Consider the following 95907-nt stretch of genomic DNA (forward strand, 5'->3'; position numbering starts at 1 on the left):
CTTGCTCACCGTTTGTCGGGAGACGCCATTCGACGCGGCAATCTCACCGTTGCTCTTGCCCTCCGCACAGTCCAGCACGATGCGCGCACGGTCCGCCAACGCCTGCGGAGACTTAGGTCGGCGCGCCCAGCGCTCCAGGGTCTCGCGTTCTTCAGCGGTCAGGACCAGAGGTTCGAGTGGGCGGCCAGTTCGACGTCGCATCTTCCCACTCACCTCCATGTGTTGAGGGAGGGGATCGTCCAAAAAATGTTCGCGTTCTTCTAACTCATGACACTAGCTTCCACGTGATAGTGTCGCTTCCTGGCACTGACTGCTCGACACCGGGCAGCTTGGTCTTGAAGTCTGCCGAGAGCTGAGTCAGCTTCGCGCCATCGAGCCGCTCACGCTTTCCAAAGCCGCCGAAAAGCTCCACGAGCGCCAGAGCCTCCAATTGAGCCAGCGCTTTGAGAAAACGCTCTGATGGGAAGTGGACCTCCGCCCATTTTGATGAGTCTGGCGACACCGTGAATGATACCAGACTTCGCTCAGCCCGGGGCGCTCGCAGGAGGAATCCTATTGCATCACCAGACAACTGGGGGAGCTTGTCGGCCAGTGGGCCAACTCCCTGCGTTATCGCGACACTTTTGATTGTAGACTTCAGCGAGACGCCAGCAAGATGAATTTCGTCGGCGGTTCGGACCTTTCAGGAATGGATGTCAATGCGGCTTGCAGAGGAGTATAAAACAGCAGAAGAAATAGGAAGCCGAGAGCTGGCCACCCGCCGAAGACCACCTTGAGATATTCCAATAGTAGCGAAGCGCCAGACTTAGTGTCTGGAGCGACCTTTTTGGTGAGCGCATCTTCAATGGCGGCAACTCGTCTCGTGACATCCCGAAGGACCGCAGTCAGGTGCAGACTTTCTATGGATCCCATCGAGACCTCGTGTGATGTCTGTTTGGGGCCCGAGGGTGGCACCGGCGACGGAGCCTCTGGGATGACTTCGCGCTTTTCAGAAGTCGAAGGGACTGTGGGTGCACTCGGTGTAACCTCCACGTGTCGCTGGCCGTTGGCATCACCGGTCGGCACGGGTGAATCGGTTAAAGGAGCAGGACTGTTTTCTGCGACGGGAGGGGGGGTCGGCATGGCTCCACCATACCGGAACGCACACAAGAAGGGTAGACCCTACCCGAGCTGCCGCGCAGGAGGTTTCTCTCGGGGGAACGCTGAAACGCTGCTAGCCGGCCCTTCCCCTTGCCATCCTCCTCCCCGCCTCCTCCAAATCCTCCTTCAGATGATGCACATACCGCTGCGTCGTCGCCCAATTCTTATGCCCCGCCATCTGCTGCACCACATGCACCGGCATCCCGGCCCGTAACCACGACGTGATCGCATAATGCCGCAGGCAATACACCGACCACCCCTCCAGCCCCACCCGATCCCTCACCCTCTCGAACGCCTGCACCAACCCGGCCTGCCCCCACGGCTTCCCCCGCACCGTCATCGCCACGAGCTCCTCCCGCGCCCCCGCCTCCACCGGCGCGAGCAACCTCCCAAGCTCCGGCGTCACCGGCACCTCCCGCTGCCCCGTCTTCGGCGTATGCGTCTCCCCGAACGACCGCCCCTCCCGCAGGCTCACGAACCCGCCGGCGACCGCCTCTCCCTCCCACCGGAGCTGCACATCCCGCCGCCGTAGCCCCCGCACCTCATTCGGCCGCAGCCCGGCATACGCCATCAACCCGAACGCCAACCGCTGCGACGCGCTCGCCGCCGCGAGGATCCGGTCGACCTCCTCGCCCGTCGGAATCTCCAGAATGCACTGCCCGATCGGCTTGAGCCGCGGCAACCCCTCCGGCACCCGCGCGATGTACCCGCGCGCCTTAGCGAATCGCAGCACCGGATATCGATGAACAACCGCGACTCCCCTCGCCGCATCACCTTACGCAACGCCACGGCCCACCTCCTTTCCGTCCCCTCATTTCAATGCAGACGCTCACAGCACGCCCCGCGCATCCGAGAACGTCACGCGCCACAGGCGCCCGAACTTGCGCGCACGCACGCCGTCGACCATCGCCTCGGTCCCGCCGTCGGCCGCGCGCGTGACGCGGCGCTCGAGCCTCTTGCGGAGCTGCGCCGCGTTGAGCCCGAGATGCGCCGCCGCCCGGTCCAGCGGCGCTGCGCGTGTACATGACGGGACGCGGCGCAGGCCCGTCATGACGCGGCGTAGGCATGATGTTCGCATTGCAAGGTTCGAGCGTCGCCGGAAGCGCAATTCGAGCCAATTTTGCTCGAATTGCGCTGTTTTTGCGCGCGACGCCCGCCTGAACGGAAATCCGACGGACGCTCGATCCGCGAAGCAGCCGGGACCTCGCGCCTCGGGCGTGGCACGTGCGCTGCACGAATCCTACACGCGCCGTCCCCATGAAGGTCGGTGTACGGCGTCTGCTTGCTTTTTCCGAGAAAATTCAGCCGCGGGCGTCCTCCCGCGGAGCTTTCGGCGAGGGCGCGGGGCCGGTGGAGAACGGGTCGTTTACAACCACTGGAGATTCACATGCAGAACGATGACAGGGCGTTCGTGAATAACCTTCTCTCGCTCTCGACGCAGCTCCCGGAGGCGACTGCGTCCGCCTCGGCGCTCGCGTCGGCCGAGGCCCCGCCGCTCGTGCAGGGCAAGGCCGTGGCCGCGAAGCTCAACAATCTCGCGGGTGCCGAGCGGAGCGAGGCCTGCCACCAGAAATGGTGGAAGTCCGTCGATTGGACCTCCTTGGAAGCGGGTGATTCCGCGGAGCACCTCTCCTCCGCCGAACTCCTCGCGTCCGTCAAGGCCGTGCAGGATTGACGTTCTGATGCTGGGCGCTCGCGGCCATGGTCTGTCGAGACACACGCCAACCAGGCCGCGGGCGCCGAGCCCCGAGCACCTCCCCATCCCGGTGACCCCTGAATCGACCTGAGGAGCCATGCAAGTGAAGCCAGCCACGCCCCGCGCCGTGCAATTCATCATCAAGGTCTCGAAGTTCTGCAACCTGCGCTGCTCGTATTGTTACGAGTACCCCGAGCTCGGGGACAAGACCACGATGACGCACGAGCAGCTCGACCGGATGTACGAGCACATCGCGGACTACTACGCCTCACTGGACGAGCCGACCACGGTCAAATTCATCTGGCACGGGGGCGAACCGCTCCTCCCGGACCCCGAGGTCTACTGGACGACGTTCGCGCGGCAACGCGAGATCTTCGGCCCGATCCGCGTCGAAAATACCGTTCAGACCAACCTGACCGTGCTCGACGACGAGCGCCTCCGTCTCCTCAAAGAGGGCTTCCATGGAGTCGGCGTGTCCCTGGATCTCTTCGGTGGCTTGCGGGTCAACCTCGCCGGAAAGGACTCGCAGGATCGCGTGCTCGCCAACATCGACCGCCTGCGGAAGGCGGGCGTCAAGTTCGGGGGGATCACCGTACTTTCGCGCAAGAACGCGGGTCACATCAAATCGATCTTCCGTTTCTACGAGCGGCTCGGCGTGTCCTTCCGCCTGCTGCCGCTCTTCGCGGGCGCATACCCCGATCAGCACGCCGGTTACGAGATCACGGCGAAAGAAACCCTCGAGGCGTTCTGCACCATCGTCGACCTCTGGCTCCAGAGCGACAAGAACCTCACCATCGCGCCCGTGACCGACCACGTGCGATCGGTGATCCGGTATCTCACCCCGGGGATGCCGTCCTCCTTCTACAGCCGGCGCGCGTGGGAGACGGCGGTGGTGGTGAACACGCGAGGCGAGGCGTACGCCGACGCGGAGGCCTACGATCCGGACCATAGCTACGGCAATATCTTCACGACGCCGCTCCGGGAGCTGTTTGCCTCCGCGAACCGGGAGAAATCGCTCCGGGCCTCGGAGCTGCGCATGGCGGCCTCCTGCACGAAATGCCCCTACTTCGGCGCTTGCAGCGGCTATACCAAGGGGGAGTACGTCGAGACCTTCGCGGACTCGCCGCGGGTGGGAGACATCCTGCTCTGCACGGTGGAGCGGGGGCTGCTCCAGCACATCGAAAAGCGGCTGCGGGAGACGGGGCTTTATGGCGACCCGGCCCGAGCCGACCTCGATCGGCTCCGGGCCGAGCGGCTCACCACCGAAGATCCCACCCTGCAAGCGCTCTCGTTCGCAGGCTAGGATTGGCCGAATCGTCCGCGTGCCCGCGGAATACATCCCCGCAATGCGAGCGCCCGGGGGACGACGAACTCGGCGCGTGTAGGCTCGCGGGGAGCAGCGGGATCAGCACCACCACCACGAAACGAACTGGAGCACGCAATCCAGTCGCGTTACCCTGCGCCCATGAAAGCCCCCATGCTCGCCCTGCTCGCGGCGCTCTCCCTCGCGGCCTGCGCTCCTCCCCCGGCCTCGAACCCTGCGCCAAACGCGGCCTCGAACTCCGCTACACCCCCCTCCACGAGCTCCGCGGCCGAAGCGCCCGGCCCCGCCACCACCCCTGCCTCCGCTCCCTCCCCTGACGACCCGTCGCCCGCCCCCGCGCCCGCGGACAGGGCGCCGATCGTGCAAAGCAACAACGCCTTCGCCGCGAGCCTCTGGGGGGTCCTGCGTGCTCAGCCGGCTCATTCGGGCAACCTCGCCGTCTCGCCGGCCAGCATCACCCTCGCCCTCGCAATGACCTTCGGTGGTGCCCGCGGCGAGACCGCGGCCGAAATGAAGCGCGTCCTCCATTTCGATGCCAGCGCCGACGACATCATGCGTTCGGCGGGCGAACTCCAGCGGGGCTGGAACACGGGCAAGGGGCCCACGATCCTGCGCACCACGAACCGCCTCTTCGGAGAGATCACCTATACCTTCGAGAAGCCCTTTCTCGACGCCACGCAGCGCTCCTTCGGCGCGCCGCTCGAGCCCGTCGATTTCGTGAAGAACTACGAGCGGGCGCGGCAGCACATCAATGGCTGGGCGCAAAAGCAGACGCAGGACCGCATCAAGGACCTCATCCCGCCAAATGGCGTCAACGAAACGACGCGCCTCGCCCTCGTCAATGCCGTCTACTTCAAGGCCAACTGGGGCAGCCCGTTCGAGGTCTCGAAGACGCGGCCGAGCCCATTTCACCTGACGAGCACGGACAAGAAGGACGTGCCCACGATGAACCGGGAGGGCGTCTACCGCTTCGCCGAGCAGGGCCGCGTGCGGGTGCTCGAGATGCCGTACGAGGGCAAAGACACGTCGATGGTGCTCCTCTTGCCCGACGCGGTCGATGGCCTCCCCGCGCTCGAGCAGTCCCTCACGGCCGCCGAGCTCGACCGCTACATCGAAGCCATGACGCCCGAGCTCGTGACGGTGTCCCTGCCCAAGTTCCAGGTCAATCCCCCGTCGTCCATCCGGCTCCGCGAGACGCTCGAGACGCTCGGGATGCGGCTCGCGTTCGACATCCGCAGTGCCGATTTTACTGGCATTGCCAATCCGCAAAAAACGCGCGACCGGCTCTACGTCAGCGAAGTCTTCCACAAGGCCTTCGTGGAGCTCGACGAGAAGGGCACCGAGGCCGCCGCGGCCACGGCCGTCGTGATGGCGCGAGACAGCGGCCTGCCGCCGAAGCCCAAGGTCTTCCGCGCCGATCACCCCTTCCTCTTCGTCCTGCGCGACACGAAGACCGGGATGATCCTCTTCATGGGCCGCGTCGCGGACCCGTCGAGCCGGTGAGGGAATCGGTCCCCCGACACACTCGCGCAAGGCTTCACCCTCGCCATCCTCCCGTATGCCTCCCAGCGCGACATCGACCACTCGACGCCGCTCGGGTTCGAATTCACCCCGCCCGGCGCAGCCGAGGCCTACCTGCTCGGGATCAACGATTCGGAGCCCGGCAACAACGAGGGAGCCGCCCAGTTCGCCGTGCATGTCCGCGCTCCGACCGCCGCGGAGTGGCTTGGCGGGCGAACCGGCCCTTGTCTGGCACGGTGATGAAGAACGAGGGCTCCGAACCAAATGAATAAGAAAGAACGCATCGAGGACTTCGCCGCCAGAGCAGAGGCGGACCCAAACTCGGTATTCGCGCTCGGCAGCCTTGGTCGCTACTGGGCGGTCAATCCTATGTCCGACGAGGTGGCGTTGCTTGCTCGATTGGGCATCGAAGCGTCCACGTGTACGAAGGTAGACTTGTACTGGGAGCACGGCGACGTATGGTTCGTGCAGATCCAGTCGGAAGCGTACGGGGCACCGAGAAAGCCTGGAGCCTACGCTCGATTGGCACCGTCTGGGTATGTCAACGTCGTTGTCGTCGTGCCCGAGCGCGTCATTTCATCGGACGTCGTCACGCGGGTGTTGCGAGACGTGGCCGATCGGAGCCTGCGTATCGAGCGACTGCGTGACATCTTGCAGCCATTATGAGCGTGCAGTCCGTAGCCGGAATCTCTCAGACCCCCTGTCGCGCGAATCCATGAGACCTGAATATGAAACCAAGGAGCACAACCATTGATATTAAAATACAAATCGCGCTCACGATAGTCGTCCTCACCATGCTCATGCCTGCATGCTCCCCTGGGCGAGGGTCTCCGGAGGAGGCGCTGCGGAGTTACGTGGGTCGTCAGCAGGGTGTCGCCGAGCGCGACGTCGAGGCGATTTGCTCGTGCGGCGCGGTGTCCCATTCAGCCCTTCAATGCAATTGCTGGGCGCGGGTCCACGGCATTGAGGCCGCGTACGAGTGTGAGTGCCCGGCGGGTCGAGGGACGTTGCCGTGGGTGCCCAAGCCGTGCATCTGCACGTTGCCGGTTGCCCGCCCTCCTCCTGGTGCAGCCGAAAGTAGCAGCCGTGAGGCTGGATCTTCTAGCACGGGTGAGATCGAGACGCCGCTCGGCCCTTGAAGTTGGGGGCCTTTTGGCGGAATTCTTACGCGAAACATGGACTTCACATCTCCGAGGTCCCCCGGCCTCGTCACGTGGTTCTCCATCGACATCTTCCCCGACGACGCCGCCCCCAACTCCGCCCGGCGCAGCCGAGCTTGCAGAGCATCAGAACGTGCCCGGCGGACAGTTCAAGACCGAACAACTGCACACATCACTCCATGCTGCTATCCTCGGACCCATGCGGATCGTTGCCGTCGCAGACACACACCTCTATCACACGCAGCTCGTGGTCCCACAAGGCGACGTGTTCGTTCACGCGGGAGACCTGTGCCGGTTCGGGGATCTCGACGAGCTCGCCGAAGCCGCCGCGTGGATCCGAAGTCTGCCCCATCAATACAAGATCGTAGTCGCAGGAAACCACGACTGGGCCTTCGTCCACCAGCCGCGCGAAGCGCGCGCGCTGCTCGGCAAGGGTGTCGTTTACCTGGAGGATTCTGGGGTCTGTATCGATCGCATCACCGTCTGGGGCAGCCCCTGGCAGCCGGCGTTCCACGACTGGGCGTTCAATCTCCCGCGGGGCAAGGCGCTCGCGGAGAAATGGGCGGCCATTCCCGAGGGGATCGATGTCCTGATCACGCATTCGCCCCCGTTCGGAATCGGTGATCGCTCGTGGTCCGAGGAGCGGCATGGCTGTGCCGATCTGATGGCGCGTGTTCGTCAGGTGAAGCCCCGTCTCCACATCTTCGGTCATATCCATGAGGATGGAGGGGTCTTTCGCCAAGAGGGCGTCACTTGCTTCGCGAACGTGACAACCTGGGAGTGCGCGCGGCGTCCGACGGTGCTCGATATAGCGGGCGAGGTCGTCATGGAGATCGACGTTCCGAAGGCGCGCCGCTGAGGAAGAACTCCCCGCCCCCCGGCATCCGTGCGCTATACTATCCACGTGCGCCAGCTCGTTCCTCTGATGCTCGGTTCCTTTCTGCTCGTGGGCTGCTCGAGCGGCGCTGCGCCTCCGCCGCCGGTACAGGCTGCGCAGCCAGCGCCTCCGCCGCCAACTTCCCCGCCCGCGGGGACCTCGGCCCCGCAGTCTCCGCAAGCCGGATCGGCCTCGCCTCCTGCGCAGGTCGCGCCTTCGGCGGCTGCCCCCGATTCGTCCTGGCCGGCGGAGTCGGCGGCGTTGGAGAAGCAGGTGCTCGACGAGGTGAACGCTCGGCGCGCGGGCTCCGCGACCTGCGGAGGCCGCCGCTTCGGCCCCGCTCCTGCGCTCGCGCTGCACCCATCCCTGCGCGCAGCAGCCCGCGCCCACAGCCTCGACATGTCGACCCGCAATTACTTCGATCACGTGACACCGGAAGGCCGCACGGTGGAACAGCGAGCGCAGGCCGCGGGTTTTTCACATCCTACGATGATGGGCGAAAACATCGGATCGGGCCGACCGACAGCGGCAGGCGCCGTGGAGCAATGGATGGCGAGCACTCAGCATTGCAAGAACATCATGAATCCGAAGTTCCGCCACATCGGCGTCGGGTACGCAACGCGACAGGGCTCGACGTACACGCACTACTGGACACTCGTCTTCGGGGGAGAGTGAGGACGGCGCGTGCCGGGGTGGACGACGAGCTCCATGTCACACCGATGGAGCCCGGGCTGATAGAAATCTTCGATTCGTCGCAGGAGCCGGAAGCCGCGCCGTGCATAAAAATCCGCGGTCAGGTGGCTCGTATCCATGCGCACGAGCTCGATCTCGGGCATGTCCGCGAGCCAGGCGAGCCGGCCCTCGGTGAGCGCCTTCCCATAACCTTTTCCGTGCAACGACGAATGAACGAGGCCCCACGTCAACGTCGCCACGCGCGCGTCCTCCCTCGTGGGCGCGAGACCTCCGCACCCTACCACGGCGCCGCCCTCGTCGCAGATCACGGCATAACGGCCCGGCAGGTCGTCGAGGAAGCGCCCGAATCGCTCGCGCTCCTCGACCGAAAAGAACCGCGGGATGTTGCTGTCGAACGCGGCGAGGCACGCCGCCCGATCCTCCGGTCGATAGTCACGCAGCTTCATCACTCCCTCTCGTGCTGGCCTTGACCGCTGGCCTTCGCTTGCAGGTCGAGACGGTCGCACGGGAGCCGCGTGCGAGTCAAGGCGTCGTCCATCGCAATGCGAGCTCGATCGTCACGCAGGCGTAACACCTCGCTGTCACGCCCGCGTGACAGCTGTTTCGGCGCCGTTACGCTTGGACGAGGGGCGGCTCGCCTCGAGCCGATGCGATTCGTCTCTGGCAAACTTGGCACGCGGCGTGCAATGCAAAAAAAGAGCTCGTGAACACCAACCCATTCGAGGCGCGAGTCGCCGCCGAAGTGGAGTCGCCATGAAACCCAACATTCTTTCCGCATCGCTGCTCCCCCTCTTCGCGATGGTCGCGCTTGCGTGCTCCGGGGAGGACCCCGAGCCCCCGACCCCACCTGATTACCTCTTCGGCGTCGAAGAGCAGCCCTTCGGCAAGACGTACGAGCAATGGGCCGAGGCCTGGTTCCAATGGGCGTTCGCGATCCCCAAGGCCGAGAATCCAATTCTGGACGGGCCTTGCGAGGGGCACCAGATGGGCGACGTGTTTTTCCTGGCGGGCAACGTGGGCGGCCAGACCACGCGCGCTTGTGCCGTTCCCGCAGGAAAGGCCATCTTTTTCCCGATCGTCAATTCCATCTCGTGGGCCTGCCCGGAGTACGTCGACAACCCCGACCTGACATGCGAAATGTTGACGTCCGAGCCAGTGGCCCACGACAACGCGTCGTCGTTCTTCAACGACTACGAGGTCACGATGACGCTCGAAATCGATGGCAATGCCATCAAGGACCTCGACGACCGGCGCGCCCACACGGCCACATTCGACGACCCCACGCCGAACCAGGCCGAGGATGTCTTCGGCACCATTTGCAGCGGCCCCATTCGTGAAAATACCTGCGACGTGCCGGTGGGCTCGAAGCGGATTGCCGCCGCCGATGGCTACTGGGTCATGCTGAAGCCCCTCCCCGCCGGAGAACACGAGGTCCAGTTCACCGGGAAGATCGTGCTCTCGCCGGATCAGACGTTCGAACTGGACGTCACGTACAATCTCACCGTCGCGCCTTGAACATCCAAGGCCCGCCGGACGCGAGCCCACCTACTCGCGTGATGCTTTGCGCCTACACCGGCTCCACCCGCGCAATCGGAAAACGCAGCGTGAAGTCCGACAGTCGCGCCGCGAAGAGGACCTTGCCCTGCGATACGTCCGGAAAACGCGCGGGATCGACGCGGGCTTCGACGAGACGGGCGAGCTCCACCTTGCAGGAAGCCTCGGGCGCATAATAAAAGGCTCGGTCGTCATCCACTTGCACGAGGGTGCGGAGCGCCTCAGGCATGAGCACGCTGGAGGCGGGCAGGCGCAAACCCCGCGGCGCGAATACGAGGTCGGCGAAGACGTGGTCGCCGTCGTGGAGCCGCACGCGCTCCCGGCCTGCTTCGCGGGTCACCTCGAAATCGGCGCGGTCCTTGGGGATTCCCCAGTTCTGTCGGCCGTTCACCACGCTGTCCCAGGAGCTGACGTAGATCTTCGTGATGGACCAGAAGAGCCCTCCGCCGATCCGGAAACGGCAGGGGATGAAGAGGAGCTCGCGATAGGGACCGACGTCCGAGGTCGCATAATCGACGAACATCAAGGCGCCCGTGCGGCCCTGGGCCCGCCCCCGGAGCGGCTCCGGCACGAAGCTGCCCTCCTCGATCAGCCGCGGGGGCAGCCGGAGCATGACCACGTAAGCATCTCCGCCGAGTGTCCAAGGGGCGGGAACACGAGGCACATCGGACGCCGGAGGCATGACCAGGGAAAGAAGCGCAGAAAGGATGCCCGTTGTCAAGCGCTTGGCGGTCTCGGATCGCCTGGGTGCGGATCCGCGAGTTCGAGCGCCTGACGACGCTGGCGTCGCAGAATCCGGGAGTTCAGAAGTCGATGCAAGTGCCGCCGGTGCAGCGCCGGATCAGCTGCCAGGTGCCGGACTGGCACTCGTAGGTGCTGGTGACCGTCGTGTTGCCTGGCTTCGTGGTGATGAGGTGCGTGGCGCCCTCGTTGGCCGCGGTGCAGGGCGGCAACGTCTCAGCCTGTTCCGCGATGGTGGGGTCATCGATGTCGAGGTCCACGTCTTCCTCGGCATAACAAGCAGCAAGGGCCAGCGCGGCGATCGCGATCAGTCGTTTCATGGGTGCTCCTTCATCCCTGTCCGGGACGATTGAATGAAATTCGCTCTATCAGAGCTCGAACCGGCTCGGTGATCGCCTGTTCGCCAACCTGATTCTCAAAATTGCGAGACGTGGTCGCTCACAGAGCCGAGTCCCCTCGCCGGCCCCCATCCCTCACCACGCCTCCCCATAGCGGGCGCGGAGACATTCCCATTCCTCGTGGTCGGCGATGTAAACGCCAGCCGACCAGCTGAAGATGTCGGCCGGTTTGTCGTCGGGCTCGAGGAGGGGAATGACGTGGACGTGGAGGTGCGTCGAGCTCTGCGTGATCTCGCCGGCGGCGCTCCCGGTCGAGGCGAGATAACATCGCCGCGGACGCATGACGCGCTCGACGACCCTCGCAGCATGGAGGACGAGGCGGTTCGTCTCCGCCCAGGTCTCATCGTCGATCTCGCCGAACGACACCGCATGCCGCTTCGGCATCACCATGAGCTGTCCCCAGCGGCGCACGTAGCGCGGCAACAGGACGAGCTGGCGATCGTCTTCATGGACGACGAAGACGGGGCCGGCGCGCCGATCGCGGATCGCGCACATCAGGCATGCGACGTCGCCCGTCTCGTTACGAATTCGATCGAGCGCTTCGGCGCGCGAGACGAGACGGGGCATACGCCTAGACCATGACGGGGACGCGCTTGGGGAGCTTCCGCATCCGGACATCCGGAACCTGCGCGTCGTACGCGAATTTCGCCGAAGGCACGACGACGAGCGGAGCCCCCACCTGTTCCGCGCGTGCGAGCGCGTCCGCAAGCGCGCGGAAGTTATCGGCGGTCGAGCGATAGCGCTCGTTGTCGAACGCGAGGGCGCTCGCGTACAGGGCGGCACCGTCTCCGCCGCCGCTTGCCCAGTGCGGTCGCGACGGCCCCGGCTCGAGCTCGGCCCCGGCGAGCGCCTGCGCGAGGGCGTGGTCCGCGGAGATCACGGCAATGATCTCCGGCGTCGCCAGCGACCACTCGGTGACCATGGCTTCGTTGCACAAGACATATTCTCGGTAGGCGACCGGCGACTCGTTTTCCGTATGCACGTGGTAGACGGCGGCGAGGACAGATGGATCGGCGAGGACCTGCCCGATCGAAACGGCGCGTCCGTCGAGATCGTGAAACTCGAATGGAGCGGAACGCGCCGGATCGAAGCGCGCGACGATCGCCCTCGGCGAAAGGACGACGCGGAGGAGCTGATCGCCGTAATCGCGCTCGGCGAGACCGAGCCGCGTGGGCCAAGGACGCGTCCACGCATAACGTCGAAGGCGAAGGCTCGGGTGAAGCAGGAGCAGGCGCGCCATGTCGCCGTTCGGACCGCCGCCGGCCGCGACCCGTTCGAGGAGCTCGACGTACGCCGTCGGTCCCTCGGGCAACTGGGTATCGAGCAAGAGCTGCTTGTCGCGCCGGAGCGTCGCCGCCTGCTCGCGCGAGGTCCAAGACCAGAGCGTTCGACGCGCGTACGACGCATCGGTCACGGACGCCTCTTCGAGGCTCCTGGCGACGCTTCGATCGAGCGATCGCGCCGGGGGTCGCTCGATCGAGGGCGTAGCCGACGCAGCGGAAGCTCTGGCCCCTGCAGACGCATCGGGCGGCGGTTCGACGGACGCATCGCGACGCGCGCACGCCGCGATCAGCGCTGCCAGCGCGAGGGAAGACGGAGCGCGTTGGCCTCGAACCCGCCGTCCGCGCTCTTTGGAGGAGGGCATCCGTGACACCTCGAGGGGGAACGCTACTATAGCAGCAGCGTTCATGCACTGGGCAACACGCGCCTTCGCGATCGTCGTGTGTCTCGCCGTCGCCACGACGTGCGAACGGCGCGATCCGCCGGGCGTCGAAGCAGGGACGCCGTCGGCGCCGAGCGCGAACGTCAGCGCGAGCTCGGCAAAGGCCGCCAAGCGGACGAGCCTCACCCCCGTGCGAGAAATGGAGCGATCCTCGTCGGCGCTCGCGCTCGGAAGGATCGGCGACGAGACCGTTGCGATCCTCGCGGATGAAGACGACGCGAAACTCCGCGTGATGAAGCTGCCCGAAGTTCGCGAGCTCGCCTCGGCGAAGCTCGCAGGCGTCCCGGGGCACGTCCTCGTCGGCGACGACGGCACGATCTGGATCGCGGTCCGCGACGCGGACCTCGTTCAGTCCTTCACCCTGACGTGCAGCGCGAATGGGTCCGAATGCGCGCTCGCCGAGGGGGCGCGCATTCAGACTGCGAAGGAACCACTCGCCCTCGCGCTCGCTGATCGTGCGCTCTTCGTCGTTTCCAACTGGGGTCGCGAGCTCGCGCGCCACGCGCTCCCGTCTGGAGAGAAGGTCGAAGCGACACCACTCGCCCGCGAAGCGCGTGCCGTCCTCGTCTCCAAGGACGGACGCCGCTTGGTGATCGCGCATGCCGCTGGATCGATCGTCACGACGGTATCGCTCTCGCCCGGTTTGCCGACGCGCGAGCATCACCTCGATTTTCGCGATCATCACCTCGACGAGAGCGCCTCCATCGTGATCGGCGACGAGCCGCGCTTCGCCGGACAAGGCTTCGCCCTCGCACGTGCGGGAGACGGCGTGATCGTGCCGATGGTCCTCGTCTACCCCGGTGATCCGGTGCCGTCGTCGGGTTATGGCTCGCTGGAGAGCCCGTATTTTCCGAACGAGCCCGTCCTTGTGGCCCTCGCCGATTCTTCGGAAGACGCGCCGCCGAAGCTCCGCGTACGTCGCGAAGTCCTCCCTGCGGACAAACCCCGCAGCGGCGTCGAGCGCGCCTCGTCGCCGAAAACGCCTCCGTGCCTTCTGCCGCGCGCTGCGGCCGCCGACGAAGCCCGTGGTTCGATTCTCGTCGCCTGCGCGGGGATCGATCAGCTCCTCGAGATCGATGCCACGGACGCGCCGCTCGCGACTTCGGAGCTTCGACGGTGGCACCTGCCCTCGGGTCCTTCCGCAATCGCGATCGATCCGCGCACGCACGACGCGTGGGTCTGGTCCGCCCTCGATCGGAAGCTCACGCGGATCGTGCTCGGATCGCCCGGCGCGCAACCCGACGCCGGGAAGGCGGTCGTATCGATCCACGACGCCGACGCGTCGACCGCCGTCGCCAGCGACACGCCGCTCGATCCCGACTGGGAGCGAGGACGCCGCCTCTTTCACGGAAGCCTCGCGCCCGACGGACGCGCCTGCGCGAGCTGCCATCCGGATGGGCGCACTGACGGCCTCACGTGGTCGTCTCCCAAAGGACCGCTGCAGACGCCGATGCTCGCTGGCCGCCTCTCGGCCACGGCTCCGTTCGGCTGGGTCGGGGATTCTCCAGCCGTGGAGGCGCACTTGAAATTGACGCTCGATCGCCTCGGCGCGCGGTCCCTCGACGACGCCGACCTGCGCGCGCTCACCACATACGCCACGCGCGCGCGAACGAATTTGTCCGCTCGCCGGCGCACCGCGGAAGAAAACCGCGGGCGGCAGATCTTCGATTCGGTCGAAGCCGGCTGCGCGATGTGCCATCAAGACGGCGGTCTTCGGGGAGACGGCTCGCAGCGCGACGTCGGCACCGGCGGCACGTTCGACACGCCGTCGCTCCGCTTCGTCGGCGGCACGGCCCCGTACATGCACGACGGCCGCTACGCCACGCTCCGCGAAATGTTCGTCCGAACCGAAGGCCAAATGGGGAGGACCCGCCACCTCGGCGAAAAAGACATGCTCGCCCTCCTCGCCTATCTCCGCTCGCTCGAGTAACACACCGAGCACGTATGCTGAGACGGCCGGTCACCGTGTAGGCGATTCGCCGGCACCGTGGCGGTGGATGGCACACGGCCGTCGCCGCTCCTTCGCGGGCCGCTCCAGGGGGCCCCAAAAGTGACGGCCAGCACGCGAGCCGCCAAGCGTCGCCACGTGAGCTTCTTCGGGCGGGCAGGACTTGCTAAAGGACGCTCTGCAGCACGCGAATCACTTCGATGGATGGTTCGAGAGGCGCTAGCTTTCCGGCGTGACTTCGCAACCTCCCTTCACGCCGATGCGGCCGCTCCAGCCGGTTGTTCCTGCGCGGAAGCGCTTCCCGATCGCTCTTGTGGCCGCCCTTGTCCTCGTCGCAGCCGGCGGCGCGTACAGCGTGCTGGTCCTCCGCGCGGGGTCCGGGAGTCTCTTCGGACGCACCCTCACCATCGATCCGTGGACGCTGCCGGAGGCCTCCGTGCCCCCACTCGCCTTCGCCGCGCGCTGGATCTCGGTGCCCCTTGCGAGCCCATCCGGCACCGTCTACGGCGTCGTCGACGGAGGCGCGACCCCGGCCGTCGTCGCCATCGACGGCGCCACCGGTGCCCTCCGCTGGAAGACACCGATCACCGCCGGCGCCCCGCTCGCGGACTACCGCCATGGGGACGGCTGGAACCAAAACGATGCGAAGGTCGCGATGGAGTTCCAGCCCAACGTGCCCGTGCTCGGCATCGCGGGCGGCACGCTCACCGTCGCCTTCGACCACGACTGGGCCCTGTTCGACGTCGCGACCGGCGCCCTTCGCAGTTCGGGGCGCCTCCCCACCTCGCTGCCCGCCGTCTATCCGGCGGGCGGCTTCTGTCCTGTCGGCCGCGACGTCTGGATCGCCATGGCCGACGGTCGCGATGGCGGGTTGCGTATCACCGAGGCGGGTACCACCGACGGTCTCCGCACGGATCGCCCCGCCGACTGCAAGCCGCCGATCGGCACCCTGGGGGCCCCCTACGGCCACCGGACGAGCCCCCTCCAGCAGGCCCGTGGCAATCGCGTACCCGACTTCTGCATGCAGACGCGCCACAAGAGCCGCACGAAATCGAACCACTGCAAGCTCTGGGGGGAGACGCCTACCGGCGTCGCTTTCGGTGTCGACTACACGAATGTCTACTTGGACGGGAAGGCGTTTTCCTTTGGCAAGCCGTCGAACGACCTCGACCCCCTCCAGCTGCTCGGCATCGAGGCGGCCGGAGGCTCCCTCTTCATGACGGTGAGCGAGAGCGCTCAGCGGACCACGGAGACGAAGCCTCCCCCCGGTTCCTTCGCCCCCATCGAGCGCCGCTCCTACTTTCAGTACCGTATGGTCCTCGTCGCCGTCGACGGCGAGCGCAACGTCCGCTGGACGACCACGATCGCGACGGAGCCGGACGTCTGGGGGCACCCGCTCGTCGTCGCCGCGGACCCCGCGGCCCCGACACAAAGCCTCTATTTGTTCACGCCGGGCAAGCTCGTCGCCCTCGACCAGGCGACGGGCCGGGCCCGATTTCACATCAGCGCCCAATAACGAACGCGTGCATTTTGCATCAAATCGTTGAGCGCGTCGCCGCCGGGCAATTCGCGGCGCCGGCGGCGTGACAGGCGGCAAGAAGGACTACCAGAACGGGGAGCAAGCTACGCACGTCCGCACATCGTCCCGGCCTCCCGGAGTGTGAGAGCGCCGGCGGCCGTGGCTCCTCCCTGACGATGTCGTCGGCCGGGCCCGACGATGTCGTCAGCCGGCTCGACGATGTCGTCAGCCGGCTCGACGACGGCGACCACCAGCGCGACGAGGACGTCGACCAGCTCGACGATGCCGTCGGCCGGGCCCGACGATGTCGTCGACCGGCCCCACGACGACGACGACCGGCTCCACGAGGCCATCCGCCAGGCCGAGCGATGACGAGGATCGGCTCGACGAGGACGACGACCCGCGCGACGACGACCTCGCCCCGCCCGACGACGTCGCTCCACGCGATGACGACGTCGACCGGACACAGCGACTACGTCGACCGGAAGCGGGTCCCCAAAACTGGGTGGAAGGATACGGCTGGCCGCCGCATGGGGAGCCCCTCGCGTCCCCCGAGCCTGTACAAGTTGCTCGATGGGCCGCGCCAGCACGGTCTTTATTTGCAATATCCATCCGACCCACCGCGAAACTTCCCGCGGGCGCGGCTGTCGGACGCACACCGTATATGACTTCGACCTCGACGACGCTGCCGCTCTGGTCCACTCGGCGAACGCGGGCGTGGCTTCCCGCCGCGCTCGCTCCGATTCTCGGCCTGATCACCGCGTGCTCCGGGGCGCCTCCCGCTCCGGCGCATGGCCCCACGGTCGTGCCCGTGCCTTCCGCGGCCACTTCGGGCGCTCCCTCGGCGAGCGCCGCCCCGAGCGCCACCTCGGACGCTCCCTCGGCGAGCGATGCCCCGAGCGCCGACGACGATGCCGACGTGCAGATGCAGCCGCCGAAGGACGCGGCCACGCTCGGCTGGTGCACGAAGGACGAGCTGCAGGCCGCGCTGGACGAGACGAAGGAGATCGCTCGACTCGTGAGCAAGCTCCCGCCAGACGCGTCCGCTGCCGACGCGGTCACCGGGCGCATCGCGAAACTCTTCAACTCGCCCTGTTACATGCATGGCGCGCTGGCGCGCTCGCTGGACACGACGAAGCTCAAGGCCGCGCGCGCCTGGGCCGTCGCGGAGTGGTGGAATTCGGGCGGGCAGGATTTTTTAAAGGACGCTCTGCAGCACGCCAATGCCATTCACTTCGCGCCGTCGATTCCTCGGATGCTCGCGCCGGAGCTCCTCCCGGCATCCGACCCCATGCGCGCGATCCTGTGCCCTTCCTTCGGCGCCGCGTGTGATCCGGTCGCGCAGGGGACGGCGCTGGACGTGGGGCGCGAGCTCGAGCGGGTAGGCCTGCTCCAGGAGCGCGCGCGCAAAGAGCACTCCGCGGACGACGGGCCCGAAAACGAGGAGGCATGCGCGGAGTCGGTCAGCAAGGAGCCGCCTGCCGAGAGGCTTGCGAGTTATGCGGCATGCGTCAACGGGCTCGTCCCAGAGCTCCCGGCGCTGCCGGAGGCGCGGTATCGGTCGCCGAAAGGCTGGCTCGTCCTGCGGGGGAGACGTGGACATTATTCTTTCTGCGACGAGGCCCGCGCCTATGACCTGGAAACGGGCACCGCCTACATCGCGTCCCGGTGCGGCGGGCTCGTCCTCAACAACGGCGGTGCCGTGAATGCGGACGCGACGCGGGACACCGGTTCCATGAAGACGCAAGTGGGGACGCTCTCGGTCGACGCGCTCCGGCGCCTCGCGCTCGCGTTATGGCTGAAGGACAAACTGGACAAGGACGCCCGGCCCTATGCAGCGTTCCCGATTCCGGAGGGCGTGCCGATGCCCGAGCCAGACCATTCCTTCCTGTTCGGGTCCAGCATGAGCGCTTGGGGGCACAGCGGCCAGACCTCGATCCAGTTCGAGATCCATGACGGAAAAAGCACGGTCGTCTCCGGGACCTTCAAGTGGCCGGACGCCTCCAGCGCCGGCGATCAGATGGTCGACGATCTCGTGGTGAGCGCCGAGACGACATTCCGCGAGGGCTGCCCGACAGCGGCATTGCCGGCCGGGCTCTCGCCCGCGAAGACGCTCGGCGGCGTGAGCAGGATCGACGCCTCGCCCGATACCCTCCGCAAGAACGCGGACGACCTCTCGGCCGCCTTCGCCGAGCTTCGCAAGACCAAGGTATGTAAGAAGTAATGAACTCCCCGTGCCGGAGCGCGTAGATCAGACCGCTCGGGGCTTGACGCCCGCGCCCAACTGGACGACGACACCCCCATGCGCATCCGAGTTTCTGCGGAGATCCCGCTCGGCCGGTCCAACGTCGACTTCGGCCTCGTCACGTGGCTGCATATTGCCATCCTCGACGAGGACGATTCCGGTCCGATCGAGAAGCCGATCGGCCAGGCGAGAGCCGCCCTTGTCCACGTAGGGAAGGTCCTCGACAACGAGGAATCCCTCCACGACGTGCTCGACGCCGATAGCGGTGATCTGGAGGCGCTCTACTCGATCTACTTCGACGAGAAGACCGATTGGTTCAAGCCCGAACTCGCCGAAGGAATGGGGCGCGATTTGCTGTACATCGACGAGGTCCACGTCGAACCCGCCTTCGAGGGCCGCAACATCGAGCTCGCCGTCGTGCGAAACCTCGCGGATACGCTGGGACAAGGATGCGAGCTGGTGGTCGTACCCGTTGAATCTGATCAGGACGAGGAATACTGGTCACACCTCGGTTTCGAGATGAGCACCCCGGCCGAGAAGGGGCATGGTTACATGCACCTCAACCTCGCCTATCGCAGCTCGTTCGTGGATGACGAGGAAAACCCTGGCCACTTCAAGGTCCAGCCGAATATCCCGTCCGACGCGACAAAGACACACCATTGAGAACGCGACGGAGCCATCCCCGGGGCTCCTGTACGCCGCCCATTCTAGGCTGCATGGCGTTCGAGGAAAGCCGAAAGCTCTTCGGGGCGCCTCCCGGTGATCTGCTCGAACCCAGCACTCGTCGCAGCGAACCGGCCTTGGGACACGGACGCGAACATGCTGGCGAAGGCATGCGGCCACGGGTCTTCCATCGTGGCCCAGCAGCGTGCCAGGTAGTCCGTCGCGGAAATCGGCCGGTAGGCCATGGGCCGGCCGAAGGCCATACTTGCCAGCTCGGTGATCTCATCGAGCGTGTATGCCTTGGTGCCTCCGAGTTCGAGGACCTGGCCTTCATGGGCCCCCGATTCGAGCGCCAGCGCCGCCGCGGTGGCCACGTCGTCGCGCGAGATCGGTGCAATGCGCGCTTGTCCGGCCGGCACCTCGACGAGCCCCGTGTCGCGGGCTTGCTCAAGCCAGTGCGAGAGCAGGAAGTCGGAGTACATGCCGCAGCGAAGAATGGACCATGGCTTGCCGCAGGCGCGCAGCCGTTGCTCGGCGTCCCGGTAGACCGGCGCGAAATAGAACGGCGAGTGCTCGTCGACGTCGACGATGCTGGTGAAGACCACCTGCTCGATGGCTGACGCCGCAATCGCGTCGATGACGTTTTCGTGTTGCTTCATCACGTCACGTGCATCGCCGTCGCTCGCGACGAACAGCAAGGCCGACACGCCTGCGAAGGCTTCGTCGAGGCTCGCACGATCGGTGTAATCGGCGCGGCGAAGCTCTACACCGGAGGGCACACGCGCGGCCGCGCGCGCCGGGTCCCGCACAAGTCCTGCCACGGCGCCCGCGCCAAGCCGGCTCGCGAGGAGCCGCACCGCCGCGCTGCCCACGTTGCCCGAAGCGCCAGTCACCAACAACACGGGAATTTCCCTCGGGGGTAGCGCAGGCTTTCAGGAGCGGTCATGGGCTCTCCGTACCGGGCACGGCCGGATTTTATCCTCTCTCGTCGCCGACGTCGAGCACGAGCCTTTTTCACGGCCCACCTCGTCCCAAGTGATCGCGTAGTGCCGGAGCGCGTAGATCGACCAGCCCGCGAGCCCGGCGCGGTCGCACACGCGCTCGAAGGCTTGCGTGAGGCCGTATTGCCCCCACGGTCTGCTTCGCTCGTTCAGCGCGAGGTGACCGTCGCGTGAGCCGACCTTCGCAGACGGAAAGAAAGCCGCCCGCGGGGGCTCGCCGAACCTCGGCAGCAGCGTCCCCCCGAGTAGCGCCGCCATCGTCTGCCCCTTCGCGTCCCGGCGGAATCGGCCCTTGCGCCATCTTTCCGTCGATATCGAAGATCAACACGCCTTCCCGCGCCGCGTCATCTTCCGGACCGCCCTGACCCCACTCCTTATCCAGGCGCTCACGGCGCGCCCCATCCGCGCGGTTCGTGGTGCGCGCAACGGCGTCGCTCCCGGGCAGATCGCCAACCGCCGGAGGCTCGCCCGGACCAACCCTTGAAGCATCAACCACGCACGAGGGCGCTCTGGCGAGCCTGCAAATGGGCCGTCTAGCGCGCCCTTCCGCGAGCGTCGAAATCTGCACCCCTGCCAATTCGTTCCTCGTCGAACCCTCCGCAGCACGTTTTCCGAGTTGCCGCGCACCAGCCAACATCGGCACATCGTTGGTCTTGTCTACCACGACTAGCCAATACAAACCCGGAAGCGCTGTTCATGCGGTATCGCCGCTCCAAAAAAATCCCCGAGGGCTCCTCGAGCGGCCGGTTCACGTGCTCCGAACGTGTCGGCGGCGTGCCGAAAACCCTGCCTTTGCTGCTCTACAGCGCAGATCTGCGGTCGTATACTTGGAACACAAATCATCACAGATCCGAGCCGAGTGTCAGGTACAAAATTATCGCATTGCAACATCTGAGCGCGCGAACGAATACGGTATTGACACACTACCAATCGCAATGCTGAATGGTGGCGCTCAGGGCTCCGACCAAATCCGCGGAGTCCCGACGAGCGATTCACTTGAAAGGAGTAAAGGTATGCCTGAAGTGGAATACTTTTTCATCATTTCGAAGGCCCGGGGTCCGGGCAACGCTGCGTTGGTGCTGAGCGCGTCGTCCTCGGGGGGCGCGGATGTCGTGGTGGCGACGCTCGACTACCAGGACGAGAAGCAGATGTGGGAAAAGCGGCTGCGTCGGGCCGACGACACCGCCGTGTTCGCGCTGGTGAACAAGGCGCGCGGTACCTGCCTGGCGCGGGCCTCGGCGGATAACGGCGCGGCGCTCGTGCTGGTGCCCGTGGGCCGGATCCCGAGCGACGATCTCGCGGTCTGGCAGCACGACCACGTGGAAGGGCAGTACAACGCCCTGGTGTCGGTGCAGGAGTGGGAGCAAAAGGTCAATATCTTCGGAGACGGTCCGTACACCAGCGGCTCCCGGACCGTCTCGTGGCACTGGGACGGCGGCTCCGACAACGAGCTGTGGCGCTTTTTCAGCTCGAACCGGCAGATCAAGCTGAAGCGCATCGAATTCATGCTGGACGCGAGTCAGCTGGTCGAGCAGCCACCGACCGTGCTCTATAACACGCGCATCGTGAACAACTCCGACCAGGAGCAGGAGCAGCTCTTCGAGTACACGACATCGTCGACGAAGACCGAAACCTATAGCGCATCGGCGGGGCTGGAGCTGAGCGCCCAGTACGAGATCCAGGTCGGAGCTCCGCTGGCGGTCAGCTCCAAGGTGACCCTCGGCGCCAAGGTGACGACCACCATCACCTTCGGCCGGTCGCACGAGACCAGCGAGGAGATCAAGGTAAGCGCGCCCGTCAAGGTACCGCCGCGTTCGGCGGTGCAAGCCAACATTCTCGTGCAGAGCTCGACGATCGACGTGCCATTCCGCGCGGTCTACGACGTGACCTACGAAGACGGAGTGACGCAGGAGGTCATCAAGAACGGCACCTACAACCAGATCGCATTCTACAACGCCCACTACACGATCACGCAGGAGACCCCGAATCAGGTGACCCAGCCGGCCGACGGCACGTACAAGCTCATCAACCAGCACGGCAAGGCGCTCGACGTCAACGGCGGCGCCAGGGCGGCCGGGACCACGATCATTCAATGGCCGTACGGCAACGGTGCCAACCAGCGCTGGCTGCTGAGCTACGTGGGCGGCGGGTGCTTCAAGCTCACCGCGGAGCACAGCGGTCTGGTTCTCGATGTCTCCGGCGGCTCGCTGGCCGATGGCGCCCCGCTCATCCAGTGGCAGTGGTTCGGCAGCGGCAATCAACTGTGGCAGCTCATCGCCAACGGGGATGGAACCTGCCGCCTGCAGAGCAAAAACAGCGGCAAGGTGCTCGATGTGCAGGACGGCGGGTCGACGAACGGCACCCCGCTGGTCCAGCGCGCCTGGAACGGCAGCCCCGGCCAGCGCTGGTCGGTGACCCGGTTGTAAAGCCTCCATCCCATCGCACGCAATGCGGCTCCGAGGGGATACGTTTGTCCCTTCCCCTCCTGGGGTTTGTCCGTGTCCCCTCAGCCCTCATGGCAGAATTGCCCCCTCCGAGCCGACGCGTGAGCCACGACCTACGAGCCGGCCCCGGCGGATACCGGACTCGTTAGGCGCGTTGCGCCCTGCCCCCTCGCGACGCCCTTTTCGGCCTTCGGCGGATCGATTAGTCTCTTGATGGCACGGTGCGAGCCTGGACGTCTTCGCCACACGAGCGGCCCTCGTCCTGGCCTCGCCCGCGCGCGCGGACTCGACCGCGTCGTCGTTCGATCCGTCCAGATCGTTTCCTATCTATCAGGAGGCTCGTCATGCGCATCCTCGTCCTCATCATATCCTTGATCCTGCTGACTGCCGCCCCGGTACCTGCGCTTGCCACCCCCTCGGTGACCGTACGGTCCGTGGCTTTCACCGTTACGAATCCACTGGAGCTCGGTGCGCTCCGGACGGTGCAGGGCACGCTTTATCTCCCCGCCAACGCCCCCTGTGTCGTAAGTCGGTGATGCTCCTCATCCCGGGACTCTCGTACGGCGCCTAGGCTTGGGACTTCCCACTCGAGCCTGACACCTACTCGGTTGCGCGCCCTGGCGTCCCAAGGCTTCCCGGCGATCGCCATCGACAAGTTGGGCTATGGCGCGTCGGATCACGCCAATGGCTACACCCTCACGGTGGAGTCCTACGCGGCGATGACGTCGCAAATCGTAACGCAGCTCCGGACCGGTCTGTACCAGACGCCCTTGCCGTCCTTGCCCATTGCATTCTCGCGGGTGGGGCTTGTGGGCCATTCGGCAGGCACCGAGATCGCCGAGCTGACGGCCGGCCTCTTCGGCGGTATCGACGTGCTCATCGCCACGGGGTACACGCACGTTCCCACGCCACGCATTTTGACGGACTTCACCACCGGGGACACCGTGCGCGCCGCTTTGTCCGACCGGGAGTACTTCGGTGGGACGCCGGAGCAACGGACCGAGTACATGTACAATGTCTCCGTAGCGGATCCGGACGTTATTGCCCTCGACACGGCGATGGCCGAGCTCACCCCCTCGGGCGAGATCCTCACCATCAGCTCCCAGCCCTCGCGGCTGATCATGGCCACCATCACCGCGCCTGTGTTGCTGGTGCTCGCGGAGCAGGACATTCTCTTCCCCCCGGACGTTTTGGGGGTGCCCGTGGGCGAGCTGGAGCTGGCCCTCTTCGCGTTGTCGGGGGACAAGGAGCTTTACGTCGTCCCCGACGCCGGGCACTCGTTCATGCTCCATCCGAACGCGCCGGAGACGAATGCTGTCATCGTTGATTGGCTGTCCGCGCGAATCCCTGCTTGCAACTGAGACGAAGCAACCTCGCCGGGCTCCAGGGCCGTGAGCGCTGCCCACAACGATCGGGCATCGGTTCAGCCCGCGATGGGCAGCGCTGGGCTGGCTCTCGTGTGCTCGGTCGGGGCACGATGCTCGAGCCACCCCTGGGTCAACAGCAGCGGCAGCGTCCAGCCGAGCCAGCCAGCGATGCCGGCAATGGCCTGTCGCAGTAGCTCTTCATTGCCAGCGAACGTGGTGTGCAGTTGCGGCATCAGAGCGATCCCCGCGACCACGCCCCAGATCCGATTGGTGATCACGGACATGACGAGTGCAAAGCTGCGAATCATCCATTTGCGGTGCTCCGCCATCCGCTGCTGTCGCGCACTCCGATAGCCGGTGACGGTGAAGGTCAGCCAAAGCAGGGCGAGCAGTACATTGCTCACGCGGAGGACGGGCCCGAAGGGGCTGAGCGCGCCGATCACCAGACCGATCAGCCCGGCGGGGAGCACGCCACCGAAGACGTAGAGCCGCCCCAGGCGCCGGTGCGCCCGCGGAAAGCGCTGCCGAAACCACGGCCAGATCTGCACGCAGCCGCTGAGCATGGCGATCGCCCCGCACACGATGTGGACGACCAGCAGCGGGTAATACCAGCGCAGGCTAGCCGGGACGGGGACCCGGGAGCGGGCCGGATCGAGCGACAGATACGGCAGCAGCGAGAACGCGACGAACACCACGGCGACCGATCCGAGCAGCGCCAGCCACGGGCGCCGCCACCACGGAGTTGCGACCATTTTTCATCCCTCACGGCTTACTGCGTACGACATACGCTTTACTGTGTGAGGTATACGCAGAAGCACGATGCGGTCAAGCGAGAAGGGGAAAGCGGCGGGAGACGAGGGACGGCAGGGCTTGTCGCTGGGCCTGGCGACGGCGTGGGGCGTGAAGGACCGTCCGGGCAAGGGACCCAAGCCGGGGCTGAGTCTGGAGCGGATCGTCGCGGCTGCCGTCCAGGTGGCGGAAACGGAAGGCTTGAGCGCGGTCTCGATGAGCCGTGTGGCGACGGTCTTGGGCGCCGGGACGATGGCGCTCTACCGCTACGTCGAGTCCAAAGAAGAGCTGTTGATGCTGATGATGGATGCCGCGTTTTGCGAGCATCCCCCGCCGCCCGCGCCCGAGGAACCATGGCGAGCGGCGGTGGAACGATGGGCGCGGCAGCACCTGGCCGTGCTGCGCAAGCATCCCTGGGTGGTGCGCATTCCGCTGGGCGGCCCGCCGATCACGCCGAACCAGGTGGTGTGGTTCGAACGCGGCATGAGCAGCCTGAGCGGAACAGGTCTGCCCGAGATGGCCAAGCTGGACTCGCTCGCGCTGGTCAACGGCTGGGTGCGGCACGAGGCGATGCTGGAAGGGGACCTCCGCGAGGCGGAACGCCGCAGCGGCACCGGCGCCGCCGAAGCCTCCGCGTCGTATTGGCGCACGCTGGGCGGGCTGATCGACGCGCAACGTTTCCCGGCGATGAGCGCCCTCGTGGCGGCGGCGACGAGCGATGCGGCGGCGGTCGACGATGCGCAGTTCACGTTCGGGCTGGAGCGCATCCTCGACGGCATCACCTTTGCCGTTCAAGCCGTTCGTAGGCAAGGCCCCTGCTCGTCGAGCTCCTGAACGCCGGTGTTATCGATGGGCGGGCTCGGCGGCCCCCGAGGCGGGGCTCAGGGCGTCATCGGCATACATAGGGCGTAGGGGCCCCTGTGGCATTGCATTCTTGATCCGAATTGCAACCCGTGCCCTTGCACAGACCATTCATGCAAACGAAGTTGTCTTCGTCGAGGGTCGGCGGCGCCCCCGCGGGGGCGCAATCGGCTGCGACGCTGCACGTGTGTACGCATGTCTTGAGGGGAACGTCGGGGAGCTGCGTGCACACCAGGTTGGGATCCTTGAGGGAATCGATGCATTCCTGGGTGGAACCACAGCCCAGGTCTCTACACAGACCATCGACGCAGGCGAAGTTGTCGGCGTCCTTGGTCGCAGGGGCACCCGGATGGAAGCAGTCGTTGACCGTGGTACACGGGAAGTAGCATCTGGTGCCGGTGTACGGGGCTGGATTCGGCGCGCACACCGACGTGGTTTTGAATTGTTCGGTGCATTCTTCCGACGAGTTGCATCCCTTGTATTCGCATGCGCCCGCGACACAATCGTAATTGTCTGCGTTGTAGATCGGGACGCTGCTCTTGGTGCAGTCGGCCGCGGAGCTGCATGCCTTACGGCAAGATTTCACCGGCCCTCCGCTGCCGGAGCCGCCGGAGCCACTGCTGCTGCCCGAGCTGAATCCACCGGCGCCGCTCGACGCCGAGCTGCTGACGCTGCTGCCCGAGCCGAATCCACCGGCGCCGCTCGACGTCGAGCTGCTGCTGCTGCTGCCCGAGCTGAATCCACCGGCGCCGCTCGACGCCGAGCTGCTGCTGCCCGAGCCGGATCCACCGGTGCCGCCGCTCGACGCCGAACTGCTGCTGCTGCTGCCCGAGCCGGATCCACCGGTGCCGCCGCTCGACGCCGAGCTGCTGCTGCTGCTGCTCGACGAGCCGCCCCCTGCGTCCGGGGAAACGGCGCTCGTCGATTTGCTGCTTCCCGCGCCCGTGTCACTCGAGCATCCGACCGATACATTGGTGACCAGCACAAGACAAGTCGCGAAGAGACAGAATTCCGATCGAGCGAGGTTTCCCGTGTCGCGCATCACTCCGAGCGTGTCGCACGCTCGAAGGAGCGTCAACCAAGCGCGAATCGTCCGTCCCCGCGATACCCTTGTCCCCGTGAATCTTCATCGCCCCGAACCGATCCACGGACACTACCAGATCCTCCCCCATTCCCCGGCATAATCCTCACGACGACTCAATCAAACTCCGGGTAACTCGGCTGCGCCCCGAGCGATACGCCGAATCCAAGCTGCATGAAGACTCCGGGAAGGGCGGACCCCATGACGCTCAGCTCCGGCTGAAGCGCGACGAAGTTCGACACGCGAAACTGCGCACCGAGCCCTCCCTGCACCGTCAGTCCGGTCCGCGTATCGTCGCATTCCGGGTTGTAGCACCATTCATCGTATTTCTGGGAGTGCACGAACCCGCCGAGGCCCCCGTGCAGGTAGATCGACGTCGCCTTCGATACGTTGAACCCCAGCGAGAGCGGCACGGCGCCCCGGAAAAAGATCTCGGTGTCGTCGGCATGGTACCCTGGCAGGACGCCAAGCTCGACCCCTGGAGAAACCGCCATGTCCACCCATTTCGTGCGCAGAAAGTTCAGCTTGACGTCCGTGCTGATCACGGTCCCGCTGAGCGTCAGCCCGAAATCCACGCGCTCCCCGAGCCCCGCACGCAGCAGATAACGTGGACCCCCGACGGCAGGGAAGAGCCTGCCGTCTTCCTCGAACGCCCCGTACCCCTCGAGCGCAATCGTATGCGACGTCTTTCCTTTCGGCACCGTGCGCGGCGTCGCGTAATGATTCGCGTTGCAACCGAGGGTCGCGATCGTCGTGATGAAACCGAATACCCAGCAAGCCAAGCGTGTCTTCGACATGATGAAGCGCTGCCAGTTGCAGCACCCATGCCAAACACGGACAACCCTTGATTTGCAGGGAGTTCAACGACGCGCGCGGCCCCCTCCCGAGCATACAACATCCGGCGCGCAGATCCGGGGTGTGGCACCCCTTTCACGCTGTCGCGCGGCCGTCTCGCTTTTTCACCGTCCGCTTCGGCTTCGGCGCGCCCGCTCGCACGACGAGCTCCGGCGCCCACGCTCCGGGTTAGGACAGGTCGTCCGCCAGCATCCGGAAAACATGCTCTCAGGGAGCGGTCTTGTCGATCGTGATGTCGGTGCCCTCGGTGGTACCGCAGTAATCGCCGTAATTACCGCAGCTATCGACGTCGAACGTGGTGGTGCCGAAAGGCTCGCCGCTCGCGGGAGCCCCCTCGTCAGGCGATTTCGTGAGCCAGGCAAAAAGCCGCCAGTGCACATGCGTCGTGGTGCCGAGGCCTTCGCTGATCAGGTAGGCGTGCGGGAAGGTCAGGCCAGCGAGCTCCTCGTGCAGCGTGGGCAGCTCCTCGCCGCTGACGGCAGGAAACACGGGGGCTGCGGGATCGAAGGCTTTTTGCGCGTCATCCGGCACAGCACGTATTCGCAGCGTGGTGAAATCGGCCGCCGTCACTCCATTGCCGAGCAGGACGTTCCCGGAGGCGCCGGGGCCCTCGGGGTCGCCGAAGGGGACGCAGCCAGCGGCGCCCACCGCGGCGAGCAAGAGGGACAGAAAGCCGAGCGAACGTACGATGGGGCGTGAAAAACGCATGGGGACGAGGTTCATGGCAGGGACCTCCAGCAGGTGCATCTCTGCCAGAAATGTACCACATGTCGCAGACGACTGCGCGACCGTTCTCGAGTCTTACAGCCAGTAGGCAGACAGAGGCTCGCACGCTCGGGGCTGCTCTCCTGCGCATCGATGCAGGTTGACGCGGCCGTGCTATCCTGGCGGCCCAAAGGAGCCGGCAAAGCAATGACAAAACAGCTCGAAACCGACGAGGAGCTGGCAGCCGTCCGCGTCGGTGGGTCGATCGCGCCACACAACGCCACCATTCAGCTCGCTCCTTACGATCCCAGGTGGCCGGAGCAGTATGCGGCCGAGGAAGCGAAGATCCGCGCTGCGCTGGGCGACGCCGCGCTCGTGCTGGAGCACGTGGGATCCACGTCCATTCCGGGGCTCAGCGCGAAGCCGATCCTCGACATTCTGCTGGCGGTGTCGGATTCGGCAGACGAGGACGCCTACGTGCCTGCGCTCACGGCCCAGGGCTATCGCCTGCACATACGCGAGCCGGACTGGGAGCAGCACCGGTTGATGAAGGGCGATCATCCCCTGGTGAACTTGCACATCTTCACCGTGGGCTCGAAGGAGATCTCGCGGATGCTGGGGTTCCGGGATCGGTGCCGAAACTATCCGGAGGAGCGCCGGCTCTACGAGGAGACCAAGCGCGAGCTCGCCACCCGCACCTGGCGCCACGTGCAGCATTACGCCAATGCGAAGGGCGAGGTCGTGGAAGCCATCATCGCGCGGGCGCTGAAGGATGGCACCGAATGAAGCTGCATCGGCGCGTCATCCGCTCATAGGAAGAAGGGCGGGCACAGCCATACCTGTGTCCCGCAGATCGCCGTGCACATGCAGTACCCAATCTCGCACTTCAAGCCGACAGGATAATCGGTGCAGGATGTCCCGGAGCTGACCTGACCCAGGTCCGGGCATGGTCCAGAGTTCGTCGAGCAGCGCCACGTGCTCGTCGTGTCGTCGCACCAGCACGCCGCGGTGTCTGACCCGGATTCCTGGTTGCACTGGCAGGCGAGATTCGCCGAAGGGTCGCACGGGTCCCCGCACGTCGGGTGCACCTCCGGGCACTGGGGAAACGCTCGGGGCTGGCACTCGTAAACGCCGCTGTCATTGCACAGACAATCGCGCCAGCACGATATCGGGGCGAGGAACGGATTCACAGGGCATGCCGACCCGGGCTCGCACGGGAGCCCGGGCTCACAAGGTGACGGGCAATCGCCCGTCACGAGCTGACACCCCGGCGCCTTGCAGCAGTAGTTCTGGCCGGGAGATGGAGACGGACAGACCGCTTGGCAATCTGCGTGCGTCAGGCACCATGTCTCGCACGAGCCGCCACCGGAGCTGCTTGAGGACGAGCTGCTCGAAGACGAGCTCGCGCTGCTCGAGGACGAGCTGCTCGAGGAGGTCGACCCCGCCGTCGACCCGCCCGACCCGCCGTTTGGGGTTGGCGCCGCCCCCCCTTCGCCGGTGCCGCCCATGATGCCGCTGAAATCGCAGGCCGAAACCAGGAACCCGAGGGTGATTGCGGCAAAGCGGATGCGAGGGTTCATGGCGTTCCTCTGAGATGGAGCAACCATGCCAGATTCGCAGGAGGAACGCTACGAGCCGTCCGCCGCGTCGGCCGTCCTCCAACACCGGCACGTGGTGTGTTACTACTTGCCCGCAAGCTGAAACTGGACGATACCAAATAGCCCGATGCTGGAAGAGCTCGCTCAGCGACTCGCCCGCACACTGCCCGAACACAGCGTGTTCATGAGCGAAAATCGCAGATCACCGTTTTTCCCGTAATCGCAGTCTCCGACGTTCTGCAAATCGCGGACGAGCTCGTGGCAGCGGCGCGGGAGTTCCGAGCCATGGCCACTGAACTTTGCACTCGTCTCTCCCAGAAGCTCGGTATTGCGCGAGAGGCGCTTGTCCATAGCGGGCACGATTCAGGCCGACTCGATGCCGAATGGGACTACTACTTCCACGGCCTGGAATGCTGCTTCACGAGCCGTCGCACGGGCCAGGTCCTTGATGTGGAACTCTCGTTCGGAGATGAATTCGGCGTGCTCGATCCCTGGTTCTTCCATCGCTTCCTTGCCACAACCGATCGATACGCCGCACTCGCGGCCAAACTCGTCGACGGGTACCACGACACCAAACGGGCGCTCGATGTGCTCGTAGGTACGGGGCGCCTCAGCCGCGTAACGGGAGCTTTCGCCGAACATGCCAGGCATGGTGTCGTCGCAAAAGACAGCGAAGCCGTCTAACCTGCGCTGCCCGAGATGCCTCAACCGCCCGAAGACGCGGGGGCCGGTTGTGATGGCGGAGCCGGCGCCGGTTTCACGTCCGTGTTCTGGCCAGCGACAATCGACCACATGCCGCCCGATTGCTTCATGACGTAACGCATGCGGGTGCGCAGCACGCCCTGCTCGGTGGCCTGCACCCCCGGAGGCAGCGCCGCGTACCCCGTGACCACGTGGTCGGTGTCCACCACGGCCACGTTCGAATCAATGAGGCGCAGCTTCCTCACCGTCACCTCCGTATGGCTGTCCTTGAAGACGCTCTCGAAGAGGAGGGCGTGCCGCTTTTGGATCTCGTCACGGCCGCTGAAGATCGTCCCCACGATATTGATGAACTCGGCGTCCGGAGCGAAGGCCTTGCTCCACGCCGCCGCGTCGTGGCGGTTCCAGGCCTCGGTCTGCTCGGCGACGAGCTTGCGCAGGCTCGCCTCCTCGTTCTGGGACGCGCCCTGGGACGCGCCCTGGGCCTTCTCGGCCGGGTCGCATGCAGAAACACAGCACGACAGGAACAAGGCCATGATGGCCGAGCTTCGCGCGAACCTGTTCATGAAGAGCTCTCCTGGGATCCAATGACGAGGCTAAGGGCTTGGGTCGTTTGGAAAAGCGGTCAGTCACTCAATGCCGCGAGCGATTCGGGCAGCGTTTGACCGCCGTCGACGACGAGGGTCTGTCCGGTGATGAAGCCGGCCTCCTTCGAGGCCAGGAAGGCCGCAGCATGCCCGATGTCCTCGACGCTGCCCAGACGCTTGAGGGGGATCGCTGCAATCATGGAATCGACATAGTCCTGGCCGAGATCGGCGAGGCCCTCGGTCGCGATGTTCCCCGGCAGGATCGCGTTCACGGTGATCCCCTTCCGCGCCAATTCCAGCGCAGCGGTCCGCATGAAGCCGAGCTGCCCGGCCTTGCTGGCGGCGTAGTGCGACCAGCCGGGGAATCCGGTGATCGGCCCCGTGATCGAGGAGGTCAGGATGACGCGCCCAGCCCCGGAGCGCGCAAGCGCGGGGATGCAGGCACGGACCGACAGGAAGCAGCCCTCGAGGTTGACGCGCATGACCTCGCGCCACTCGGCGAGCGACATGGTTTCGAGCCGGGCGGCGGGAAAGATCCCTGCGTTTGCGCAGAGCACGTCGAGGCCCCCATGGCGCTCGACGGCGGCGTCGACCATGGCCTTGACCTGCTCCTCGTCGCTCACGTCGGCGGCGAAGGCCGAGGCGACGGCGCCCGCCTGCGCGAGCTCCGCGGCGACCTCGGCCGCCGCGCGGCCATCCCGCGCGACGAGCAGCACCTTGGCGCCGCCTTGAGCAAATACCCTCGCGATGCCACGGCCGATGCCCTTGCTCGCGCCGGTGACGATGACGGATCTTCCTTGAACGAGTCCTTGCATGGGATGTATCTCAATGGCGTCGGTCGGGAGGTGTCAAGCGTGGTTCGCCGGCGGACGCGTTTGATACAACGTGTCGCCGAGCAGCTCGAACCACGTCCCCGCCGCCAAGGGTTTTCCGCCGATCGTGGCGGCTCCGCGCAACGTTCCGCTCACGAGCGCTTGCGCCTCGCCTCGGAGGACGACGCGTGTCCCGGCCGCGAGCGGAACGCCGCCGACGTCGTGGTCGCGATCGAGCACGCCGCTGGCGCTGGCCGAGAAGACCGGATCGTATACGTAGACCTCGTGGTCCGCGCGGAGCGGGAGCCCGTCGATCACGAGCGGCTCCGCAGGCGTGAAGCGAAGCGGACGTCCGGTCACCGGATGAAGCGACAGCGGTGTACCCGCCGCGCACGCAATTCCATCGACGACGGCGCGGGCCGCGAGCGTCACGAACTGCACGCGCCCCTCGTCGGTGAGGTAGATCGACTCGCCGCCGCGCGCGGGAAGACCGGCGGCGAGGACGTCGTGCGCGGAGACGACTTCGGCGGGCCGGCGCGTGCGCGCATGCACGCTCTTCACGTCGACGAGCCCCTCGATGCCGGGGACGCGCACGTTGCGCGGAGGGTTTTTCGACGCCTCTTCGTCGAGCGTGGGCAGGTCGTACGGGTTGAAGCCGCGCGCGAGCCGCGCGCGAAGCTCGGCGTACGACGGCGCCGCTCGCCGCGCGTCGCCGTAGTCGCCGCTCAAGTGGAGGTGAATGATCGATCCGGCGCCTCCGCCGAGGCGATCTTCGACATCGCAGTACCAGACGCCACCACCGCCATCCATCCCGAAGGAGACGAGGCCGGGAATCACCTCGCTCTCTTCCAAGGCGGGGGCGAGCTCGATCCGGCTGTTTGGGCCGGAGATGGTCCATGTTCGCGTCTCGCGTGCTTGCGCGAAATCGTCGAGGAGCATCGGCGGAAGGCGTGTATCCATGGCGGCCGTGCGAGTTTGGTCCGGGCAGCGTCGACGCGCAACGGGGTATGTCCCAGCGAATCTACGGCGCAGCTCCACCCTCCAACGCGTCGGGAACGCCGCCATCCTTTGGCGATCGTCCGAGCGAACGGAACATTTCCAGCGCCTTGTCGCGATCGAAGCCCCCCAGATGCACATCGCCGTCGGACGCGCAGTACATCGTGTAGGACACCTCGGGGTTCTGCGGATTGCGCTCGAACATCAGAACGTCATTGGACCCCTCCTGGACGAGCACGTGGTGCGTCTCGCGGATGGGACCAAAGACACGCGCGCGCTCGTACACATCGCCGGAGCTCCGCGCGAAGGACTCGCACAATGGGCGTATGCTCCTGAGAGCAGGGAAGGGCTCGATGTCATGGTTCGAATATGTGAGCTTTCCGCCAGAAAACAACCATCCGATATGATGCACGGCTCCGATGGACGCCATGCTGCACAGGAGCATTGCAACGAACAGCCCGAAGAACGAGGCCGTCGAGCGTAGCCGCCACGGCCGCGCCGAGGGTTCGTCCGACCGCACGTGGCGATCGATACGCGAGAGCACGGCATGCAGCCCTGCGAAAAGCGCCCCCGCGACGAGGAGCGCGGCGACGACGGCCTCCACGTTGACGCGGACCTGTGGGAGCACGCGCACGAGGAAGTAAAGCCAGCCCGTGACCACGAACCACGGGGCTTCGAGCACGATGGTCAACCCGCTGAAGATCAGGAACAAGAGGAGGAAGAGCAGTACCAGGATCAGGCATCCGCCGGCCGCACGGTTCCCCTTCACGGTGCCCCCTTGCTCGTCTGCGCGGCGTCGATGCGGCGCCTGATTTCGTCGATGTCGAGCGTCGTGATCTCACCGCTGCTCAGAAGCACCATGCGCTTGCTGGAGTAGATGCCCGGCTCGTACGCGACGGGAACGGCATCACGTTCTGGGTGCAGGCCCGGCACGTACACGTAATGCATCCCGGAAGGGTCCACGATGCGCCACGTGCCCTCGGGGATCTCTTCCACGAAATCGTGTGGCGGGAAGCTGCCTCCGTGCCCATTGGCGTACCCCCAGAGCGCTGTGCGCAGTCTCTCGAGTTGCTGCTTGCGGGCGTGCGCGAGCGCCTCTTCGGCAGGTGCCGCGCGGGCGGAGCCGAGCTTGTACGTTGCCCCGTCCTTCTCCCACGCTCCGGGGGTCATGAGCTCGCGACCGCCCGCGATCATGCTGAGGACGAGGTGCATGCCGAGCGCCCACAGGCCAACGACGCCGAGGGAAGCCTTGTACGAAAGGCGGGGGAGCCGCGGGATGTCCCGCTGCACGGCGTTCCACAGCCACTGGACCAATACCGTGAGCAATAAAATGAGAAGCACGAAAAACGAGATGGCCTCGATCCGCATCCGCGCGATGTCCGAGAGCCGCACGAACGGCATTCCGGCGTGCGCCGCCGAGGGGGCGACGAGCGTCGTGATGAAGACGAGGATGCCGAGCTTTCGCATGGACGCGTCCTTTGCATTCAGCCCCGTAGCGACGTCGGTAGGCCCCACAAGCAGATTCCATACCAGAGTTCGGGCAAAGCAACAAGCGGCCGACGAGCGTCGCCTGGTTCGAGCACGGATGACGGTCTGTCGCGCCGCGTGACATGCGCAAGGACAGGTTGTCAACGGTCCTGGCTTCGGGATCCTGGACGGACGGCGCGGAATCCGTTATCCTCTCATCGCTTGCCACGAAGGCATGGTCAGGACGCACGCATGGAGACAAGCAAGTCCGCAGACGAGTGAGCCGCAGCAACCCCTGAAATCGTTGCTGCGGCCATCTGCTCTCGATCCCTCGACGAATGCCGTCCTGGAGGCAGATCGCCGCCGAATGTCCACCATTTGCGCGGGTGTATCGTCGTGCCTCGAACAAGACCCTCACGTTGGAATGTTTCGCTGTCCGCAGCGCTGCTGCTGATGGCCCCCTTCGATCTGCTGGCCTCGTTGGCCATGGATGTCTACCTGCCCGTGGTGCCGAGCATGCCAGGCATCCTCGGCACGTCACCGGCGATCGTTCAGCTCACATTGAGCCTCTACATGGTCGTCCTCGGCGCGGGACAACTCGTGTTCGGGCCCATTTCGGACAGGCTTGGTCGACGACCCGTCCTGCTCGGCGGTGCGGCCTTGTTTGCTGCCGCATCGTATCTGCTTGCGGTCACCGGATCCGCAGCATGGTTCGTCGTCTTTCGCGTTCTGCAGGCGCTCGGCGCGGCCGCGGCACTCGTCGCGACCTTCGCAACGGTACGCGACGTCTATGCGGAGCGTCCCGAGGGGGCGGTGATCTATAGCCTCTTCGGCTCGATGCTGGCGTTCGTCCCCGCGCTGGGGCCCGTGCTCGGCGCACTGCTCGCGGACCATTTCGGATGGCGCGCGATCTTCCTTGCGCTCGGCGTCGCCGCCACCGCGGCTCTCCTGAATGCAGCTCCCAGGTGGCACGAGACGCGGCCCGTGAACGCGTCGAAGCCACACGCGGCCTTCGGCCAGATCCTCGCGGACGCCTCGTTCTGGACCTACACGCTCGGCTTCAGCGCGGCGATGGGCGCGTTCTTCGTCTTCTTCTCGACGGCGTCACGCATCCTGATCGATCGGGTCGGCTTCTCGCAGCTCGTCTTCAGTCTCCTCTTTGCCACGGTCGCGCTCGTCATGATCGCGACGGCTCGGTTCGCGAAGCGATTCGTGGCGCGGTGGGGAAGGGCCGGAAGTCTCGTTCGCGGGATGGGGATGCTGCTCCTGGGGGCCGCATTGCTGGTCGTCGGGCAGGTGACGGCCGCTCCGTCGTTCTGGACATTCGTCCCGCCCATGTGGATCATCGCGATTGGCATCGTGTTCGCCAGCTCGGTGACGGCCAATGGCGCGCTCCAGAGCTTCGGCCACGTCGCCGGCACCGCGACCGCGCTCTATTACTGCATCGAGAGCCTCGTCGTGGGAATCGTCGGAACGACGCTGGTCGTGCTGCTGCCTGGGGATACGGCATGGCCGCTTGCGGCCTATTGCACGCTCATGGCCGTCGTCGTGTTAGGCTTCGTCAGGCGGGCTGAAAGGCGAGGCTCGACGGCGTGAACGAGGAGGCCGGAGGGGCGACAAACACGCCGCCTCTCCGGCTTCGGCCTTGTTCATGCATTGGATTCAGGCATACTCTCGTCGAATCGAACTGCGACGACCGGAGGCTCCGCATGAACCCCATGGAACTGCGACAGCGTTGCCACACGTTTTTCTCGGGAGAAAAACCGACCACGGCCGCCGAGGACTTCGCCGCCATGGCGCGCTGGTGCGAAGCGAACGAGATCGCCCATGACGCCTACGGCGAGGGCGCGTTGGTGCAGGACTTCGAACGGAAAATCGCCGATCTGCTCGGCTTCGAAAAGGCCGTGTTCTGTATCACCGGCACCATGGCACAATCCGTTGCCTTGCGGCTCGCCTGTGAAGCCGCCGGCAGCAAGGCGGTCGCACTGCATCCGACCGCGCATGTGCTGCTGCACGAGCGCGGCAACCATCAATTGCTCGACCATTTCAAGTCGCTACCCGTCGGTGATCCTTTCCGCACCTGGACCGTCTCCGACCTCGAGGCCTGGCCCGATCGGATCGGCGCGGCACTCTATGAATTGCCCATGCGCGAGATCGGCGGACAGTTGCCGGACTGGGCCGAGCTCGAAGCGCTCAAAGCGCATGGCCGGCAACAGAACATTCATCTGCACATGGACGGCGCAAGATTGTGGGAAGCCTCGGCCGGCTACAAGCGCTCGCTGAAGGAGATCGCGCAAGGCTTCGATTCGGTCTACGTCTCGTTCTACAAGGGCATCGGCGCGCATGCGGGCGCGATGCTGCTCGGCAGCACGGATTTCATCGCGAAGGCCGATACGTGGATGAAACGCATGGGCGGAAACGTCTATCGCCGCTCGCCCTATGTCGTGTCGGCGGCGATGCGCTTCGACGAGCGGCTGGCGAAGATGCCTGCCTACCTCGAACGCACCGAAAGACTGTACGACGTACTGCGCGATTTTCCGCAACTGCGAGTCAATCCGGCGCGGCCGCACGTCAACATGCTGCATGTGTATTTCCCGGTCGGCCGCGAGCGCCTGACGGAAATACGCAACGAGCTGGCGGCGGAACACGGCATCTGGCTGTGCGGCGGCGCGAAACATGCCGCGTTGCCGGAGCAGAGCTCGATCGAATGGTATGTCGGGGAAGCGTTGTCGACCCTGTCCGACGCGCAGGTCCGGGACATTCTCGCGCTCGTGATCAGCAAGATCGACAGCCGGGTTCGAGTCCCGTCCTCCGGCCGTCTCGGCCTGAACGGTTGATGCGTCGTAAGGGCGTCCTCGCCTCGCCTCCCGTTCCAGTGTATGGAGCGGAACGGGGCGCTGCCCCGATCCACGCGACGCGCGTGGTGGAAGGGAGAGGGACGATGCGTGTATTGCTGACGAGCGTGGGGACGCGCGGGGACGTGCAACCCGTCGTGGCCTTGGCCGCCGAGATGCGGCGTCGGGGGCACGACGTGAGGCTGTGCATTCCGCCGAACTTCATCGACTGGGCGGGCGGCTTGGGCTTCACGGCGACCCCGATCGGCATCGCGATGCGTGCGCCGAGCGGAGCCGCCGCGCAGGCCTCCCCACCGACGCCGGAGCAGCTCCGCGCGCTGCTCGAGCATCTCGCGAAAGACCAGTTCGACGCGACCCGGTCGGCCGCCGAGGGATGCGACGTGATCGTGGCCGGCGGAGCACACCAGTATGCCGCACGGTCCATCGCGGAACGGCTGGGCATCCCGTCCGTGGTCGCCTTATACGCGCCGGTGGCCCTGCCGTCGCCGGATTATGCGCCCGCCGGGGAGCCCGGGGGCGATCCGGAAGGAAACCTCCGGCGCTGGCAGGACGAATCGCGGAGCTGGAACGAGCGTCTTCTCGAGCGGCTCAACGACAATCGGGCGCGCCTCGGCCTGGATCCGCTGAACGATGTCCATAGCCACATCCTGGGCGAGAATCCGTGGCTCGCCGCGGACCCGGTCCTCGGGCCGCAGCCGGCGACGCCCGGCCGGAAGGTCACGCAGACAGGAGCCTGGATCCTTGCCGACCAGGCGCCGCTCGAACCCGCGCTGGACGCGTTCCTCGCCGCTGGCGAGCCGCCCGTCTACGTCGGCTTCGGCAGCATGCCTGTGGATCAGCAGACCGGCCGCATCGTCATCGAGGCCGTGCGGGCTGCGGGGCGTCGCGTCGTCCTGTCGCAGGGGTGGGCCGAGCTCGGTCTGATCGACGGCGCCTCCGATTGCATCGCGATCGGCGACGTCAATCAGCAGGCGCTGTTCCCGAGGGTCGCCGCGGTGGTGCACCACGGCGGGGCGGGTACGACCACGACCGCGGCGCGCGCGGGCGTCCCGCAGGTGATCGTCCCGATGTTCTCCGATCAGCCCTATTGGGCCTCACGCGTCCGGGCGCTCGGGATCGGGACGTCCGTGGCTCGTGGAGCATTGAGCGCGGAGTCCCTCCGGCCTGCATTGAGGGACGCCCTCGATCCCGGGGTCGCTGCTCGCGCGGCCGCGATCGCCGGCACCGTGGCGGTCAACGGCACGGCCGTCGCCGCCGACCTCATCGAGCGGGTCTCCGCGTAAAACCTCGGGGGGAAAGGCACGATCGGACGAGCCTGCCCAGCTCACGGAGTCGGGGCCATCGCCGTCGTGACCTCTCCGCAGGTCCAGTCGGTTTCGAGCGGCACGCAGTTCACGAGTTTGGGAAACTCGGTGCAGTTGCCCGGCTGGCACGTATCAGGCGGGTCCGCCACATCGCACAACTCGTGCGCGCCGAGCTCCCAGGGCATATTCGGCAAATCGCAGAACCCGCCGTCTTGGCAGGCGCGGGTTCGGCCCTGGACGAGCGCCCTACCGTCCCCCAAGAGCAACGTGAGCTTGTCGCCCATCCAATTGCCGGGGCCCGGCCGATCGTGCACCTCGATCGCCCCGCTTTCACCTTGGAGCCAGACGTCACCCGGGCACGTCGGCGGTTCCGATCCGCCGCCGCTGCAGTCGGCAATGGAGAGGTGAATGCAATATGCAGGGCAGCTGAGCTGCACGCCGCAGGCGAAGAGATCCACGTGCGCGGGCGGGGTCGCCTGTGGTTCATCCTCGATTGCAGTGCCGCAAGCGATCGAGCCAAGTGCCAGGACCAAGGAGAGTCCACCAAGAAGGAAGGAACGGGGCGAGAATGAGGAGTGTCTCATAGCGGCCGGCGCCTCAGGCACGAGTTGTGCCAAAGAAAAAGACTCGGCTTTGATGGGGTGTGTGAGCCAAACTCGAGGTCATTTTGGCGCAAGATGGCGCAGAGTATATACAACGTAATCGCATTATGCTGCTGACAATGAACGGCCCTCTCGGACGGCCCCCACGGGGTATCCGCGCCTGACCAAAGACGAGCGCCACCGGTGGTGCCGGCGTAGACTCCCGACCATGACCGACGTCGAAGCGCGAACACTCGCGCGGAACTGCCTGCTCGCGGGGGCTCTCGGCGATGCCTGGGGCGGTCCCTATGAGGGTCGCGCCGGGCCACTTCAGCCGGTCTTTCCGGAAGAACCGCGACTTTCGGATGACACTTGGTTGACCCTTGCCACATGCGAAGCGATCGTGCTGAGCCGAGGGCGTGTGCAGCCCGAGCGAATCGCAGAGCGATTTCGTAGCTGGTTCGAGTCCGGCCGCATCACTGGCGCGGGGTCTGCGACCATCAAGGCGCTTCGTGACCTTGCGGCAGGCGCCCATTGGGCCCTTGCGGGAGCCCGCGGCGAATTCGCCTCGGGCTCGGGCGCTGCCATGCGGGCCGCTCCGTTGTCGTTCTTCTTGGACCCGCGTGTCGAGGCCGACCGTCGAACGATTCGAGACGTCTCACGAATCACCCATCACAGCGACGAAGCCTACGCCGGTGCACTCGCCGTGGTCGTCGCGCTTCGACTCTGCGCGCAGCACGCGGCCGTGCCAGGACACTTTCTCTCGCTGGTTTCTGACGAGCTTCCCGACACGGCGGTCCGCGACCGGTTGCTCGACTTATCCACCTGTCAGGATTCGCCGAGCGACGCCGCCGGGCGGTTTGGGTGCTCCGGGCATGTGGTCGAGGCCGTGCCAATGGCCCTGTTCGTCGCGGCCAAAACTCCGGATGAGTCTATGGAATCGGTCATCTCCACAGCGGTATCTTTGGGCGGCGACACCGATACGATCGCCGCCATCACGGCGCAGGTCGCTGCCATTTCTGGACGGCCGCTCCCGGACACTCTCGTCGCAAAACTTCCCGAGGCACCGCGATTCGGCCCGGTACTCGACAACTTCGTATCGCTCCTGAAATGACAGTTCGCCAGGGTGCCATCGCGTCAGCGCGCGCGGGCTCCGACCACCAGGATTTCCCTCGGTGCTAGGTTCCGACTGCGGGAGCGGGAGGCGGTGTGCCCTCGGGGCCGACCATTCCGAAGGGTGTCGAACGTGCCGTTCACGGCGACCGTCGCCTCACCCCCCGTCCGGTCCTCGTCACTCTCGCCGTCGGCGCCAAGCGCCGCGGACTCCGTCTCGGCGGGCGCCTCGACCTCGGCGATGCACCCCACGCCGACGACAGCGACAGAGGCGGAAAGACCGAGCAGCGCGAAGAGCTTCGACATCGCAGTCATCTTGATATCCCCGTTTCTTCCTTTGCCTGGCGGCGCCGCAAAGGATCGCAGGGTCCCGGGCTCATCCCGACGACCCCGGATCCCCTTCGGCCCGCTCGCCCCGATGTCGAGGGGTCGCGTCCGCGCGCGCTCACGCTGCGAGCGATCCCCTTCCCTCCACCTTCTGCCCCGAAATTCCGCTACGAGTCGGCGCGGTTTCTGCGAATGGCGAGGCGGGTGACGTACTCTTGGAGCTGCGTCGCCTGGTAAGCATCGTCAGCCCGGACAAACGCGAACGTGGGATGAGCCGTCGCGCCAAAACGAGTCTTCTCCCGACCCGTGCCCATCCCCAGGTGCAGGCGCTTGCACCCGAGCTGGCCCGCGCGACGCACCACCTGCCAGATCAGCTGGCGGTAGGGGCTGACCTCTTCGGTGTTGAATCCCTCGTAATCGACCCCGGAATAAAGCCACCTGTGATCTTCGCCCACGTGACGGCAAGCCCCCCAGGCCACGGGCGCGCTCTCCCCCTTGCGCCTCAAGACCAGCACCTCCCATGAGCCGCTCTTGATCTGCGCCCGCAAGAGCTCGACCGGCAGGGGGAAGATGTTGATGCGCAAATTCTTCTTCGCAATGTTCAGGTAGAGCGCGTGCATCCGCCGCAGATCGTCGTCCGAGACGTCGGTCTTGCTGTCCCAGATCTCGACGTCGAAAAGCCATGACCGTTCGTGGATGGCTCGTACGTGCTTGCGCCGGGAGGCTGTCGGCAGCGACGCAATGAAAGATTCTTCGCCGCGCCAATCGAGCTCTACCATGTAGGACTCCACGAGCGGCACGGGGACGAAGCCTTGCCCGGTGAGCGCTTGCGCGATCTCGGGGTCGTCGCTGACGTCGCGAATGACCAACGTGCTCGACCCCTGGGCTTTCATCTCGGCGACGCCTGCCTCGACGAGCTTGACGAGCCCCTTCCTTCTGTCCGCCCCTGGGCGGAGGAACATGTGCTCGCCCTCGGACGCGAGCGTGCCCATGACGACGGCGCGAGAGGTGAAGAGGTAGGGGGTCTTCGCCCGTTCTGCTTCGAGTGCGACGCTGACCTCGGCGCTCATGAACGTGTCGTCCTTCATCAGGCACGTCGTGAACGGCGCTGCGGCGAGCGGCGCACCGGACGCGTCGCGCACCACAACGTAGCGGAAGGACCAGCGGTGCTCAGGTCGATCGTTCCCTTGGTGAAACACGCGTTCGACCGCGCGCATGGTGCGGGCGTCGATGTACGAGAGGCCTCCGACGAGCGAGTCCCAGAGCTCGGGAGTAATCTGGTCGATGGAGTCGAACGTCTCGACCGAGCCCGTATCATGCGCGGCGGTCTTTCGCTCCGGGACACGGTACATGCCCGACATCACGTTCTTCGCGAACCGCATGAAAGGCGGGAGCACGCCCTGGAATTGCTCGTCGACCTCGGCCCGCGTGACGCCCACGCTCTCGAGGACCGGCTCGAGGTGGCCAGCAATCGCAGAAAAGAGCGCGTCGACCTCGCGCTCTTCGTGGTTTGCATTGATGGCGACGCGCAATCCGCCGCGGCTCGACGGCACGGCAGGGAAGCCCGAGACGTTGACGTGGAAGCCGTCGTCGCGCAGCCTCTCGGCCATCTGATAGACGGCCTCGACGCGGCCGAGCGCGACGAAAAAAATGGGTGCTTCGTTGCGGATGACGAGCGGAATGCCCAGCCGGTCGCACAGGGTGTTGGCCTGTTCGATCCGGCTGCACAAAACCGCCTGGCGTTGGCCGAGCTCGGGGCTCAGGTGGATACGCGCCGAGGCCACGCTCGCCCCCAGATCGCCAGGGCGAAGCGGCCCCGAGAATGAGAAGGGCCCGCCCACGAGCCTCGCCATCTCCAGAAGTTGTGGGTCCTTGACGACGACGACCCCGCCCCCGGTCGCAAATGCCTTGGCCAGCGACGTCACCACCACCATCCGCTCGTCGAGCGGGAAACGGGACAGGAAGTGGCCACGACCGTTTTCACCCGCCCAGCTCATGCCATGCGCGTCGTCGACGTAAAGGCGGACGTTCGGCGCCACGTCGAGGACTGCCTGCAAAAAGCTCTCGGGCAGGTAGTCGCCGTACATGGAGTAGACGCCGTCGCAGGCGAACCAGACGCTCTGGTGCTTCACGGAGAGCTTTCGCAGCACGTCGAGGGCCCTGTCGAGCTCGCCGTGTTTGACGATGACCTTCGTCGCGTTGCTTCGCGCGCATTGCAGCGTGATCGCGTCGTCGACGGACTTGTGCACCTGGTGGTCGAACACGACCGCGTCCTTCTCGGTCAGCAGCGCGGGCAACACCACGTGGTGGGCGATGCTCGTGCTGGGCAAGACCAGCACCCGGGGGACGCCGAAGATCTGCGGAAAGAGCTCCTCTTCCAGCTCGTGATAAAGCGGACACGACAAGTACCCTCGGCTGTACGACGTCTGTGAGCCGAAGCGGCGGTAGGCCTCGACCCCGCCCTCGATGAGCCTCGGATCGAACTCGAGGCCCAGGTACGAGCAGCTGCCAAACGACAGCAGTCGTTGGCCGTTTACCTGGATATGACGGTCCGAGAGCCGTTCGTCCTCGGACGCCAGGAAGTAGTGCCCGCGCTGCCTGCCGTGGTTGTGAACCTGAAATACTGCGTCGCGGAAGCTAGATGCGTCCATTCTCGTGCACCTCTGGCGGTGGAGCCTCGGCGGTGTGGCATTGGTGCCCGAGGCCACCATCGAAGAATGGTATCGTGCACGGCATCGTGCAGATCATCAAGAAAAACTGAAGTTCGACCGTGCCGAGTGATCTACGTCGCGGATGCACCATTCCGCGCAATGCACGAGCCCCGCGTTACCCGCCGCGGCGCTGGCGGGCCCGCAGTTCTTGGAGCGTTTCGCGTTCCTCCGTGCGCTCGGCGATGGTGGCGCGCTTGTCGTGGACCTTCTTCCCGCGACCGACGCCGAGGGTCACCTTCACGTGGCCATTACGGAAATGCAGGTCGAGCGGCACGAGCGTGTAGCCCTCGCGCATGATGGCGCGCTCGATCTGCTGAATCTCGCGCGCGTGGAGGAGCAGCTTGCGTGCGCTGCGCTCGTCGTGCGGAAACGCGCGCGCGTGGAAGAAGGATGCGATGTGCATGTTCCGCAGCCATACCTCGCCACGCTCGACGACCGCGAACGCATCGGCGAGGTGCACGCGCCCCTCACGCAGCGATTTCACCTCGCTCCCGCGCAGCACGATCCCCGCCTCGTACCGGTCCGATAGCTCGTAGTGGAACGTCGCCGCGCGGTTTCGCGCGATGACGTGCTCGTCGCTCTGCTTCCGTCCTGTCATGCAGCGTCTTTCGGCGAGGCGGATGATGGCATCGTCGAGGGTTCTTGGGTACATTCCGCCGCGTAAAGATGGCGTGTCTGGGCGGAGCCAGCACCCTCTGGTCACGAGGACTCGATGGGATTCTTGCACATCATCGCGCCGGCTTCCGTCGGCGAGGCGGCGCTCCGCGAGGCGGGGGCGGCGTTCGAGGGATACCACTCCAAGCTCGTCGATGCCGGGAGCGGTGAGCCTTGCCTGCTCGCGTCGCTGAAGCCGGAGCGCGACTGGACGCGGTACGGGGGGTGGCCGCTGCACTGGGCGTCCCTGGAGGGGCGGCTGGATACGCACCGGTTTTTCCCGCTGTTCGAGGCGCTTTCGCGCGCTGCGGGTGCGCGGCCCGTGGCTGTGGTCGAGCTGGATGGCGTCATCGACATGGCGACCTTGGCCGTGTTTCGAGAGGGGGTGCTCGCGACCTTCCACTCGGTGTCCGACACGCCCGCGTGGTTCTCTCCAGCGCCGCCTGCCGTGGGGCCCCGCATCAAAGAGGTGGCGGATCCGCAGATCGTCGCCGCCTCGATTCCGGAGGCCTCGCTGCAGAGGAGTCCCTCGCGGCGTGTTCCCGGATGGAAAGAGTTCATCGACAGCGCGACGCGCGCGGCTGCTGCGTGGACGAGGCCGGGGATGAAGCCAGGGGCCTGCCCGGGGCTGTTCTCGCTCGTCAGCGAGTACCTCGTGTCCGAGGATGATTTTGCGGCGCCGTTCTCGAAGAAGGCCGGGGCGGCGAAGAAGAAGGCCACCGCCGCGAAGAAGGCCACCGCAGCGAAGAAGGCTACCGCCGCGAAGAAGGCCACCGCCGCGAAGAAGGCCACCGCAGCGAAGCGAAGCGCGCCTCGGCGAGGCCGGTAGGCGCCTCCGCGCCCGCCACGCCCGCGCGGCCCCTGAAGCCCAGACCTACAGCCCGCCTGCCCACGGCATCAACGACGCTCCCCGCGGAAGACCTGCGCGGAAGCCGCGGGGAAGGTATTCGCGCGCGCTCCGACGCGTGATCTACTTCACCGACATCCTTCCTGCGCTTGACATGCCAGGAACGCTCTTGTACTGAAAATGATAATGAGTATCGATTTCATTTACGCAGAAAGGCCGCTTCGATGAAGAACGTAGGCACACCCACTTTCTTGCGGCTTTCCTCCGGTCTGTTCGCTGTGGCCCTGGTCACGGGCTGTTCTGACGCGACGACAACGCAGAACGGCGACGACAACGGGCCGCTGTACGCCATCACCACGCAGCTGCTCGTCGCCGATCCGGTGGACAGCTACGTCATCGTGACGGACCAGGCGGAGCAGACGGCGTCGCTCTCTCTCGACAACGCCGTCCGGGTGTCCGGCCGTGCGCTGGGCGTGGGCATTCCCAAGTCCGGCACGGTCTACGCCGTGAGCGACGAGAGCGCGACGGTGACCCGCTACAAGCTCAACGGCTCGCGGGCGCTGGAGCCGGCGGGCACCGTGAGCTTCGACAGTCTGGGAGTGACGTCGCTCGGGGAGTACCAGGCCAACTTCCAGTTCGTCTCCGAAACCAAGGCCTACTTCTTCGATGGGGCCACCGCCCAAATCGTCATCTGGAACCCCGAGGAGATGACGGTCACAGGCCAGATCCCGCTCGATGAGCTGGTCACGCCGGATACGGTCATGGCCTTCTCGGGCGCGGCCATCCGGCTCGACGATCAGATCCTCATGCCCGTGGGTTGGCGTCCCGTCTCAGGCGTGGGCATCACTCCCAAGGCGGGCGTGGTTTCCATCGACACGGCGACCGATGTGGCCACCATCGCGACGGACGAGCGGTGCGGTTACACGCATGACGCCGCCGTTGGTCCCAACGGCAAGGTGTACCTCGCGACGGAGGCGTATGGAGCTGCGGTGCGCCGGGTGGTGGGCGAGGACGCGCCCGCGCCGTGCCTGCTCAAGTTCGATCCCCACACACGGACCTTTGATCAAGGCTTCTACCGGACGCTCGAGGAGCTCGTGGGGGGTGGCACCGCGGGCACGCTCGTCCCAGGCCCGGAGGGGACAGCATACGTGCGCGTGCTCGATGAGACCGTCGCCCCGGTCCTGGAAGGCACGCATCCCCGCACCATTGCGAGCGGGACGGGCTGGCAATGGTGGGAGCTAAAGCTCGACACGATGACCGCGACGCGGAAGGACAGCTTCCCGGCGACCTCGGGCAGCGTCTTTCTCTTCGAGTCACAGAACCACACCCTCTACACCGAATTCGGCGCGGGCGCCGCGTCCACCACCCTGCGCGTGCTGGAGGACAACGGCAAGCCCACGGTGACCACGGAGGGACTCTCCTTCTCCTTCCTCCAGCTTCGCTAGCGCGGCTCTAGCAACACCGCGTCTCACCCCTCCTTGGAGATTCCATGCATTCTTTGCTCCGTGTCGCAGGTCTCTTCGCCGTTCTAGCGTTATGGTCGTCTCCTGCTCTCGCCACCAGCACGGGCATTGCTGGTCAGTCCGGCAAGGACAAGGCGACGTGCATCACGTGTCACAAGGGGGGAGCGGCTTGCACCGTGGAGTTCGAGGGCCCCACAGCCCTGGAGCCGGGAGCCACAGGCCAATACAGCTTCGTCATCCGGGGGGGTGCCGCAAAGACGGGAGGGCTGGACATCGCCGTGGACAACGCGGAGGCCAGCCTCGAGACCGGCAGCAGCGGGATGAAGAAGGTGGGGGCCGAATTGACGCATTCCGCCCCGCAGCCTTTCACCGCCGACGAGCTACGCTTCGACTTCTCGCTCGTCGCGCCAGAGGCCGATATCACCCTCACGCTCTTCGGGGCCGGCAATTCCTCGAACGCGGACCTCGTTCCTGAGGGGGACAAGGCCGCAGCCACCAAAATGACCGTGACGGTGGGCAAGGGTTCGCCCGTCGATGCTCCAGATGGTGAAGAGGACAGCGGTGGCGGATGCGGTTCCGCCGGGAGCACGCCCACGTTGAGCCTCATGATGATAGGCCTGGCGTCGCGCCGGCGCCGTCAGCGCTGAGGCACTCCTCGCGGATCGTTTCTCGCGATGAATGTCAGAGCTGCGCCTGGATCGCCGCGACCGCGCGGAGGGTGAGCGCGACGATCGTCAAGGTGGGATTCGCCGTGCCGGCCGTCGGGAAGGTGCCGCTGCCGAGCATGAACAGGTTGTCATGCTCGTGCGAGCGGCACTGGGCGTCGACGACGGACGTCGCAGGATCGGCGCCCATGCGATAGGTGCCCATCACATGCCCCGCGCCTTGTGGCTCCGGATCGTGCTCTCGAACCGTTGCGCCGAGGGCATCGAAGATCTGATCGTGAACCCCTATCGCCTTGCTCATGCCGTCCCGCGTGTAGGTATCGACGCGGTAGGAAATGCGCGGGCGCGGGATGCCGAGCGCGTCGAGCTGGTCCATCGCGGGGACGATGCGGTTCTCCGGATCCGGGAGCTGCTCCATGAGGCTCGACAAGCGTAGCTGGCGCGCGCTTTGCCGGGAAAGCTCCTTCGCGAGCGCTTGACCTCGCAGGCCGAGCTTCACGAGCTCGCCCACGGTACTCATCGGCCCGCCCGTCGGCCACGTCCAGCCGTCATTGCCGAATTCGACGCGGAACGCGGCCGTTGCATTGCGGAAGGCCCCGCCCCGCGTCCCGTCGATCCCCCCGGTCGAGAGCGGTCCGCGGCTCTGGGCGAGCGAGTCCTCCGCGAGCGCCCAGCTCAGTTGAATCGGGTGATCCATCAGGTTTCGGCCCACCTGATCGCTCAGGTTCGAAACGCCGTTCGGCAGCGCGCCGGTCTTCGACATGAGCAGGAGCTTGGGCGTCTCCATGGCGTGCGCGGCGAGGACGTACACCTTGCCAGACGCCTCGTGCTCGCTGCCGTCGGGCCGCTTGAAGCGAATACGGCTCACGCGGCCGTCAGCGCCGATGTCGATGAAATGCGCGATGGCCTCATCGACGATCTGAACGCCCGCGTCCTCGGCTTTCTTGACGTGCACCGAGGCGTCGTATCGCGCGACGACAGGGCAGACAGGGATACACGTCCGGGCGCCGCAACACGGGGGACGCTCGTCGTAGGTATCCGTGTTGCGCGCCTGCGCGGTCGTCGTGACGGTATACCCGAGCCCGCCGATGGCGTCCGCGATGCGTTTGTCCGAGTAGGTCAGCGGAATGGGCTTCATCGGATAAGGCGTCGTCCGAGGCGAGCCGAGGTCCCCTTCCCCCGCGACCCCGAGCTCGATCTCAGCCTCGGCATAATAGGGCTCGAGGTCGTCGTAGGTGATGGGCCAATCCACACCCACGCCGAAAAGCGTCTTCATCTGGAAATCGTCCGGCACGAGCCGGATCGTGGTCCCCAGCCAGTGCCAGGTGGTGCCGCCGACGAGACGCAAGTACGAGCTCTTGAAGAGATCTGGGCCCTCCTGGACGTAATAGCCCTCGAGGTCGATGACGGCCGGCCCCGGCGCCGCGGTGGAGCGCGGGAAGGGCGATTCGGGGACCTTGATGAGCGCGCTGCGGTAGGTATCGATTGCTTTCTGCCGATCGACGCGGGGCCCCGATTCGAGGATGAGGACTTTGGCCCCGCCCTTGGCGAGCCGATGGGCCAGGATGGTCCCTGAAATACCTGCGCCGACGATGACGACGTCCGCTGTCAGTTGATCTCCCATGACGTGGTCCTTTCCAATCGTGGCGTGAGGTCAGCCCGCGGGGGGTTCCGCCCAGAAGCCTGTGAGGCCGCCGCATTCGCTCGGGGGGTTCGTGTAGTCCAGCGCGCGCCATGTCAGCGCGTCGGTGTACGTGGCGACCTCGGGGCCCGAAGCGCCCTCGTAGACGCCCGTGTACCAGTTGAGGATGATGGTGTCGGCGACGGCGCGCAGGCGTGCATCGGTGAAGGTGCCTTTCGCCTCGAGGTCCGCGAGGGAGCCCGGGCTCGATTCGCCGCCATAACCCGCCTCGGCATAAAGCTCGTCGAGCGCCACCGATTGCTCCGGCGAGGCGCGCAGCGCATCCAGGTAGATCTGCCCATGCGCGCGCGGGAGGTTCTCGAAGCCGGTGAGCAACGCCGAGAGCGCGAGGAACCGAGCGAGGGGTCCGTCAACGACGGGCTCGTCCGAGCCACAGGCCGGCAAGAGAGACGCCGCGAAGAGCGCCGAGAGCCCTCCGAGAAAACCCCGTCGGTCCACGCGAAGAGAAATTCCTTGGTCTACAGGTACCTGGGAGGAAATTCGCATGAAGCGAGGCTACATGAAACATTGCGAGCCCCACAACATGAATCAGCAGCAAGGGTTCTCACTTCGTCCCCCAGAGGCTGAAGACGAGTCCGCCCGCTCCCCTTTTGTCGGAGAGCAGCGCAGCGATCACCTCGCCCACGTCGTCGGGCTGCGCGATGCGCGCCGAGCAGTGTTCGCGGCGAGGGGCTCAGTCGAGCACCTCAAACCCCATGTCCCTGAGCTCGTCGAGCTCGTCATCCGAAAAACTCGTATCCAGCTCGTCCAGACGCTTGATGAATCCGGAGGAATTGATGATGCATTTTACGGCTTTCTCAGCAACCGAGACGACATAGGTGATCGTATTGGTTCCCTCGAGCGTTGAGGGCGGAAGCGGAGCCTCGATCACCCAAGCGGGGCCGGTTACGCATTCAAATGAATCGTACAGCCTGGCAGGCGTTCCGGCATCGATCGTTGTTTTGTATCCCTGGCGATCCCGAAAGGCCGTTGCGATTATCAGTGCCTCTTGTTTCGTCATTGTCTTGCGATCCTGCGCTTTACTACACTACCATGACCACAACAAGAGAGTAGAGGTATCGACTTCATGACGAACATGCTCACGCTTTACGGCGCCCCCGGGTCCGGCGCGGTCGCGGTCGAGGCTGCGCTCATTTTGCTCGGTCTGCCGTACCGTCTGATCGAAGGCGCCACCTGGGTGGAACCGGAGGCGCGCGAGCGCGTCGCGCCAGTCAACGCGATGCGCCAGTTGCCCACGCTGGTGTTCCCGAACGGCGAGGTGATGACCGAAAGCGCGGCGATTTTGATCGACCTTTCGGACCGGCATCCGGGGTCGCGCCTCGCGCCGGCGGTCGACGATCCGTCGCGCCGACAGTTCCTGCGCTGGATGGTCTTCGTGTCGTCCGCCATTTACTCGCTGCACTGGATCAAGCCGGACGTCACGCGCATCGGCGCCGAGCCTGCGCAGCGCGACGCGGTGGTGCATGCGGTGCACGAGCGCATTGCGTTCTGCTGGCAGCACATGGATTCGCAACTGACACCCGACCGCTACCTGCTCGGCGACACGCTGACGGTGCTGGACTTGTACGTGAACGTCGTGTCGCGCTTTGGTCCCTGGCGGCCGCGGTTCGAGCAGGAGGCGCCGAAGATGACGCACGTGATGGCGCGGGTCGACAACGATCCGCGGCTGCAGCCGCTGTGGGAGCGCCGCTTCGCAGAGTGAAGCGCCGCCTCACTTGCGCGGAAACCGCGTCAGCCACTGGCGCGAATCATGTCGCACGCCTGGTCGATGGCTGCATTGAAACGCTGGCGCCAGGATTCCTCATCGATAGAACGGGGGCGCGCAGTACGCTCTGCCCGAATCTGGAGGAGGACGTCGCGGCCTACCCACGCCCCGAACCCAAGCACAGCGGAGGCGACACCCCAGCCCACGCTTTCGAGCAGTACGCCGACACCAACTGCGCCTGCCAGAATGCCGACAACGAGCCAATCCGCCCACCAAGGAGGTTCAGGCACCGGTTTGAAGGCTGTATCAAGGTACAAGCGGACTTCACGCGTGTGCGTCTGGAGGCACAATACAATCAACGTTTCGTCTGGTAGAAAGCCCTCCGCCGTCCAGTCGGTGCCATGCTCACTCCCATGGCGCCAATCGATGGCGCCGACAGTGCGCTCCAGCCCTGGGAGCAAGGAGCACGCGACATGTGCGACAAGGCGCTCCGCGACGGCGTCGGAAAGGTCCAGGTCGTGCGGGATGGATCGGCAGTCCCGAAACTCTGTCATTTTAAATAGCTTTCCCTGTCCTGTTGGCGATGGGCTGACGTCCTATTCGGCGTTGTACATAATTCTAGCGACATTCGTGTACAGCGGTGGACATGTCGGCGTCCACTGTGATCGTCGTCTACAAGAGAGCCCTTCGAGAGCTTTTTCCCGGCCCAACGCGAACCCCATCCATGACCATCGAACGTTCTGCGCCTGTGCTCCTCATGGATGCGGCCCCCTGCCCACCGCCGTAGCCCCCGCATCTCGTTCGGTCGTAGCCCGACGTTCACGTAGTTACAAAATTCCTGGTTGTGCCGTATAGGGGAGCATGCCCAAGATTCTGCCTTCGCTCGTCGCCGTCGACCACGAACACAATGGCGCTCGTGCCGCGCCGGACTCGAGCGTGCGCGATCCGGTCTGTGCGTTCTGCCGGCAAGGCCTCGGCCTCGTTCGGGTCGTCGAGAGCCCTTTCGCCGCTGAACACCTCCCGATGCTCGATCCCAAGTGCTGTTCCGCGAACGGGCTCACGATGTACGACGCCGGCTCGGTCGACAAGCAGCGCGACCGCCTCGCGGCGTTTCTCCAAAACGCCCAGCCCGGGACACTCTGGGATGCGTACACGGTACAGACGAAGTCGAAACCGAAGCAGGTTCGGGAGGAGCCCGAGCCCTTCGGCCCCCTTCACCACGCCAAGGCCGAAACCGAGGTGTTCGCGAAGGTGCTCGAGGCGAAGGAGCACTGGCTCGACGTCATCGCCGCGCATCTTCGAGGGGATGACGAGCGGCTCGCGGTCGCTGCCGTGAAGCACCTGTCGCTCCGTCGACCGTACCCGCCGGCGTGGACGTTCAACCCCGCGGTGGCCGTGCCGGAAGAAGCCATCGCGGCGTACGAGGCCTTCCGCGCGGGCAAGGCCGAACGCTACTACGGCGCCGACGCGGCCGGAGAAGCGGCGCGGTTCTCGCTCCTGCTCGAGGCGTGGGCCGACCGGCGTGCAAGCGTCGCCGACGAAGCCCTGACGCAATTCTGGGACGCGATCACGGGGAACATGGGCCTGAACGAGAGCCTTCGCGGCCTGCCGAGCGAGCTGTTGACGCAAGCCATCGAGCAAGTCGATCGTGAAGTCGCGTCGCTCGAGGCGGGCACCGCCGCAACGACGCAGCTCGATTGGCGCAAGTCCCTTCTGCCTCGACACAAATTGCTGGCCGACGGCTTCCGCGCGCTCCTGGCAACCAGGAAGGCCGCGGCAAAGAAGACCGCGGCAAAGAAGGCGCCGGCAAAGAAGGCCCCCGCGAAGAAGGCCCCCGCGAAGAAGGCGACGACGACATCCAAGACGCGCTGATCGCCTCGGGGAGGAGAAATCGTTTGGGATGGGGATGCCGAACCGCGCAGGCGGCTCCTTGGCTAGCCTCGGCTCATGCGACGGCGTCGCAGCGGTCGTAGGAGCAGCAGCAATCCGGCGAGCGGCCATGCCGTGCGGGGGCCATCGCCGGCTTGACGGCATCCGCAGGCGCCCTCCTCCCCAATCGAATCGCCGCCGCCGCCCGACGAGGCCGTGCTGCTCGAGGACGACGTAACGTCGGTACCGCCAGAGCCAGCCGCTCCTCCTGCGCCGCCGCCGGTTCCTCCATTGCCACCGGAGCCACCGGAGCCGCCGGTTCCTCCATTGCCACCGGCTCCGCCCGCGCCACCGGTTCCTCCATTGCCACCGGAGCCACCGGAGCCGCCGGTTCCTCCATTGCCACCGGCTCCGCCCGCGCCACCCGCGCCGCCCGCGCCACCTGCGCCGCCTGCACCCGTCGGGTCATTCATGCAGACGCCGGCAACGCACATCCCGCCCGTGCAGGGCGTGCCGTCCGGCTTGGCAGGATTCGAGCACATGCCGCTCGCGGGAGCACACGAGCCCGGAAGATGGCATTCGTCGAGCGGCTCGCACGAAACGGGCGACATTCCCGTGCAGACCCCGCTCGCGCACGCATCCGTCTGCGTGCAGGCATTGCCATCGTTGCAGGTGCTGCCGTCCGGCTTCGTCGGATTCGAGCACACGCCCGTGGTCGGGTTGCACGTGCCTGCCAAATGGCACGGGGACGCCGCCTGGCAAATCACGGCGTTGGCGCCGACGCAGGCGCCGGCTTGGCACGTGTCGGTCTGCGAGCACGCATTGCCGTCGTCGCACGTGCTGCCGTCGGGTTTGGCGGGGTTATTGCACACGCCGGTGGCAGGGTTGCACGTGCCGGGCTGGTGGCAGGTGTCGAGCGCGGTGCAAACCACCGGATTTGCGCCCGTGCACGTGCCGGCCTGGCACGTATCGGTCTGCGTGCAGGGATTCCCATCATTGCAGGCGGCCCCGTTTGGCTGGGCCGCATCCGGCGGGCACGTGGTGGCGCTGCCATTGCAGGTCTCGGGGGCATCACAGGCCGACGCGGCCGCTCGGCACGTCGTGCCCGCCGCGACCGGGGAGCAAATGCCCTCCGCGCCCGGGACGTTGCATGCCTGGCAATCGCCGGCGACGCCGCCGCCGCAGGACGTATCACAACAATAGCCGTCGACGCAGAGCCCGTTCGGGCAATTCCCCCCGGCAGCGCACGGGACGGGGTTCGCCAGGGTGTAGATTTCAGCGCTCGTGGTGTAGCTCGTGTTGGGTGGATCCCCGCCGGCCACGAGCACGCCTCCGCTTTGCAGCAAGGTCGCCGTGTGGTAGCTCCGCCCGACGCTCATCGAGGCGGTCGTGCTCCACGCGCCGGAGTTCGGATCGTAAAGCTCGGCGCTGGCCGGGCCTGCGGCTCCGAGGCCGCCGCCCGCGACGAGGACTTTGCTGTTCGGCAGGAGCACCATGGTCGCCGCGGCGCGGCCGACGGCCATGGAGCCCGTGAGCGTCCACGAATTGGTGGCCGGATTGTACAGCTCGCAAAACGCGGTATAGTCGGTGTTGCCGCAGGTGATTGCATTGCCGTTATTGAGGCGCGCAGCACTATTGAAAGAATGCGGCACGTTGAGCATGCCCGCGGAGCTCCAGGCATTCGTCGCGGGATCGTAGAGCTCCGCGTTCTGCGAGCCCGTGCCCGAGCCGCCGATGGCGAGGACCTTGCCGTTCGCCAGCGTGACGAGCGCAAACGACGCGCGCGAGTCGACCATCGAGGGGCCCGTCGTCCAGGTATTCGCGACCGGGTCGTAGATCTCGGTGGCCTTCTCGTTCATGGAGTAATAGCCGCCGACGGCGAGCACGCGACCATCGCCGAGAAGCGCCGCGCGGTGGGTCGCTCGGTCCATTTTCATCGGCGGTGTCGCGGAAAACGTGCCCGTCGCGGGATTGTAGACTTCGCCGCCCGCGGAGCTGACCTCCCAGAGACCGCCGGCGATGAGCACCCGGCCATCGGCGAGCCTCGTCGACGTGTGGGCGAGGCGCGCGGCAATCATGGAGCCCGTGAAGCTCCAGAGGTTCGTCGCAGGGTCGTAAAGCTCCGCGAACTTGGTGGGCAGGTTGCCGGTCGTATACCCGCCGGTGACGAGGACCTTGCCATTCGTGAGCAAGGTGGCCGCGTGGCTGTCGCGCGGGGTGTTCATCGGCGCGACGGTGGTCCACGCCGGATCCACGAAGAGCGCAGCGCCCGGCGGGGCTTTGCCTTCCAGGTGGAGCGCGATCGTCGCGCCGTCGAGCGAGAGGCGCACGGAAACCGGCGCTCCGCCCTCCGCGAAAGCGCGCGGCGCCGTGACGTGTACACGCGCGCGGCCCCGCTCATCGAAAAAATGAATTCCCGACGCGTCCTGCCGCGCCGTCGCCCCGTCCACGCGCCAGACCGCGAGCGGCGCGCCCTCCTGCGCGTGGTCAGCTTCGAGCGCGAGCCACTCCTCCACGCCGCCCGCGCTTCGCACCCATAACGACGTGCCGCCATGACGCGGATATGCTACGGCCGCGTCGACACCGAATGCATCGCCCGTGAGCCCTTCCTCGCGCACCGCGATCTCGAAGCCGTCCTGCGTGCGAAAGTGCACCACGCCTTCGCCTTCGCGCGGCAGCGTGACCCGCAAATCGTCCCATGTCCCGAGAGACCGCGGCGGCGACCGGTGATAACCGTCCTCGCCGGCATCGAACGGGTCGGCCGAGAGCACCTCCCGGGCCTGCTCGGGAAACCGCGCCTCGAGCTTCGCGCGGAGCGGCGCGGCCTCTGTTTCGACGCCCCCGCCCGAAACCTCGTTCGCCTGCGGGAGCGGGCCGCCTTCATCGCAGGCCGTGGCGAGGGCGCAAAGCGCGATCCCGGACCAGGGCCTCATCCAACGTGCATTCGTCATTCGTTTTCGCATTCCATCCTCGTGCAGCAGCGTCCCCCCGGCTGGTTTGCTGGGAAGCTACATGGATGGCAGCGACAACGAAAGCCCCGAGGAAGGCGCGCAGCGCGGGACCCGCAGCTTGCTCCGGTGGGCGCGCCACCAAACGCTCGCGCTCGGCAGCGATGGGTGCGTGTACGTCGACGAGCACGCGAGCGATGCCGAGGTGCGCAAGGTGTTGCGTGGTTACGCCGCTCACCGACGAGGAAGCGGGAGCTACCGTCTCCGCCCGTGCATGCGTCCCTGCGGGTGCCCCCGTAAGCGGCAAGGTTCGTTCTCGGAACGTAGCCCCACTGCCGAGCGCAACCATCGTCCTAGCTCCCACTGGAACGAAAGCTGCACGAAAGCGTTGCAGCGCCGAGTCGACCGTGACGACCAGCCCCTCGGCCTGGAGAGAAGCGATGGACCCTGCAATCGTGCCGCTGTTTTACCTGTCGAGCTTCTCCGGCGCCATCATGGTGATCGGTGGCATCGTGATGCTTTACAAGCAGAAAATTTATATCGATCGAGAGACGAAGCAAGTCGCCGAAGTGCAGACCCCGCTAGGAACCTTCAAGACCAACATCCCGGCGCTGACGCTGTTCGCGCTCGGCTTCGTTCCGCTCATCTACCCCATATGGCGGCACGCAGAGCTCTCGAAACCTTTGCGAATCCTGGGTGCGGTACAATATGACAATGCGGCCATCGACGTCTACGCCGTGGTCAATACCGAAACGATTCGGGGGGGAAGTAAGTTCAGACTCGTCGTACCGAGTGTGGACAGAGACAGAGGAGAGTACAAGGTGCTGTTCATCAAGGACGCAACCCTGGTGAACACCGAGTTCATCGATCCCAAGAATTTTAAAAATGGCGAGTACGAGCTCCCGAAGGTATTGATCGACTCCCCTGAAAAGCCAATAAATTGACCGACCGAATGCTGCTCGAGCGACCTCTTCGTGATTGCCCGGACCATTGCACATGAATCAGAAGGGCAGAGTCATGATTGGAACTCGCAGACGGTTCGCCGCCGCGATCATCGTGCTCCTGGTATCGTCGAGCGCGGCTGCCGCGGATCTCACGTTGCGTGGCCGGATCGCGAGCCAAGACAAAGGTCAAGGTATCGCGGAGCTGAACGTCAAGCTCATACCATCGCAGCCCAAGCCGGCGTGGGTCAAGGTAACGAGCACAGCCAATGACGGGACATACCGGTTCCAGGATGTTCCGCCAGGAACCTACACGCTCGAGGTCTATCGCGGTGCCACCCAACTTCACAGTACCACGGTGACGGTGGACGAGAGCGGGGTCAAGGACGTGCATATCCAGGATATTCAGGTGGCGCCTTGAGGCAACGATAACGCCGCTCGCCCTCGCTGCTTGGCAGCCGACCTCGGCGCGCTTGTTGGCATCTGCACAGAACTTGTCGAGGAAGAGCCCCCGGTGTTAGGACGCGCCGGATGAAGTCCGGGGATCGACTCGGGAGCAAATACCGCCTTCTGCGCCAGCTTGGCGCAGGTGCCATGGGTGTCGTCTGGGAAGCCATACACGAGACGACCCAGCGGCGCGTGGCCATCAAGCTGCTCACCAAGCCCTCGGAGGACCTCCGTCACCGCCTGCTCCGTGAGGCCCGCATTTGCGGATCCATTGCGCACCGAAACGTCATCGAGATCTATGACATCGGGGAGACGCACGAGGGGGAGCCCTACCTCGTGATGCAGCTCCTCTCCGGCGAAACGCTCGCCGAGCTGCTTCTTCGGAAACGTCGACTTCCGCAGCCTCTCGCCGCCCAGATCGGGCGCGACATTGCCCGCGCGCTCACGGCTGCGCACGCCGTGAACGTCATTCACCGGGACCTCAAACCCGCCAATGTGTTTCTCCATCAAGAGGCCGGGGTCGAAGGGCTCGTCGTGAAGGTCCTCGATTTCGGGGTCGCAAAAAACCTCGCGGCGGTGAACGAATCCCTCGTGACGGCCGTCGGCGGCGCGGTCGGGTCTCCGGCGTACATGAGCCCGGAGGCCATCATGGCCGCGCGGGATCTCGACGCCCGCACGGACGTCTGGTCGCTCGGCGTCGTGCTTTTCGAGGTGCTCACGGGCACGCGGCCCTTTCCAGGAGGGGGGCAGGAGCTCGTCATTCGTATCGCGACCGGCAAGATCCCTCGCGTGTCGGAGATCCTGCGCCACGTGGAGCCGGCGTTCGACGACGTCGTGGCGATGTGCCTCGAGCGTGACCGTGCCAAACGTATTGCATCCGCTGCGGTGGTCGAGCGCCTGCTCCAGGCCTACGTGGGCCCCAACGATGCGTCGCGGATTCACGTCGGTCTCGCGGAGCGCGCCATGGCGCTTCCCGCGCCCGCCGCGGTGATCCCGGAGGTGCCGGCAAACCTCGAAACGACGATGCCATTGCCGGACAATGTCCCGGCGCCGGTCGCCCCGGCGCCCATTCTCCCGATGCAGCCTTGGACGGCGGCGCCGGCGGTGGATACGACGATGCCTTTGTCGCGCTCGTCGGCACAGGCGCAGCCGGCTGGGAAAGCAGGGACGGCGATTCTCGGGCCTGGGCCCGCGAAACCTGCCACGGGTCCCCGCGGAACCGCGCTGATGATCGACGCGCGTGCGGTGCTCGCGCAAGCACAACGCTCCGCCCCTCCACCGAGCCCCCCGCCGCCGCCATCCGTGCAGAACGTGGAGAGGTCTGTCGCAAGGTCGAGCATCGCTCCGGCGTCAAAAAAGCGGCGGCCCTCGCCCATCCTGGGCCTCGCCGTGAGCGCCCTCGTGGCCTTCGGCGTCGGTGTGGCCATCATCCTCGGTTTGGCGCGATAGATCACGCGCAGCGCCGCGCGGCTCCCCGCCCCGAACATGTGCTGTTGCTGAACGCGCGCCCAGACCAATGTGGCATCGTCTTGGGAACCTCAGAGGAAATCCATAGGTTCGTGAGCGGAGCAGGGCGGCAAACAAAATTCTTGTGACAGCGCTCGCTTTCATGGAATGATTGCAAGACCATGAAATCGGGCGACCTCCTCGGCGGCAAGTACCGGCTCGAACAGGAGATCGGCAAGGGCGCGATGGGCGCCGTGTGGGCGGCGTTCGACCACGCGACGAACCGCAGGGTCGCGCTCAAGCTGATCTTGCCGCAGCAAAAGGAGCACCTGACGAACGACCTGCGCCAGCGCCTGATGCGCGAGGCGCGGGCGTGCGGGAAGCTGCGGCATCGCAACATCGTCCAGATCTTCGACGTGGGCGAGACGCCGCAAGGAGAGCCGTTCCTCGTGCTGGAGCTCCTGCACGGGCAGACGCTCGGCGAGATGCTCAAGGAGAAGCGGCGCATCGAGCCGGCGATCGCGGCGCGCATCGCGGGAGAGGTCGCGAGTGGGCTCGCGGTCGCGCACGCCGCGCAGGTCATCCATCGTGATCTGAAGCCTGCGAACATCTTCCTCCACCGCGAGGAGGGCATGCCCGAGGACACGTTCGTCGCGAAGATCCTCGACTTCGGCGTGTGCAAGAATCTCGACTCGGTCGACAGCGTCGCGACGCAGACGGGCACGGCCGTGGGGTCGCCCGCGTACATGAGCCCCGAGCAGGTGGGGATGCGAAAGGATCTCGACCACCGCACGGACATCTGGTCGCTCGGGATCGTGGTGTACGAGATGCTCACGGGAGGGCGTCCCTTCGTGGGTTCGGTGCAGGATGTCATCCGGCACATCTTGATCACGCCGGTGCCGCCGCCTTCGAGCAAGGTGCGCGACGTGCCGCCGGAGCTCGATGCGATCGTGGCGCGCTGCACGGCGGGAAAGCGGGACGAGCGGTATGCGAGCACGGAGGAGGTGTCGCGGGCGTTGTTGATGCTCGCGGGCATGCCGCGACCGATGACACGCAAGGCGACGTTCACGGGCGTGGATCAGCCGATCCCGCAGGCAACGGGGCCGCAACGCAAGCCGACGTTCACGGGTGTGGATCAGCCGATCCCGCAGGCAACGGGGCCGCAGCGCACGCCGACGTTCACGCCGATGGACGCGACCGCGCCGCTGCCGGGCGCAATGCCGCGCGCGGGGATGGGCTCGACGCCCGAGGAGGACGACGAGAGCGACCTCGCAGCGACGCTGCCGCTGCAGGGGCGGATGCTGATGGACATGCGGCGCCGCGCGCCGCAGGCGGCGCGTGGGGAGGATGCGTCGACAGGGACGCAGCTCCTGCAGCCGAATCTGCCGGTCGCGTCTCCGGCGCCCGCGTGGAAAGAGGAGATGCAGCAGGCACTCGCGGCCCATCGGCAGTCGTATGTGGCGCTGGAAGGCGTGGTGCCGGAGCAAGCGTCGAACGGGCAGACGCAGATGGTGACCGAGGCGCACATGCCGCGGCTGCCGACGATGGATCCCTCGGGGACGACGTCGGCGGCGGGGGCACTCGCGCATGGCACGGGAGGGTATCCAGCGGCGCCGATGCCGATGATGGGGCCGGCGATGATGGCGGGGAGGCCGAAGCGAAGGAAGGGCGTGCTGTTCGGGGTGATGGGGGTCGGGGTGGCGGCGGCGATCGGGGTGGTTGGGTTGTTGCTGGTCAATGCGGGGAACGTCGATTCGGGCGGGGCGTCGTCGAACGGAGCCGGGGAGACGCCGGAGGCTGCGAGGAGCGCGGCGGCGGTGCCGGCGGTGCAGGAGTTGCCGAGGCCGCCGGTGAAGGTGGAGGTGACGGCGCAGCCGACGGCTTCGAGCGCGCCGACAGCGGGGCCGTCGGAGGCGGCGACGGCGGCGCCGGTAGTGACGGCTACATCCGCATCGGCACCCATGCCGCCGGCAGCGGCGACAGCCGCAACACCACACGCGCCGACGTCTACGTACACGGCGCCGACGACGAAACCGACGACGCAGGTGGCCAAGCCGGCGCAGAAGACGCCTGTTTGCACGGGCGTAGGGCTGTTTCGGAAGTGCAAGTAGGCGGGAAGAACGTGCGCGGAGAACGAGGCCTCTTGTTGGTGCGCACGAACTGCGGAACAATACCGTCGCAGGACACATGAAGACCGCACGGCGAAGCATGCTCAGGGCGACGATCTCCACGATGGTTTTGCTGGTAGCCGTGCCCGCGTCTGGGCAAGGCCCGACGGGGTCGACCCCTGCTCCCGTGCCGAGCGGCGCGTCGGCGCAACCCGCTGTCAACCCGCAAGTCAAGCAACTTTACGACGTCGGGATCAAGGCAGCGGAAAAAGGCCAGTGGGAGAAGGCGCGAGCCTCGTTCGAAGAGGCGTTCAAGCTGGATCCGAGGCCGAAAATCGCGGTGAACCTTGGGAACGCGGAGCTCGAGCTGGGTCGCTATCGTGACGCGGCGGAGCACCTCGAGTACTTCCTGCGGAACGACACGAGTGGCAACGCGGCGGCGCGCCAGCCGGTGCAACAGTTGCTCGACAAGGCGACGGCGCAAATAGGGACGCTGCGGGTGACGGTGGACGTCAAGGGGGCGGAGGTGCTCGTAGACGGACGAAGCGTCGGGCAGGCGCCGGTGGAGAGGCCGATCTTCGTGGAGCCTGGTAGCTACACGATCGAGGCGAGGTCGCCCGAAAAAACGCCGGTAAGCCAGAAGGTTGCGCTCGCGGCCGGGGCGAAGCTCGACGTGGACCTCAAGCTCGTGCCGGCGTGCGTCGAGGGGCCGAAGAAGGTCATCGAGGAGGAGCAGCCGTGGAAAAAGCCGTCGCTTTATGGAGCGGTCGGCCTCGCGGTGGTCGGGCTCGGGGTGGGGATTGGTTTCTCCGTGGCGGCAGCGATGAAGTCCGGAGAGTACGAGGACGAGATCGCGTACCTCCGGGAGAGGACCTTGACGACGGAGAAGATCTGTCCAGGCGGCGTCACGGATCCTCGCTGCCGGAAGATGGTCGAGCTTGGGGAGACGCAGAATACGTATGCCTACCTGGCGCGAGCCGGGTTCATCGTGGGTGGGCTCGCGACAGCGGGCGCGGTCGCGATTGCGCTCGTGAAGCCGAAGAAGACGACGGTAGACGAGACGAAGTGCAAGAACGTCGCGGTCACGCCGACGCTGGGTGGGCTCCTGGTGTCGGGTTGCTTTTGACGGTTCGAGGGTACGGAGGTCGTGCAGGATGTTGCGTCGGAATCGCCGGGCGCTCGTTTCGTTGAGCTTTGCGGGGTTGGTCCTGGGGTTCGGGGCCGCGGTGTTGCAGGGGGCGGGATGCACGGCGACCGTCGAGGTGGACGCGAACCAGGCGGGCGGATGTGACCCGGCGCGGGATGACAACAATCCTTGCACGGGCTATACGTGTATCGGTGGTGCCGCGGGGTTCCCTTCGCTGCCGGATGGGATACTTTGCAATTTTGGGACCAATGCAGGGAAGTGCGCATCGGGGAGGTGCAGGCTCGATTGCGAAGGCATGCCTGGCACTTGTATCTGTGCCGCCGAGTCGGATTGTCCCCTGGACACGGAGTGTATCCAGTATGCGTGCGGTGCCGACGACAGATGTGAGGCCACCGTTCTCGCTCAGCAAATCATGGGTGATTGCAAGGATGTGGTTTGCGATGCAGATGGGACGGCAACGACAAAGGAAAACGCAACGGACACGCCAAGCCCAGACGATCCTATCTGCTTTGTAGGCACGTGCGTCATGGGCCAACCGGTGGTGGAGCCCCAAGGCCCTGGGGAGGCCTGTGGAGGCGATGCGACGGGGGTCTGCGATGGCATGGGGGCGTGCGTCGAGTGTATCGAGAATGCGGACTGCAAACAGGGGGAAACTTGGCGCTGCTTCGACAACAAGTGCTTCAATTGCAACAATGGTTTGAAGGACGGAAATGAGATGGGAGTGGATTGCGGAGGCAACTGCGCGTTCCAATGCGATGGCGCAGACTGCAGCGATCCCGACCAATGCAAGAGTGGTTATTGCTCCGATGGCAAATGCTGCAACGAGGCATGCGGCGGCGATTGCCGAGCTTGCAACCTGCCTGGGAAGTTGGGCATCTGTTTCGATGTTCCCGCAGGTGACAAGGGCGACTGCGATAGCTCGGACGTCTGCGGGGCGAACAAGTCGTGCGGCGGAGGATCTCCAAACGGGGAAATGTGCGCGGTCGATAACAACTGTGCGAGCAAGATCTGCCAAGACGGAAAATGCAAACAATCTAACGGTACCGTTTGCATAGACGCTGCCGAATGCGCGTCCAGCAAGTGCGAGAACAACCTCTGCTCCCCCTGATCCGCTCCGCTCCCTGATGGTCTGACCGTGCCTACCCGCCATCACACCACGCTTCTCGCATCCCTCCTCGCCGGGAGCCTCCTCCTCCCCACCCTCCCCGCCCGCGCCGCCCCCACCGAAGCCGACCGCCTCGCCGCCCGCACCCTTCTCCTCGAAGGCCGCAAGAAGCTCGGCGCGGGCGACCCCAAGGGCGCGCTCCAGTTCTTCCAGAAGGCACACGACATCATGCACGTCCCCACCACGGGGATCGGTCTCGCGGATGCACACGCGCAGCTCGGACAGCTCGTCGAGGCCCGCGCGGTCATCATCGAGATCACGCAAATGCCCGTCAAGCCGGGCGAACCGGAAGCATTCACGGACGCGCGTCAACAGGCACGCGAGGCGCTCGAGAGGCTCGATGGGCGGATTCCCATGCTCGTCCTCCAGGTATCGGGGCTGCCCTTGCGCACTGTTGAGGCCGCGGTCGATGGGAAAGCGATTCCCTGGTCGGAGCTTGGTGCCCGGCAGAGAGTGAACCCGGGGTCGCACGAGGTCGTCGTCAAGGCGCCCGGGACGCCGACCTGGAAGCAAACCGTGACGCTGAATGAAGGAGAACGTACGCCCTTGGAGCTTCGGATCGAGCTCGGGGCGTCGACGCCGTCGGACGCGCCGTCAAAGGCCGGAGGGCCAGGATGGCGAAACATGACCCTGTGGGCCGGCATGGGGCTTTCCGCCGTGGGGGTCGGGCTCGGCATTGGCTTCTCGGTAGCGGCGGCCGGGAAAAACGCAGATGTTGAAGCCGAGGTGGAACGGCTCAGGCAGAACACCATGCAGGGGCAGTCCGTCTGCACGGGCCCCTCGGATCCTCGATGTTCGTCTCTGGTCGGGTTCGTGGACGACCGCGATGCTTACACGGGCGTCGCCATCGCCGGGTATGTCGTCGGTGGCCTCGCGGCAGCAGGCACGGTCGCGCTCTGGCTCACGAAGCCGAACGAGAAGAGCAGTGAGCAGGGAGCGGGAGCCGTGAGGATTGTCCCGTCCCTCGGAGGACTCGTCGTCGCAGGAACGTTTTGAGGGGACCATGAGAGGCAGCGGACGCGGAGCGACTTCGGAGCGACTTACCCTTGGCGCGGCTTCCCTTCTGGTCCTTGGGACGATGGTCTTCTTGGCGCCGGCCGGAGGGTGTGGCGCGGACATCGACACGTTGATCGCACAGGAAGGGACGTGCGAGCTGCTGCCGGAAGATGGCAATCCGTGCACCATCGACACCTGCGTGAGTGGAGTCGTGACGACATCTCCGGCCCCGGATGGAACGCCGTGCGCCCTCGGGCAGCACGCAGGGTTTTGCCTCGACGGTCAATGCGCGCCCAATTGCCAGACCGGAGAGATCCTCCCTCCCGTATTTCAAGCGCAGGGGGACTGTCAGGACAAGGTTTGCGTGGGGAATGGAGTCGCAACGACGCAGCCGAACATGGCAGACCTACCCATCCCCCCGGGGCCCTGTTATGTCGGCGTGTGCGACATGGATGGTCCAGGCGTGGAGCCGATCATCGCGGGGCAGCCGTGCACCGATGAGATCGTCGGTATTTGTGATGGAATGGGGGTGTGCGTCGAGTGTATCAACGACGCAGACTGCAAACAGGGAAACACTTGGCGCTGCTTCGAGAATAAGTGCTTCGGCTGCAACAATGGTGTGATGGACGGCAACGAGACAGGGGTCGACTGTGGGGGGAAATGCCTCCTCAAATGCGATGGCACCGATTGTGGCGACCTTAGTGAATGCAAAAGTGGCTTCTGCGCGGACGGGGAATGCTGCAATGAACAATGTGCTGACGGCTGCCGGGCGTGCGATTTGCCAGGAAAAGTGGGCTATTGTTTTGATGTACCGGCGGGTAACAAGGGCGATTGTGCTGACAGCAACGTATGTGGCATGAACGGGACGTGCGGTGGGGGAGCTCCGAACGGGGGGCAATGCTTAGTTAATTCCAACTGCGCGAGCGACATCTGCGTCATCCCAAGCGGCCAAACAACTGGGCTCTGCAAGCAACCTAACGGGACCGTCTGCTTGAACGCTGACGAATGTGCATCGGGCAAGTGCGTGAATAATCTCTGTTCACCCTGATCAGGTTTGACCATTCATCACAAGTTCGGATCTCCAATCGGCCCCTTCTTCGTCTTCCTCGTCGTCCCCGTCCCTGTAGCCTTCCCCGTTCCAGTAGGCTTCCCCGTCCCCGTCGTCGCCCCTGTCGGCTTCGGCCCGGTCGCCCCCGCCGAAGGCCCATCCACAATCACCGCCGAATCCTGCACCTTCCCGCTCGGCGCCACTGCCGGCACCACGGTCTCCGCCGGCTTGCTCGTCGCCACCACCGGCGCCGCACTCCCCACGCCGGCCCCCTCCTCCACCGGCACCGTCGGCGCCGACCCAATCCACACCGCCGCAATCCCCCCCATCACCGCAATCAACACCCCCACCCCAATCAACGTCGTAAACTGCTGCCTCCGCTGCTTCCTCTTCAGCTCCGCCGCCAGATCCACCTGCGGCAACCCCAACCCCGGCGCCGCCTCCGCCCTCTCCACCACCTGAACCAGCCCGCCGAGCCCCGCCGTCTTCGCCGCCGGATCCTCCCCTGCCGCCGGCACCTCCGCCGGCTGCGCCCACGGCCGCGCCCCTGCCTCCAGGGCCGCCGGCCTTACCGAACCGATCCCATTGCTCGTCGTCGCCGTCCCCGCACCGTGCCCTGTCGCCGCCCTATTCTGCTTTGCCTGCTGCTCCTGGACGTACCGCCAGTTCATCCGCAGGTCCGGGAGCTGCGAGACCCGTACCTCGTGCGCATTGAACAATTGCGCCGCGATCTCCGCCGGTTCCTGCGGCACCTGCTCCAAATACATCAGCACGACGTCCGCAGGCTCCTGCGTTGCTTCCCGGCGCGGAACAAACCGTACCGTCAACCCTCCGACCACGTCCTGCTCACGCCCATTGGAGATCGCCGTCCACTTGATGTCCGACTCCACGAGCACATTCGCGATCCGCGCCATGCAATACGCCAGCGTCGCGAAATCCACTCGGTCCGGATACACGATCACCACCCGCCGCGGCGGCGTCGAGTTCTCCACCGTCCACCGGAACGACAAACCGCTCGGCCCCGGCTTGTGCAGGTCCTCGAAATCTTCGAGGTACATCTTCAGCAAAGGCAACAGCGCGTCCTTGTTCTGCGCGTGCTGCACATACGTATGATACCAGCCGCTCCCCTCCGCCTGCGACTCCTCGTCCGGCAGGAGCTTCTGGTAAAACTGCACCGCCGTCCCGTAAATCGCCTCGCCGTCCAGGTGCCGGTCAACAATCGCCGCCGAATGGCAAAACGGCGGATCTTGCCTCCCTGCGTGATCCTTCGCTCCCTTGATGCGCAGGCCGAAAATCAGCGCGAGCCCACCGTGCCCCGGCTCGTATTGCGTGTCGTCGCGCGACAAGTTCCCGATCGCGAACGCGTACGCGCTCCCGTGCCGCGGCTCGATGTATTTCACGAGCCGCGAGAGGTGGCTGAAATGCTGCCGCGTCAGCGGCGCTTGCGGCACCTCGGGCCGGTAGATGAAGTCGATCTGATGACCCGGCACGTTCCCGTGGAGGAAATGGAACCAGGTCGCCCCGGAGGGCACCTTGTACGTCGGGACCTCGTATCCCGCAGTCACCACGTGCGTCTCGTCCATGTCCCCCTCCGCTCAACCCCTTCGAGGCGGTGGCTGGCGATTCAAGAGTGGCGCCGTGGCTTCCATCGGATTGAGGTCCTCGAGTGCCATCGTCCCCTTGACGTTCAGTTTGGCCCCGGGTCCCGGCCGCGCCCCGAAGTGTGGCGCGAGCGGCACCTGCGGAGCGGGCGCGTGCTGCGGAACCTGCCCGTAATGCTGGGGCGCCGGCATCTGCGGGTGCCCATTCGACGGCGGCGGCGCGTGCGGGATCTGCGGCGGGGGGAACCCCGGCTGTGATTGCGACGTGGGCGCATTCATCCCGGGCGTGACCGTCGAAGCTCGCGACCGGAACTCACTCTTCATGCGCTGCAAGAGCTGGAGGTCGTAGGCCGACTTCGGGAGGATCTGCTCGACGAAGTGCGAGAACAGGACGTGCGTCGAGTGCCCGTAGCTCGCGGACCCGACGAGCACCTTCACGTCGATCTGCGTCGCATATTGCCGCAGGCTGTCGATGAGCGGCGCGTAGAGCGCTTTCGCCTGCGCCTCCGCCTGCGCGGGTGAGCCGGGGATGAGGTCGCTCTTGTTGATGAAGAGCACCACGCTCTTGCACGACGCCACCGTCTTCGGGCTGAAGAAGTATTTCAACGCCTGCGGGTTGAACTCGTTGAGCTGCTCGCCGATGCGGTGCGTGTCGACCTGCTGCGCGTCCTTGCCGCCGAGGTCGACGACCATCAAGAGCCCGTGGATCTCCTCGATGATGAGCTCCTGCTGCGCGTCCACGATGTGCTCGCCGCCCCAGTCGTGCACCTCGAACACGTGCTCGACGAGCGTGTCCTTGTTCCGCACGTGACTCACGGTGCGCTCGTACCGCTCGATCTTCGTCCCCTCGATCGTCCCGAGATCCACGAGCGGGTTCGACCACTTCAGCGTGAGCGAGCTCTTGCCCGTCGCCTTCATCCCGAGCGTCAGGATCCGATAGATCTTCCGCTCGACCTTCGGCCGCTTCTCGAGCTCGCCCTTGTGCCAGTTGAGCTCCTCCTCCATGTGGTCGAGCCAGCCGATCTTCTTCTTGTTGTCGGCGTCGAGCGACGTGACCTGCACCTGGAGCTCGCGGTTCGCCGCGGCGAGCGATTGGTGCTTCATCTCGGCGGCTTCGAGCTCCTCCGTGAGCTTCGACGCGCGCATGCCGAGGACGATTAAGACGACGACCAGCGCCGTGATGATGATGCCGATGATGATGAAGACCGTCGTCATTCGCCCCTCGCGTCCGACATGGTTTGGCTCGTCGCATCAGATCATGCAGACCTGGTAGCGGGCAAGAAATCTTACCACGTATTGTTACATGGCTCGACTGGTACGCTACGATGCCCGTCATCGGCCGTATTGCCGGTACATCCGTCCTGACCAACGATGAAAGCTGGAAGCACGATCGGGAAGAAGTATCGCCTCGTCCGGGCCATCGGCGCGGGTACGATGGGCACGGTCTGGGCGGCGGAGGAGATCGGCACGCGCCGCGAGGTCGCGCTGAAGCTGCTCTCGAAGTCGACGCCGGAGCTCCGGCAACGCTTTCTGCGCGAGGTGCGGCTCTCGTCGCGCTTGTCGCACCCGAACATCGTGCGCCTGCTCGACGCGGGCGAGACGGACGACGGCGAGCCGTTCCTCGTGCTCGAGCTGCTCTCCGGCGAGTCGCTCGCCGACATGCTGAAGAGCAAGCGGCGCATCGAGCCGCCCGTCGCCGCGCGTATCGCCCGCGACATCGCGAACGCGCTCGAAGCGGCGCATCAAGCGAAGATCATGCACCGCGACCTCAAGCCCGCGAACGTCTTCCTGCATCACGAGCCCGGCGCGGCCGAAGGTGCGTTCGTCGTGAAGGTCCTCGATTTTGGCATCGCGAAAAACCTCGGACCCGGCGAGGAGACGCAGGCGACCATGACGGGCATGGTGGTCGGTTCACCCGGGTACATGAGTCCCGAGCAAGTCGCGCTGCGCGCGGACGTCGATCATCGAACGGACCTTTGGTCGCTTGGAATCCTGCTCTACGAGCTGCTCGCGGGCGTGCGGCCCTTCACGGGCTCGGTGCAGGACGTGGTGCGTCAGGTCCTCGTCGCGCCCATTCCTCCGCTTTCCGCGCGAGTGCGTGACGTGCCGCAGGAGCTCGAGGACGTCGTGATGCGGTGCCTCGAACGAGACCGCGACAAACGTATCGCGAACGCCGCCGAGCTCGTCGCGTTGCTCACGCCGCTCTTGGAGTCGAGCCGGATCTGGCGGGTGCCGTCGAGCGCCGCGATCCCCGTCGCGCGGGCTTCGCAGTCGTCCTCGCCCCTGCTCGTGGCGTCCGATGCGACGCCCGAAGGAACGGCATTCTTGCAGCCGAACACGCCTGCGCCCGACCCGCTGCCGCCGTGGCGACGCGAGATGCAGGAGTCGCTCTCCGCGCACCGTCGCAGCGGGGCGTTGACGGCAGGAATCCCCTTGCCTCCCGCCGAGGCCACGGCACCACCGATTACGCGCGACGAGACGGCGACGAGCAGCACGACGATCCATCGTCGCAGGCAGGGACGCGCGATCCTCGTCCTCTCGTTCGGGCTCGGCGCGGCGGCGATGCTGGCGCTGGTCGCGCTCGTCGCCGTGATTGGATTGCCCGGAAACGAGCCCGCCGCGCCCACGGTCGAGCCCTCCGTCGCGGCCGCCCCCGAAGCGGCAAGCGCGAAGCAAGCGCAAGAGCACGCGCCCACGCCAAAGACGACACCTTCGCCGCCTCCGCCGCCGCAAGCCCCCACGGCAACGCAGGAGCCTACGGCGATGGCGATGCCTGCGCTCACGGTCGCGCCTCCGCCCTCTTCGACGCTCGTGGTCGCGTCCGCGAAGGCCGCGCCGACCTACACGCCGCTCCCGCCGTGCACGCTGACGCTCCGCGTGGGGTGCAGGAACGTGTCGAAGCCGCCGGGGCGCAAGTTCGCGCCGTCGGGGCTCTGAGCGAGGACAGCGATCGTCGGTGCAGACGTGCATCGGGGACCTCGCGCGCGGGGACGAACCACAGAAGGCGCGTGAGGCGAAGAAGAGGTAGGATCACAGAAGAACCATGGACCTCGTTTGTCTCTGTCCCCTTCGCGCGTCGACGTTCGCCTGGCAGGCGCATACCGGAGCGCATGCGCTGACGGTGGTTGTCAAGGCTACTTTCGTGGTAGAGCCGGGCGAATGCACGCTCGCGCCGAAGCAGGAGGCGGTGCACGAGGAGGATGGATACTGGAACGACGATCCCGCGCGGAGCGTCGTCACGCCGAGCGACAAGGTGCCGTACAAGCCGCGCGCGGACGTGATGCTCGTCGGGCACGCGTATGCACCCGGAAAACAGCCGACGCGATCGATCATGACGCGGCTCGTCGTGGGGGAGCTCGACAAGTCGATCGAGGTCTGGTGTGATCGAGGGTTCCGCGTGCAAGACGGGCAACTGCTGGAGGGGCCACGGTTCGTGAAGATGCCGCTCCGGTGGGAGCGCGCGGCGGGCGGGCCGGAGACGAACAATCCGGCGGGGATGCGGTTCGACGCGGCGCCGGATGCATATGGCATGGTGCCGATTCCGAATTTGCAACCGCCGGGGATGTTCGTGTCCAAACGATCGGATACGTTTGCCCCGGTGTGTTATGGGCCGGTCGGGGCGGAGTGGCCGGCGCGGAAGCAGCGGCTGGGGCGTTTGGCAGGAACGTTCTCGCCGACGGGGTGGGCGGAGCGGCCGCTGCCGGAGGGGATGGATCCGGCGTATTTCCAGGCGGCGCCGCTGGATCAGCAGGTGAAGGAGATCCGGCCGAACGAGCGGATCGTGCTGGAAGGGTTGCATCCGGAGCATGCGCGGGTGGTGACGAGTTTGCCGGGGGTGCGGCCGAGCGTGGTGGTGGATCGGGCGACGGGGGAGAGGGAGGAAGTAAAACTCATCGCGGATACGTTGTCGATTGACACGGACCGCGGGGTGTGCTGCGTGGTTTGGCGGGGCATGATCGGGCTGCGCGGCGCGGACGAGGCGGGGCGGATTGCGGTGCGGATAGAGGGAGCGGGGGCGCAGGCGGAAGCAGCGGCGGAGGAGATCGCGGAGGATTTGCTGGAGACGATTCCGCCGACGGCGCTGACGGCGGGGGATGGGGACGAGGACGAGGATCTCGCGGCAATGACGTTGGTGCCGACGTTCGGGGCGAAGGCGGCGGGGCCGGTGATGCCGTTTTTGGGAGGTGAACGGCCGCGCGTGACGGGGACGCCTGCTCCGAAGCCGGGAGATGCGGCATTGCCGTTCGGGCAGCCGACGAGTTTGGCGGCGCTTCGGGCGGGGGACGTCGCGGCGGTGCCGGTGGCAGGGGACCAAACGATGCTGCCGCTCATGGCGAAGAAGGCAGCGACGCCGGCCCCGAGCGCGCCGCCGATTGCGCCTCCCGCGTACGTGCCGCCGCCTCCGCCGGTGGCGGCTCCGCGCGCGACGGCGGAAAGCGTGTGGTCCTCGGGCGCGCCGGGTACGGCGGCGCCATCGCGGGAGACGATTGGTTCGGCCGCGGCTGCTGCTGCGGCGGCTGCGGCGGCGATTGCGACGCCGAGTGTGGATCGGGCGAGCCAGGAGGGCGCGCTGGCCGCGTCGAATGCGGCGGCGGGTGCGGCGCCGTGGAGTGTGCCGAAGCGTGAATTGCGTCCGGCGATCGCGGAGAGCGAGGCGGTGGGCGTCGAGCCGGCGCGGGAGATGTTGCAGCTCCTCTGGTACGACCCGGAGAGCATCGCGCGGATGCGGCGGGTGCCGGCGTGGAAGAAGGTGTTCGAGGAGCTCGAGCGGAGTCCGCGATCACGCGAGATCGAGATCGTGGATGGAGCACGCGAGCCGTGGGAGATCGAGGATCGGCAAGAGGTTTTCCAGGTCCTCGCCAAGGCGCCGCGGGTCGACGGCAAGGGCGTGGAGGAAGCGCTGGAGGGGGCGATCGGTGAGGACGGGAAGTTCGTGCCGCCGATGGTGTTGCTCGCGGGGGAGATTGAAATGCCGTTCGACGAGCTGGAGGCGCTCAAGGCGGCAATGTCGACGGCGGCGCCGCTGGTGACGGCAGCGGATGAGGGGCTGAAGGCGGCGGTGGGGGTGGCGAAGGATTTCGTGCAGATGCCGGGGTTGTCAGCGGCACCGGCGGTGTGCGAGGGGTTGACGACGCGGATAAGGGACGCGTTTTCGCGGGAGAAGAAGGGGCTGCCGGCGGATTATTTGGAGCAGCAGATGGAGAGGGTGCTGCTCGGGGGAAGGCATTACCAGAAGAGGGAGGTGTTCGGGGGGAGGTTCTTGCGGTGTTTGATTTGGTTGCCGGGGGAGAAGGGGGCGATCGTGGGGTATTTGCCGGAGGAGGTGGGGAAGAAGGTGCCGATGTGGAGGCGGTGGCGGGGGAGAGTGATCGGGGAGGTTTGGCCGGCGCAGGATCAGTATGAGGCGGGGGCGCGGGCGGTGAAGGTGGTGGGGGTGGGACGGGTGGGGGGAGGCGGGCATCGATGAAGGTACCGCCAGCGGCCCCGGCTACGTGCGAAACGTCCTTCCGCGTTCACATCTTTATCCCCCCGGACCATGCTCAAGATCAAACAACTGCAAATGCATGCGCTCGCCGACGCCGAAACACGCGACTTCGAGCAGCGCGTCCTCGCCCATCTGCGCCGGTGCTCGCCCGGGAAGACCGAAGCCAGGAGCGACGAGGAGCTCCGGGCGCTGATCAGGGATGGTCTGGCGCTCGCCGAATCCTACGGGATCCTCTCCGAGCGCGGCGTCTGTCTTTACATCGACCTCATGGTGCGCTTCGGGGAAGACTTCGACCGGGCGCCGGGGCTCAGGTGGATCACACAATACCTTTCCGACACCTCCATAACAGACCCCGAGGCCAGAATACTGGCCGTCTTCGATGCGCTCCACGCTTACAGTGACGAACTCGATGCACACCGTCATGCACGGCGGAGCAACTGAGTCATTACGGTGCAGGATCTCGTGGCAAACCCTTCGGGTGGCCAGCAGGCAAAAGACGACTGCTTTGCGAATTTCAGTGACTCCGCTTTGCTAGGAGCGAACTCGACTTGCCCGAATGTGATCTGCGATCCCAAAGTACCTCCGGCCCCTGCGAACGTCCTCGGCAAGTGCTCGTACTACGTGTGGAGGTACGCCGACTTCATCCGGCGGCATCGGGGGTGCAAGCACACACCGCCTGACTATTACATGAACTATGGCTTCAAGTACTGCACCACCTTCAGTCTCGAAGTCCGCCCCAAGCTATCGCCGGCTGGCCAGATCTGGCTCGACAATGCACGCATGCTGCTGCAGGTGTACATGGAGAAAGGGCTCGCCTCCAATCCAGCGATCGAGCGCGACAACGACAAGTTCAAAACCTTTGCGTTCAAAACCCACCCGGATGCCTACTGGAATGCGGGCTTTCATGATATCTCCCTGAAAGACAAGCTGACGGTCGTACAGACCCCAGCATTCAAGGAATGGCTCGACAAGGAAACGTGGCAGCAGGCTTATGACATGGCCATGAAAGAGGCCAAGCAGTACACCAGAGACGCCGTCGATGCAGCAAGACAAAAGGGGGAGGAGGCCGTCGATGCAGCAAAACAAAAGGGAGAGGAGGCCATCGATGCGGCGATCGATGCGGCGCTGCGCGCGGCGAAGAACGCCGCCACAGACAAGCTGAACGAGGTGATCGACGGATTCTTGAACGACATCCCGGTACCTCATTTTTGAATGTCCATGATCTCTCAAATGTCACGATCTAAGTGGGAACTCGTCTCAACCACACCCCGGTTCCACGACGTGCGCGCGATGTGGTTCTCCAGCGAGCACCTGGCCGGCGTGCTGTGCTGCGCCTGCAGGCCGCTGGGGGCCATGCTGCGGCAGGGCGGGGAAGACGCGTCGGAGATGATTATATTGACGAGCAAAGGCGACTTCACTACCTGGACCACCGTCCATCGGGAAGCGGGGCGCGTGGACGACATATCCCACGCTGGCGGCGTGCTCCACGTGATCGGCGCCCGACAACGAGGAGATGGACAGATGCAACAGCTCCTGCTCAGAAGCGTGGATGCCGGCGCATCCTGGACCACGATCCCTCTTGGCGGCCCCGCGCAGCGCCAGGGTCTGGCATTCGTATCGCCCCGTTCGGGCTACGTCTGGTCCGCAACCGACCTCCGCATGACCCGTGACGGCGGCCAGACGTGGAGCACATCCATCCTCAGCACCCCGAAGAACAGCTCGCTGGCGAGGCCATCGCTCGGGGCTGATGGAACGCTCTGGCTAGCCACGGAGGACCACCTGTATTACGTGCGCGAGGATCGTGCTTTCGATGGTGGTGCGCTCCCCGCTGGACTCGAGCTGTGCTTCTTGCAGCCGACGAACGCCGGCGGCGTCCTCCTTCTGGGTCGCGCAGGCGACCCCGGGGCAAGCGGGCTCCCGGTGGAACTGCACGAGCGGACTGGTTCAGGCTCTCTACGATTGTGCCGAGAGTTTCCACCGTTCCTGCCAGACTATTTTCATGCTTCCGGCAGGTTCTTGCTCATCACCGGCACGACGACCCACGAGACGTCGATGCGCCCGCTGCTGTTTTTCAGCCACGACGCCGGAGACACGTGGTTCGAGGAGAACGACGACGCTCTTCCTGTGGTGAAGGGCGCTCATTTCGAGGACGGCGCCAATCGTCTATGGATTCGTGCTTCCTTTGACCGGATCCTGCGCAGGAACTTCGGACGATGAGGCCAGCGCCCGTCGACTGGGCGGCTACGCGGTGCTCCTCCGACCTGGGCAGGGGAGATCCTTTGCCAGTGTCAGGACGATTTCTTGTAAAATAGGATGTACGCAGCGCCTTTCTTCACATCGCCACCGCCATTGCAGTAAAACTCCCCGTAGGATTTCACCAGCTCGGTCCCCGATGTCCCCGGGTGCACGCTAGGCTCCTTCTCCTTGCTCGAGATGTAGAACCATTTGACGTCCTGCGTGATCTCGGGGTCGAGGGGCGGGAAGTTCTCGATGCAGTGATAGGGTTTAAGGAAGTTCGTGAACTTCGAGAAGTTCGAGTTCTTCCTGACCTGCGAGTTTCGCTTGGCGACATCATGAATGGCAGCCCGGGCCTTCATCAGCGACAGGAGCTTGGCGTCGTCCCACTGAGCTGGATTGTATTTCTCCTGCTCGGTTGGCTTGCTGGTCTTCGTGGGATAAATCCCTGCCGTCTCGCCCCACGAGACCTCGCTCAGCGTGAGCTTTCCGGTCTTCTTGATTTCGAGCGACGTGGTGGGGTGGATCGGCAGCTCGGCGATCTTCAGCGTTCCTCGCTGCAGGGCCCGCACGAGCACCGGTAAGACGTCCTTGTCGCGAGCGGATTGGGCACCTATCTCCGTGACGGCAGACAGGAAGCTCCTCACGTACGTGTAGTTCACCGGATCGCCCAGTAGCTTGGCGACGGTCGCCTCCGCAGCCGGACCTTCGAGGGGCGCGGCGGGGAGGTCATCGTGGCGCGTGCCGAGGACGAACATCTTACCTCTAACGTAGAGCACCGCCGGTCGGAGCATCGTGCCGTTCATCTCGACGTACCTCCTTTTCTGCTATTGCGTGGACGTGGGTCGATCGATGCCCTATGACGTGCAAAACTGCTCGACCTCATTGTTCACGCAACCAGCACTCAGTTCGCCTACCGAAGAAGCCAGGCTGTTCTAGCCGTCATGCCATGGGCCAGACGAACGTCCCCGCGGGACAGACCAGCGTCTTTTTCGTCTCGGCGACGTGCGATTCGTCTCCCTTGACGGTCCACAGCTCGACACCTCCTTTCACGTTGAAGCATCGAAACAAGAGCGTCCATCCGTGCCCCTGCTGGTGCAGCGCCGGATCCTCGCACTGCTCCTCGAAGAGCTTCCGGCTCTGCGGGTTGTCCTCGGCGAGCCAGTTGGCCATGTACGGTCTCACCCGCTGCAAGAATTCTCGCGAGGCGACCTGCCCGCGGGGTTCGAACGTGAGCTGCCGGGTAGCCTCTGCCAGCTTGATCGGGGGAAGCCCCTTCGGCAAAGGCCCTGTGCTCTCGACGAGCATCCGTGACAGGTTCGCGAGCCCGTCAGGGCCATTGAGGTGCCTCACCTCGCCGTCTGGCTTCACCCAGAATAACGCTTGCTTCCAGTCCTGCGTCCGCGCCCATACCACCCGGCCCGCGTGCAGCCAGGGGAACTTTGTTTCTATGACGGTGACGAGCAGATCGTCGAACGGCACCCCGAGCAAGCGCTCGGAATCGTCGGCCACGGCATCGATATAGTCTTCGTTATCCATACAGGTTCGTGATGAGTGATCCGCGGATGGTCGTCACCGGGGTAGATCGAGGACCCAGCCTGGGTCATCGGAGTTCGCTATCCTGGTGTTCCATTCGTCGCCGCCGACCGCTATCTGCCGGCACCCTTGTCTTCCAGGTAAAGCTGGGTCACGGATGAGAAGCTTCTTCTTGCCATCCGCGGTTGTTTGAATTCCATCGAGCACCACGAAGTGGCCCGGCGAGCGGAGCAAGAGCATGGCCGGTCTCCCTTTCGCGAGCGCCGACTCCATATCCTTGATGGTCGCTTTGCGCTTCCATTGGCCAGGGTTGGAGACGCCGTGATCCTTGAGCATGGTCAGTATGTCACGGGTGTACGTACCATTGAACTCGTCGTAGCCGGGCGGACTTCCGCGCGCGCTGGACTCCTCGCGCAGCGTTTCCTCTGCCACGTTCACGCCCGTCCGGGACTGGATGACCATCCGGACCGCCGCCGGGCCGCAGGACATGGGCTTCTCTTGCTGGATGAGCATCTTGCCACGGCAATCCACGGCTCCTCTCGGATACTTCCGCTTGCGTTGCCGTTTTGCCTTACCCTGACCTCCTGCAAAAGCGCCCTCGCCTCCCCCTCCGGCCTGTTCGTCCCGAGCCCCTCTCTCCGCGCTGCCGGCGTGCGCCCCGAGCGCCGGCTCCTCCGGTCCCTGGGGCTTGCTTCCCTTCCCTTTGCCGGGTTTGCCCGACACGTTGATCTTGACCAGCGTCCCCTCGATCGTCACCCCGCTGGCATCAATGCGGAGAAACCCACCAGGTCCGGCCACCGTCAGATCCTCGTCCGCCTCGGCGACGAGCTCCTCGCCGGCCAGTGCGTGGATCTGCTCGTTCGCCTTCAACGCATAGCGCCCGCTCACCCCTTCTTGCCGATCGTCCACCACGGTGAGCGAATGGTTTCCGTCGACTTGCTCGTTCCGGCTGCCGAGCACCTCCACGCTCACGTCGCCGTCGATGCGCTCGCGCTTCTTCTGCATCGTGACCTGATCGCCGTCGTTGCCGACCCACCGCCAGCGGCAACCGTCCGTGTGCTCGAATTCGTCATTTTTCACCAGCTTCTGCCGATCGTGCACCACGGTAGCGAACTCGTCATTCTTGACCAGCCGCGTCCGATCCTTCTCCGCCTGCTGCCAGACGAGCTCCTTCTCCTTGAGATCCTCGAACATGATCTCGTTGAAGCCGCCCGACCCGAGCGACGAGTCGCTTTTCCACGTGCTCCGCGTCTTGTGCTCGGGCAGCCTGTAAGGCACCTGCTGGACCGCGTTGTACACGCGGCCGACGATGATCGGTTGGTCCGGGTCACCCTCCAGGAAACCCACCATCACCTCCTGCCCGATGCGCGGCAGGACGATCATCCCGTAGCCCATCCCGCCCCAGCCCTGATTGACGCGCACCCAGCAGGAGCTTCCGTCGTTCTTCTTGCCTTCGCGGTCCCAAGGGAATTGCACGCGGACCCGCCCGAACTCATCCGTATGCACCTCCTGTCCTTGGGGTCCGACCACGGTTGCGCTCTGCAGACCGTGGACGATGGGCTTGGGTGTGCGGCGCGGGGGGCGATGAGGCGTGTCGGCGAAGACCGCGTGGCCGGTGAGGCTCCATTCGTCGTTGGCCGTGCCCTCGAGGGTGGTCTCCAGGACGAGCAGCTTGCGATCGTGCGGGAGATCGGGATGCGGATGTTGGTCGATCGAGAAGACGGCGCCGGGGGCGAGGTCGAAGGTGTTGGCCTCGAAGAAGACGCCGCGGACGCCGGCGCGCTCGCCGTGGAGGGAGCGCTCGGCGAGGAGCTTGCCGTATTTCGCATCATGGCGGGCAACCCCCTTGTCATCGGCGACGGGCGTGCCGCCGCCTTTGCCGGTCTCGACGAGGAAGGCGCCCTGATCGAAGTGGTATTGCTCGAGGCGAGCCTCGGGGGCGCTGGCGTGCGGCGCGTCGCCGAAGAGGGGGAAGTCCGGGTTGCGAAAATCGTGGTCGCGAGCGGCGAAGGCGCCGGGGCGGACCTCGCGGGCGAAGCGGACAGCGGTGACGCACTCCTTCTCGGAGGCCTGGCTGGGGTGATCGACGTAGCGGATGGGGGGGCCGGGGCGCCGGGGGTTCGCTTCGAGTCGGTCGCTCAGGGCGAGCTTGCCATCCTCGGATTCGGGGAAGGTGTAGACGATGCCGGCTTCTTCGAGGAGGCGGCTGACGAACTGGAAGTCGGTCTCGGCGTACTGGACCTTGTATTCGAGCTTGGGATAGCTCGTGCGGTCGATGTGCCAGACCTTCTCGACGGACCACTCGGCGAGGAGTTTGTCGATGATGTCGGGGATGGAGAGGTGCTGGAAGATGCGGTTGCCGCGGCGCTGGGTGAGGCGGAAGAGGTCGGGAACGATGCGGAAGTGGTAGGTCGAGAGGCCCTTCTGACCGGGGGCGGGCTGGAGGGCGTAAACCTGTTCGGTGTCGACGATGATGCCGCGGAAGGTACGGGCACCGAGGTTGGCGACCTCGAGGTAGCCCGCGACGATACGGAAGGTGGCTGGCTGGTCGAGGACGGCTGTCAGGTCGAGGCTAGGGTCGGGAGAATGAGCCCAGAGGGATACGGTGAAGAGGGAGGAGGCGGATTCACGGATGGAGAACCGGTAAGGCGAAAGAGCCGCGGTGATATTCGCTCTGATATGTAGATCTAGAACCGCCATTGGAACCCTGCGCGAGGTGACCAGCAAGCCACCCAAGGACCATCATTTACTTGCGACCATGGACATGTGCTTGTCACACCGCAGTGCAACATCATGCGCCTTCGTACACGGTGAATTGCCAGCAGTCACCCTTCATCGATTTGATAAAACCGTCAAGACGGTCCGCAGTTTCCTGCTGGACATGCATCAAGATATCCAGCGGATGCTTGCGTTCGTCATACATTTTCTTCCAGCTCGCGCGGGCAGGGCTGAACTTATGTTCGTCGAGTCCCTTTGGCTTTCGCCAGTCATTCGTATCGATGTCCCAGAGCGTGAGCTTCAGGCCAACCTCTCCGACTGCCTCACGCACAAGCTGGTTGCGAGCGCCGAATGGAGGACGTAGCCTCGTCGGTGCCTTGCCTGTGGCCTCTGCGATCGCCATCTGAGCTCGATTCAGGTTCTCGACAATGTCCTGTTTCTTGTGGAACCGAACCAGGCCCGAACCCTCGTGATCCCACGAATGACTCTGAGCGATATGCCCGCTTTCGACAATAAGCCTAGCAGCATCAGGGCTCCTTTTTGTCTCCTCACCAAGCAAATAAAATACGCCCCTTATGCCATTGTCATTCAGTATTGCTATAATGCGCTCCAGCTCACGCGTCGGCTCTGGACCATCATCGAACGTCAAAATCGCGCGGTACATCTGCGGACACGCATTGATCGGCAATTCGGTCCCGTCTTTATCCAATCGAACGGGGCGGCCGCTCTGCGCCTGCGCGTTCTTGGCACCTTGAGCGAGCTTACGTAGTTGCGGCGCAGGTATTTTCATCATCGTGGAGCCATCCACGCAGGTGAGCCATGCACCAGCAGCTCTTGATGCTCAGCCTCGTAAGAAAGGACCAGGTCGCCCTTCATTTCCGTGCGCTGTGATTCGTTACAGGTATCCCAGAACACCCTCATCACCCCTGGATCATAAAACCTAAAATAAACCCGCTCCCCCGTCTCCTCCAGCTCCACCATCAAAAACCGTCTCCAATGTCGCCGTACCTCGACAAACCGCTCCTCACTCGTACACCAGATCCCCCACCGCCTCCCCCACCCCTCCAGGACGAGCTTGTCGAGCAGCCCCGAATCCTCCCGCATCGGCCCCACCAGATACGGCGCCACCTCCTCCAGCGTCTCCCCCTCGACCCCGTCGTACAGCGACCGATGCGGCTCCACGTGCTCCCTCAGCAATTCCAAAATGCGATCATCCCGCGCCGCATCCACCACCGCATAAAGCTTCTCCCGCCCCGCCACCCCCCGCAGCTCCTCGAGCGCCTTCTCGGCCGCCTCCCGCCGCTTCCGCTCCTCCCGCGCCGCCTCCCGATCCTCCTCGTCGCTCTCGTCCTCTGGCGCCGGCGTCCTCCCCTCGACGTACACCATGAAATCCGTCTCGCCCGCCTGAATCCACCCCCCGTGCGGGATCTCCTCCTCCCCCTCGATCGCCTTTCCCCCGAGCATCGTCCCCTTGATGCTCCCAAGATCCCTCACGACCGCCCGCACCCCATCCCACCCGATCTCGAAATGCAGCCGCGACATCTCGCCATCATTCTCAACCACGAAATCGGCGCCCGCCATCCGCCCCACGCGCACCGTTTGCCCCGCCTTCAACACGATCTTCGTGCCCGCGAGCCTCCCCCACCGAACCTCCATGATGAGCCGCGGCGCTGTCACGACTTCCGCCCCCTCTTCCGCCGCTCCTCGCGCTCCTTCTTCTTCCGCTCGCATTCTTCGCAGAACGGTTTGTCCGTGCGCAGGGTATCCATCTGCGGATTCGACCCGATCAGCACCGTCGGACATCCTGAAACGATCCGCCCCCCGTGACTCGTCGGATCCCCTCTCCGCGCCGCATCCTTGTATCCGATGATCACCGTCGGTTCACCCATGACAATGGACGCGCCGCAAGCCTCCATGTCCCCCACGCGCGCCTGCCACTGGTACCCAACGACGACCGTCTCCTCTCCCGTCACGATCACGTTCGGTGGGTGCAGCGGGCACGTATGTCGATCCAGAATCCTCGCAGCCGGCGGCATCGCTCCTCCTCCTACTGCCCGATCAGCGTCACGCTGACGTCATCCACCTCGGCCTCGATCGCCTCTTCCGGCTCGTCCGGGCTCGACCCCTTCCCGCTCCCCGGCGACCCACCGCTGTTGATCCGCACCTGCTTCCCGCGAATCGTCACCCCGCTCTGGTCAATCCGCACGAACCCGCCCGGCCCCTTGATCGTCAGGTCCTTTCCTGCCTCGATGACAATGGCCGTCCCCGCCGCGACGTGGATCTCCTCGTTGACCCCGATCGCATAGTTCTTCCCGACGAGCTCGTGCCTATCGCCCTTCACCGTCAGCGATTGTTTCCCCTCGATCCGCTGATTGCGCTTCCCGTACACCCGCAGATGCGAATCCCCCTCGATTCGCTCCCGCTTGTTCTGTTTGACGACGATGTCCTGGTCCTTGCCGACGTAGACCTTCAGGAACCCGAGCGTCTTTTCGGACTCGTCGTTCTTCACGAGCTTTTGCCGATCGTGCCCGATCGTGATCGTCTCGTCGTTCTTCACCAGCCTGCGCCGGTTCTTCTGCGCCTGCTCGTACACGAGCTCCTGGCCCTTGAGGTCCTCGAACATGATCTCGTTGAACCCGTCCGAGCCGAGCGACGAATCACTCTTCCACATGCTGCGCGTCTTGTGCTCCGGCAGCTTGTACGGCACCGCCTGTTTCGCGTTGTAGACGCGGCCCACGATGATCGGTTGGTCGGGGTCGCCCTCCAGGAAACCCACCATGACCTCCTGCCCGATACGCGGGAGCACGATCATCCCATAACCCGTCCCGGCCCAGCCCTGGCTCACGCGGATCCAGCAGGAGCTGTTGTCGTCGTTCTTTCCTTCGCGGTCCCAGGGGAATTGCACGCGTACCCGGCCAAACTCGTCCGTGTGGATCTCCTGGCCGTTCGGCCCCACGACCCGCGCGCTCTGCACGCCCTCGACGCGCGGCTTCGGCGTCCGCTGCGGCGGCCTGTAGGGCGCATCCGTGAAGACTGCTTGTCCGGACATGCTCCACTCGCCCTCCGGCGTCCCCTCCACCGAAAACTCGGTCACGAGCAGCTTCGTCGACTCCGTGATGTCCGCGTGCGGATGCCGGTCGATCGAAAAAACCTCCCCCGGCCAGAGATCGATCGTGTTCGTGTCGAACGACACCACGCGCCGGTCCACCCGCGTCCCGCCGAGCAGGCGCGTCGCGCGCCCCTTGCCGAACCCTTGATCGTATCGCGCGACGCCCTTGTCATCCGCGGCCGGCGTCCCGCCGCCCTTGCCACCTTCGACCAGGAATGCCCCGGGCTCGTAATGGTACTGCTCGTACTTCGCTTCTTGCCCCTTGGCCTTCGGCGCCTCGCCGAAGAGCTCGAACGAGGGGTTCCGGAAGTCGTAGTCGCGGATCGTGTGCGCCCCGGGCCGCACCCCGTAGGACAAACGGATCCCTGAGACGAACTCCTTCTCGGCCTCCTGGTTCGGGTTGTCCACGTACGGAAGAGCCCCGCCAGGCCGCGGCGTGTTCGATTCGAGCTTGTCGGAGAGGGTCAGCTTCGAGCCCTTCGCGTCGTCGTCCGCAAACGTGAAGCCGATCCCCGCCTCTTCGAGCAAACGGCCGAAGAACGCAAAATCACTCTCGCCGTACTGCACCTTGTACTCGAGCTTCGGGTACTTGCCGCGATCGATCTCCCAGACCTTATCAATGCCCCAGTCGTCGAGGAGCTCGTCGACGATGTCCGGGATCGAGAGGTGCTGGAAGATGCGGTAGTTCCGCCGCTGCGTGAGCATCCACAGGTCGGGCACGATGCGCAGCGAGTAGGTCGACAGCTCTTTCGCGCCCGACGCAGGCTGCACCGCCTGCACCTGCTCGATCGAGCTCACGATGCCGGTCCAGAGTCGCGCGCCGCCGAGCCGCGCGAAGAGCCATCCGCTCACGACCCGCAAGGACGCCGGTTGCCCGATGATCGCCTCGAGGTCGATGCTCGGGCTCTCGGACCGCGCCCACACGGAGACCGTGAACAGCCCCGACACCGTCTCGTGCACCGAGAAGCGCCGCACCGACAGCGAGCTCTCTCCGCAGGCAAACGTCAACTCGAGAATCGGCATGCGCGCAACACCTCGTGTTCACCCTACCAAGCTCAGGGTTTGCCCGTAAACACTCTCGTATGTCCAGCAACAATCCCAAGCAAGTACCGATACTTAGTACGCCCCGCCCCTGCCCGAGACCTGGATCACCGACACCCCACCCATCAACGCCCACAAAAGTCAACACATAACGTCACTCCACACGCATCGCCCCAACCAAGCCCCCCACCAACTCCGCTCCCATGTCGATACCACCAACGTAGTACGCGCACATGTTTCCCCTACCAAACCCACCGCGCTACACTCCCACCTCATGGCATCCGCAGGAGGACCCGCGGCCCCTGGCGACGTCGTCGCCGAGCGGTACCGCGTCGAGTCGTGGCTCGGGCAGGGCAACATGGCCGCGGTGTATCGCGCGACGCACCTCGGCACGGGACAAACGTGCGCGCTCAAGCTCGTGCTCCCGCAGCTCGTCGACCGTAACGAGATTCGTGACCTGTTCGTCCAAGAGGCGCGCGTCGGTGCGCGAATCGGGAAAAACCCGCACATCGTTGACGTGTTCGACGCCGGAATCGACCCTCCGCGCGGCGTGCCGTTCCTCGCCATGGAGCTGCTCGACGGCGATACCCTCGACAAATACGTCAAGCAGCGGGGGCCCGTGCCGCCAGGCCTCATGCGGATCCTCTTCCTCCAGCTCGCCGATGCGCTCGGACAAGCGCACGCGGCGGGCGTCGTTCACCGGGATCTCAAGCCGGGAAACCTGTTTCTCACGTACGACCGCAGGAAGAGCCCGCTGCTCAAGGTCGTCGATTTCGGCATTGCGAAGGTCCTCGAGGAGGGCATCCAGGGAACGGCCACGCAGGTCGGATCGCCGGCGTACGCCGCGCCCGAGCAGCTCGGCGCGTCCCTGCGGCCCATGGCTGCGAAAATGGGGGTCGTCATTTCGCACGGAATCACGCCCCAGACCGATGTCTGGGCCCTCGGCGTCATCGCGTACGAGCTCTTGCTCGGCGCGCCGCCCGGACATCTATGGACAGGCGCGGAGCGTGGAACCGTCGCAGACATGGTCATGGGCGTGGCCATTCACCCGACTCCGTCTGCGGTCGCCCGCGCGGGCTTCAAAGCACACCTCTTTCCGCGTGGCTTCGACGAATGGCTCGAACGGTGCCTCCAGAAAAACGCCGCCGAGCGATGGCCAAGCGTGGAGGAGGCCGTCCGGGCGCTGGCCGAGTTGCTCGATAGCGGGTACGACGACGGAGAGACGCAGCAGATTCGTCCGCACGCATTGCTCGGCATCAGGAAGCCACAATCGATGCAGGCGACGATGCCACTTCATCCCAAGCCGCGTTCCGTACCGCCTCCGCCCGTGCAAACCGCCGTGCTTCCTCCGGGCTTCTACCCCGTGCCCGAACAGACCGCCCCGCCGCCACCCGAACCCCCGAAAGCTCGCCCCGCCGTTCCTCCGGCTGCCCGCGCACCGCTGCCCTCCGCCCCGACGCACGTCGCTCCCGCATATTCCCCCGCCGCCTCGATGCAAGCGCCCATGGCATCTGCATCGCAGCCCTCCCTGCCATCCATCCCTCAATTGACCGCGACGACGCACGGCCTTTCCGCGACGACCCCGCCGGCCACGGGAAGCGCTTCAAAAAAGCTTGGCGTCGTGCTCGGTGTCTCGGCGCTGCTCGCTGCCGTGAGTCTCGCGGCACTCGTACTGATTCCGAGAACAGGAGGGCTCCGAATCGAGGTCACCGGCCGCGAGCTCGGCAAGGTCGCGATTTACGTGGATGGACAGGAGCGTTGTGGGACGACACCGTGCGTCGTCGGCGATCTCGCGCCAGGAGACCGTATCGTCAAAGTGGTCGCGCCCGGGAGGGGCGAGAAGGTCGTGTCCGCGAGCGTGGCGCGAGGGGAAGAAAGCCCGGTCCTGATTCCCCTCGAAGGGGTCCGTCCGAATCCTCCCGATATCGAGCCTCCGAGGCTCGTGGAGGCATCGTCGACGCCGCCCGCCGAGTCACCTTCCGTGCCGGAGGCGGTTGGTACGATCCCAGCGCCGACGTCGGGCCCCTCGCCGACGGCAACGCCCACGGTTGGCACGGCAACCACCCAGCCAGCGCAGAGCAATGCGACGCTCAACCTCAATTCGATCCCGGTATCGAAGGTCGTGCTGGATGGGCGGCCGCTGGGCAGCACACCCAAGGTCGGCCTGTCGGTGCCGGCAGGGACACACACGGTGACCTTCATCCACCCCGAAAAAGGGAAACAGACCGTGACTGTCACCGTAAAGGCGGGGGAGGCGAAGACGGCCGCGGTCAAGTTCAAGTAAGGGGCGACCGAGCGCATCGAGCCGAGAGTGCCCGGGGTCACCGAGAAGGATCCGACAAAACGCGCGCGCTCGATGCTACCATCGCCCCCTGCCGAGCGAGCAGCGATGGTGCAAAACGAGAACAAAGGCCCCCCCGAGGCGCATCCCAACAGCCCCGATCCCAATCTCCCGTTGGCCCCGACCGCCAGCGCGGATTCTTCTTCCAAGCCGGAATCCGAGGCGTTCGCCGGGCCTTTGCAGGCCGGCTCCAGCATCAAGCACTACGAGCTCATCCGCAAGCTGGGCGAGGGCGGCATGGGGATCGTGTTCCTCGCCCGCGACACCAAGCTCGGCCGCCTCGTCGCCATCAAGGTTCTCCTCGAGCACAGCGGCGTGGGCGCCGAGCGCTTTCTCGCCGAGGCGCGGGCCACCGCCAGCTGCAAGCACGAGAATATCGTGGTCATCCACGAGGTCGACGAGCACGACGGATACCCGTACATGGTGCTCGAACACCTCGAAGGCCGCACGCTGAGCGCCTTTCTGGCGCAACGCGAGGCGCCCGGCGCGTTCGAGCCCCGCTCCCCCGCAGACACCCGAAGCGGGCGGGTGTCGCCGAGCGTCGCCGTCGAGCTCGTCCTGCCCGTGGTGCGCGCGCTCTCTTGCGCCCATCAGCTCGGGATCGTGCACCGCGATCTCAAGCCCGACAATATCTTCCTGACCGCCGGGGGGCATGTCAAAGTGCTCGATTTCGGCATCGCCAAGCGGCTCGAAGCCCAGGAGCTCTCGGCCATCACCGTCTCCAGGCAGCCGCTCGTCAAGGGCGCAGGCCTGACCGAAGACGGAGCGCTCCTCGGCACGCTCCCGTACATGTCGCCCGAGCAATGGCGCGCCGAGGACATCGATGCGCGCAGCGACATCTGGGCCGTGGGCATCATTCTTTTCGAGCTCTGCACCGGGGCGCACCCGCTCGCCCCGGCCACGCTGTTCCAGCTCTCGCAGGTCGAAAACCTCGACGAACCCATGCCCCGCGTGAGCGACAAACGCGCGGACGTGGGCCCGCTCGGCGACGTCATCGACCGCTGCTTGCGGAAGCGCAAAGCCGAGCGCTTCGGCTCGGCCGAGGAGCTGCTCGCCGCGCTCGAGGCGATCTTGCCCAGCCGAAAGTCGCTCGCGCAAAACGAGGACGAAAGCCCCTTTGCCGGCCTCTCCGCATTCCAGGAGGCGGACGCTGCGCGCTTCTTCGGCCGCGATCGCGACGTCGAGAGCATCCTCGGGCAGCTCCGCCACCAGCCGCTCGTGGCCGTGGCCGGGCCCTCGGGCGCGGGCAAGTCGTCCTTCGTGCGCGCGGGCGTGATCCCCGCCCTGAAGCGCTCGGGCGAACGCTGGGAGATCTTCCTCCTGCGCCCGGGGCGAAGGCCCCTCGCCGCGCTCGCCGAAGTGCTCACCCAGCTCTCGGCGGCCCCGCCGGAGAGCACGCGGGCGGGCGCGAACGAGCCGCTCGATCCCGAGGATCTCGTGGCCACCCTGCGCACGCAACCAGGGCTCCTCGGCGCCCGGCTGCGGTCGCGCTGCCGCCGGCAGGGAAGCCTGCATCGCATCCTGCTCTTCGTCGATCAATTCGAGGAGCTCTATACCCTCGGGACCGACCCCGGCGAGCGCGCGGCATTCGCCGCCTGCATCGAGGGCGCGGCCGACGACGCCTCGTCCCCGCTGCGCGTCATTCTCTCCATCCGCTCCGATTTTCTCGATCGCCTGACCGAGGATCGAAAGCTGATGACCGAAGTGATTCGCGGGCTCTCGTTCCTGCCGCCCGTGGGGCACGAGGGGCTCCGCGAGGCCTTGACGCGGCCGATCGAGGCGACCGGGTATGGCTTCGAGAGCGAGGAGATGATCGAGGGTATGCTCGACGCGCTCGAACGCACGCAGAGCCCCCTGCCCCTCCTGCAATTCACGGCCGCGAAGCTCTGGGAGGCGCGGGATCGGGAGCGCCGCCTGCTCACCCAGGACAGCTACGAGCAGCTCGGCGGGGTCGCGGGGGCGCTGTCCACGCACGCGGACGCGGTCCTTTCCGGGCTTTCGTCGCTCGACCAGCGGCTCTGCCGGGCGGTCTTCCTGCGCCTCGTCACGCCCCAGCGCACGCGCGCGGTGGTGAGCCTGGAGGAGCTTTACACGCTCGCCGAGGACCGCCACGCCGTGAAGCAGGTGGTCCATCACCTCGCCGACGCGCGGCTCCTGCTCATCGAGACCTCGAGCGAGCGCGAGGGCACGCGGGTGGAGCTCATTCACGAGTCGCTCGTCGAAAGGTGGGCGAAGCTCAAGCAATGGCTCGACGAGAGCGAGCTCGATGCGCAGTTTCTGGCCCGGCTACGCGCCGCGGCCGAGCAATGGGAGGCGAGCGGGAAAGCCGAGGGCCTGCTCTGGCGTGATCGCGCGGCGGAGGAGGCGCGCGTGTGGCTCGAGCGCCGGCGCGCGGAGGGGCGCGTGGCTTCGGCCGTCGGGTTCGGCGGGCGTGAGGAGCATTATCTCCAGGCCGTCGTCGCGCTTTCCGTGCGCGCGCGGCGCATTCGCCGGCGGATCGCCGCGGGCGCCATTGCCACCGTCGGTGCAATCGCCCTCCTCGTGTCGGGGCTCGCGAGCCGGGCGAGCCGAGAAGCCGCGCGCGCGGACGAAGCGGCGGCGTTCGCCGAGGGCGAGGCCCGGCAGACGCGCAATACCACCCGCATGGCCATGGCGCGCGAGCTTTTGGAGACCGATCCGACGACCGCGCTCGCGCTCCTGCGCGAAGTCGAACCCCCTGGGGTGCCGCGCGAGTGGTCCGATCTGGCGCGGACGGCCTTGCATAGTGGGCTCACGCTCGTGGTGCTCCCCCACCACGACAGTGTCTTTTCCACCGCGTGGAGCCCCGACGGCAAGCGCATCGCCACCGCGTCCCGGGACAAACTCGCGCGCGTGTGGAGCGCGGATGGCAGCGGCGAGCCCCTCCTCCTGCGTGGTCACGTAAGCGCGGTCAATGCGGTCGCCTGGAGCCCCGACAGCAAGCGCGTCGCCTCCGCCTCCGACGACAGGACGGCTCGGGTGTGGAATGCCGATGGAACCGGCGAGCCCCTCGTCCTGCATGGGCACGAGGATGCGGTGAGCTCGGTGGCCGTGAGCGCCGATGGAAAGCGCATCGTCACCGCGTCGTACGACAGGACGGTGCGGGTATGGAATGCCGATGGAACCGGCGAGCCCCTCGTCCTGCGCGGCCACGACAATGCCGTCCTGTGGGCGGATTTCAGCCCCGATGGCAAGCACATCGTCAGCGCCTCCGCGGACAGGACGGTGCGGGTGTGGAAGGCCGACGGGAAGGACAAACCGTTGATCTTGCGCGGGCACGAGAACAAGGTGCGTTATGCGTCGTGGAGCCCCGATGGCAAGCGCATCGTCACCGCGTCGGAGGACAGGACCGCGCGGGTGTGGAATGCCGACGGGTCGGGCGAGCCTCTGATCTTGCGCGGACACGAGGGCTGGGTCCGTTCGGCGAAATGGAGCGCCGACGGCAAGCGCATCATCACCACATCCGACGACAAACGGGCGCGGGTCTACAGTTCCGATGGCGTGGGCGAGCCCTGGATCCTGCGCGGTCACGAGGGCTGGGCCCGTGCGGCGGAATGGAGCCCGGATGGCCGGCACATCGTCACCGCGTCCTCCGACAGGACCGTGCGAATATGGGACGCCCGGAGGATAGGGGAGCGGCTGGTTTTCCGCGGGCACGAGGGCGCGGTCTCTTCCGCGGCTTATAGCCCTGGCGGCGAGCGTATCCTCACCGCATCGGAGGACGGCACCGCGCGGGTGTGGAAGGTCGACGGGAAAGAGGAACCCTTGATCCTGCGCGGGCACGAGGGCTGGGTCTCCTCGGCGGCGTGGAGTACGGACGGCAAACGCATCGTCACCGCCTCCCAGGACCGGACCGCGCGCGTTTGGAATGCCGATGGAACCGGCGAGGCTTTGGTCCTTCGCGGGCACGAGAGCGCGCTCAATTCGGCGGCATTCAGCCCCGATGGCAAGCGCATCGTCACCGCCTCCCAGGACCGGACCGCGCGCGTTTGGAATGCCGATGGAACCGGCGAGCCGCGGGTCCTCCGCGGGCACGAGAGCGAGGTCCGCTGGGCGGCGTGGAGCCCCGACGGCAAGCACATCGCCACGACGTCCTCGGATCGGACCGTGCGGGTGTGGAATGCCCATGGGGAGGGCGAGCCACGAATCCTCCGCGGACACGATCATTGGGTCGAATCGGCGGCCTGGAGCCCCGATGGAAAGCGCATCGTCACCGTGTCCTCCGACAGGACGGCGCGTGTATGGAACGTCGACGGAATGGGCGAGCCGCTGGTTTTTCATGGACACGAGGGCTGGGTCCGTTCGGCGGCGTGGAGCCCGGACGGCAAGTGCATCGTCAGCGTCTCTGTGGACAAGACCGCGCGGGTTTGGAATGCCGATGGGACGGGCGAACCCCTGGTCCTTCGCGGGCACGAGGGCTGGGTCTCTTCGGCGGCGTGGAGCCCCGATGGAAAGCGCATCGTCACCGCCTCCGACGACCAGACCGTGCAGGTGTGGCACGATCTGACGCCGCTCGTCAGCCCCGATGCCCCGCAGCTATGGGCCGCGACGCCCTATTGCGTATCCGTCGATTGGACGGTCAAGCACCTGGGCGTGTCCGAAGACATGGCCCGCGCCGAACGGCAAACCTGCGAGCGTCGCGTCGAAGAGGCGCGCGCGGCGGCTGCCGACGGCGCATCACGATAAATGAGCCTGCCCGCTTCCAGACCGGCGACCTTCCCGACCGCCCCCCAATTCCTGGCTCAGGCCGACCGCCGAGCTACCCTGGCCGCATGGTGATCAGGCGCGAGCCACGCGGACCGCTGCGGCTGTTCGTCCAGATGTTGTGGTACTCCGACGACACCGCGGATCGCGACGGTCGGTTCGAGCGCGAGCGCGTGTTGCCGACCGGTTCGATGCACGTCGTGGTTCGACTCACCGACCCTCCGCTGCGCGTGTTCGACGGAGCCGGCATCGCAACCGATGTCGGCCGTGCGGTGATCGGCGGCGCACGCTCGACGTTCTACGAGCGCGACATCTCGCGACCGTCGCGGTCGGTCGGGGCGTTGCTCTGCCCGGGCGGCGCATTGCCGCTGCTCGGGATCCCCGCGGAGACCTTCGCGGAGCGGCACACCGCGCTCGAGGACGTGTGGGGTTCAGCGGCGCTCGAGCTGCGCGATCGCCTGCTCGAGGTCGGATCGCCCCATGCTGCGCTCGATCTGTTCGAATCCGCGCTCGCGGCACGGTTTCCGCGCGTCCGCGGCGTGAATCCCGTCGTCGCGCACGCACTCGCGCGGTTCGAGACGACGTTCGATGTCGGCGCCGTGGTCGACGAAACTGGCTACAGCCATCGGCACTTCATCACCATGTTCCACGAGGCGGTCGGGCTGACTCCGAAGCGCTACTGCCGCGTTCGCCGCTTCCAGCGCGTGCTTTCGCGGGCCGCGTCGACGCGGCCGTGGAGCGAGATCGCCCTCGACGCGGGGTACAGCGACCAAGCGCACTTCACGCGCGAGTTTCGCGAGCTTGCCGGAGTTTCGCCGAGCCGGTTCCGCCTCCTGTCACCGGCCCACGCGCATCACGTGCCGATCGACACGCCGAGTTCAAATTCGTTCAAGACCGTGCGGGCACGCCGGGGCAAAATCGGGCCATGAAGATCCACGAAGCGTTCGCGTATCTCCGCGTGAAGCAGGCCGACCGAGCGATCGAGTACTACAAGCACGTCTTCGGTGCGACCGAGAAGCTCCGGTTGACCGAGCCGAGCGGCCGGATCGGACACGCCGAGCTCGACTTCGGCGCCACCATCGTGATGCTGTCCGAGGAGTATCCGGAGCTCGACATCCTCGGGCCGCAATCGATCGGCAGGACGTCTGTATCGATCCACCTCCATGTCGACGACGCCGACGCGCTCATCGACCGTGCGGTGGCGGCGGGCGGCACGCTCGTGCGCCCGCCGGCGGATCACTTTTATGGCGAGCGGTCCGGCACCGTGCGCGATCCGTTCGGGCACGAGTGGCTGATCGGTCACAGCATCGAAGCGGTGACACCCGACGAGATGCAGCGACGCTACACCGAGTTGATGAAGGGCTGACGACACGCGTTCGTCCCTCATCGGTCGGCAACCAGCGTCGCGGCTCAAAACGTGCCGACTTCGCCGAGCAGCGTGCCCGTCTCGATCAGGTACACATGGCCCCGAGGGTTCGACGCGCCCGCCTCCCAGCGCGATTCGAAGACGAGCTCGTAGGGGAAGCCGCACCCCGAGCAGCTGTCCCCCGACATACCGCCGGCGTACACGTCCGGGAACGGGTTTTCCTCGAAGGAGAAGGCCAAGCGAAGGTCCGCGGCCCCGTCGTTGCTCCGATAAAGCGCCCCGCGCTGCTCGTGTTCGAGAATGCCGTCGGCGCTTGATACCTGCCCGAGCACGAGGACCTGCAAAAACTCGTCGGCGCACTCGCTCTTGCGGTCGATGTGCTGCACCACCGGCGAGCTCTCGGTGTCGGCGGCGAGCGACCAGGTCACGGCGCTTTTCGTTCCGTTGGCCCACGCCACCTCGAAGCTCCCGGACCCGCCCGTCGCGTCGATGGCCTCCTGACCGCTCACACCGAGGGGCGTCGGGTCGGTGAGGCCATGCTCCACGCGCGTCTCCCCCGCCATCGCCGGGAGGAAGTCGCAGGGATCGGCGCCAATCTCCCCCGTCTGTCCCCCGGTGCTCGTGCACCCCATCAGCAGCCCCACCAAAGCCCAGCAAGCAAGTCGTGCGTTCATCGAAGCCTCCTTCGCTCTCCACTTGCCGCAGCCCATGGGCCGACGCAAGCGCCGCGTAGCGCACATACGCATTATCTATCGTGCCAATCTGCTATACTGTGTGCAGATATGCGATACAAGAAAGCGCACTACGATGAAATCGCAAAGGATTTCTGCCGAACGCTCCGCGGCCGGCGTTCGCAGCGGCAACTGAGCGTGCGGCTCGGGTACGGCACGAACGTCGCGTTCGGCTGGGAGTCCGGGCGGCGCTTTCCCACGCTCCCCACCCTGCTGCGCGTCGCGGCGTACAACGGTGTCGACGTCCATCACGCGCTCTCGGAGTTCGTGCGCCAGGAGAAAGCCTTCCGCGCGGACGTCGCCGTCTCCGACCCGATCCTCACGGCCACCCTGTTCCAGGTCCTCAAAGGAGGTCTGAGCAACGCCGAGATCGGCTCCCGTATCGGGCGCAGCGCGTCCCAGGTGTCGCGCTTCATGGCCGGCACATCGCAGCCGCGGCTCCCCGACGTGCTGGCCATCGTCGACGCGACCACCGATCGGCTCCTCGACTTCCTGGCCCTCTTCGTCCCCCCGAGCCAATTGCCCTCGGTGGCGCGCGATTTCCGAACGCTCGAGGAGCGCCGTCGGATTGCGACCGAGCTGCCCTGGTCGCACGCCGTCCTGCGCGTCCTCGAGCTCGCCAGCTACGCCGCCCTCCCCTGCCATGACGACGCCTGGGTCGCCGCTCGCCTCGGACTGCCGGACGACGAGGTGCGCGCGTGCCTCGAGGCCCTCTCGCGAGCGGGCCTGATCCGATGGCAGGAAGGCCGATATGCCGTGACGGCCGAGACGGTCGACATGACCCGAGGGCCCGCCGAGCCACGGCAACGATTAAAAGCGCACTGGCTCGACGTCGCCGCGCGCCGGCAGCGTCGCGGCGACCCGGGCCTGTATTCCTACAACCTGGTCAGCGTCGCGCGCTCGGACCTCGAACGGCTGCGGGCTTTGCACGTGCGGTATTTCCACGAGCTTCGCCAGATCGTGTCGGACTCGCGCGAGCCCGACTGCGTCGCGCTGGTGGCCATGCAGCTCCTCGAGCTCGGCGCGTGAGGCGCGAGCGAATCACGCGGTCGCGGCGGAGAGCCTGCGTTCGCCGGGCGGCAGGTGCGCGCGGACCATCTGCAAGAGTTTGTCCCTGGTGGTGAGGCCGACGTGCCGCGCGACCTCCTTCCCACCCACGAACGCGATGACCGTGGGGAACCCGCGGATCCCGAAGCGTGCCGCGAGGCGGGGCTGATCGTCGCCGTTGACCTCCACGACCTTCAGGTGCCCCGCCCCCTCCACCGCGAGCGCGTGAAGGATCGGCGCGAGAAGGCGGCACGGCGGGCACCAGGTGGCGGTGAAGTCGACGAGCACGGGCACAGTAGAGGTCGCCACCTCGGCGTCGAAGGTCTGCTCGGTGACGGATCGGACAGGGGTCGTGGACATGGGAGCCTCCTTGCCTCGGGAGGTTTCGAGACGGGCATACATTACAGAGAACGTTTTCGTGTAATGTCGGGCGAGCTCGAAACCTCACCCTCGGGAACCATGCACAACGCCGGCACGGAGGATGTTCTGGATCACATCTCGCAGCTCGCCCTCACGCGGCGAGCGGCCCTCGCGGCCCTCGCGCGGAAGGAGGGTGTATCGCCCGAGGATGCGGTCGATTGTGTCCAGGAGGGTCTCTGCAAGCTGCTGGTGGCCGCGCAGGACGGCTCGCTCGCGGCGGAAGGCGAGGACTGGGCCGCGATCCTCGGGGGCATGGTGCGCAACGCCGCGCGCAACCGGCGGCGACGCCACTTCGTCGCGCGGCCGCACGACGATCTCGACGCGTACCCGCTCGACGGGAGGGAAGGCGCGGCCGCGGACGAGGCGCTCGTGCGCGCGGAGGAGCACGTGCGGCTGCGCGCCTGCGTCGAGGAGTTGTGCGAGATCCAGAAAGCGGTGGTGACGCTCCGTATGCTCGAAGAACAGCCGGGCGAGGACGTGGCGCAGGCGCTCGGCATCTCGCCCGGGTACGTGGCGGTCCTGCTTCACCGCGCCAAGGCGGCGCTGCGCGTGTGCATGACCGGACGTGGCGCCGGGCCGTCCTGATGGGTTCGTCAAAGAATCGAGCGGCGTAGCGCGGCTCCAGCGAAGCACCTCGTATGCGGCGCGCCTGTCACACTCCGCGCCCCCGATCGGATAACGGGCCGCCATGCAGCCAATCGTAGCCCTCCTCCTGACATCGTTCGCCCTCGCCGCGTCCACGCTCTGCGCCTGCAAGCCGGCGCCCCCACCGGAGCCAAGGCCGTCGGTGGGTGCCCCGAGGCCCCCAGCGGCCGCGCCAGCAGAGCCGCCGGCCGCGGCCGTCGCCGAGCCGCAGGACGAGGCGGATGCGCGCTGCAAGTGTCCCGCGGAGCCGAGCGTGGCAGCCGAGGTGACCGTGGATGCGGCCGCAGACGAGACGGTCGACGCCGAGCGAGGCGCGCGAGCGCAACGGGAGCTTCCAAAGGCGCTCGCGGCCCGGCTACGCGCCGCGCTGCCGGAGCACCGCGCCGCCTGTGACGTCGCGCGGTCAGGCCCGTGCACCTTGCACGGGGATCTCGACGGCGACGGCGTCCTCGACGACGTGGTGCTCGTGCGCAGCCGCGCCGGCGCCGGTGGGATTGCCATTCTCTGGGGGAAGGGCGCCGCGGAGCTGCTCGGCGGAGGGCGCCGGGGGCAATGCTGGACAAGGACGGAGGTGCCCGACGTCGACGGCAGTCCCGGAGCGACGCCGTGCGCGACCGAGATCGACGCCGACCTCGGCTGGCTCGCGCGCTGGGAGCTGCGACCCCGAAAGCTCCGCAACGACGTCCCCGTCCTCGTCGGGCGGATCGGCGGAAGGACCGTCGAATCGCCGGCGAAAGGTGCCCTCGGCGACGGGCTGCTGCTCGACGGCGGCGACGCCGCGGCCGTCCTCTACCGCACCGCCGACGGCTGGACGTTGATGCACCTCGGCTTTTAGGTGCCGCTCGGGCGCCAAAGCTGCATGATTCCGTCGCGCATCACGCCGTCCACCTCCGCCGAATAGGCGACGCCATCACTCCACGCGAACGACTTCAGCAGAGGAATGTACCGCCATTTCGACAGGGCGACGTCGCCACCGCCTCCCGTTCCTTGCGTGCTCCACGCGGGTGCGTCGCCGCCGAAGGTCTCCGTCCCCCAGGTCCAGGTCGCGGTCGTGAAATCGAGGCTGCTCGGCGTCAGCGTTTCGACCGTGTTCTTTCCGCGCCCCTCGTAGATGTAGAACTTCTTCGTGATCGGACACCAATCGACGCCGAAACCGGCACTCATCACGTCGTGATCCGGCCAGACGACGAAGGTTTTCCGGACGGGGACACCGGAGGACATGTCGAGGACCTCGCCAAGAACCTTCGTCTGGCCATACTGCGTCCAGAAACCAACCGCCATGTCGGCCTCCGGAACGTAGATGTGGCGCGGGTAGTACGCTCCCTGGGCCCACCACCACGAAATCGCTTCCCGATGAATGGTGCGCGGGTGCGTGTCGGCAAAGTCGAACCAATTGACGGCCTGCTCGTCCGACCCTGCCCAGAAGACCTTGCCGCGCTTCGTGTCTTCGATGACGCCCGTGTAGGGTGACGAGGCCTCGATCGTTCCGATCGCGGACGAGAAGCGCGTCCACACCCCCGTCTCGAGATCGACGGCGTGCGGCGAAACGGGCGGACCATTGCGCACGAGCATCGGCAGCAACCACGACCCCTTCGGCCCGGAGCCTGATTTGTTCGGGGGAACATACGCCGGCAAATTGTACGTGTGGAGCGCCGGGACGATGTAACTGCCTTCGTGGAGATAGTCCTGCCACGTCGGATCGACCAATGAATTGTAATCGGTTTCCGGATTCGAAGGTCCGACGCGCGACCACTTGTTCGAGGTGAAGTCGAAGACGTAAAGGCTCACGTCGTCGCCGCCGCCGTGCCCTCCGCCCCAATAGACCATGGCTCCGTAGGTGGAGAAGCCGCTCGCGAAAGCGGCGCCGGTCCAATTCCGCCACGGCGCCTGCTGGCCCCCGCTGAAGTACCAGCAATTGTTCGCCGGACATGGACTGACGTCCGAGAGATTGTTGAGGTTGACATTCCTGATCTGTCCAGGCGGCGGAACCGTGTCCGGCAGCGGAGCATCCACGGGCCCGCCATCCGAGCCCGCGCCGCCCGCTCCTGCGTCGTCGAGCGAGCCGTCAGCGCCCGGGGGTGTCGGTTCGTCTCCCGAGCTGCAAGCGATGAATGCGACTGCCAGTGCGAACGTCGCGCATCGCGCGCCGGAAGGTGCCCATGCCGAGGTCCTACCAAAGATGGATTTCATGAGCGGGTAAGGAAATGCAGCGGGTCCGCAAAGTCAACGTAAATCTGCCCGCTACAGTCGCAATGCAATGGTACAAAGGTCGCACGGACGGCGACGATGAGGCAGCTCCGACGTCAAGGCCTTTAGCGCGGTTTTTACGCTGCGCTTCCGTGTGGCGGTAGCCGCGTTGACGTGCGCCGTTGCCTTCCTCCGACCTTCTTCGCTCCTCGGCATG

At 65.9% G+C, this 95907-nt stretch carries 86 protein-coding genes; 45 read left to right on the plus strand and 41 right to left on the minus strand.

The genetic code is table 11. The annotated features are described in order from the left end of the window. The 4 genes from KEG38_RS56205 to KEG38_RS41705 form a co-directional block, all read right to left on the minus strand. Nucleotides 1-201: helix-turn-helix domain-containing protein (locus tag KEG38_RS56205; RefSeq protein WP_372518229.1), on the minus strand; the 201-nt coding region annotated here is incomplete at its 3' end. A gap of 435 nt (nt 202-636) precedes the next feature. Further along, on the minus strand, nt 637-912 hold the full coding sequence (locus KEG38_RS41695) for a hypothetical protein (protein ID WP_272426183.1): 276 nt from the start codon (nt 910-912) through the stop codon (nt 637-639). 301 nt (nt 913-1213) lie between these two features. Beyond that, nucleotides 1214-1873 carry a tyrosine-type recombinase/integrase gene (locus tag KEG38_RS41700; RefSeq protein WP_272426185.1) on the minus strand — a complete coding sequence of 220 codons (660 nt, stop codon included), beginning with the start codon at nt 1871-1873 and terminating at the stop codon, nt 1214-1216. A 96-nt stretch (nt 1874-1969) separates the two neighbouring features. After that, nucleotides 1970-2191 (minus strand): hypothetical protein, encoded by a 222-nt coding sequence (locus tag KEG38_RS41705; protein ID WP_272426186.1) that lies wholly within the window; start codon nt 2189-2191, stop codon nt 1970-1972. A gap of 360 nt (nt 2192-2551) precedes the next feature. Here KEG38_RS41705 and KEG38_RS41710 point away from each other — a divergent pair, with 360 nt between their 5' ends. From KEG38_RS41710 to KEG38_RS41735, 6 genes are all read left to right on the plus strand, one after another. Then, nucleotides 2552-2815, plus strand: a complete 264-nt coding sequence (locus tag KEG38_RS41710) for a hypothetical protein (protein ID WP_272426187.1) — start codon at nt 2552-2554, stop codon at nt 2813-2815. Nucleotides 2816-2933: 118 nt separating this feature from the next. Then, nucleotides 2934-4139 carry a radical SAM protein gene (locus tag KEG38_RS41715; RefSeq protein WP_272426188.1) on the plus strand — a complete coding sequence of 402 codons (1206 nt, stop codon included), beginning with the start codon at nt 2934-2936 and terminating at the stop codon, nt 4137-4139. A gap of 162 nt (nt 4140-4301) precedes the next feature. After that, nucleotides 4302-5663: a serpin family protein gene (locus KEG38_RS41720; protein WP_272426190.1), complete on the plus strand. Its 1362-nt coding sequence runs from the start codon at nt 4302-4304 to the stop codon at nt 5661-5663. A 282-nt stretch (nt 5664-5945) separates the two neighbouring features. Next, complete coding sequence (locus tag KEG38_RS41725; RefSeq protein ID WP_272426191.1) at nt 5946-6347, plus strand: hypothetical protein; 402 nt, start codon at nt 5946-5948, stop codon at nt 6345-6347. 693 nt (nt 6348-7040) lie between these two features. Next, nucleotides 7041-7700, plus strand: coding sequence for a metallophosphatase domain-containing protein (locus tag KEG38_RS41730; protein ID WP_272426193.1), 660 nt, complete (start codon nt 7041-7043; stop codon nt 7698-7700). Between the two features lie 45 nt (nt 7701-7745). Further along, a complete protein-coding gene (locus KEG38_RS41735; RefSeq protein WP_272426195.1) occupies nt 7746-8393 on the plus strand; it encodes a CAP domain-containing protein in 648 nt (215 codons plus the stop codon). Here the strand turns inward: KEG38_RS41735 and KEG38_RS41740 are convergent. After that, nucleotides 8363-8857, minus strand: coding sequence for a GNAT family N-acetyltransferase (locus tag KEG38_RS41740; RefSeq protein WP_272426197.1), 495 nt, complete (start codon nt 8855-8857; stop codon nt 8363-8365). The genes KEG38_RS41735 and KEG38_RS41740 overlap by 31 nt on opposite strands. A 307-nt stretch (nt 8858-9164) precedes the next feature. On the opposite strand from KEG38_RS41740, the gene KEG38_RS41745 reads away from it, so the two are divergent. Then, nucleotides 9165-9926, plus strand: coding sequence for a hypothetical protein (locus KEG38_RS41745; protein WP_272426198.1), 762 nt, complete (start codon nt 9165-9167; stop codon nt 9924-9926). A 52-nt stretch (nt 9927-9978) separates the two neighbouring features. Here KEG38_RS41745 and KEG38_RS41750 read toward each other — a convergent pair whose 3' ends face one another. From KEG38_RS41750 to KEG38_RS41765, 4 genes are all read right to left on the minus strand, one after another. Then, nucleotides 9979-10647 carry an acetoacetate decarboxylase family protein gene (locus KEG38_RS41750; protein WP_272426201.1) on the minus strand — a complete coding sequence of 223 codons (669 nt, stop codon included), beginning with the start codon at nt 10645-10647 and terminating at the stop codon, nt 9979-9981. Between the two features lie 121 nt (nt 10648-10768). Further along, nucleotides 10769-11026, minus strand: coding sequence for a hypothetical protein (locus tag KEG38_RS41755; RefSeq protein ID WP_272426202.1), 258 nt, complete (start codon nt 11024-11026; stop codon nt 10769-10771). Nucleotides 11027-11179: 153 nt separating this feature from the next. Next, nucleotides 11180-11671 (minus strand): HIT family protein, encoded by a 492-nt coding sequence (locus tag KEG38_RS41760; RefSeq protein ID WP_272426204.1) that lies wholly within the window; start codon nt 11669-11671, stop codon nt 11180-11182. Between the two features lie 4 nt (nt 11672-11675). Next, a complete protein-coding gene (locus KEG38_RS41765; protein WP_272426206.1) occupies nt 11676-12518 on the minus strand; it encodes a hypothetical protein in 843 nt (280 codons plus the stop codon). Nucleotides 12519-12792: 274 nt separating this feature from the next. Here KEG38_RS41765 and KEG38_RS41770 point away from each other — a divergent pair, with 274 nt between their 5' ends. Beyond that, nucleotides 12793-14757 (plus strand): c-type cytochrome, encoded by a 1965-nt coding sequence (locus KEG38_RS41770; protein ID WP_272426208.1) that lies wholly within the window; start codon nt 12793-12795, stop codon nt 14755-14757. Nucleotides 14758-15007: 250 nt separating this feature from the next. After that, nucleotides 15008-16291, plus strand: a complete 1284-nt coding sequence (locus KEG38_RS41775; RefSeq protein ID WP_272426210.1) for a hypothetical protein — start codon at nt 15008-15010, stop codon at nt 16289-16291. Nucleotides 16292-16398: 107 nt separating this feature from the next. On the opposite strand, the gene KEG38_RS41780 is transcribed toward KEG38_RS41775, so the two are convergent. Beyond that, complete coding sequence (locus KEG38_RS41780; protein ID WP_272426211.1) at nt 16399-16647, minus strand: hypothetical protein; 249 nt, start codon at nt 16645-16647, stop codon at nt 16399-16401. A gap of 311 nt (nt 16648-16958) precedes the next feature. Here KEG38_RS41780 and KEG38_RS41785 point away from each other — a divergent pair, with 311 nt between their 5' ends. Both KEG38_RS41785 and KEG38_RS41790 read left to right on the plus strand, forming a co-directional pair. After that, entirely contained in the window at nt 16959-18518 is a 1560-nt protein-coding gene (locus KEG38_RS41785) for a hypothetical protein (protein WP_272426212.1), read from the plus strand. A gap of 78 nt (nt 18519-18596) precedes the next feature. Further along, a complete protein-coding gene (locus KEG38_RS41790) occupies nt 18597-19202 on the plus strand; it encodes a hypothetical protein (protein ID WP_272426214.1) in 606 nt (201 codons plus the stop codon). Nucleotides 19203-19246: 44 nt separating this feature from the next. Here KEG38_RS41790 and KEG38_RS41795 read toward each other — a convergent pair whose 3' ends face one another. Further along, complete coding sequence (locus tag KEG38_RS41795) at nt 19247-20104, minus strand: NAD(P)H-binding protein (protein WP_308216896.1); 858 nt, start codon at nt 20102-20104, stop codon at nt 19247-19249. 391 nt (nt 20105-20495) lie between these two features. Between KEG38_RS41795 and KEG38_RS41800 the strand changes: the two genes are divergently transcribed. The 3 genes from KEG38_RS41800 (at nt 20496) to KEG38_RS41810 (ending at nt 24008) form a co-directional block, all read left to right on the plus strand. After that, entirely contained in the window at nt 20496-20687 is a 192-nt protein-coding gene (locus KEG38_RS41800; protein WP_272426215.1) for a hypothetical protein, read from the plus strand. A gap of 529 nt (nt 20688-21216) precedes the next feature. Continuing rightward, nucleotides 21217-22629: an RICIN domain-containing protein gene (locus KEG38_RS41805; RefSeq protein WP_272426216.1), complete on the plus strand. Its 1413-nt coding sequence runs from the start codon at nt 21217-21219 to the stop codon at nt 22627-22629. A 611-nt stretch (nt 22630-23240) separates the two neighbouring features. Then, nucleotides 23241-24008, plus strand: coding sequence for an alpha/beta hydrolase (locus KEG38_RS41810; RefSeq protein ID WP_372518231.1), 768 nt, complete (start codon nt 23241-23243; stop codon nt 24006-24008). 62 nt (nt 24009-24070) lie between these two features. Here KEG38_RS41810 and KEG38_RS41815 read toward each other — a convergent pair whose 3' ends face one another. Continuing rightward, a complete protein-coding gene (locus KEG38_RS41815; protein WP_272426218.1) occupies nt 24071-24766 on the minus strand; it encodes a DUF2306 domain-containing protein in 696 nt (231 codons plus the stop codon). Nucleotides 24767-24833: 67 nt separating this feature from the next. Between KEG38_RS41815 and KEG38_RS41820 the strand changes: the two genes are divergently transcribed. Next, nucleotides 24834-25637, plus strand: coding sequence for a TetR/AcrR family transcriptional regulator (locus KEG38_RS41820; protein ID WP_272426220.1), 804 nt, complete (start codon nt 24834-24836; stop codon nt 25635-25637). A 55-nt stretch (nt 25638-25692) separates the two neighbouring features. Here the strand turns inward: KEG38_RS41820 and KEG38_RS56380 are convergent, their stop codons facing one another. Further along, nucleotides 25693-26250 carry a DUF7478 domain-containing protein gene (locus KEG38_RS56380; RefSeq protein ID WP_443689968.1) on the minus strand — a complete coding sequence of 186 codons (558 nt, stop codon included), beginning with the start codon at nt 26248-26250 and terminating at the stop codon, nt 25693-25695. Here KEG38_RS56380 and KEG38_RS41825 point away from each other — a divergent pair. Beyond that, a complete protein-coding gene (locus KEG38_RS41825) occupies nt 26204-26848 on the plus strand; it encodes a hypothetical protein (RefSeq protein ID WP_272426221.1) in 645 nt (214 codons plus the stop codon). The two genes, KEG38_RS56380 and KEG38_RS41825, sit on opposite strands and share 47 nt — an antisense overlap. Before the next feature lie 13 nt (nt 26849-26861). Here KEG38_RS41825 and KEG38_RS41830 read toward each other — a convergent pair whose 3' ends face one another. After that, nucleotides 26862-27542: a hypothetical protein gene (locus KEG38_RS41830; RefSeq protein WP_272426222.1), complete on the minus strand. Its 681-nt coding sequence runs from the start codon at nt 27540-27542 to the stop codon at nt 26862-26864. Nucleotides 27543-27807: 265 nt separating this feature from the next. Then, the gene (locus KEG38_RS41835; protein ID WP_272426223.1) at nt 27808-28323 is read right to left on the minus strand and encodes a hypothetical protein; all 516 of its coding nucleotides are present in this window, start codon (nt 28321-28323) and stop codon (nt 27808-27810) included. A 135-nt stretch (nt 28324-28458) separates the two neighbouring features. On the opposite strand from KEG38_RS41835, the gene KEG38_RS41840 reads away from it, so the two are divergent. Next, on the plus strand, nt 28459-29091 hold the full coding sequence (locus KEG38_RS41840) for a GrpB family protein (RefSeq protein WP_272426224.1): 633 nt from the start codon (nt 28459-28461) through the stop codon (nt 29089-29091). A 1070-nt stretch (nt 29092-30161) separates the two neighbouring features. Next, nucleotides 30162-30587: a DUF6896 domain-containing protein gene (locus KEG38_RS41845; protein WP_372518230.1), complete on the plus strand. Its 426-nt coding sequence runs from the start codon at nt 30162-30164 to the stop codon at nt 30585-30587. Nucleotides 30588-30607: 20 nt separating this feature from the next. On the opposite strand, the gene KEG38_RS41850 is transcribed toward KEG38_RS41845, so the two are convergent. The 5 genes from KEG38_RS41850 to KEG38_RS41870 all read right to left on the minus strand — a co-directional run bounded on the left by KEG38_RS41850 (nt 30608) and on the right by KEG38_RS41870 (nt 34464). Continuing rightward, on the minus strand, nt 30608-31168 hold the full coding sequence (locus KEG38_RS41850) for an SgcJ/EcaC family oxidoreductase (RefSeq protein ID WP_272426228.1): 561 nt from the start codon (nt 31166-31168) through the stop codon (nt 30608-30610). Nucleotides 31169-31227: 59 nt separating this feature from the next. Continuing rightward, nucleotides 31228-32004: a 3-oxoacyl-ACP reductase FabG gene (gene fabG / locus KEG38_RS41855; protein WP_272426230.1), complete on the minus strand. Its 777-nt coding sequence runs from the start codon at nt 32002-32004 to the stop codon at nt 31228-31230. A gap of 33 nt (nt 32005-32037) precedes the next feature. Beyond that, the gene (locus tag KEG38_RS41860) at nt 32038-32961 is read right to left on the minus strand and encodes a hypothetical protein (RefSeq protein WP_272426231.1); all 924 of its coding nucleotides are present in this window, start codon (nt 32959-32961) and stop codon (nt 32038-32040) included. Nucleotides 32962-33022: 61 nt separating this feature from the next. Next, nucleotides 33023-33766: a hypothetical protein gene (locus KEG38_RS41865; protein ID WP_272426233.1), complete on the minus strand. Its 744-nt coding sequence runs from the start codon at nt 33764-33766 to the stop codon at nt 33023-33025. Continuing rightward, nucleotides 33763-34464 (minus strand): hypothetical protein, encoded by a 702-nt coding sequence (locus KEG38_RS41870; protein ID WP_272426235.1) that lies wholly within the window; start codon nt 34462-34464, stop codon nt 33763-33765. The genes KEG38_RS41865 and KEG38_RS41870 overlap by 4 nt, the downstream gene beginning before the upstream one ends. A gap of 396 nt (nt 34465-34860) precedes the next feature. Between KEG38_RS41870 and cml the strand changes: the two genes are divergently transcribed. From cml to KEG38_RS41885, 3 genes are all read left to right on the plus strand, one after another. Continuing rightward, nucleotides 34861-36060 (plus strand): CmlA/FloR family chloramphenicol efflux MFS transporter, encoded by a 1200-nt coding sequence (gene cml / locus KEG38_RS41875; protein WP_272426236.1) that lies wholly within the window; start codon nt 34861-34863, stop codon nt 36058-36060. Between the two features lie 113 nt (nt 36061-36173). Next, a complete protein-coding gene (locus KEG38_RS41880) occupies nt 36174-37301 on the plus strand; it encodes a threonine aldolase family protein (RefSeq protein WP_272426237.1) in 1128 nt (375 codons plus the stop codon). A 104-nt stretch (nt 37302-37405) separates the two neighbouring features. Then, the gene (locus tag KEG38_RS41885) at nt 37406-38602 is read left to right on the plus strand and encodes a glycosyltransferase (RefSeq protein WP_272426238.1); all 1197 of its coding nucleotides are present in this window, start codon (nt 37406-37408) and stop codon (nt 38600-38602) included. 41 nt (nt 38603-38643) lie between these two features. On the opposite strand, the gene KEG38_RS41890 is transcribed toward KEG38_RS41885, so the two are convergent. Continuing rightward, nucleotides 38644-39156 (minus strand): hypothetical protein, encoded by a 513-nt coding sequence (locus KEG38_RS41890; RefSeq protein ID WP_272426240.1) that lies wholly within the window; start codon nt 39154-39156, stop codon nt 38644-38646. A 277-nt stretch (nt 39157-39433) separates the two neighbouring features. Between KEG38_RS41890 and KEG38_RS41895 the strand changes: the two genes are divergently transcribed. After that, nucleotides 39434-40318, plus strand: a complete 885-nt coding sequence (locus KEG38_RS41895; RefSeq protein WP_272426241.1) for an ADP-ribosylglycohydrolase family protein — start codon at nt 39434-39436, stop codon at nt 40316-40318. A gap of 23 nt (nt 40319-40341) precedes the next feature. On the opposite strand, the gene KEG38_RS41900 is transcribed toward KEG38_RS41895, so the two are convergent. The 3 genes from KEG38_RS41900 to smpB form a co-directional block, all read right to left on the minus strand. After that, nucleotides 40342-40623, minus strand: a complete 282-nt coding sequence (locus tag KEG38_RS41900) for a hypothetical protein (RefSeq protein ID WP_272426243.1) — start codon at nt 40621-40623, stop codon at nt 40342-40344. 188 nt (nt 40624-40811) lie between these two features. Beyond that, nucleotides 40812-43295 (minus strand): bifunctional aminotransferase class I/II-fold pyridoxal phosphate-dependent enzyme/GNAT family N-acetyltransferase, encoded by a 2484-nt coding sequence (locus KEG38_RS41905; RefSeq protein ID WP_272426245.1) that lies wholly within the window; start codon nt 43293-43295, stop codon nt 40812-40814. Nucleotides 43296-43470: 175 nt separating this feature from the next. Next, nucleotides 43471-43953: an SsrA-binding protein SmpB gene (gene smpB / locus KEG38_RS41910; protein WP_272426247.1), complete on the minus strand. Its 483-nt coding sequence runs from the start codon at nt 43951-43953 to the stop codon at nt 43471-43473. A gap of 114 nt (nt 43954-44067) precedes the next feature. Between smpB and KEG38_RS41915 the strand changes: the two genes are divergently transcribed. From KEG38_RS41915 to KEG38_RS55810, 3 genes are all read left to right on the plus strand, one after another. Further along, entirely contained in the window at nt 44068-44838 is a 771-nt protein-coding gene (locus tag KEG38_RS41915; protein ID WP_272426248.1) for a hypothetical protein, read from the plus strand. 242 nt (nt 44839-45080) lie between these two features. Continuing rightward, nucleotides 45081-46301 (plus strand): DUF4374 domain-containing protein, encoded by a 1221-nt coding sequence (locus tag KEG38_RS41920; RefSeq protein WP_272426249.1) that lies wholly within the window; start codon nt 45081-45083, stop codon nt 46299-46301. Nucleotides 46302-46345: 44 nt separating this feature from the next. Beyond that, complete coding sequence (locus KEG38_RS55810; RefSeq protein ID WP_308215663.1) at nt 46346-46966, plus strand: MXAN_6652 family MXYO-CTERM-anchored protein; 621 nt, start codon at nt 46346-46348, stop codon at nt 46964-46966. Between the two features lie 34 nt (nt 46967-47000). Here the strand turns inward: KEG38_RS55810 and KEG38_RS41930 are convergent, their stop codons facing one another. From KEG38_RS41930 to KEG38_RS41940, 3 genes are all read right to left on the minus strand, one after another. Continuing rightward, nucleotides 47001-48608: a GMC family oxidoreductase gene (locus KEG38_RS41930; protein WP_272426252.1), complete on the minus strand. Its 1608-nt coding sequence runs from the start codon at nt 48606-48608 to the stop codon at nt 47001-47003. A 30-nt stretch (nt 48609-48638) separates the two neighbouring features. Next, on the minus strand, nt 48639-49124 hold the full coding sequence (locus KEG38_RS41935; RefSeq protein ID WP_272426253.1) for a sugar dehydrogenase complex small subunit: 486 nt from the start codon (nt 49122-49124) through the stop codon (nt 48639-48641). A 235-nt stretch (nt 49125-49359) separates the two neighbouring features. Next, complete coding sequence (locus KEG38_RS41940; RefSeq protein ID WP_272426254.1) at nt 49360-49686, minus strand: hypothetical protein; 327 nt, start codon at nt 49684-49686, stop codon at nt 49360-49362. Nucleotides 49687-49752: 66 nt separating this feature from the next. Between KEG38_RS41940 and KEG38_RS41945 the strand changes: the two genes are divergently transcribed. Further along, nucleotides 49753-50388, plus strand: a complete 636-nt coding sequence (locus KEG38_RS41945) for a glutathione S-transferase family protein (RefSeq protein ID WP_272426255.1) — start codon at nt 49753-49755, stop codon at nt 50386-50388. A gap of 29 nt (nt 50389-50417) precedes the next feature. On the opposite strand, the gene KEG38_RS41950 is transcribed toward KEG38_RS41945, so the two are convergent. Beyond that, nucleotides 50418-50945, minus strand: coding sequence for a hypothetical protein (locus KEG38_RS41950; protein ID WP_272426256.1), 528 nt, complete (start codon nt 50943-50945; stop codon nt 50418-50420). Between the two features lie 307 nt (nt 50946-51252). Between KEG38_RS41950 and KEG38_RS41955 the strand changes: the two genes are divergently transcribed. Then, on the plus strand, nt 51253-52263 hold the full coding sequence (locus tag KEG38_RS41955) for a hypothetical protein (protein WP_272426257.1): 1011 nt from the start codon (nt 51253-51255) through the stop codon (nt 52261-52263). Nucleotides 52264-52325: 62 nt separating this feature from the next. Here the strand turns inward: KEG38_RS41955 and KEG38_RS41960 are convergent, their stop codons facing one another. Further along, nucleotides 52326-55193, minus strand: coding sequence for an MYXO-CTERM sorting domain-containing protein (locus KEG38_RS41960; RefSeq protein ID WP_272426260.1), 2868 nt, complete (start codon nt 55191-55193; stop codon nt 52326-52328). Between the two features lie 422 nt (nt 55194-55615). Here KEG38_RS41960 and KEG38_RS41965 point away from each other — a divergent pair, with 422 nt between their 5' ends. The 6 genes from KEG38_RS41965 (at nt 55616) to KEG38_RS41990 (ending at nt 63458) form a co-directional block, all read left to right on the plus strand. Beyond that, entirely contained in the window at nt 55616-56152 is a 537-nt protein-coding gene (locus KEG38_RS41965; protein ID WP_272426261.1) for a hypothetical protein, read from the plus strand. Between the two features lie 52 nt (nt 56153-56204). Continuing rightward, entirely contained in the window at nt 56205-56570 is a 366-nt protein-coding gene (locus KEG38_RS41970) for a carboxypeptidase-like regulatory domain-containing protein (protein ID WP_272426262.1), read from the plus strand. Between the two features lie 110 nt (nt 56571-56680). Then, nucleotides 56681-58045 (plus strand): serine/threonine-protein kinase, encoded by a 1365-nt coding sequence (locus KEG38_RS41975; RefSeq protein ID WP_272426263.1) that lies wholly within the window; start codon nt 56681-56683, stop codon nt 58043-58045. 179 nt (nt 58046-58224) lie between these two features. Continuing rightward, the gene (locus KEG38_RS41980; RefSeq protein ID WP_272426265.1) at nt 58225-60153 is read left to right on the plus strand and encodes a serine/threonine-protein kinase; all 1929 of its coding nucleotides are present in this window, start codon (nt 58225-58227) and stop codon (nt 60151-60153) included. Nucleotides 60154-60274: 121 nt separating this feature from the next. Beyond that, nucleotides 60275-61276: a PEGA domain-containing protein gene (locus KEG38_RS41985; RefSeq protein WP_272426267.1), complete on the plus strand. Its 1002-nt coding sequence runs from the start codon at nt 60275-60277 to the stop codon at nt 61274-61276. Nucleotides 61277-62432: 1156 nt separating this feature from the next. Then, complete coding sequence (locus tag KEG38_RS41990; RefSeq protein ID WP_272426268.1) at nt 62433-63458, plus strand: hypothetical protein; 1026 nt, start codon at nt 62433-62435, stop codon at nt 63456-63458. A 1065-nt stretch (nt 63459-64523) separates the two neighbouring features. Here KEG38_RS41990 and KEG38_RS41995 read toward each other — a convergent pair. Then, nucleotides 64524-66089 (minus strand): hypothetical protein, encoded by a 1566-nt coding sequence (locus KEG38_RS41995; protein WP_272426270.1) that lies wholly within the window; start codon nt 66087-66089, stop codon nt 64524-64526. Between the two features lie 12 nt (nt 66090-66101). Continuing rightward, nucleotides 66102-67322 carry a GTPase domain-containing protein gene (locus KEG38_RS42000; RefSeq protein ID WP_272426272.1) on the minus strand — a complete coding sequence of 407 codons (1221 nt, stop codon included), beginning with the start codon at nt 67320-67322 and terminating at the stop codon, nt 66102-66104. A 156-nt stretch (nt 67323-67478) separates the two neighbouring features. Between KEG38_RS42000 and KEG38_RS42005 the strand changes: the two genes are divergently transcribed. From KEG38_RS42005 to KEG38_RS42025, 5 genes are all read left to right on the plus strand, one after another. Further along, a complete protein-coding gene (locus tag KEG38_RS42005) occupies nt 67479-69044 on the plus strand; it encodes a serine/threonine-protein kinase (RefSeq protein WP_272426274.1) in 1566 nt (521 codons plus the stop codon). A gap of 106 nt (nt 69045-69150) precedes the next feature. Beyond that, the gene (locus tag KEG38_RS42010; protein WP_272426276.1) at nt 69151-71574 is read left to right on the plus strand and encodes a DUF2169 family type VI secretion system accessory protein; all 2424 of its coding nucleotides are present in this window, start codon (nt 69151-69153) and stop codon (nt 71572-71574) included. A gap of 69 nt (nt 71575-71643) precedes the next feature. Then, the gene (locus KEG38_RS42015) at nt 71644-72033 is read left to right on the plus strand and encodes a hypothetical protein (protein WP_272426277.1); all 390 of its coding nucleotides are present in this window, start codon (nt 71644-71646) and stop codon (nt 72031-72033) included. A gap of 9 nt (nt 72034-72042) precedes the next feature. Next, nucleotides 72043-72804 (plus strand): hypothetical protein, encoded by a 762-nt coding sequence (locus KEG38_RS42020; protein WP_272426278.1) that lies wholly within the window; start codon nt 72043-72045, stop codon nt 72802-72804. Beyond that, nucleotides 72805-73809, plus strand: coding sequence for a WD40/YVTN/BNR-like repeat-containing protein (locus KEG38_RS42025; protein ID WP_272426280.1), 1005 nt, complete (start codon nt 72805-72807; stop codon nt 73807-73809). 71 nt (nt 73810-73880) lie between these two features. On the opposite strand, the gene KEG38_RS42030 is transcribed toward KEG38_RS42025, so the two are convergent. From KEG38_RS42030 to KEG38_RS42060, 7 genes are all read right to left on the minus strand, one after another. Then, on the minus strand, nt 73881-74633 hold the full coding sequence (locus KEG38_RS42030) for a hypothetical protein (RefSeq protein ID WP_272426281.1): 753 nt from the start codon (nt 74631-74633) through the stop codon (nt 73881-73883). Between the two features lie 136 nt (nt 74634-74769). Next, nucleotides 74770-75339, minus strand: a complete 570-nt coding sequence (locus KEG38_RS42035) for a hypothetical protein (RefSeq protein WP_272426283.1) — start codon at nt 75337-75339, stop codon at nt 74770-74772. A 60-nt stretch (nt 75340-75399) separates the two neighbouring features. Next, nucleotides 75400-78063, minus strand: coding sequence for a type VI secretion system tip protein TssI/VgrG (gene tssI, locus KEG38_RS42040; protein ID WP_272426284.1), 2664 nt, complete (start codon nt 78061-78063; stop codon nt 75400-75402). 91 nt (nt 78064-78154) lie between these two features. After that, on the minus strand, nt 78155-78874 hold the full coding sequence (locus tag KEG38_RS42045) for a polysaccharide deacetylase family protein (protein WP_272426285.1): 720 nt from the start codon (nt 78872-78874) through the stop codon (nt 78155-78157). Beyond that, nucleotides 78871-79758, minus strand: coding sequence for a DUF4123 domain-containing protein (locus KEG38_RS42050; RefSeq protein WP_272426287.1), 888 nt, complete (start codon nt 79756-79758; stop codon nt 78871-78873). The genes KEG38_RS42045 and KEG38_RS42050 overlap by 4 nt, the downstream gene beginning before the upstream one ends. Then, nucleotides 79755-80117: a PAAR domain-containing protein gene (locus KEG38_RS42055; RefSeq protein ID WP_272426289.1), complete on the minus strand. Its 363-nt coding sequence runs from the start codon at nt 80115-80117 to the stop codon at nt 79755-79757. The genes KEG38_RS42050 and KEG38_RS42055 overlap by 4 nt, the downstream gene beginning before the upstream one ends. 11 nt (nt 80118-80128) lie before the next feature. Continuing rightward, a complete protein-coding gene (locus tag KEG38_RS42060) occupies nt 80129-82213 on the minus strand; it encodes a type VI secretion system Vgr family protein (RefSeq protein ID WP_272426291.1) in 2085 nt (694 codons plus the stop codon). Between the two features lie 292 nt (nt 82214-82505). Between KEG38_RS42060 and KEG38_RS42065 the strand changes: the two genes are divergently transcribed. The 4 genes from KEG38_RS42065 to KEG38_RS42080 all read left to right on the plus strand — a co-directional run bounded on the left by KEG38_RS42065 (nt 82506) and on the right by KEG38_RS42080 (nt 90660). Next, nucleotides 82506-84515 (plus strand): protein kinase domain-containing protein, encoded by a 2010-nt coding sequence (locus tag KEG38_RS42065; protein ID WP_272426293.1) that lies wholly within the window; start codon nt 82506-82508, stop codon nt 84513-84515. 105 nt (nt 84516-84620) lie between these two features. Then, a complete protein-coding gene (locus KEG38_RS42070) occupies nt 84621-89276 on the plus strand; it encodes an nSTAND1 domain-containing NTPase (RefSeq protein ID WP_272426295.1) in 4656 nt (1551 codons plus the stop codon). An 86-nt stretch (nt 89277-89362) separates the two neighbouring features. Further along, nucleotides 89363-90223 carry a helix-turn-helix domain-containing protein gene (locus tag KEG38_RS42075; protein ID WP_272426297.1) on the plus strand — a complete coding sequence of 287 codons (861 nt, stop codon included), beginning with the start codon at nt 89363-89365 and terminating at the stop codon, nt 90221-90223. Then, the gene (locus tag KEG38_RS42080; protein ID WP_272426298.1) at nt 90220-90660 is read left to right on the plus strand and encodes a VOC family protein; all 441 of its coding nucleotides are present in this window, start codon (nt 90220-90222) and stop codon (nt 90658-90660) included. Before KEG38_RS42075 ends, KEG38_RS42080 begins: the two co-directional genes overlap by 4 nt. Before the next feature lie 44 nt (nt 90661-90704). Here KEG38_RS42080 and KEG38_RS42085 read toward each other — a convergent pair whose 3' ends face one another. Next, nucleotides 90705-91334 (minus strand): hypothetical protein, encoded by a 630-nt coding sequence (locus tag KEG38_RS42085; RefSeq protein WP_272426299.1) that lies wholly within the window; start codon nt 91332-91334, stop codon nt 90705-90707. Nucleotides 91335-91442: 108 nt separating this feature from the next. Here KEG38_RS42085 and KEG38_RS42090 point away from each other — a divergent pair, with 108 nt between their 5' ends. Further along, nucleotides 91443-92420 carry a DUF4423 domain-containing protein gene (locus KEG38_RS42090; RefSeq protein WP_272426301.1) on the plus strand — a complete coding sequence of 326 codons (978 nt, stop codon included), beginning with the start codon at nt 91443-91445 and terminating at the stop codon, nt 92418-92420. A gap of 12 nt (nt 92421-92432) precedes the next feature. On the opposite strand, the gene KEG38_RS42095 is transcribed toward KEG38_RS42090, so the two are convergent. After that, nucleotides 92433-92798 carry a thioredoxin family protein gene (locus KEG38_RS42095; RefSeq protein ID WP_272426303.1) on the minus strand — a complete coding sequence of 122 codons (366 nt, stop codon included), beginning with the start codon at nt 92796-92798 and terminating at the stop codon, nt 92433-92435. A 99-nt stretch (nt 92799-92897) separates the two neighbouring features. Here KEG38_RS42095 and KEG38_RS42100 point away from each other — a divergent pair, with 99 nt between their 5' ends. Then, a complete protein-coding gene (locus KEG38_RS42100) occupies nt 92898-93443 on the plus strand; it encodes an RNA polymerase sigma factor (protein WP_272426305.1) in 546 nt (181 codons plus the stop codon). A gap of 103 nt (nt 93444-93546) precedes the next feature. After that, the gene (locus tag KEG38_RS42105) at nt 93547-94338 is read left to right on the plus strand and encodes a hypothetical protein (RefSeq protein WP_272426307.1); all 792 of its coding nucleotides are present in this window, start codon (nt 93547-93549) and stop codon (nt 94336-94338) included. Here the strand turns inward: KEG38_RS42105 and KEG38_RS42110 are convergent. Continuing rightward, on the minus strand, nt 94335-95516 hold the full coding sequence (locus KEG38_RS42110) for a hypothetical protein (protein WP_272426309.1): 1182 nt from the start codon (nt 95514-95516) through the stop codon (nt 94335-94337). The genes KEG38_RS42105 and KEG38_RS42110 overlap by 4 nt on opposite strands. Nucleotides 95517-95907: the final 391 nt, after the last annotated feature.

The organism is Polyangium jinanense (assembly GCF_028435265.1).
GTDB lineage: Bacteria > Myxococcota_A > Polyangia > Polyangiales > Polyangiaceae > Polyangium > Polyangium jinanense.

What these genes read in the sequence shown, in the direction of transcription:
- KEG38_RS41695 (WP_272426183.1), bottom strand. Translation starts at nt 912, where the DNA reads ATGGGATCCATAGAAAGTCTGCACCTGACTGCGGTCCTTCGGGATGTC.
- KEG38_RS41705 (WP_272426186.1), bottom strand. Translation starts at nt 2,191, where the DNA reads ATGACGGGCCTGCGCCGCGTCCCGTCATGTACACGCGCAGCGCCGCTG.
- KEG38_RS41715 (WP_272426188.1), top strand. Translation starts at nt 2,934, where the DNA reads ATGCAAGTGAAGCCAGCCACGCCCCGCGCCGTGCAATTCATCATCAAG.
- KEG38_RS41720 (WP_272426190.1), top strand. Translation starts at nt 4,302, where the DNA reads ATGAAAGCCCCCATGCTCGCCCTGCTCGCGGCGCTCTCCCTCGCGGCC.
- KEG38_RS41725 (WP_272426191.1), top strand. Translation starts at nt 5,946, where the DNA reads ATGAATAAGAAAGAACGCATCGAGGACTTCGCCGCCAGAGCAGAGGCG.
- KEG38_RS41730 (WP_272426193.1), top strand. Translation starts at nt 7,041, where the DNA reads ATGCGGATCGTTGCCGTCGCAGACACACACCTCTATCACACGCAGCTC.
- KEG38_RS41740 (WP_272426197.1), bottom strand. Translation starts at nt 8,857, where the DNA reads ATGAAGCTGCGTGACTATCGACCGGAGGATCGGGCGGCGTGCCTCGCC.
- KEG38_RS41745 (WP_272426198.1), top strand. Translation starts at nt 9,165, where the DNA reads ATGAAACCCAACATTCTTTCCGCATCGCTGCTCCCCCTCTTCGCGATG.
- KEG38_RS41750 (WP_272426201.1), bottom strand. Translation starts at nt 10,647, where the DNA reads ATGCCTCCGGCGTCCGATGTGCCTCGTGTTCCCGCCCCTTGGACACTC.
- KEG38_RS41755 (WP_272426202.1), bottom strand. Translation starts at nt 11,026, where the DNA reads ATGAAACGACTGATCGCGATCGCCGCGCTGGCCCTTGCTGCTTGTTAT.
- KEG38_RS41760 (WP_272426204.1), bottom strand. Translation starts at nt 11,671, where the DNA reads ATGCCCCGTCTCGTCTCGCGCGCCGAAGCGCTCGATCGAATTCGTAAC.
- KEG38_RS41770 (WP_272426208.1), top strand. Translation starts at nt 12,793, where the DNA reads ATGCACTGGGCAACACGCGCCTTCGCGATCGTCGTGTGTCTCGCCGTC.
- KEG38_RS41780 (WP_272426211.1), bottom strand. Translation starts at nt 16,647, where the DNA reads ATGGCCTCGTGGAGCCGGTCGTCGTCGTCGTGGGGCCGGTCGACGACA.
- KEG38_RS41785 (WP_272426212.1), top strand. Translation starts at nt 16,959, where the DNA reads ATGACTTCGACCTCGACGACGCTGCCGCTCTGGTCCACTCGGCGAACG.
- KEG38_RS41790 (WP_272426214.1), top strand. Translation starts at nt 18,597, where the DNA reads ATGCGCATCCGAGTTTCTGCGGAGATCCCGCTCGGCCGGTCCAACGTC.
- KEG38_RS41805 (WP_272426216.1), top strand. Translation starts at nt 21,217, where the DNA reads ATGCCTGAAGTGGAATACTTTTTCATCATTTCGAAGGCCCGGGGTCCG.
- KEG38_RS41815 (WP_272426218.1), bottom strand. Translation starts at nt 24,766, where the DNA reads ATGGTCGCAACTCCGTGGTGGCGGCGCCCGTGGCTGGCGCTGCTCGGA.
- KEG38_RS41820 (WP_272426220.1), top strand. Translation starts at nt 24,834, where the DNA reads ATGCGGTCAAGCGAGAAGGGGAAAGCGGCGGGAGACGAGGGACGGCAG.
- KEG38_RS41830 (WP_272426222.1), bottom strand. Translation starts at nt 27,542, where the DNA reads ATGTCGAAGACACGCTTGGCTTGCTGGGTATTCGGTTTCATCACGACG.
- KEG38_RS41835 (WP_272426223.1), bottom strand. Translation starts at nt 28,323, where the DNA reads ATGAACCTCGTCCCCATGCGTTTTTCACGCCCCATCGTACGTTCGCTC.
- KEG38_RS41840 (WP_272426224.1), top strand. Translation starts at nt 28,459, where the DNA reads ATGCAGGTTGACGCGGCCGTGCTATCCTGGCGGCCCAAAGGAGCCGGC.
- KEG38_RS41850 (WP_272426228.1), bottom strand. Translation starts at nt 31,168, where the DNA reads ATGAACAGGTTCGCGCGAAGCTCGGCCATCATGGCCTTGTTCCTGTCG.
- fabG (WP_272426230.1), bottom strand. Translation starts at nt 32,004, where the DNA reads ATGCAAGGACTCGTTCAAGGAAGATCCGTCATCGTCACCGGCGCGAGC.
- KEG38_RS41860 (WP_272426231.1), bottom strand. Translation starts at nt 32,961, where the DNA reads ATGGATACACGCCTTCCGCCGATGCTCCTCGACGATTTCGCGCAAGCA.
- KEG38_RS41870 (WP_272426235.1), bottom strand. Translation starts at nt 34,464, where the DNA reads ATGCGAAAGCTCGGCATCCTCGTCTTCATCACGACGCTCGTCGCCCCC.
- KEG38_RS41880 (WP_272426237.1), top strand. Translation starts at nt 36,174, where the DNA reads ATGAACCCCATGGAACTGCGACAGCGTTGCCACACGTTTTTCTCGGGA.
- KEG38_RS41885 (WP_272426238.1), top strand. Translation starts at nt 37,406, where the DNA reads ATGCGTGTATTGCTGACGAGCGTGGGGACGCGCGGGGACGTGCAACCC.
- KEG38_RS41895 (WP_272426241.1), top strand. Translation starts at nt 39,434, where the DNA reads ATGACCGACGTCGAAGCGCGAACACTCGCGCGGAACTGCCTGCTCGCG.
- KEG38_RS41900 (WP_272426243.1), bottom strand. Translation starts at nt 40,623, where the DNA reads ATGTCGAAGCTCTTCGCGCTGCTCGGTCTTTCCGCCTCTGTCGCTGTC.
- KEG38_RS41905 (WP_272426245.1), bottom strand. Translation starts at nt 43,295, where the DNA reads ATGGACGCATCTAGCTTCCGCGACGCAGTATTTCAGGTTCACAACCAC.
- smpB (WP_272426247.1), bottom strand. Translation starts at nt 43,953, where the DNA reads ATGACAGGACGGAAGCAGAGCGACGAGCACGTCATCGCGCGAAACCGC.
- KEG38_RS41915 (WP_272426248.1), top strand. Translation starts at nt 44,068, where the DNA reads ATGGGATTCTTGCACATCATCGCGCCGGCTTCCGTCGGCGAGGCGGCG.
- KEG38_RS41920 (WP_272426249.1), top strand. Translation starts at nt 45,081, where the DNA reads ATGAAGAACGTAGGCACACCCACTTTCTTGCGGCTTTCCTCCGGTCTG.
- KEG38_RS55810 (WP_308215663.1), top strand. Translation starts at nt 46,346, where the DNA reads ATGCATTCTTTGCTCCGTGTCGCAGGTCTCTTCGCCGTTCTAGCGTTA.
- KEG38_RS41930 (WP_272426252.1), bottom strand. Translation starts at nt 48,608, where the DNA reads ATGGGAGATCAACTGACAGCGGACGTCGTCATCGTCGGCGCAGGTATT.
- KEG38_RS41940 (WP_272426254.1), bottom strand. Translation starts at nt 49,686, where the DNA reads ATGACGAAACAAGAGGCACTGATAATCGCAACGGCCTTTCGGGATCGC.
- KEG38_RS41945 (WP_272426255.1), top strand. Translation starts at nt 49,753, where the DNA reads ATGACGAACATGCTCACGCTTTACGGCGCCCCCGGGTCCGGCGCGGTC.
- KEG38_RS41950 (WP_272426256.1), bottom strand. Translation starts at nt 50,945, where the DNA reads ATGACAGAGTTTCGGGACTGCCGATCCATCCCGCACGACCTGGACCTT.
- KEG38_RS41955 (WP_272426257.1), top strand. Translation starts at nt 51,253, where the DNA reads ATGCCCAAGATTCTGCCTTCGCTCGTCGCCGTCGACCACGAACACAAT.
- KEG38_RS41960 (WP_272426260.1), bottom strand. Translation starts at nt 55,193, where the DNA reads ATGAGGCCCTGGTCCGGGATCGCGCTTTGCGCCCTCGCCACGGCCTGC.
- KEG38_RS41970 (WP_272426262.1), top strand. Translation starts at nt 56,205, where the DNA reads ATGAATCAGAAGGGCAGAGTCATGATTGGAACTCGCAGACGGTTCGCC.
- KEG38_RS41975 (WP_272426263.1), top strand. Translation starts at nt 56,681, where the DNA reads ATGAAGTCCGGGGATCGACTCGGGAGCAAATACCGCCTTCTGCGCCAG.
- KEG38_RS41980 (WP_272426265.1), top strand. Translation starts at nt 58,225, where the DNA reads ATGAAATCGGGCGACCTCCTCGGCGGCAAGTACCGGCTCGAACAGGAG.
- KEG38_RS41985 (WP_272426267.1), top strand. Translation starts at nt 60,275, where the DNA reads ATGGTTTTGCTGGTAGCCGTGCCCGCGTCTGGGCAAGGCCCGACGGGG.
- KEG38_RS41995 (WP_272426270.1), bottom strand. Translation starts at nt 66,089, where the DNA reads ATGGACGAGACGCACGTGGTGACTGCGGGATACGAGGTCCCGACGTAC.
- KEG38_RS42000 (WP_272426272.1), bottom strand. Translation starts at nt 67,322, where the DNA reads ATGACGACGGTCTTCATCATCATCGGCATCATCATCACGGCGCTGGTC.
- KEG38_RS42005 (WP_272426274.1), top strand. Translation starts at nt 67,479, where the DNA reads ATGAAAGCTGGAAGCACGATCGGGAAGAAGTATCGCCTCGTCCGGGCC.
- KEG38_RS42010 (WP_272426276.1), top strand. Translation starts at nt 69,151, where the DNA reads ATGGACCTCGTTTGTCTCTGTCCCCTTCGCGCGTCGACGTTCGCCTGG.
- KEG38_RS42015 (WP_272426277.1), top strand. Translation starts at nt 71,644, where the DNA reads ATGCTCAAGATCAAACAACTGCAAATGCATGCGCTCGCCGACGCCGAA.
- KEG38_RS42025 (WP_272426280.1), top strand. Translation starts at nt 72,805, where the DNA reads ATGTCCATGATCTCTCAAATGTCACGATCTAAGTGGGAACTCGTCTCA.
- KEG38_RS42030 (WP_272426281.1), bottom strand. Translation starts at nt 74,633, where the DNA reads ATGAACGGCACGATGCTCCGACCGGCGGTGCTCTACGTTAGAGGTAAG.
- tssI (WP_272426284.1), bottom strand. Translation starts at nt 78,063, where the DNA reads ATGGCGGTTCTAGATCTACATATCAGAGCGAATATCACCGCGGCTCTT.
- KEG38_RS42045 (WP_272426285.1), bottom strand. Translation starts at nt 78,874, where the DNA reads ATGATGAAAATACCTGCGCCGCAACTACGTAAGCTCGCTCAAGGTGCC.
- KEG38_RS42055 (WP_272426289.1), bottom strand. Translation starts at nt 80,117, where the DNA reads ATGCCGCCGGCTGCGAGGATTCTGGATCGACATACGTGCCCGCTGCAC.
- KEG38_RS42060 (WP_272426291.1), bottom strand. Translation starts at nt 82,213, where the DNA reads ATGCCGATTCTCGAGTTGACGTTTGCCTGCGGAGAGAGCTCGCTGTCG.
- KEG38_RS42065 (WP_272426293.1), top strand. Translation starts at nt 82,506, where the DNA reads ATGGCATCCGCAGGAGGACCCGCGGCCCCTGGCGACGTCGTCGCCGAG.
- KEG38_RS42070 (WP_272426295.1), top strand. Translation starts at nt 84,621, where the DNA reads ATGGTGCAAAACGAGAACAAAGGCCCCCCCGAGGCGCATCCCAACAGC.
- KEG38_RS42075 (WP_272426297.1), top strand. Translation starts at nt 89,363, where the DNA reads ATGGTGATCAGGCGCGAGCCACGCGGACCGCTGCGGCTGTTCGTCCAG.
- KEG38_RS42080 (WP_272426298.1), top strand. Translation starts at nt 90,220, where the DNA reads ATGAAGATCCACGAAGCGTTCGCGTATCTCCGCGTGAAGCAGGCCGAC.
- KEG38_RS42085 (WP_272426299.1), bottom strand. Translation starts at nt 91,334, where the DNA reads ATGAACGCACGACTTGCTTGCTGGGCTTTGGTGGGGCTGCTGATGGGG.
- KEG38_RS42090 (WP_272426301.1), top strand. Translation starts at nt 91,443, where the DNA reads ATGCGATACAAGAAAGCGCACTACGATGAAATCGCAAAGGATTTCTGC.
- KEG38_RS42095 (WP_272426303.1), bottom strand. Translation starts at nt 92,798, where the DNA reads ATGTCCACGACCCCTGTCCGATCCGTCACCGAGCAGACCTTCGACGCC.
- KEG38_RS42100 (WP_272426305.1), top strand. Translation starts at nt 92,898, where the DNA reads ATGCACAACGCCGGCACGGAGGATGTTCTGGATCACATCTCGCAGCTC.
- KEG38_RS42105 (WP_272426307.1), top strand. Translation starts at nt 93,547, where the DNA reads ATGCAGCCAATCGTAGCCCTCCTCCTGACATCGTTCGCCCTCGCCGCG.